The organism is Marivibrio halodurans, from assembly GCF_017963645.1.
Taxonomy (GTDB): domain Bacteria; phylum Pseudomonadota; class Alphaproteobacteria; order UBA8366; family Aestuariispiraceae; genus Marivibrio; species Marivibrio halodurans.
Genome location: NZ_JAGMWN010000004.1, coordinates 1 through 107676, shown reverse-complemented (window position 1 = coordinate 107676; position 107676 = coordinate 1). Strand labels below are relative to the sequence as shown.

121 protein-coding genes, 3 tRNA genes and 1 other RNA gene (1 of these 125 only partly in view) are annotated in these 107676 nt (G+C 66.3%); 40 read left to right on the top strand and 85 right to left on the bottom strand.

Annotation, left to right across the window (positions count from 1 at the left end; all coding sequences use genetic code 11):
• From KAJ83_RS09775 to KAJ83_RS09665, 24 genes are all read right to left on the bottom strand, one after another.
• A protein-coding gene (locus tag KAJ83_RS09775) for a tape measure protein (RefSeq protein ID WP_210681886.1) crosses the window boundary here: on the bottom strand, positions 1 to 1622 show its 5' portion. The gene continues 1213 nt to the left of window position 1, outside the view; only the first 1622 of its 2835 coding nucleotides appear in the window; its start codon is at positions 1620 to 1622; its stop codon lies off the left edge, out of view.
• A complete protein-coding gene (locus KAJ83_RS19295; RefSeq protein WP_343221989.1) occupies positions 1619 to 1879 on the bottom strand; it encodes a DUF1799 domain-containing protein in 261 nt (86 codons plus the stop codon). The genes KAJ83_RS09775 and KAJ83_RS19295 overlap by 4 nt, the downstream gene beginning before the upstream one ends.
• Before the next feature lie 119 nt (positions 1880 to 1998).
• Complete coding sequence (locus KAJ83_RS19290; RefSeq protein WP_246484462.1) at positions 1999 to 2361, bottom strand: phage tail assembly chaperone; 363 nt, start codon at positions 2359 to 2361, stop codon at positions 1999 to 2001.
• 11 nt (positions 2362 to 2372) lie between these two features.
• Positions 2373 to 3299: a phage tail tube protein gene (locus tag KAJ83_RS09765; protein ID WP_210681884.1), complete on the bottom strand. Its 927-nt coding sequence runs from the start codon at positions 3297 to 3299 to the stop codon at positions 2373 to 2375.
• 5 nt (positions 3300 to 3304) lie between these two features.
• A complete protein-coding gene (locus tag KAJ83_RS09760; RefSeq protein WP_210681883.1) occupies positions 3305 to 3511 on the bottom strand; it encodes a hypothetical protein in 207 nt (68 codons plus the stop codon).
• Between the two features lie 2 nt (positions 3512 to 3513).
• Entirely contained in the window at positions 3514 to 3951 is a 438-nt protein-coding gene (locus KAJ83_RS09755; RefSeq protein ID WP_210681882.1) for a phage tail terminator protein, read from the bottom strand.
• The gene (locus tag KAJ83_RS09750; protein WP_210681881.1) at positions 3951 to 4460 is read right to left on the bottom strand and encodes a phage virion morphogenesis protein; all 510 of its coding nucleotides are present in this window, start codon (positions 4458 to 4460) and stop codon (positions 3951 to 3953) included. Before KAJ83_RS09750 ends, KAJ83_RS09755 begins: the two co-directional genes overlap by 1 nt.
• A 2-nt stretch (positions 4461 to 4462) precedes the next feature.
• Positions 4463 to 4882, bottom strand: a complete 420-nt coding sequence (locus KAJ83_RS09745) for a gp436 family protein (protein WP_210681880.1) — start codon at positions 4880 to 4882, stop codon at positions 4463 to 4465.
• Positions 4879 to 5091 carry a hypothetical protein gene (locus tag KAJ83_RS09740; RefSeq protein WP_210681879.1) on the bottom strand — a complete coding sequence of 71 codons (213 nt, stop codon included), beginning with the start codon at positions 5089 to 5091 and terminating at the stop codon, positions 4879 to 4881. The genes KAJ83_RS09745 and KAJ83_RS09740 overlap by 4 nt, the downstream gene beginning before the upstream one ends.
• Positions 5092 to 5238: 147 nt before the next feature.
• The gene (locus KAJ83_RS09735; protein ID WP_210681878.1) at positions 5239 to 5535 is read right to left on the bottom strand and encodes a hypothetical protein; all 297 of its coding nucleotides are present in this window, start codon (positions 5533 to 5535) and stop codon (positions 5239 to 5241) included.
• A 70-nt stretch (positions 5536 to 5605) separates the two neighbouring features.
• Complete coding sequence (locus KAJ83_RS09730) at positions 5606 to 6499, bottom strand: Mu-like prophage major head subunit gpT family protein (RefSeq protein ID WP_210681877.1); 894 nt, start codon at positions 6497 to 6499, stop codon at positions 5606 to 5608.
• Between the two features lie 58 nt (positions 6500 to 6557).
• Entirely contained in the window at positions 6558 to 6980 is a 423-nt protein-coding gene (locus KAJ83_RS09725) for a hypothetical protein (protein WP_210681876.1), read from the bottom strand.
• A 72-nt stretch (positions 6981 to 7052) separates the two neighbouring features.
• The gene (locus tag KAJ83_RS09720; RefSeq protein WP_210681875.1) at positions 7053 to 8138 is read right to left on the bottom strand and encodes a phage protease; all 1086 of its coding nucleotides are present in this window, start codon (positions 8136 to 8138) and stop codon (positions 7053 to 7055) included.
• Positions 8139 to 8641: 503 nt separating this feature from the next.
• Positions 8642 to 9919: a PBECR2 nuclease fold domain-containing protein gene (locus KAJ83_RS09715; RefSeq protein ID WP_210681874.1), complete on the bottom strand. Its 1278-nt coding sequence runs from the start codon at positions 9917 to 9919 to the stop codon at positions 8642 to 8644.
• 7 nt (positions 9920 to 9926) lie between these two features.
• Positions 9927 to 11552 carry a DUF935 domain-containing protein gene (locus KAJ83_RS09710; RefSeq protein WP_210681873.1) on the bottom strand — a complete coding sequence of 542 codons (1626 nt, stop codon included), beginning with the start codon at positions 11550 to 11552 and terminating at the stop codon, positions 9927 to 9929.
• Positions 11552 to 13030, bottom strand: a complete 1479-nt coding sequence (locus tag KAJ83_RS09705) for a phage terminase large subunit family protein (protein WP_210681872.1) — start codon at positions 13028 to 13030, stop codon at positions 11552 to 11554. The genes KAJ83_RS09710 and KAJ83_RS09705 overlap by 1 nt, the downstream gene beginning before the upstream one ends.
• A gap of 14 nt (positions 13031 to 13044) precedes the next feature.
• Positions 13045 to 13605, bottom strand: coding sequence for a phage protein Gp27 family protein (locus KAJ83_RS09700; protein WP_210681871.1), 561 nt, complete (start codon positions 13603 to 13605; stop codon positions 13045 to 13047).
• A 2-nt stretch (positions 13606 to 13607) separates the two neighbouring features.
• Positions 13608 to 13913, bottom strand: a complete 306-nt coding sequence (locus tag KAJ83_RS09695; RefSeq protein WP_210681870.1) for a VpaChn25_0724 family phage protein — start codon at positions 13911 to 13913, stop codon at positions 13608 to 13610.
• The gene (locus KAJ83_RS09690) at positions 13910 to 14272 is read right to left on the bottom strand and encodes a hypothetical protein (RefSeq protein WP_210681869.1); all 363 of its coding nucleotides are present in this window, start codon (positions 14270 to 14272) and stop codon (positions 13910 to 13912) included. The genes KAJ83_RS09695 and KAJ83_RS09690 overlap by 4 nt, the downstream gene beginning before the upstream one ends.
• A gap of 52 nt (positions 14273 to 14324) precedes the next feature.
• A complete protein-coding gene (locus tag KAJ83_RS09685) occupies positions 14325 to 14513 on the bottom strand; it encodes a hypothetical protein (protein WP_210681868.1) in 189 nt (62 codons plus the stop codon).
• A complete protein-coding gene (locus tag KAJ83_RS09680; protein ID WP_210681867.1) occupies positions 14510 to 15166 on the bottom strand; it encodes a hypothetical protein in 657 nt (218 codons plus the stop codon). The genes KAJ83_RS09685 and KAJ83_RS09680 overlap by 4 nt, the downstream gene beginning before the upstream one ends.
• 1 nt (position 15167) lies before the next feature.
• Positions 15168 to 15599, bottom strand: coding sequence for a hypothetical protein (locus tag KAJ83_RS09675; protein ID WP_210681866.1), 432 nt, complete (start codon positions 15597 to 15599; stop codon positions 15168 to 15170).
• Positions 15600 to 15604: 5 nt separating this feature from the next.
• Complete coding sequence (locus KAJ83_RS09670) at positions 15605 to 16009, bottom strand: M15 family metallopeptidase domain-containing protein (RefSeq protein WP_210681865.1); 405 nt, start codon at positions 16007 to 16009, stop codon at positions 15605 to 15607.
• A gap of 120 nt (positions 16010 to 16129) precedes the next feature.
• Positions 16130 to 16495 carry a helix-turn-helix domain-containing protein gene (locus KAJ83_RS09665; RefSeq protein ID WP_210681864.1) on the bottom strand — a complete coding sequence of 122 codons (366 nt, stop codon included), beginning with the start codon at positions 16493 to 16495 and terminating at the stop codon, positions 16130 to 16132.
• A gap of 68 nt (positions 16496 to 16563) precedes the next feature.
• Here KAJ83_RS09665 and KAJ83_RS09660 point away from each other — a divergent pair, with 68 nt between their 5' ends.
• On the top strand, positions 16564 to 17223 hold the full coding sequence (locus KAJ83_RS09660) for a hypothetical protein (RefSeq protein WP_210681863.1): 660 nt from the start codon (positions 16564 to 16566) through the stop codon (positions 17221 to 17223).
• Positions 17224 to 17250: 27 nt separating this feature from the next.
• Here the strand turns inward: KAJ83_RS09660 and KAJ83_RS09655 are convergent, their stop codons facing one another.
• The 19 genes from KAJ83_RS09655 to KAJ83_RS09565 form a co-directional block, all read right to left on the bottom strand.
• Positions 17251 to 17691: an ASCH domain-containing protein gene (locus KAJ83_RS09655; protein ID WP_210681862.1), complete on the bottom strand. Its 441-nt coding sequence runs from the start codon at positions 17689 to 17691 to the stop codon at positions 17251 to 17253.
• Positions 17691 to 17969, bottom strand: a complete 279-nt coding sequence (locus tag KAJ83_RS09650) for a hypothetical protein (protein WP_210681861.1) — start codon at positions 17967 to 17969, stop codon at positions 17691 to 17693. The genes KAJ83_RS09655 and KAJ83_RS09650 overlap by 1 nt, the downstream gene beginning before the upstream one ends.
• Positions 17966 to 18718 (bottom strand): phage protein GemA/Gp16 family protein, encoded by a 753-nt coding sequence (locus tag KAJ83_RS09645; RefSeq protein ID WP_210681860.1) that lies wholly within the window; start codon positions 18716 to 18718, stop codon positions 17966 to 17968. The genes KAJ83_RS09650 and KAJ83_RS09645 overlap by 4 nt, the downstream gene beginning before the upstream one ends.
• Positions 18715 to 18900 carry a hypothetical protein gene (locus KAJ83_RS09640; protein ID WP_210681859.1) on the bottom strand — a complete coding sequence of 62 codons (186 nt, stop codon included), beginning with the start codon at positions 18898 to 18900 and terminating at the stop codon, positions 18715 to 18717. Before KAJ83_RS09640 ends, KAJ83_RS09645 begins: the two co-directional genes overlap by 4 nt.
• An 11-nt stretch (positions 18901 to 18911) precedes the next feature.
• Positions 18912 to 19199: a hypothetical protein gene (locus KAJ83_RS09635; protein ID WP_210681858.1), complete on the bottom strand. Its 288-nt coding sequence runs from the start codon at positions 19197 to 19199 to the stop codon at positions 18912 to 18914.
• Complete coding sequence (locus KAJ83_RS09630; protein ID WP_210681857.1) at positions 19189 to 19857, bottom strand: MT-A70 family methyltransferase; 669 nt, start codon at positions 19855 to 19857, stop codon at positions 19189 to 19191. Before KAJ83_RS09630 ends, KAJ83_RS09635 begins: the two co-directional genes overlap by 11 nt.
• Entirely contained in the window at positions 19854 to 20372 is a 519-nt protein-coding gene (locus KAJ83_RS09625; RefSeq protein WP_210681856.1) for a hypothetical protein, read from the bottom strand. The genes KAJ83_RS09630 and KAJ83_RS09625 overlap by 4 nt, the downstream gene beginning before the upstream one ends.
• A gap of 3 nt (positions 20373 to 20375) precedes the next feature.
• Complete coding sequence (locus tag KAJ83_RS09620; protein WP_210681855.1) at positions 20376 to 20624, bottom strand: hypothetical protein; 249 nt, start codon at positions 20622 to 20624, stop codon at positions 20376 to 20378.
• A 3-nt stretch (positions 20625 to 20627) separates the two neighbouring features.
• Entirely contained in the window at positions 20628 to 21056 is a 429-nt protein-coding gene (locus KAJ83_RS09615; RefSeq protein ID WP_210681854.1) for a hypothetical protein, read from the bottom strand.
• 3 nt (positions 21057 to 21059) lie between these two features.
• On the bottom strand, positions 21060 to 21650 hold the full coding sequence (locus KAJ83_RS09610) for a hypothetical protein (protein WP_210681853.1): 591 nt from the start codon (positions 21648 to 21650) through the stop codon (positions 21060 to 21062).
• Positions 21647 to 22216: a host-nuclease inhibitor Gam family protein gene (locus KAJ83_RS09605; protein WP_210681852.1), complete on the bottom strand. Its 570-nt coding sequence runs from the start codon at positions 22214 to 22216 to the stop codon at positions 21647 to 21649. The genes KAJ83_RS09610 and KAJ83_RS09605 overlap by 4 nt, the downstream gene beginning before the upstream one ends.
• Positions 22217 to 22315: 99 nt before the next feature.
• Positions 22316 to 22816 (bottom strand): helix-turn-helix domain-containing protein, encoded by a 501-nt coding sequence (locus KAJ83_RS09600; protein ID WP_210681851.1) that lies wholly within the window; start codon positions 22814 to 22816, stop codon positions 22316 to 22318.
• The gene (locus KAJ83_RS09595) at positions 22813 to 23190 is read right to left on the bottom strand and encodes a hypothetical protein (RefSeq protein ID WP_210681850.1); all 378 of its coding nucleotides are present in this window, start codon (positions 23188 to 23190) and stop codon (positions 22813 to 22815) included. Before KAJ83_RS09595 ends, KAJ83_RS09600 begins: the two co-directional genes overlap by 4 nt.
• 11 nt (positions 23191 to 23201) lie before the next feature.
• Positions 23202 to 24161, bottom strand: coding sequence for an AAA family ATPase (locus KAJ83_RS09590; protein WP_210681849.1), 960 nt, complete (start codon positions 24159 to 24161; stop codon positions 23202 to 23204).
• Positions 24162 to 24248: 87 nt separating this feature from the next.
• Complete coding sequence (locus KAJ83_RS09585) at positions 24249 to 26285, bottom strand: transposase domain-containing protein (protein ID WP_210681848.1); 2037 nt, start codon at positions 26283 to 26285, stop codon at positions 24249 to 24251.
• The gene (locus KAJ83_RS09580) at positions 26282 to 26764 is read right to left on the bottom strand and encodes a DNA transposition protein (protein ID WP_210681847.1); all 483 of its coding nucleotides are present in this window, start codon (positions 26762 to 26764) and stop codon (positions 26282 to 26284) included. The genes KAJ83_RS09585 and KAJ83_RS09580 overlap by 4 nt, the downstream gene beginning before the upstream one ends.
• Entirely contained in the window at positions 26764 to 27579 is an 816-nt protein-coding gene (locus KAJ83_RS09575) for a ParB N-terminal domain-containing protein (protein WP_210681846.1), read from the bottom strand. The genes KAJ83_RS09580 and KAJ83_RS09575 overlap by 1 nt, the downstream gene beginning before the upstream one ends.
• Positions 27576 to 27998: a hypothetical protein gene (locus KAJ83_RS09570; protein WP_210681845.1), complete on the bottom strand. Its 423-nt coding sequence runs from the start codon at positions 27996 to 27998 to the stop codon at positions 27576 to 27578. The genes KAJ83_RS09575 and KAJ83_RS09570 overlap by 4 nt, the downstream gene beginning before the upstream one ends.
• Positions 27995 to 28297: a helix-turn-helix domain-containing protein gene (locus tag KAJ83_RS09565; RefSeq protein WP_210681844.1), complete on the bottom strand. Its 303-nt coding sequence runs from the start codon at positions 28295 to 28297 to the stop codon at positions 27995 to 27997. Before KAJ83_RS09565 ends, KAJ83_RS09570 begins: the two co-directional genes overlap by 4 nt.
• 188 nt (positions 28298 to 28485) lie before the next feature.
• On the opposite strand from KAJ83_RS09565, the gene KAJ83_RS09560 reads away from it, so the two are divergent.
• Positions 28486 to 29172 (top strand): XRE family transcriptional regulator, encoded by a 687-nt coding sequence (locus KAJ83_RS09560; protein ID WP_210681843.1) that lies wholly within the window; start codon positions 28486 to 28488, stop codon positions 29170 to 29172.
• 270 nt (positions 29173 to 29442) lie between these two features.
• Here the strand turns inward: KAJ83_RS09560 and KAJ83_RS09555 are convergent, their stop codons facing one another.
• Positions 29443 to 30210, bottom strand: a complete 768-nt coding sequence (locus KAJ83_RS09555) for a FadR/GntR family transcriptional regulator (protein WP_210681842.1) — start codon at positions 30208 to 30210, stop codon at positions 29443 to 29445.
• A 92-nt stretch (positions 30211 to 30302) separates the two neighbouring features.
• Positions 30303 to 30830, bottom strand: coding sequence for a hypothetical protein (locus tag KAJ83_RS09550; protein ID WP_210681841.1), 528 nt, complete (start codon positions 30828 to 30830; stop codon positions 30303 to 30305).
• Positions 30831 to 30968: 138 nt separating this feature from the next.
• Between KAJ83_RS09550 and KAJ83_RS09545 the strand changes: the two genes are divergently transcribed.
• The 3 genes from KAJ83_RS09545 (at position 30969) to KAJ83_RS09535 (ending at position 33615) form a co-directional block, all read left to right on the top strand.
• Complete coding sequence (locus KAJ83_RS09545; RefSeq protein WP_210681840.1) at positions 30969 to 31805, top strand: N-formylglutamate amidohydrolase; 837 nt, start codon at positions 30969 to 30971, stop codon at positions 31803 to 31805.
• Between the two features lie 105 nt (positions 31806 to 31910).
• Positions 31911 to 33077: a carboxylate-amine ligase gene (locus tag KAJ83_RS09540; protein ID WP_210681839.1), complete on the top strand. Its 1167-nt coding sequence runs from the start codon at positions 31911 to 31913 to the stop codon at positions 33075 to 33077.
• A gap of 130 nt (positions 33078 to 33207) precedes the next feature.
• Positions 33208 to 33615: a hypothetical protein gene (locus KAJ83_RS09535; RefSeq protein WP_210681838.1), complete on the top strand. Its 408-nt coding sequence runs from the start codon at positions 33208 to 33210 to the stop codon at positions 33613 to 33615.
• 75 nt (positions 33616 to 33690) lie between these two features.
• Here KAJ83_RS09535 and KAJ83_RS09530 read toward each other — a convergent pair whose 3' ends face one another.
• On the bottom strand, positions 33691 to 34953 hold the full coding sequence (locus KAJ83_RS09530) for a hypothetical protein (protein WP_210681837.1): 1263 nt from the start codon (positions 34951 to 34953) through the stop codon (positions 33691 to 33693).
• Between the two features lie 182 nt (positions 34954 to 35135).
• Here KAJ83_RS09530 and KAJ83_RS09525 point away from each other — a divergent pair, with 182 nt between their 5' ends.
• On the top strand, positions 35136 to 35444 hold the full coding sequence (locus KAJ83_RS09525) for a DUF1244 domain-containing protein (RefSeq protein ID WP_210681836.1): 309 nt from the start codon (positions 35136 to 35138) through the stop codon (positions 35442 to 35444).
• Positions 35445 to 35492: 48 nt separating this feature from the next.
• Here the strand turns inward: KAJ83_RS09525 and hemN are convergent, their stop codons facing one another.
• The gene (hemN, locus tag KAJ83_RS09520) at positions 35493 to 36902 is read right to left on the bottom strand and encodes an oxygen-independent coproporphyrinogen III oxidase (protein WP_210681835.1); all 1410 of its coding nucleotides are present in this window, start codon (positions 36900 to 36902) and stop codon (positions 35493 to 35495) included.
• Between the two features lie 188 nt (positions 36903 to 37090).
• Between hemN and KAJ83_RS09515 the strand changes: the two genes are divergently transcribed.
• Complete coding sequence (locus tag KAJ83_RS09515) at positions 37091 to 37390, top strand: DUF2312 domain-containing protein (RefSeq protein ID WP_210681834.1); 300 nt, start codon at positions 37091 to 37093, stop codon at positions 37388 to 37390.
• Positions 37391 to 37457: 67 nt separating this feature from the next.
• Here the strand turns inward: KAJ83_RS09515 and KAJ83_RS09510 are convergent, their stop codons facing one another.
• The 4 genes from KAJ83_RS09510 to KAJ83_RS09495 all read right to left on the bottom strand — a co-directional run bounded on the left by KAJ83_RS09510 (position 37458) and on the right by KAJ83_RS09495 (position 41273).
• Positions 37458 to 38345, bottom strand: a complete 888-nt coding sequence (locus KAJ83_RS09510) for a L,D-transpeptidase family protein (RefSeq protein WP_210681833.1) — start codon at positions 38343 to 38345, stop codon at positions 37458 to 37460.
• A gap of 93 nt (positions 38346 to 38438) precedes the next feature.
• Positions 38439 to 39191 carry a glutathione S-transferase gene (locus tag KAJ83_RS09505; protein ID WP_210681832.1) on the bottom strand — a complete coding sequence of 251 codons (753 nt, stop codon included), beginning with the start codon at positions 39189 to 39191 and terminating at the stop codon, positions 38439 to 38441.
• 191 nt (positions 39192 to 39382) lie between these two features.
• Positions 39383 to 39553 (bottom strand): hypothetical protein, encoded by a 171-nt coding sequence (locus KAJ83_RS09500; RefSeq protein ID WP_210681831.1) that lies wholly within the window; start codon positions 39551 to 39553, stop codon positions 39383 to 39385.
• Between the two features lie 415 nt (positions 39554 to 39968).
• The gene (locus KAJ83_RS09495; protein WP_210681830.1) at positions 39969 to 41273 is read right to left on the bottom strand and encodes a hydroxyacid-oxoacid transhydrogenase; all 1305 of its coding nucleotides are present in this window, start codon (positions 41271 to 41273) and stop codon (positions 39969 to 39971) included.
• 183 nt (positions 41274 to 41456) lie between these two features.
• On the opposite strand from KAJ83_RS09495, the gene KAJ83_RS09490 reads away from it, so the two are divergent.
• The 8 genes from KAJ83_RS09490 to KAJ83_RS09455 all read left to right on the top strand — a co-directional run bounded on the left by KAJ83_RS09490 (position 41457) and on the right by KAJ83_RS09455 (position 49721).
• The gene (locus KAJ83_RS09490; protein WP_210681829.1) at positions 41457 to 43766 is read left to right on the top strand and encodes a bifunctional salicylyl-CoA 5-hydroxylase/oxidoreductase; all 2310 of its coding nucleotides are present in this window, start codon (positions 41457 to 41459) and stop codon (positions 43764 to 43766) included.
• A gap of 13 nt (positions 43767 to 43779) precedes the next feature.
• Positions 43780 to 44556, top strand: coding sequence for an SDR family NAD(P)-dependent oxidoreductase (locus tag KAJ83_RS09485; protein WP_210681828.1), 777 nt, complete (start codon positions 43780 to 43782; stop codon positions 44554 to 44556).
• Positions 44553 to 45131, top strand: a complete 579-nt coding sequence (locus KAJ83_RS09480; RefSeq protein WP_246484426.1) for a MarR family winged helix-turn-helix transcriptional regulator — start codon at positions 44553 to 44555, stop codon at positions 45129 to 45131. The genes KAJ83_RS09485 and KAJ83_RS09480 overlap by 4 nt, the downstream gene beginning before the upstream one ends.
• The gene (locus KAJ83_RS09475) at positions 45124 to 45948 is read left to right on the top strand and encodes an enoyl-CoA hydratase family protein (protein ID WP_210681827.1); all 825 of its coding nucleotides are present in this window, start codon (positions 45124 to 45126) and stop codon (positions 45946 to 45948) included. Before KAJ83_RS09480 ends, KAJ83_RS09475 begins: the two co-directional genes overlap by 8 nt.
• A gap of 97 nt (positions 45949 to 46045) precedes the next feature.
• Positions 46046 to 47236 (top strand): acyl-CoA dehydrogenase family protein, encoded by a 1191-nt coding sequence (locus KAJ83_RS09470; RefSeq protein ID WP_210681826.1) that lies wholly within the window; start codon positions 46046 to 46048, stop codon positions 47234 to 47236.
• Positions 47233 to 48879 carry a benzoate-CoA ligase family protein gene (locus KAJ83_RS09465; protein ID WP_210681825.1) on the top strand — a complete coding sequence of 549 codons (1647 nt, stop codon included), beginning with the start codon at positions 47233 to 47235 and terminating at the stop codon, positions 48877 to 48879. Before KAJ83_RS09470 ends, KAJ83_RS09465 begins: the two co-directional genes overlap by 4 nt.
• Entirely contained in the window at positions 48879 to 49319 is a 441-nt protein-coding gene (locus tag KAJ83_RS09460; RefSeq protein WP_210681824.1) for an acyl-CoA thioesterase, read from the top strand. Before KAJ83_RS09465 ends, KAJ83_RS09460 begins: the two co-directional genes overlap by 1 nt.
• Positions 49320 to 49325: 6 nt before the next feature.
• A complete protein-coding gene (locus tag KAJ83_RS09455; RefSeq protein ID WP_210681823.1) occupies positions 49326 to 49721 on the top strand; it encodes a RidA family protein in 396 nt (131 codons plus the stop codon).
• Positions 49722 to 50060: 339 nt separating this feature from the next.
• On the opposite strand, the gene bmt is transcribed toward KAJ83_RS09455, so the two are convergent.
• Positions 50061 to 51110 carry a betaine--homocysteine S-methyltransferase gene (bmt, locus tag KAJ83_RS09450; protein ID WP_210681822.1) on the bottom strand — a complete coding sequence of 350 codons (1050 nt, stop codon included), beginning with the start codon at positions 51108 to 51110 and terminating at the stop codon, positions 50061 to 50063.
• A gap of 70 nt (positions 51111 to 51180) precedes the next feature.
• Positions 51181 to 52473: an O-acetylhomoserine aminocarboxypropyltransferase/cysteine synthase family protein gene (locus tag KAJ83_RS09445; protein ID WP_210681821.1), complete on the bottom strand. Its 1293-nt coding sequence runs from the start codon at positions 52471 to 52473 to the stop codon at positions 51181 to 51183.
• A gap of 142 nt (positions 52474 to 52615) precedes the next feature.
• Here KAJ83_RS09445 and KAJ83_RS09440 point away from each other — a divergent pair, with 142 nt between their 5' ends.
• The gene (locus tag KAJ83_RS09440; RefSeq protein WP_210681820.1) at positions 52616 to 53497 is read left to right on the top strand and encodes an alpha/beta hydrolase; all 882 of its coding nucleotides are present in this window, start codon (positions 52616 to 52618) and stop codon (positions 53495 to 53497) included.
• A 22-nt stretch (positions 53498 to 53519) separates the two neighbouring features.
• Here KAJ83_RS09440 and KAJ83_RS09435 read toward each other — a convergent pair whose 3' ends face one another.
• From KAJ83_RS09435 to KAJ83_RS09420, 4 genes are all read right to left on the bottom strand, one after another.
• Entirely contained in the window at positions 53520 to 54005 is a 486-nt protein-coding gene (locus KAJ83_RS09435; RefSeq protein WP_210681819.1) for an acyl-CoA thioesterase, read from the bottom strand.
• Complete coding sequence (locus tag KAJ83_RS09430; protein ID WP_210681818.1) at positions 54002 to 54820, bottom strand: alpha/beta fold hydrolase; 819 nt, start codon at positions 54818 to 54820, stop codon at positions 54002 to 54004. The genes KAJ83_RS09435 and KAJ83_RS09430 overlap by 4 nt, the downstream gene beginning before the upstream one ends.
• A 4-nt stretch (positions 54821 to 54824) precedes the next feature.
• Complete coding sequence (locus KAJ83_RS09425) at positions 54825 to 56177, bottom strand: O-acetylhomoserine aminocarboxypropyltransferase (RefSeq protein ID WP_210681817.1); 1353 nt, start codon at positions 56175 to 56177, stop codon at positions 54825 to 54827.
• Between the two features lie 241 nt (positions 56178 to 56418).
• Entirely contained in the window at positions 56419 to 56967 is a 549-nt protein-coding gene (locus KAJ83_RS09420; RefSeq protein ID WP_210681816.1) for a CGNR zinc finger domain-containing protein, read from the bottom strand.
• 60 nt (positions 56968 to 57027) lie between these two features.
• Between KAJ83_RS09420 and KAJ83_RS09415 the strand changes: the two genes are divergently transcribed.
• Both KAJ83_RS09415 and KAJ83_RS09410 read left to right on the top strand, forming a co-directional pair.
• The gene (locus KAJ83_RS09415; protein WP_210681815.1) at positions 57028 to 57774 is read left to right on the top strand and encodes an AzlC family ABC transporter permease; all 747 of its coding nucleotides are present in this window, start codon (positions 57028 to 57030) and stop codon (positions 57772 to 57774) included.
• On the top strand, positions 57771 to 58079 hold the full coding sequence (locus tag KAJ83_RS09410; protein ID WP_210681814.1) for an AzlD domain-containing protein: 309 nt from the start codon (positions 57771 to 57773) through the stop codon (positions 58077 to 58079). The genes KAJ83_RS09415 and KAJ83_RS09410 overlap by 4 nt, the downstream gene beginning before the upstream one ends.
• Positions 58080 to 58467: 388 nt before the next feature.
• Here the strand turns inward: KAJ83_RS09410 and KAJ83_RS09405 are convergent, their stop codons facing one another.
• From KAJ83_RS09405 to KAJ83_RS09395, 3 genes are all read right to left on the bottom strand, one after another.
• Complete coding sequence (locus tag KAJ83_RS09405; protein ID WP_210681813.1) at positions 58468 to 59265, bottom strand: 3-hydroxybutyrate dehydrogenase; 798 nt, start codon at positions 59263 to 59265, stop codon at positions 58468 to 58470.
• A gap of 122 nt (positions 59266 to 59387) precedes the next feature.
• A complete protein-coding gene (locus KAJ83_RS09400) occupies positions 59388 to 60431 on the bottom strand; it encodes an NADP-dependent oxidoreductase (protein ID WP_210681812.1) in 1044 nt (347 codons plus the stop codon).
• Positions 60432 to 60476: 45 nt separating this feature from the next.
• On the bottom strand, positions 60477 to 60665 hold the full coding sequence (locus KAJ83_RS09395; protein WP_210681811.1) for a DUF1192 domain-containing protein: 189 nt from the start codon (positions 60663 to 60665) through the stop codon (positions 60477 to 60479).
• A 119-nt stretch (positions 60666 to 60784) separates the two neighbouring features.
• On the opposite strand from KAJ83_RS09395, the gene KAJ83_RS09390 reads away from it, so the two are divergent.
• Positions 60785 to 61774, top strand: coding sequence for an NAD(P)H-quinone oxidoreductase (locus tag KAJ83_RS09390; RefSeq protein WP_210681810.1), 990 nt, complete (start codon positions 60785 to 60787; stop codon positions 61772 to 61774).
• Positions 61775 to 61825: 51 nt separating this feature from the next.
• A complete protein-coding gene (locus KAJ83_RS09385) occupies positions 61826 to 63454 on the top strand; it encodes an acyl-CoA synthetase (protein WP_210681809.1) in 1629 nt (542 codons plus the stop codon).
• A 213-nt stretch (positions 63455 to 63667) separates the two neighbouring features.
• Here the strand turns inward: KAJ83_RS09385 and KAJ83_RS09380 are convergent, their stop codons facing one another.
• A complete protein-coding gene (locus tag KAJ83_RS09380; RefSeq protein ID WP_210681808.1) occupies positions 63668 to 64192 on the bottom strand; it encodes an SspB family protein in 525 nt (174 codons plus the stop codon).
• A gap of 287 nt (positions 64193 to 64479) precedes the next feature.
• Positions 64480 to 64857: a transfer-messenger RNA gene (gene ssrA, locus KAJ83_RS09375) on the bottom strand.
• 63 nt (positions 64858 to 64920) lie between these two features.
• Here ssrA and KAJ83_RS09370 point away from each other — a divergent pair.
• Positions 64921 to 66255: an MATE family efflux transporter gene (locus tag KAJ83_RS09370; RefSeq protein ID WP_210681807.1), complete on the top strand. Its 1335-nt coding sequence runs from the start codon at positions 64921 to 64923 to the stop codon at positions 66253 to 66255.
• 7 nt (positions 66256 to 66262) lie between these two features.
• Here the strand turns inward: KAJ83_RS09370 and KAJ83_RS09365 are convergent, their stop codons facing one another.
• Positions 66263 to 67627 carry a class I SAM-dependent RNA methyltransferase gene (locus tag KAJ83_RS09365; protein WP_210681806.1) on the bottom strand — a complete coding sequence of 455 codons (1365 nt, stop codon included), beginning with the start codon at positions 67625 to 67627 and terminating at the stop codon, positions 66263 to 66265.
• 276 nt (positions 67628 to 67903) lie between these two features.
• Here KAJ83_RS09365 and KAJ83_RS09360 point away from each other — a divergent pair, with 276 nt between their 5' ends.
• From KAJ83_RS09360 to KAJ83_RS09330, 7 genes are all read left to right on the top strand, one after another.
• Positions 67904 to 68698 (top strand): motility protein A, encoded by a 795-nt coding sequence (locus KAJ83_RS09360; protein ID WP_210681805.1) that lies wholly within the window; start codon positions 67904 to 67906, stop codon positions 68696 to 68698.
• A 26-nt stretch (positions 68699 to 68724) separates the two neighbouring features.
• Positions 68725 to 69393 (top strand): OmpA/MotB family protein, encoded by a 669-nt coding sequence (locus KAJ83_RS09355; protein ID WP_210681804.1) that lies wholly within the window; start codon positions 68725 to 68727, stop codon positions 69391 to 69393.
• A 263-nt stretch (positions 69394 to 69656) separates the two neighbouring features.
• Positions 69657 to 70481, top strand: coding sequence for an MBL fold metallo-hydrolase (locus tag KAJ83_RS09350; protein ID WP_210681803.1), 825 nt, complete (start codon positions 69657 to 69659; stop codon positions 70479 to 70481).
• 366 nt (positions 70482 to 70847) lie between these two features.
• Complete coding sequence (locus KAJ83_RS09345) at positions 70848 to 72359, top strand: tetratricopeptide repeat protein (RefSeq protein ID WP_210681802.1); 1512 nt, start codon at positions 70848 to 70850, stop codon at positions 72357 to 72359.
• Positions 72360 to 72406: 47 nt separating this feature from the next.
• Entirely contained in the window at positions 72407 to 73861 is a 1455-nt protein-coding gene (locus tag KAJ83_RS09340; RefSeq protein WP_210681801.1) for a FecR family protein, read from the top strand.
• Positions 73862 to 74098: 237 nt separating this feature from the next.
• Complete coding sequence (locus KAJ83_RS09335) at positions 74099 to 75829, top strand: HD domain-containing phosphohydrolase (RefSeq protein ID WP_343221977.1); 1731 nt, start codon at positions 74099 to 74101, stop codon at positions 75827 to 75829.
• Between the two features lie 288 nt (positions 75830 to 76117).
• Entirely contained in the window at positions 76118 to 77323 is a 1206-nt protein-coding gene (locus KAJ83_RS09330; RefSeq protein WP_210681799.1) for a glycine cleavage T C-terminal barrel domain-containing protein, read from the top strand.
• Between the two features lie 66 nt (positions 77324 to 77389).
• On the opposite strand, the gene KAJ83_RS09325 is transcribed toward KAJ83_RS09330, so the two are convergent.
• Positions 77390 to 79381, bottom strand: a complete 1992-nt coding sequence (locus tag KAJ83_RS09325; protein WP_246484425.1) for a PhoX family protein — start codon at positions 79379 to 79381, stop codon at positions 77390 to 77392.
• A 263-nt stretch (positions 79382 to 79644) separates the two neighbouring features.
• On the opposite strand from KAJ83_RS09325, the gene KAJ83_RS09320 reads away from it, so the two are divergent.
• From KAJ83_RS09320 to KAJ83_RS09305, 4 genes are read left to right on the top strand one after another with little or no spacing between them, the layout of a single operon-like run.
• On the top strand, positions 79645 to 80322 hold the full coding sequence (locus tag KAJ83_RS09320) for a DUF6134 family protein (RefSeq protein WP_210681798.1): 678 nt from the start codon (positions 79645 to 79647) through the stop codon (positions 80320 to 80322).
• Positions 80309 to 81901 (top strand): cryptochrome/photolyase family protein, encoded by a 1593-nt coding sequence (locus KAJ83_RS09315; RefSeq protein WP_210681797.1) that lies wholly within the window; start codon positions 80309 to 80311, stop codon positions 81899 to 81901. Before KAJ83_RS09320 ends, KAJ83_RS09315 begins: the two co-directional genes overlap by 14 nt.
• Positions 81902 to 81913: 12 nt before the next feature.
• Positions 81914 to 82681: an SDR family NAD(P)-dependent oxidoreductase gene (locus KAJ83_RS09310; RefSeq protein WP_210681796.1), complete on the top strand. Its 768-nt coding sequence runs from the start codon at positions 81914 to 81916 to the stop codon at positions 82679 to 82681.
• Complete coding sequence (locus tag KAJ83_RS09305) at positions 82678 to 83166, top strand: nuclear transport factor 2 family protein (RefSeq protein WP_210681795.1); 489 nt, start codon at positions 82678 to 82680, stop codon at positions 83164 to 83166. Before KAJ83_RS09310 ends, KAJ83_RS09305 begins: the two co-directional genes overlap by 4 nt.
• Before the next feature lie 9 nt (positions 83167 to 83175).
• Here the strand turns inward: KAJ83_RS09305 and KAJ83_RS09300 are convergent, their stop codons facing one another.
• The 9 genes from KAJ83_RS09300 to KAJ83_RS09260 all read right to left on the bottom strand — a co-directional run bounded on the left by KAJ83_RS09300 (position 83176) and on the right by KAJ83_RS09260 (position 94210).
• Complete coding sequence (locus tag KAJ83_RS09300; RefSeq protein WP_343221988.1) at positions 83176 to 83745, bottom strand: DUF3833 domain-containing protein; 570 nt, start codon at positions 83743 to 83745, stop codon at positions 83176 to 83178.
• A 57-nt stretch (positions 83746 to 83802) separates the two neighbouring features.
• Complete coding sequence (locus KAJ83_RS09295) at positions 83803 to 85191, bottom strand: MFS transporter (RefSeq protein WP_210681793.1); 1389 nt, start codon at positions 85189 to 85191, stop codon at positions 83803 to 83805.
• 6 nt (positions 85192 to 85197) lie between these two features.
• Positions 85198 to 86451, bottom strand: a complete 1254-nt coding sequence (locus tag KAJ83_RS09290) for an SAM-dependent methyltransferase (protein ID WP_210681792.1) — start codon at positions 86449 to 86451, stop codon at positions 85198 to 85200.
• A 43-nt stretch (positions 86452 to 86494) separates the two neighbouring features.
• Entirely contained in the window at positions 86495 to 87298 is an 804-nt protein-coding gene (locus tag KAJ83_RS09285; protein ID WP_343221987.1) for a DUF1365 domain-containing protein, read from the bottom strand.
• Between the two features lie 5 nt (positions 87299 to 87303).
• A complete protein-coding gene (locus KAJ83_RS09280) occupies positions 87304 to 88677 on the bottom strand; it encodes an NAD(P)/FAD-dependent oxidoreductase (RefSeq protein WP_246484422.1) in 1374 nt (457 codons plus the stop codon).
• Positions 88677 to 90149 carry a cryptochrome/photolyase family protein gene (locus KAJ83_RS09275; RefSeq protein ID WP_210681791.1) on the bottom strand — a complete coding sequence of 491 codons (1473 nt, stop codon included), beginning with the start codon at positions 90147 to 90149 and terminating at the stop codon, positions 88677 to 88679. Before KAJ83_RS09275 ends, KAJ83_RS09280 begins: the two co-directional genes overlap by 1 nt.
• A 282-nt stretch (positions 90150 to 90431) precedes the next feature.
• The gene (pdeM, locus tag KAJ83_RS09270) at positions 90432 to 91127 is read right to left on the bottom strand and encodes a ligase-associated DNA damage response endonuclease PdeM (RefSeq protein ID WP_343221976.1); all 696 of its coding nucleotides are present in this window, start codon (positions 91125 to 91127) and stop codon (positions 90432 to 90434) included.
• A complete protein-coding gene (locus KAJ83_RS09265; RefSeq protein ID WP_210681790.1) occupies positions 91124 to 93631 on the bottom strand; it encodes a ligase-associated DNA damage response DEXH box helicase in 2508 nt (835 codons plus the stop codon). The genes pdeM and KAJ83_RS09265 overlap by 4 nt, the downstream gene beginning before the upstream one ends.
• A gap of 72 nt (positions 93632 to 93703) precedes the next feature.
• The gene (locus KAJ83_RS09260; protein ID WP_210681789.1) at positions 93704 to 94210 is read right to left on the bottom strand and encodes a PAS domain-containing protein; all 507 of its coding nucleotides are present in this window, start codon (positions 94208 to 94210) and stop codon (positions 93704 to 93706) included.
• 281 nt (positions 94211 to 94491) lie between these two features.
• Between KAJ83_RS09260 and KAJ83_RS09255 the strand changes: the two genes are divergently transcribed.
• Entirely contained in the window at positions 94492 to 94770 is a 279-nt protein-coding gene (locus tag KAJ83_RS09255; RefSeq protein WP_210681788.1) for a hypothetical protein, read from the top strand.
• On the opposite strand, the gene KAJ83_RS09250 is transcribed toward KAJ83_RS09255, so the two are convergent.
• Positions 94745 to 95173: an HIT domain-containing protein gene (locus tag KAJ83_RS09250; protein WP_210681787.1), complete on the bottom strand. Its 429-nt coding sequence runs from the start codon at positions 95171 to 95173 to the stop codon at positions 94745 to 94747. The two genes, KAJ83_RS09255 and KAJ83_RS09250, sit on opposite strands and share 26 nt — an antisense overlap.
• 54 nt (positions 95174 to 95227) lie before the next feature.
• On the opposite strand from KAJ83_RS09250, the gene KAJ83_RS09245 reads away from it, so the two are divergent.
• Positions 95228 to 96496, top strand: a complete 1269-nt coding sequence (locus KAJ83_RS09245; protein ID WP_210681786.1) for a glycerate kinase type-2 family protein — start codon at positions 95228 to 95230, stop codon at positions 96494 to 96496.
• A gap of 7 nt (positions 96497 to 96503) precedes the next feature.
• Here KAJ83_RS09245 and KAJ83_RS09240 read toward each other — a convergent pair whose 3' ends face one another.
• The 5 genes from KAJ83_RS09240 to KAJ83_RS09220 all read right to left on the bottom strand — a co-directional run bounded on the left by KAJ83_RS09240 (position 96504) and on the right by KAJ83_RS09220 (position 101528).
• On the bottom strand, positions 96504 to 96824 hold the full coding sequence (locus KAJ83_RS09240; RefSeq protein ID WP_210681785.1) for a hypothetical protein: 321 nt from the start codon (positions 96822 to 96824) through the stop codon (positions 96504 to 96506).
• 116 nt (positions 96825 to 96940) lie between these two features.
• Complete coding sequence (locus KAJ83_RS09235) at positions 96941 to 98677, bottom strand: sensor histidine kinase (RefSeq protein WP_210681784.1); 1737 nt, start codon at positions 98675 to 98677, stop codon at positions 96941 to 96943.
• Positions 98678 to 98805: 128 nt separating this feature from the next.
• On the bottom strand, positions 98806 to 99771 hold the full coding sequence (locus KAJ83_RS09230; RefSeq protein WP_210681783.1) for a dimethyl sulfoxide reductase anchor subunit family protein: 966 nt from the start codon (positions 99769 to 99771) through the stop codon (positions 98806 to 98808).
• Positions 99772 to 99828: 57 nt separating this feature from the next.
• On the bottom strand, positions 99829 to 100602 hold the full coding sequence (locus KAJ83_RS09225) for a TIGR02186 family protein (protein WP_210681782.1): 774 nt from the start codon (positions 100600 to 100602) through the stop codon (positions 99829 to 99831).
• The gene (locus KAJ83_RS09220) at positions 100599 to 101528 is read right to left on the bottom strand and encodes a sulfite exporter TauE/SafE family protein (protein ID WP_210681781.1); all 930 of its coding nucleotides are present in this window, start codon (positions 101526 to 101528) and stop codon (positions 100599 to 100601) included. Before KAJ83_RS09220 ends, KAJ83_RS09225 begins: the two co-directional genes overlap by 4 nt.
• Positions 101529 to 101792: 264 nt before the next feature.
• On the opposite strand from KAJ83_RS09220, the gene KAJ83_RS09215 reads away from it, so the two are divergent.
• Entirely contained in the window at positions 101793 to 102020 is a 228-nt protein-coding gene (locus tag KAJ83_RS09215) for a sulfurtransferase TusA family protein (RefSeq protein WP_210681780.1), read from the top strand.
• Between the two features lie 30 nt (positions 102021 to 102050).
• On the opposite strand, the gene fliN is transcribed toward KAJ83_RS09215, so the two are convergent.
• A complete protein-coding gene (gene fliN, locus KAJ83_RS09210) occupies positions 102051 to 102365 on the bottom strand; it encodes a flagellar motor switch protein FliN (protein ID WP_210681779.1) in 315 nt (104 codons plus the stop codon).
• 163 nt (positions 102366 to 102528) lie between these two features.
• On the opposite strand from fliN, the gene KAJ83_RS09205 reads away from it, so the two are divergent.
• Both KAJ83_RS09205 and KAJ83_RS09200 read left to right on the top strand, forming a co-directional pair.
• A complete protein-coding gene (locus KAJ83_RS09205; protein ID WP_210681778.1) occupies positions 102529 to 103515 on the top strand; it encodes a tetratricopeptide repeat protein in 987 nt (328 codons plus the stop codon).
• Positions 103516 to 103533: 18 nt separating this feature from the next.
• Entirely contained in the window at positions 103534 to 104367 is an 834-nt protein-coding gene (locus KAJ83_RS09200) for a YdcF family protein (protein ID WP_210681777.1), read from the top strand.
• Positions 104368 to 104408: 41 nt separating this feature from the next.
• Here the strand turns inward: KAJ83_RS09200 and KAJ83_RS09195 are convergent, their stop codons facing one another.
• The 5 genes from KAJ83_RS09195 to rlmB all read right to left on the bottom strand — a co-directional run bounded on the left by KAJ83_RS09195 (position 104409) and on the right by rlmB (position 106271).
• Positions 104409 to 104582: a YqaE/Pmp3 family membrane protein gene (locus KAJ83_RS09195; protein WP_210681776.1), complete on the bottom strand. Its 174-nt coding sequence runs from the start codon at positions 104580 to 104582 to the stop codon at positions 104409 to 104411.
• A gap of 175 nt (positions 104583 to 104757) precedes the next feature.
• Entirely contained in the window at positions 104758 to 104892 is a 135-nt protein-coding gene (locus KAJ83_RS19525; RefSeq protein ID WP_281413120.1) for a hypothetical protein, read from the bottom strand.
• Between the two features lie 44 nt (positions 104893 to 104936).
• Positions 104937 to 105012 (bottom strand) — tRNA-Thr (locus KAJ83_RS09190).
• 91 nt (positions 105013 to 105103) lie between these two features.
• A complete protein-coding gene (locus KAJ83_RS09185; protein WP_210681775.1) occupies positions 105104 to 105394 on the bottom strand; it encodes a hypothetical protein in 291 nt (96 codons plus the stop codon).
• A 109-nt stretch (positions 105395 to 105503) separates the two neighbouring features.
• Positions 105504 to 106271, bottom strand: coding sequence for a 23S rRNA (guanosine(2251)-2'-O)-methyltransferase RlmB (gene rlmB, locus KAJ83_RS09180; protein WP_246484421.1), 768 nt, complete (start codon positions 106269 to 106271; stop codon positions 105504 to 105506).
• Positions 106272 to 106637: 366 nt separating this feature from the next.
• Between rlmB and KAJ83_RS09175 the strand changes: the two genes are divergently transcribed.
• The 3 genes from KAJ83_RS09175 to KAJ83_RS09165 form a co-directional block, all read left to right on the top strand.
• Positions 106638 to 106722: transfer RNA gene (locus tag KAJ83_RS09175), tRNA-Tyr, on the top strand.
• A gap of 178 nt (positions 106723 to 106900) precedes the next feature.
• A tRNA-Gly gene (locus KAJ83_RS09170) sits at positions 106901 to 106974 on the top strand.
• A gap of 160 nt (positions 106975 to 107134) precedes the next feature.
• Positions 107135 to 107676, top strand: a 542-nt coding sequence (locus tag KAJ83_RS09165) for a GTP-binding protein (protein ID WP_210681773.1), incomplete at its 3' end; no start/stop codon positions are given.

Here is a 107676-nt window from a genome sequence, read left to right as displayed (position 1 = left end):
GCGCGAAGCGCCGCCGTGTCGTCCTGAATGGCGTCGATCTCCTCGCGGACATCGTCACTGATCGCCGACCGGCCGGCACGCGCCGGCACGGTCGTCGTCGACGGCGGGCGGCGGGCGGCGCGATCATCCTCGAACGAGTAGTCCTGGCTCGGCAGCGTGCCACCCATATCCTTCAGGTCGCCGATCAGGCCGCGCACCTGCGCGCGCTTGTCGGCGATCTGCCGGTCCAGATCGTCGATGACCATCTGCTCGACGCCTTGCGCCGCCAGCATCTCCCGGCTCTCGACAAGCCCGGCCAAGATGTCCTTCTGCGCGCGGATCCGCTCGACCGCGCGAATGACGTCGCCCTCGGTCTCGCCGAAAACCATGCGGAAGAGATCAAGGCTGGACGAGGTCAGCGAAAGATCGCCGTCCGTCAGGTCGCTGATCTCCTTGTTGATCGCGCCCAGCCATGAGACCGCCGTCGCCCCGCCCTCGACGAGGGCGGTGATCAGACCGACCAGCTCTCCGATTCCCGCGCGGAATTCGGGCTGCGCGACCGTCTCGCGGATCTCGTCCAGCGCGTCGCCGAGGCTGGATGTCGCCCCCTCTGCATCGTCGATGATGCCGGCGGCGCGCAGGAACTCGTTGTTCAGCTGCGTCGCCGCCTGCTCGCTCGTGCGTTCGATGTTCTCGAACTCCTCGCGGAGTTTCGGCAGTTGGCCGAGCAAGGCCGGCAGCACCTTGTCCGTGGTGAGCTGCCCGGCCTCCGCCAGATCGCGCAGCCCGCCGACATCGTCCACGCCGTCGATCCCGTCGACCAGCGCCTCGGCGAGGCGGGGAAGCTGCTCCATCACGCTGCGCAGCTCCTCGCCGCGTAGCTCGCCCGACGCGAGCCCCTGGGCGAACTGGATCACACCGGCCTGCGCCTCCGTCGCGCTGGCGCCGGAGATCTGGATCGCCTTGTTCGTGGCCTCCGTGATCTCGAACAGTTCCCGCTGGCTGACGCCGAGGCGATCGCTCGAGCGCGCGACCCGCGCGTAGAGCTGCACGGTCGCCTCGTACTGGTTTCGTGTATCCTGCGCGAGGTCGAACAGCCGCGCCTCGGTCGCGGCCAGTTGATCCTCGCTTTCCGTCACGTTGCGCAACTGGCTCGCCGTGCGCGTCGCGGCGTCCGACAAACCGAAGAACTCGCCGGTCAACCGGCGCGCCTCGAGCGCGGCGAAGCCGAGGCCGACGCCGGCAATCGCACCGCGCAGACCGATCATTCCGCCGGCTGCGGCCCGCGCGCTCCGGTCCGCGCGCGCGCTCCGGTCGGCGAAGCGGTCGAGGCCTCGGGCCGCGCGCTCGGCGGCGGCATTGATCTCGTTGAGGCGTTGGTCGGTCGCGGCCAGCGAACTCGTCAAGGCGCGCGCGGCCGAGGAGGCACGACGGTTCTCGAACGCCATCAGGCGCTGCGATTTCGCCGCGCGTTTGGCGCGCGCGCCGTGCTCGCCCAGCGCGCGGCCGGACCGCTCGGCGCTGGCGCCGGCGGTATCGATCGCCTCGCGCAGATCGCGCGTGGCCTTTTCCGTCGCCCGGAACTCGCCGACCAGGCCGGAGCCATCGGCGCGCAGTGTGACGCCGAAGGTGATATCGCTCATCGGTTCGCGGCCTCCTCGATGCGACGTAGCAGCACGTCACGTGCCTCCGCTTCCATGACCCGGAGATCCTCGAACACCGCCGGCGTCACCTCGATACCGAGCAACCGGCCGGTCGTCTCGATCGACGCGTAGTCGATGCCGAGCGGCGCGCCCGCCATGCCGCCGACGCGCCATTGCGTCGAGAGCGCGAGGAACAGCCGCACCACCGCCTCGTGTTCCGGCCAGATCTCGACCGCGTCGTCGTCGACATCCTCGATCCGGCCGATCCGCTCGGCATCGACCGGATCCAGGCCGAACGCGATCAGATCCTCGACCGCCAGGTCCGGCCCGCCGCCACCGCCTTGGCGCGCGCCCGCCCAAGCGCCGGCGGCGGCCCTCAGTTTCCCCGCTTGGCCTTTTCGCCCCGAAAGACCGCCTCGCGATAGGCCGCGAAGATGTCGCGGAGCGCGTAGGGGATATTCAGAAGCTGATCGCGGGTGTCCGCGTTGAAGGGGACCGGCTGGCCATCCTCGTTGGACACGTCCCCCTCGTCCCAGCCGATCAAGGCGTCGCGCAGGAAATCCTTGTTGGTGTCGTCGACGCTGGCTTCCTGGTCGGCCTTCCGCTCGAAATGATCGAGCGGCAACACCTTGAAGCGGCAGGTGATGCGCAGGGTCTGGAAGGCGCCGTTGGTGCCCGGCACCCGAATGTCCACGGGCCATTTGAAGGTCGGCTCGTCGGCGAGGATGAATTTGGCCATGGATCGGCTCCTTACTTGACCGTGAGCGTGAAATCGTCGTCGCCGGCATCGGGCGTGAGCCAAATCGGCAGGCTCAAGGTGGCGACGCCCTGGGCCTCGCCGACGGTCGGCCGGCCGATCTGCACCTTCGCCGCGTCGATCTGCGCGATATTGCCGCCGGTCGTGCCATGCACCAGCTGCAGCGCGGCCAGCGCCTCGGACTTCGCGATGGCGAAGAAGTTCTTCGTGGCCAACGGCGGCATGTCGATGACGGCCGTGCCGGCGAAGCCGCGATCGGTGATGATCACCGACTCCTCGTTGACCAGGTCGCGATGGGCGATCTCGTTGTTCTGCGCGACCTCCAGGCTGTGCATCACGGCCGCGAAGCCGTGCAGCGCGAAGGTCGTGTTCGCCTTGCTGACCGGCAACGGCTTGACGAAGGCGGAGAAGTCGCCGGTCGGATAGGCGCCGGCCGACGGCTCGGACCAAAGGCCGGTCATGCGGACGCTGATCCTCGGCAGGCCGCGCGCGGAGACGCTGAAGCTGGTCGTGCCGCGTGCCCCCAGCATGACGAACCGCTGGCCGTCCAGGTTGAAGTAGATCGACGCCGCCTCCTCGTCGGCCGACACCGGCGCGTAGACGACCTCGACGCCGGCGTCGATCGTCTCCGAGAAGCCGCAGGCCCGGAGCAACGGGCCGTAGGCCGGCGCGTCGCCGGCGGTACCGGAGCCGGCCAGTTCGACGCTGGCCTCGAGCACCGTGTGCAGGCCCACCAGCAGCTTGCCTTGCTCGCCGATCGAGCGACCGACCAGGTTACGCTCGACCTCCTCGCCCTCCATCGGGTTGAGCGTCACGTCGGAGAGCTGGATCGCATTCGCCGCGCCGGTCGGCTCGGCATCGGTGCCGTAGGTGTCCTCGATCTTGGCGAGCACGGCCCGCCGGCGGAACTTGAGCGCCATGGCTGTCAGCCCTCCTTGTTGCTGTCGGCGTCACCGCCGCGTGGCATGCCGGCGGCATTGCCGCGCGGCTTGGTCGGGCGCGTCGGCGGTCCGAACGGATCTGCGGCCGGCGCGCCCGGCGCCCGCGTCCGCGCGACACGCACCCGCGCGCCGTCGCGGATCTCGTACCGGCCGCCGCGCCCGGCGGCCTTGTCGTCGGTCTTGCGCGCCATCGTCACTCGCCCTCCTGCACCGCCGTCTCGAATTCGAGGAGGTAATAGACGACGCCCCGCTGGAAGGCCGTCGCGCGCCCTTGCCGGAACTCGGTCTCCTCGTGATGCGCGGTCGCCTGCCAGCCTCGAAACCGGTCCTTGATCGCCGCCGTGAGATCGTCGAGCTCGGCCGACAGGCCGTCGCCGCGCGGGTTGTTCCGCCCGCCGAGCGCCAGCACCACGCCGAAGCGCGTCGCGACCCGCTGCCGGACGGCGCCGATCGCCCGCATCTCCTGGCCGCGCTCGCTCACCGGGATCACGAAAGCCGCCGGCAACTGGTGCCCCTGCGGCGGCTTGGCCGCCAGCGCCTGGAAACTCACCGCGCCGTCGACGCTCTTGAGCGCGCCGTTCCCGCTCGGCCCCAGGCCGGATTCGAGATGGGCTTCCGCGTCTGCCAACATCAGTGCATCCTCCCGCCGACGGCCGCGTCGCCGAAGTGATCGGCGAGGATATCGAGGATGTCCGCCTCGTCGCCGTCGTCGAGGCCGAGATAGGGGCGGGCCGGCATGGTGACCGACTGCACTGTCGCGAAGCCGCCGTCCGGCAGTTGAAAGCGCAGCGCGTCGGCACTCGATGCCGTGATCGTCCCACCTTCCTGATGGATGGCCGCGTAAATCAGATTGGACCCCCACTCGGTCGAGTCCGGACCGAACAGATGCGTGAGCGATCCGCGCAGGTGTCCATAGTGGGTCAGCGTCTTGCCGCCGTCGGCCTCGGCGCGCGCGGATTTTTGCCAAGGCGTGCCGTCCGGTCCGGCCTCCCGCTCGAAGCGGTCCAGCGTGCTGGCCACCATCTCGACGCCGATCGCGTCCATGGCAGGGGACAGATCCTCGCCGGCGGCGATCAGCCCGGCGAGCACGGGCCGGAGCTCGTCGGTCGTCACGTCGATGCGCGCGGATACGCCGGCCATCCCTAGTAGTCCTTCAAGGTCTGGGCGCAGAACACACGCGGCGCGGCCTGGTGGACCGGCGCGCCGGCGCTGTCGGCCGCCGGCTCGATACCGTCGGCGTCGAGATCCGCGCGGCCGGCCTGGATATCCTTAAGCCAGGCGACGGCAGCCTTGTAGGCGCTCTCGACCCGCTCATGCGGCGCGTCGGTATAGAGCCGCCACCGCGCGACGTCGCAGGCGGCCGAGGTGAGCTGCGAGGGCACGGCGACAAGCGGCAGCGCGTAGCGCGCGCCGATATAGCTGTCGATCAGACCGGCAGCGTCGGCGAGCGCGCGCTCGACCATGGCCGCGTCGATCGTGCCGTCGCCATCCCGGTCGGCCAGCGCCAGCAACTCACCCTCGCCGAAGCGGTCGATCATATCCTGCTGGGTCGCGTAGCTCATCCGACCAGTTCCTCGAGCGTGAGCGCGGCGCAGGCATCGGGCCGGTAGCCGAGGCGCGAGAGGATATCGAGCAGCAGCGTCTGCGCGACCGCGCGGTCGGACCCGGCCGGAAGCCGGTCGATCTCGCGCGCCAGCGCCACGGCCGCGCGCTGCAGATCACGCAGCGCCGGCGGCAGCGACAGACGGTCGATCGTCTCCTCGATACACATGACGTCTATCCGATCCTTGTCCTGATCCTGAACCACATGCCCACCGGGGGCTGCGCGGCGCGCCCCGGCGGGACTTCGGGTCGTGCGATGGCTCGGGTGTTCTCGCGGCTCCGCGCGGCCACGGCCCCTCCAGCGCCGGCTCTCGGGTTATTCCTTGGCGGGCGGCGCCTTGCCGCCGGGCTGCTTGCCGGCCGGGTTCTTGCCGCCCCCGCTCTGGGGCTCGCCGGTATTGTCGCCCTCGAGCTTTTCTTCCTTGGCGCTCTTGAGGGTCACCTCGCGGACGGCGAGGTTCGGGTCACCCTCGATCGCTTCGCGATCGGCCTCGGAAAGCTCGTCGAGAGGGATCGGATCGCTCCAATTGGCGGTGAAACGTCGACCGGCGCGGCGGCGACCGGCTTCGCCGAACGCGCGCACCTCGATCGCCGGGCGGGACTTCTGGCTCATGTCGGTTTCCTCGTTCTTCATCTAAAGGGGGCTTCAGCTAGCGGGCACTACCGGCTGATTAGGTGGCCGGTCAGGCCAGCCAGGGAACGACAACGACCTTGGCCGTGCCCTTCCAGACGTTGGTGGCGCCGCTGGTGTCACGCTCGGCGTTGAGGATCTCGTTCGCCTTGCCTTCCAGCGACGGCCCCACGACCAGCGCCTTCGGCATGATGCCGAGCGGGCGACCGTAATCGCCCTTCATGCCCAACAAGGCGGCACGACCGGTCGCGTAGGTCGATGCTGTCAGATCCTGCTTGGAGCCCCAGGCGAACTGCCAGAAGCCGAAGCCGACATTGTTGCGCCCGTCGACGCCGTAGCGGAATTCCTTCAGATCGAAGACGTTGTCATCGGTCGGACGGTCCTTGGCGACGAACTCGAAGGCTCGGCGGCTCTGAAAGATGATCGGCTTCAGCGAGCGGCTGTCGTCGATCAGGAACCAGGGCGAGCCGGATCCGCCGTCGGTATTGGCCACCGAAATCTCGTTGCCGTCGGCATCGAGAACCGGATGGTCCGTGTCGAAGTAGTTCTGTCCGTCATAGCACGGCGTCGTGAAGCCGGCTTTCAGAAGATCGAAGACGAGCGTCTCCTTGTGCGCCTGAGTGGAGCGACCCATTTCTTCGAACAGCGGCGGGTAGATGCCGAGGTTGTCGTCCTCGATGTCATCCTTGTCGACGCCGATCGTCAGTTCCCAGGGCTTGTTTTTGATCGCGTAGTCGTGCTCGGCGATGTTCTGAACGACGCGCGGGCCGATCCACTCCCGCACGCTCGGCACCTTGCCGAGCCAGCCGTAGACATTCTCGCTCGTGGTGGATGTCACGGTCGTGGCCACCATATCGGACTGCGGCGCCGCTTGGCCGAGGCCACGCTGGAAGGCCGCGTTAAACCCGCGTCGCAGGCTTTCGAGATTTTGGGCGGTGATCCGCATCGATCGATCTCCAGGTTAGAAGGGCGTCCACACCCTCGGGCGCCCTTGTCGGGGCGGTTTAGCTGATCGCGGTGAAGTCGGTTCGGACCCAGACGCCGTTCGCGTCGATATCCTCGATCCGGCCGGCGGCGGAACGGCTGCCGGTATCGTCGGTCTTGGCGACGGTCTGATCATCGACGATGTAGGCGAGCGCGCCGATATCGGCGGCCGTGATCTCGTCCCCACCCGCGCTGTTAGCCCAACGGAAGACGCCCTGGCGAACCTTCGCCTTGATATCGCCGGCGCTGCCGTTCGAATTGTCGTAACGCCCCTCGAACCGGCCGACCGCGACAAGGCCGGTGTCGGTGGTGGCGGGTTCGATGACGCCGGCGTTGAGGACGGCGAGACCGCCCGCGTAGCAGATCGTCGAGGCGGCGACCGGGTACTCCTTAATGCCGTCAGCGAGCATGGGCGTGTTGCGGTCGTTCGAAAGGGCGGTCATCTCTCAAGTCTCCTGATCATCGATCGCGCTGTCGGCTTGCCCACGGTGGCGTGGGCGCCCGGCGACGGAGTATTAGGCCTGCTTCTTGAACTCCTCCGGCGTGACCCCGAGGGCCGCGCAAACGGCCATTTCATCCTCGGTCAGGCCGCTCTCGCCCTTCGGCGGTTCGATCGTCTGGGTGGTCTTGCTGGCGTTGAGGATCGTCGGCTGCGCCTTCACGAATGCCGCGAAGCCGGCCGGATCCTGGGCTGCGTAGTTGAGCGCCCAATCGCGCGTGGCCGGCGTCAACTTCCCGGCCTTGATCGCATGGTCGACCGCACCCTCGGCCACGCCTCGGGCCTGCTGCGAGCGCAGGGCGTTCACCTCGCTCTGCAGCGCCATGACAGTCTTGTTGAGCGCCGTGACTGTGTCGCTTCCATCGCCACCATCCTTGCCGCGCGCCAGCTTCGCCTGCAGCGCGGTGACGACCGTGTCTGCGGCAGCGTCACGCTTGGCCTCGGACTCAGCCGCCATCAGCGCCTTGGTATCGACCGCAGCGCCGTTGAGCTTGGTCAGCACGGTGGCCAGCGCGGCCGCCTCCTCCGCCTTCGCGGCCAAACCCCTGACGTGCTGAAGTGCCTTGGCCTCGTCGGTATTCTCGTCGAGACCGAGGGCGGCGATCAGCTGAGCGAGGATATCCATCGTCTTGTTCCCCTTGTCGTCGCGCCGCGCATTGAGCGCTTTCATGTCCAAATTCGGATTGTTGGTGAGCGAGGCGCGCAGCACCTGGCTCACGCGGCCATCCTTCTCGCGGAAAAGGAAGGCGGGCGAGATGTATCGATATTCGCGAGACGCGATTGCCTGGCCGCCACGATCGGTCCAGTTGACACGTCCCCACAGTGCGCCGTCGCGGTTATGCAGCTCGGAGATCCAGCCCGCCGCCGGCGCGCGCCCGCCTACGCCTTCGACGGCCGCGAGGTCGATTTGATGGTCATAGTCGATCGGCAGATCGCGGCCGGCCTTCATGGATTGCGCGATGAGCGCGTCCATATCGTCGACCGTCCAACCGCGCCCATCCGCACCGACAATCCGGCCGGCCGGCAGCAGCTGTATCCACTCCGGCGCGGTGTTCGCGTCGGCGGGCAGTTGCAGGGAAAGAAGGGCGACTTCGGTGTCCACGGGTATCTGACCTCGACCGTTAGACGGACTGCCGCCTCCGGCTATGCCATCGGCGGCGATTGCAAGGTCAGACTATGGACAGCGGCTACTGTCTTTTAGGGGGAAACGATTCCGGGGGGCGAAGTGAGGGCGTTGGAATGCCCGAGCCTTGGAAGGCCAGACGCTATCCCGATGACGCGTTGGAGTCCATAAAGGAGGATTCCCATTTGGGATGAGCCCAACCAGTCAGGCGCGCTGGGGCGATCGATGTCCCGACGCCTGAGCGCCCGGTGAGAGCCGATAAGAGGCCGTGAGAGGCCTTGTCGGACCGTTTGTGGCCGGGTGGACGGGTTGTGGGATACCAGCGCAGGCTGACGGCGCTCTGAGAGGCCCCTCCGTCGCACGTTGCGATCCGGCAGAATCGAGCCTATATTACGAGTGGAAGTGCAGTTCGAGCTGGTGTCGGCATCGTAGGCGGCTTCCTGACGGCGGCGGGACACCCCGGCGCCGTTTTCTTTTGGGCGTCACTCTTCGCGTCGGTAAAGAAGCTGGCCCTGCCGCTGGCCCTCAATGTAGCTGGTCGTATCTGCGGCAAAGATCGTCCGCCCAGCCCAGCCTTGCGTGGTCCATTCAAACGCGGCGACCAGACCGGCCCGGCCCGGCAATTCAAGATGTCGGATATAGCGCCGTCGTAATGACGGCGCGCCGTTCACCTCGGCCCAATCAAGCCATATCTCGTCAGGAGCCTTGAGCGCATCGGCCAAGGCCAGAAGATAGCGCGCCCGGCCGAACTTGGTCGCCTTATAAACAGGCGCGCCCGGTAACGATTGTCGTCGATCGATGAAGAGATCGTCGCTGATCCCTATGAGATGCCCGCCGGCGTCGCGAAAGCCGACGGCGTGGTCGCGTGCGCCGCCGAACTCATTCAGGAAACGATCGACATACTCGGCCTCGTCTAAATCCGCCGGCAACATGCGGCTCTCCGGGAACGGTCGGGGGGCCGGCGGCGGCGGAGCATCGCCGACAATCGCTGGACCGAAGCGCGGTAGCGGCTCGTCCAACGGCATGGGCGTGCCACCGCGCAGCCAAGCATCGCCTGGATTGTAGCCGAAGCCGGTGTCGATGCCGGTCGGCGTCGGCCAGTTCTCCGTTCCGTAAGGTGTGTTGACCTGGCGCGGTTCGGGCGTCGTCGAGGGAATGTCCGCGTCGGCCGTCGGCACCAGTCCACGCCGGCGCAATCCACGTTCCGTCAAAATCTGAATCGTGCAACGGCAGTTCCAGCCATTGGGCGGCGTATGGCTTCGCCAGAACGGATGGTCTATCGGAAGTATGATGTCGTGCCAGGCCCGATGCTGCGGCCGGGTCCGGGAATCGAGCACTGCCGAGTATCGGATATAGACCGTACGACCGCGCGCGTTCTCGGCATCCGCCAGCCGCCGCGCCTGAGCCCAACGTCCGGCCGACTGCGCCATGCGCAAATTGGTGTTGTAAATGACCGCAGAGCGCCAACCACGACCGCCGTTGTAGCTCCAGCCATGCGCCGCGACGATCCGGTCGAAGTCCTTGCGGAACTCTTCCCGTGTGGTGCCATCCTCGATCGCGCGCGTCACGGCCGCGTGGAAGTCAGAGACCAGATCCATCGTCGTCGCGCCGGCGACGGTGAAGGCGCGCGCGTGGGCCTTCTCCTTCAGGTCCGTCCAGGCACGGCTGGGGACATCCACCTTGCCGCGCAGATAGTCGATCGCCTCGCTGAACGGGACGGCGCGCGGCAGGATGTCCAGGCTTATGCCGTCATCGGCCATGGAATTTTCACGCCTCCCCACCGGCGCCGGCCTCGCTCGGCACCTCGGCGGCACCGGCGAGATAGGCTGCTGTCAGCCCGCGTTCCAGTGCCGCCCCAACGCCAGACGGATCCATCTCCGGATAGAGAGCCAGCAGCGAGACGGCCAAGCTGTCCAGGCTGTCGGCCTCCTCGACCTCCCGGCGCAGTTGCTCGATCATCCGGTCCATGGGCTCGCCGGCCGCCTGATCGACCAGTCCTGTCAGGCGCTCTGCCAGGTCGGCGGCCGTCGCCTCGACCGCGTTGCGCGCGATGACATTGCGGGCGGGTCGACCGCGCGGTGGGGCAACCTCGTCATCCGGATCGTCGCCCGCGGTCGCCCCCGGATAGCCGGTCGCGGACGCCGGCGCAGTCAACAAATCATCGCCAGCCGTTGGCTCTTTAAATCCCATCATCCCCCGCACCTGGTTTTGACCGACCTTCAGCCCCATCGGCACCAAGCGCTGCAGCGCCTTGGACAGGACATCGACATCGACATCCTCGTCATTGCCGATCTTGATCGACGGATAGCGCTTCTGCGGTCCCCGGTTGAGATCGATCAACGGCCGGATGATTTGGCGACCGATCGTGGCCTCAAGCTCGTTGGCGTCGGCACGCTCGATATCACCGCGAACGTCATTGTGTTCCTTGCCGACCGCGTGCCCGCCGGCGATGGCATCCGTCGTCGCGGTCTGCCCCAGAACCGCCTTGGATACTTGCTGATCCAGGAAGGCGGCCAGACGCTCGTATACTTCCGCGCCCTTGGTTCCCCCCTTAGCCTCGATAAATTCCAGCAGCATGGAATCGGGAATGATCGCGGCGGCGTCGCGGCCGATGTTCGCCACCGCACGAAGCAGCGTGCGCTTATCCTCCTCCGAGGCATTCGACCCGAACTTGCCAACGCGCAGCGGCTGCCCATAGATTTCCGCGAACTCGACCCAGCCCTTCATGTCGAAGTTCTTGAACAGATAGGTCCAAGCCGCCGCCCGCGCGAGGCCGCCGCGTATCGGCAAGCCGGATTTGCACTTCGACATATGATAGACAAACTTGAAGGGCTGCAGATCCTCACCCTGGCCATGCTCCCCCAGCAGGCGCGGCGTCCGACGGTCGGGCGTGTCGAATACAATCCAGCGCGGATCGACCCACTCCATCGCGACCGGTCGCCAATCGCGCTCGGACATATCCCAGATCAGCTCGTTGACGGAGAAGCCCTTGCCAACAGCATCCAGGATGTCCTTGATTTCGCCCTGCAGCACGTCGCGACCGACGAACTCCTGCGCCATCTCGGCGTTGATCACGTCCTCCTTCTCGTCGCTCGCTGCCTCGATCCGGATGGGCAGCTGACTCACCTGGCGCTTGCGTGTGCCGAGGACGGAGAGATAGTGCAGATCCTTCTCCTCCATCTCCTCTGCAAGCGCCAGATAGCCGGAAGGATTATCCTCCTCCGCGTCGCGCAACAGCCTCGCTAGGCGGCCCGGCGTCAGACCGACGCTCGGATGCTCCGAGATCGTCTGCCGGACGCCGCCCACCGTCGCGGTGACGATTTGCTGGGTCAGGTCGGCGCGCCGGATCGGCCGCCCCCACTGATCGACCAAGCCGGTGTCACGATCCGCCATCAGTAGGCTCCTTTCCCGAAGTGTTCGATATCCTCGAACGCGTTGTCGGGCGTATCGGCCATGCGGCCGCCGCCTCCGGCCCAGTAGTCCACGCCCCTCCGCTCGCCCCATCGATCAGGCCGATCCGCCGCAGAAGCCGGATGATAGCCGTACTCCATCGCTTTTCCGCCAGCAGCGTGAATGGCAAGGCCAAGGCCCCAAAAATGGTCCGCATGACCATCCGGCGTGCGTTCGGCCGTGAAGCGGATGTTGCCGGCGGCCGTCACCTGCTTGGTAACCTGGCGCAGATCCGCCCGCACGACGGGGTCGTAGGGCATACGCAGGCGCCGATCCTCCATCGCGGATCGGATCGGATAGGCCAGCTGCTCCTTGACGGCGGGCGTGAAGGTGACCGCCTCGACCCGGTGCGCGCCGAACGCGTCCTGTGCGTCGTCCGACCACCCGATACCGAGCCCAGTGGAGTCGATGCACACTCGCTCGGCCTTCTTGAACCATGGCCAAAGAACGGCCTCCTGGTCCGACTTCCGCATATTCTGCATCCGCTCGATGTGGCGCGTATAGAGAACGTCGCCGAGCAGCTCGAGGACCCAGAGCACGGTCAGATCCTTCTTGCGGCCGATGTCGACGCCGCAGAAGAGGCGCCCGCCTTCGATCGTCTGCCAGTCGGCGGTCGCGGAATACTCGGCCGAGGCGATCAGGTCATACTCGAGGAAGGCCGTCTCGTCGTCGGCCGGCTTGCACATATATTCCTGTAGGAAGCTCTCCTCGTCGGCGCAACCGGCGCGGACGAATTCGAAGTATTCTGCTTCGTCCATGGCTTGGCGTTCGTCGTCCGCCGACAGCGATTGCTGGAGCTTGTATAGGAAGCCGTCGTCGAGCGCGTCCTCGAGCGTCACCGTGTGCAGGCTGATGCCCTTCGGATTGCCCTTCTCCTTTATTTCGCGCACCAACGTATTGAAGAAGTTCTGGCTACCGCGATGGGTCGAGATCAGCTCCATGTTGCCGCCCCAGGTGATGCCGGGATAGGCGATCGCCCAGAGCTTCCTGGGGTCCGGGTGAAGCGCGAACTCGTCCAGGATGCGGCCGCCGCGCTTGCCGGCCTGGGCGTCCGCGTTCGACGACATGCTGTGGATCCGCTTACCGTTGGCGAACTGCAGGGCGTAGGCGGTTGCCTTGCTGCCCTCGTCGATCGCGACCTCTCCCAGGTCCCGGGCGGCGCGATCCATGACGCCACCCCACATCTTGCAGTCCTCGACGAAAAGCCGCGCCTGCACGTCGTCGCGGCTGCTGACCCACTGATCGTGCCGTTGCCCCTGGGCGGCCGTGCGCTCGACGGCGGCATAGGCCGTCGACCAGGAGAGGCCGATCTGGCGGCCCTTTTCCATCAGCTTCAGACGGCTGTCGTCCTTGATCCACCGCCCCTGGTAGGGAAGGAAAATCCCGCCGGGATCGGCGGGGATTATCTTCGCATTGCCCATCGTCGCGAGCCCTCCTAGCCGACGCCGAGTTCTCGGCGGATCTTGTCGCGAGTTTCCGTGGTAACGCCCTTCGCATCGGCCAGCGCTTTATCGACGGTCTCTGCGGCTTCTGCGATAGCCTTCTCACGCTCCTCCTTGCGGATCTGCTCTCGCAGCTTCAGTTCGCGGTCCTGGTCGGCCTTCTGAGCGGATGCCAAATCCTTCAGTGCCCGGGCCAGGAACATGACCTCCTCACTGTCGAAGGAGATTTTCCCGCCTTCCTCCGTGCCTGCCATCATCAGCCGCATGATCGCGGCATGCAGGATCTCGATGTTCGCGCGGGCCACGCGATTGTCGGTGTTGTAGCCGAGGCGATCGACGAGCACGTTCGCGGCTTCACGGCTGTACTTGGTGAACTCGACCAACTGGTCGAGATCCTTGGTGTGCCGGCCGAGCGCGGTCCGCGAGACATCGACTTCAAGTTCTTGGAGCTTGGCCAGGATCTCGTCGATCGTACGGCCATCCTTGACCCGAAGCTTCTTTATCAGGTCGCGAACCTGGGGCTCGAGCTTGTCGATCGACGACTTGCGCGCCATGCTCAGCCCTCCGGGCCGGGCCGCTTCACGCCGGGCGTCGTCGCCAAGCCCTTCGCCACATCGACGCCACGGGCGGTGATCTTGGCGACGTGGACGGTGTCCGACAGACGCTCGACCGTTAGCAGATCCTGCTCGGCGAGCCAGGCGTAGTCCGTGCGCACCTGGTCGCGGCTAACCCCATGGCCGAACTGCTGCAGGACCATCTGCATGACCGAACAGTTTAGGCTGTAGCTCTCCTGATCCTTCAGCACTCGCAGGATCACCAGGCGTCGGTCCTCGGTCGCGAAGTCCTTGAAGTTTTTCGTCATCGGCCCTGTCCGTAGTCTCGCAGCCATTGCTGCATCAGGTCGGTCTGATTCCGTGCCACGCGGATCAACTCCTTCACGCCAGAAAACTCGCCCTTCATCTCGGCGAGCTGATTGGAGAAGGCATGGATCTCGGCCTGGAGCTTCGCTATTTCACGGCGCGACGGGCCATTCTCGACATCGCGCTCCAGCCTCGCGATCCGATCTCCGTGTTGCTGGAGGGCAATGGCGCTCTGCTGGTCACCATCGGCGATCATCGCCTTGATTTCGTCGAGGTCGTTCGTCAGGTCGCGTTGGCGGGCGTAACGGACCGCCCGGCGGCTATCCACGAACGCCCATACGGCGATGCAGATCGCCGCCATCTCCAGGACGATCTTCGCCCAAACGAAAAACTCAGCCCCCATCCTCTTGCTCCTACCTGCTCCAGCTATGCTCGCCGCACGCGATGATGTCGGGATCGCGCTCAAGCTGATCGGCCGGCAGCGGCTCGCCGCAGATCGTGCACAGCCGTGTTCGCGCGCGCTGCTGGCGCCGGCGCAGCGCGCGGGCGAGATCCTGGTCGGCGAGGCGGCGGGCGTCGTCCGCGAAATCGGCCATCGTCACTTGCCCTTGATCGCCCGGACGATCCCACCGATCGCGCCGCCGGCGGCCTCGATGGTCGCCTGGGTGGACTTGAGCGGCCGGCCCGCGCGAATCTCAGCCTCCATCGCCTTGTCGCGCTCGCGGCAGCCCATGTATTTCTTGATCACCTCCAGGCAGGCATAGAGCGCGGCCAGCGTCGGCGCCCAGATCATCTCGGCAACCGGCGCCATCTTCGCGATCTCGTCCCAGATCGAGGCCGGCGCCCGGAAGTCGTTGGAGACAAGCGGCCCGAGCCAGCCGACGGCCCATTGCAGGACGGTAAGCGCGCCGAGCCAAACCAGGATCCGCGAGAATCGCTCGATCACGCCCATGGCGCGCCGCGCGATCTCCGGCCGGGCGGTGGCGCGGATCTTCTCGGCGGTGCCGTCGGTCATCGCCACGAAACGCTCGGTGTCGGCGCGCTGGATCGCGACCTTGGCGGCGATCGTCTGCTCGACGATCCGGTCGCGCTGCTCGGGCGGCAGACCTTCGACGTGCCGGGCGAAGGCCTCCTCGCTCTCGACCGCCTCCGGCGGCGGGTCCTCGCCGGTTACCGCGTTGTAGATCGACTGCCCGGCCGCGAAGACGGAGGGCGCGAATTTAAGGGCGGCGAGCAGGCCGGTGATCAACGCCATCTCAGCCGCCCCACCCGACCAACGCGCCGGCCAACCAGACCAGCAAGGCCGAGACGACGCCCACGGCGATGTAGACGCATCCCGTCCAAAAGGCCGCGTCCTCGTCGTAGGGTCCGTCATGGAGCGCCCAATTTGCCCAGGCGGCGATGCCGAATCCCGCCGCGATGACTGCGCCGGAGATCGCGTAGCCCCACCATTCCGCCGCCGTCGTGAGGATCGGGAGCAAGGCGGGCGCGATCGCGATGACCGCGAAGGCCGGTAGGATCAACCAGCCGGCGGCGGCCTGGAGCCAGCCCCCCGTCCAATAATCGACCCACCGCCGCAGCCGGCACAGCCGGCACAGCACCGCCGTAACGCCGAACGGCAGCAGAATCAGGACCGCCGCCGCGTAGGCGAGCGCGCCGGCGAAGGCCCAATGAATCGCGATTTCCATGGTGATCAACCCTCCTCGTCCTCGACGAGCTCGAAGTGCCAGAGATCGTCGAAATTGTTGTCCTTGACCTGCCAGTCGCGATCCCAATCGCCGCCCCAACGCAGCGTGATGCCGCGCGCACGAGCCAGGCCGAGAATGAACCCCGCGAACAGCGTCGCGCGCTCGCGGTCTTGCCAGTCGATCGGATAGGGCGCCGCGTCGACCGCGCGGCTGGGGCTGGTGTTGTGCTTGCTATCGGGCCAGCGCAACTGGCTCTTGCCGGTGCGGTGCAGCTCGTCCTGCTCGGCCCGGCCGCGATGGCCGCAGATGATGGTGATATCGCAGGACTCGATCGCCTCGCGGAAGATCGCCTGCAGCCGCTCGTCGCAACTGGCCAGGCGCGCCTCGGACGTGGGCGAGTATCGATACATGACGGGCGGCCTCCGACGCATTGCGCGGAGCCGACGGCTCCGCGATATCCGAGGCCAAGTGTGCCGGTCGCGCAGGCTGATCTTTAGGGGGAATCGCTTCCGCCGGATACGGCGGGCGGATCAATCGAAAAGGCTGGGCTGGAGCTTGTCGGCGAGCCGCGCGGTATCGCCGTGATCCCAGTTACGGGCCGTGCGCGCGGTCACGCCAGCCGTGCGCGCGGCGGCCGCCTGGGATAGCCCGAGGCGGTCCCGAAGATATCCGTAGACACCACGACGCCACAAGGGAATCTCGATATCCTCGCCACCGCGCGCGCGGCACAGCCGCTCGGCCGCCGCCGCGCCGATCAGATCGACGAGCTTGGGGCGGGGTGATGCCGGGACGTATAGCCGACCGCCGCCATGCGCGCGCACCAGCGCGATCGCGGCATCATCGCCAACGATCTCGATCAGCTGGTTGACGCCGTGGGGCGGGCGGAGAGCGGTCACCTGTTGGTCCCTCCGCCAAGGCACATGATAGTCTTTCCCAGCGAGCACACGAAAATGAGGAGGGTGATTTGCGCGATAGCTGGGCCTTGTTCGGTGGCGGCGTACTGTTCGGAGCGGTGGCCATTGGACTGATCACGTCCATCGATTCCCACATCTTCGATGGGGAGAGTAGCGCCGTGATTACCGGGGTTTTCACTATGCTTGGCGCTGTCGTCGCCGGTGGCGGCGCCTATATCGCTGCCTCTCGACAGATCGTGGCGGATCAAAACCTCCGACACGGTGAGTACCATCGCACAATCGTCGATGAGGCTAACTATCTGCGAATCCGCCTGGAGGCACTCGATCCTAAAGCCCACGAAATTCGTAAAATCTACAATACGCGTGGGCCGTCCCCTAGCGACGAAGATATTGATGAGTTTTTGCAGGAATCGGCGCGTTACGCGGAACACCTTGAAGCTATCGAGAAATCCCTGCTCACGTCTCCCCCAACCTATACGGAAATCGCCGAAAAGCTCGATGAGCTCAGGTTTACGATCGAGGGTGTCAAAAACCTCGCGGCATCCGACTATGCGACACGCGTTCAGCGTGGAGATATCGAAACCCGGTATGCCGCTGCATTCGGGATCGTCAATGGACTGTGCTGTCAACATCGGACTCTCATCAGCCATCTTCAAAAGATGGCCGTCCATCACCGCGAGGTAGCCTCGAGCTATGGCTTGATTTTCTAGAATTGCGGATGTCATCGGAGATCCCGCTTACGATATGCCAAATTGCCGAAGCGCTTCGCTCGGATCCCAGTGAATGACCACGCCTTCGAAGGGTTGGCGGCCATAGGTCATCGCCCAGAAACGCACCATGCATTCGGTTGCGCTAACATCGAGGCGCCGCGCCACGCTGAATCCGTCCGCCGCAGCGAATGCCTCGATCGCCTCATCGTCCAGAGGGATGCCGTTGATCTCGAAGAGCGCGAAGCGGCCGGCCATCGGACCGACCTCCAGCGCGACCTCATCGAGCCGTGTGCAGGGTGGATCGGGATCGAGGATCTTCGTGCACTGCTTAGTGCGCATGCCGGTATATAGCTGCACCAACTCGCCAGGACGCGCGTGACGCCGCGCACGATTGCCCCGCACCGTGTGATCCTTGATGCCGGCGCGGATATCGCGCACGAAACCACTCTTGAAGTTATATGCGACCATCACACGCTCCTCTGTTCCGGCGGCCGCAGCCAGGCCGTCAGCAGACAGCGATACTCGATGTCGTAGACGACGCGGATGCGGCGGCTTCGGCCATATTTGAGGCGGAGGCGGTAGCGCGTGGCGCCGGGCCGCTCGAAGCTCGCGCGCATGCGCTCGATGCGCTGCTCGAGCGCGACGATATCCGCGTAGTCGAGCGGCACGCCGCGCTCCACGAGACGGCGCATCAGATGGAGGTGCATCAGGTTGCGCGCACGGCGGCGGCCGTCGTCGGCGATCATGACGCGCCCTCCGCCTTGGCCTTGCGGATAACGCGGCCGAGCGCCTCGATCAGCTTGTCGAGGTCTGCATCCTCGTAGAACTGGAAGGCGCTCTTGCCCGTGACGCTCCGGCCGAAGCCCTCGAGCGTGACATGCGGATGGTCCTGCACCGCGCCAAGGCTCTTGGCGATCCGCCATTGGGCATGCAGGACGCTGAGCCTTGCGTGCGGCCCGCGCGCGCGGAAGACGACGCCCGTCTCCGGATCGCGCACATAATAGTGCAGCGGCTCCCACGAGACGCCGGCATCGCGCTCCGCCATCTTTTTCAGCGCTTCTATGATGAGGTGCCAATCCTGCTTGATCCACTGCAGGGCATCCGTGCCCGTCTGCCGCTTGCCGAAGGCGGCCAGCGCATCCTCCGCCGGGTTGCGCACGACGCCGAGATGGTAGAGCGAGATCCACAGCGCGCGCGCCTTGCGCGCCTCCGGCGCGTCCGCCAGCGCGCGGGCTCCTGCGCGGGCCGGGCCACGGCTGCGGGCGCCGGCCTTACGTTTCGGCTCGAATCCCTGGGCGATCAGGTGGTCGCGCAGATCCTCCAACTGCACGATGGACAGCTCGCTCATCGAGCGCCGGCCACCATACCGCGCGGCGATCATGTCGCGCCGCGCGTCGTCGTCGATCGAGAGATCCTTGCAGCCGATCGAGATCGTCGCGTATAGGCCACGACGCTGGGCGTCGGCCTTCGTTTCCTTCGTCGCAGCGGCGGTCACTGGAACGCCACCCCGTCGAAATGACGCGCGGCGCGAACGCTCTCGTCATCCGACTTGCACCGGCGGCAGATCCGCTCGCCCGACCAGCTCGACAGGAACTCCTCGCGGCAATCGAGGCAGCGGCGGAACGCCGGCTTATCGGCGCGATCGCTCTTGGGCTTGCTGATGTTGTAGGTCGGCATTCCTGTCCTCCTCAGTGCCGCGTGGTCGTGTCTTGATCGGTTCGCCACGGCCTATCGCTGGCGTGCGTCGCGACATGCGACCGGAAGCATGCGTCGGCGCGTTGTGCCCACATCTCGCGCGCGGCCGGATCCGGTATCCGCGCGACAATTCGAGCAAGCCCGGAGAGCGTCAGGTCGAAGAAGCGCTCGAAGCTCGCGGTAACGTGGGCCGGATCGCCCTTCTCGAGATCGTTCCTCGAAACCAACCGCCCCCAAGCGCGCAGCACCGCGCATTCCGGACAATTTGGGTCATGCGCCATATCCACTCTCCTCGATGGTGAACTTATCGACCTCGTTGCCCCACGCGTCCCAGCCGGGCCGGCGCTCACGTGCAAATAGCTCGGCGCGCGGGCCAGGCGTCAGGCGCTCCAACCGGCGATAGGCTTCGTCGGGCTTGCGTGAATGTTCACGTAGCGGCGCGAAGAGGGGCTGTCGGACGTTCTTTTCCTCCCGACGCGGTGCGCCGATTGATGCCAGCAAACACATCTCCGGGTTAGCGCGTGTCCAGTACCCAAGGCCCATGGGGGCCAGCGCCTCGCCGATCTGGTTCCAGTCACGATCCTCGATCGCACGGTGGAGCAACGCTATGCGTGCGGACTGCCGGCCGAACAGGTCGAAGGTCTTCACCCAGGTGAAGCAAACCGTGACGAAACGGAAACCCCACGCGTCGAGCAGCGCCAGTCCTTCAGGCAACATCGAGTCGATCACCCACAGGGCGACCAGCGCGTCCGGGCGGGCTAAATCCATTACCGGCATCTGCGCCAACTGAGGCAGCGTCATCGTGTCGTAGGAGGCCGAACGATTGCGCCCCTGCTCCGACCAGGTCTCGAAAGCCCAAGGCGGGTCTATCGACAAAAGCCGGTAGTGCAGCGGCTTGAGGCCGCCCCAGGGCCAGTTCTTGGGGGTGGCGATGCTCATGATCGCGCACCCGTCCGGCCCTTGCGCGGCGCCTGATCGCCACGGCGATCGGCCTCCTTGCGCGCGCGCTCCCAGAGCGCCGCCGTGCTGGCGACGATGCCGTTGACCATCCAGCGGCCGCGTTGCCGCAGGGCCGGCGGCGCGCCGTAGACCTCGATGCCGCAGGCGCGCAAATACTCGACGGCCGGCGCGTCGGCGCCGAAATTCACGGATCGGCTCGCGCCTTTATCGCGGATATGCCGCTCGATCGCCTCGACCTCGGCCGTGCGCTCGGCTGCGGGGGTTGGCCCAGCGTCGGCGGGCGCGCGATGCTTGATCTCCGGCTGCGGCGGCGTGGGAGGCGACAGCGCTTCCTGGCCAACGGGATCGGGATCCGGAGATGCGACGCTGTTTGTTTCGAGCGATACAAACAGCGCGCGCTCGACCGTTTGCCACTCACAGATCAGCAGGCAGCAGATCTCGGCCGGGTCGAATCCGCCGTCATGCAATGTCCTGATCGCGTGCGCCTCATCCATCGATCAGCCCTCCAGATCCGCGCGATAGCCGTGTGCCTCGCGCGCGGCCGCCTCGGCGGCGTCGATCGCGGCGATCAGGCGCTCGCGCCCGCGTTTGTCTTTCAGGATTCCCCGCGCCTCCTCGCACAACGCGCGCACACGCCGCCGCGCCGCCCGATTCATCGGGTGCGCGGCCAACGTGGCGCTCCAAAAGAGCAACTCGTCGAGTAGCTCTTCGGAGGTATCCGGCGTATGGGCGAGGGCGGCGGGCATCGCTCAGGCCTTCCGCGCCTGGAACTCAACGCGACGACGAGACGCCTGAACCAGGGCCGGCCAACGGCTCTCAATCTCGGCTAGGACCGCCTCGGCCGCCAGAGCGCGACCTTCCATGCAGTCCAACTCGAACGCCACGTTGTGCGCGCGCTTCAATCCGACGATGCGCGTCCAGTTGTCCGCGTCGACCGCCGCCTGATACTCAAGCTGTTCGATCCTCTCCTCTTGCCACCGGACCTCTCTCTGGGCCTTGCGCAATTCCATGATGAGACCGCGCTCGCGACCGAGCTCGACCATCATGACGCAGGCTGGCTGATAGTCCTGCGTCTCGCCGAAATGATCGGCCGCCGCACCCGGCGACATGAACCGTTCACCACAGTGAAAGCACACCCAACCACCATCTGGCGCCTTGTATGTTTCCTGATGGGGCATGGCTCAGTCCTTCGCCGCCTCGGCTTGGCCGGCCGGTGTCGCGTTGTCGTTGTCATCGACGAGATCAAGGCGTTTAAGCGAGGCGAGAGTGGCAACCGCCCCGCCCCATTCGGACTGAGTCGCCAAGCCCCAATGAGAGCCACGACCAGCCGCAATGTTCTTCAGCATCCTCTTCTGAGGATCGCTGAGCCGGACGGAGGCTCGCTCATCTCCCGGCAGCGCGGCGTTGTCCAAGTGCACGTCACTCCGCCGGTGGATTTCCTCGATAGCCCAGAAGGCCCTAGCCGCAACGCGTTCGAGGACTTCGGCAAGGTCAAAGTCCGTGCGGACGGCGCCGACGTCGGGGCCGTCGTGGAAAGGCTGGATCACGTAGTCCGGGATGAGATGCCAATCGTCCGGCGGCATTGGGTCGCTATCCGCGACCATCGCGGCCCATCTCTCGACGGACAGACCAACGGCGGCGCCATCGTAAAAACGCGCCATGCAGCCGCTGCAAAGATCCTCGTCGGCCCAACAGCAGGGGGATCCATCCGGCTCGATGCAGGCGGTGATGTCCGTGCAGCCGCACATGCGGCACTCGCGGTCGATTTTCATCGCCCACCTCCCGCCGCGCTGTCGAGGATCGCCTGGGCCATCTTCTCCGCGTCGGATTCCTCGATCGCCACGAAGGGTTCGTCTGCGCCCTGGACGTACTTGACGCCGAGCCGCTGCAGGACCGCTTTCTCCAGCTTCTTGACCGCGCTCCTGACGATCGTGCGCTTGGTATCGACGAGCTGATCGACGCGATCCGGGAGCTGATTGTCGATGCGCGCGACGAGCGCGCTCTCGTCGCCGAGCTCCAGCGTGTCCTGCCCCTTCCGCAGGCCGAGCTTCACGCCGTAGATCGTGCGGCTTTTCGGCCGCGCGAAGAGCGACCGATTGCGGTCGATCTCGTCGGTAAGGGCCTTCTTGGCCGCCGCCTCCTGCTCGGCCGCCTCGCGGATGACGGCCGCGTGGCGCGCGTGGATCTCGCGGACCTCGGCCTCGACCTGGATCACGCATGCCTCCAGGACGTCGTGCGCGGACGCGAACGCTTGCGCGCGCGTCTCGATCTCCTCCAGCGCGGCGCTCTTCGCCGCGCCGCCGTCTTTTGCCGGGGTCTTCGCTTTCGCCTTAGCCATGGCGATGCCCTCCTTTCACGGTTGAACGGTTGGGAAAGAACAGCGTGCGCAGCCAGCGCAGCTGCTGGCGGATCGCGCGGAGGGCGGGATTGCGGCGGCTCATCGGCCGATCTCCCGTTCAAGCCGCCGCGCCATGTGGTCGAGCTCCTGGACGACGCGGCCCGGGTCGATGGCCGCGACGGCGGCCAACCGTTCGAAGATCGCTTGGTTGCCCCCCTCGACAGCCACAGAGGCGGCGGCGACGAGGTTCCGGGCGGCAACCTCGTTTGATATCCGATCGACCGGCATGCGCTCGCTAAGCTCGGCGCGCAGCGCGGTGACCGTCATCGCGAGGTCGCGATCGCCTCGACACTTGGCCGCCACGGAATCGCGCGCGAAACGCACCGTCGTGCGATCACGCCGAAACGCATTGCCGATCCGCGCCTCGCTATAGCCGGTAAGCTCCGCCGCGAGGTACATCGCGACCTGACGCGGCAGCACATAGACCGGCGAGCGGCTATCGATGAGGAGCTTGTCGACCGTCACCCCGAAACGCTTAGCGACGAGGCTCTGGATCTCATGGATCGGCAGCGTCGGGGCTTGTGTGTCGGCCGTGCTCATGCCGCACCGCCCGACCCGTCGGGGTCGTGATAGCCCGGCGGCCGGGTCAGCGTGCGCGGATCGCGCGGCGCGCGCAGGCCGCTGAAGTGCAGGCCGGCCGGGTCGCGACCCGGCACCGCCGTCTCCAACGCCCGCCGCTCCGCGAGATCGACGACATTGCCGGGGTTGTCGGCAGGTTCGTCCGTGCCGGCCGGCGGGCTCGCCTCGCCGTGGCGCGCGCGCAGATCGAGCGTATCCGCGACACCGACGACCGAGCGCAGCGCGTAGGCCAGACGGTCCTCGGTAAGCTCGCCCGCGCGCACCTGCTCGCCGACCGACCGGCAGACCGCGCGCAGCCGCTTGGCGAGACGACGATCATCTTCGGGATTCGTCATGATCGCCTCCCTCACGATGTCTCGTCGAGGCCGGCCAGCTGGCGCCAGGCTTGCTGTATGTGACCGATAGCCCGGGGCTCTTCCGCGCCCTGCGCCAGCAAGCCGGCGAGACGCATCGTCTTGGTAATGTTCCGCAGAGCGCCCGGCCGGCCGCCGATACGGTGCAGGAAACCGCGCTCCTGGGGATCGGTCACATTCCACGCGTCCGCGATTGCCTCGATGTCGGCCTTACGCAGCTTGTTGATGACAACACGCCCGCCGATTCGACTGACCAGCTGGGCGTACCGCCCACGGCCCGAGCTGCCCGAGAGCTTCCTGAGGATTTCGTGATTGCCGCTGAGCACGAGCCCAACACCGGCGGAATCGCTAAAGGATCGCAGTTCTTCCAGGATCTCCATCGTCGCGTGCTGCGCCTCATCGACGACCAGGAGACCTTCCTTGTCCTGCAGGTAGGATTCCAAACGCTGGCTCAGCAGGGCCGCGTTCTTCTCGCTGACACGCATCACCTCGCACATCTTGACCAGCAAGCCGTAAACCGACTTCACGCTGGGCGAGACCGTCAGCTTCCAGACGTTCGGCGTCGTCGCGACATACTGGTCGATGGCGCTTGTTTTGCCGACGCCCGGAACGCCGACCGCAATGCAGAGGTCCTGCGCAACATGCGCGTAGCGCAAAAGGGCCAGGACTTCGTTGGCGCTCGGCGTCGGGCGGAAGGACGGCACGTCCGGCAGCGTCGCCGTCACCGTGGCCGACGCCCTGCGCGAGTTGATCCAGCGACCGACCTCGCGAGCCACCCGCTCGTTGTCACCGGCGTACTTGTCGGTCGCGAAGGTCGAGAGCGTGCCGCGCTTGACGCCGCTCGTGCGCTCGATGTCGGGCCAGGACAGCCCCTCGGCCGCCTTGATCTCGTTCAGCTGCCGGCGGATCGAACCAACATCGACCTCGCCGGTTTCCTTAACCTGCTCGTTCATGTATCCCTACCTCCGTTGAGAGGGCCTTCGGCCCGGTTAAAGAGGGCGCGCGCGATGCCGGTCGCCGCGCCCTCGATCCTTGGCGGGCTAGTCGCCCACCGCGATCTTCGCGACGCCCTTCACGAAATTGAGCACCCGCGCATCGTCGTCCTCGTCGTCACGGGACCCGGCGTCGCTCGCCGGATCCGGCACGTGCTGAAAATGTCCGGCGACGACGACCGGACGGGTCTGCCGCTTTTTCTTGGGGGCTTCGGCGATCGGTTGGTTCGTGGCGTCCGCGTAAATCGATGCCCGCACCAAGGCGTCCATGCGCTGCTCGGCGTCGGCCTTGGCCTTCTCGGCCTTCATCATGCGGCTCTTGAATTTGCGCCACTCGCGACCGGACTTCGTGTCGTTGAAGCCGGCGGTGGGAAGCGACTCCGCCGCGAAGAGATAGCGGCCATCCAGCGAGTAGATATGGACGTCCGAGCGCAAATCCTCGGGGTCGTAATGGACCGCGACCTTGCGACCCGCCCATTGCGTCAGATGCTCGCACCAATATCGATTGCGGCCATGAGGACCCTGGCCCGCCTCGAGGGTGATCGCCCCGTCTCGGCCGTCGGCGCGCGCGACCTCGCGCGACAGCAGCAGCAGGCGACGCTGGCGATCGGACAGGACGCGGACGGGCTCATCCCCGATCGCGGCTTCCCATGCTTGGTCGAAGCTAAGAACACCGCCGCACGCTTGCGTCCGCCGCCCCGTCTTCGCGTTATGCCGCTCGACCTCATGGGCGATCACCGCGCGCAGCTCGTCTGACGAGATCGCGGTTGCCTTGCTATACCCCCGGTCCGTCAGTGCCGGGTTTGTCGCGACCATCTCGTGCAGACCGCCAATGCCGAACGCACGCTCGATCGGCTTGGCGCCGGGGTTGCCGGTCTCCTCGTCCGGATTGGTGAAGTGCGGGTCCATGCCGAGCATCAACAGCAGGCCGAGCCCATCCTCCGGGCCGTCCTTGAACCGTTTCCGGCCCTTCGCCCCGGCGGTCATCAGCTTGTTGGCGGCGACGGTCGTGTTGTCGATATAGACATGGGCCGGCGCGCAAACGCCGGTCAGGTCGTATGTGGCCAGCCGAAAGAGATCCGTGTTCTCGGTCTTATCCAGCCGCCACGCCAGGATGCGGCGGGTACGGACGTCCTGATAGAACCAAGCGGTCGCCGTATTGATGATCTCGCCGTCGGTGAAGCGCACCCATAGCCGGTCGAATTTGAGGCCGTCGCCATTGACCGCCTCGCCCGCGCCGAACACCGTGGCGTCGCGCCGCTGTGTCGGCATCCGCCTGGCCGCTGCCTCGGCACCCTTGCGGCAATAGATCTGAGTGATCTCCTCGACCTCGGAATCCATCCGCCGGACCAATGTTCGCGCGGTCGGGATCGTCCACCCTTTCGCGTCCGCGATCTTCTTCAGCCGATTGTATGTGTCCGCGTGGGTCGGTTTCTTGCGCGTCAGGTAGTGTCCTTTATACCAATCCCAGGCCTCCTGAGAGCATTGCGCGGTCTTCGTTCGACCGACATGACGAGGCGCCAGCGCCGGCAACCAATCGGAGCGTTCGAGCCCCGCGACCAGATCGAACCAGTTCCAAAGGGTTCGGGCGCTGATCCTCTTGCCTTGCTGCTTCCAATGGCGGGAGACCATATGGACCGCGCCGTTCTTGTTCATACCGCCACGCGTGAGGTCCTCGACCTCGTTCAGGACGGCGAGCCGCCATTTGGCGGTGTCTTGGGCGTTGCCACCCAACCGCTCGAAAATCTCCCACAAGGGATTCCGGCGCGGCGTATCGGCCGGCGCGGGCCGGAGTCGTGCCTCGGCCGCCAGTCGTTCATGGGAGTAGCGGTGGAGCAGGTCCTGCTGCGCTTCCAACGGGAGTAGGCTGTAGTGGTACTCCCAGCCGCCGCCTCGGCCGGCGCGCCTGCGCGCGAGCGAGTTGCCCGAGTGGGTACGGCGTCCCTGCCAGCAGTGCTTCTTGGCAAGAGCCAGGACGCCGCGCTGAGATTGTGGTAATCCCTCAAGCGACAAGCTCGCGAGGTCGGCGGTCGTCCACCACTCGATCAGTTCATACGCCCCGTTCACCTCGCGCCCGACAGTCATTGGCGCGCCCCCTTCCGAATGGTTCGGATGGCCACGTCGATCTCGCGGTCCTCTTCCTGCGCGATCGCGACCGCGCGATTGCGGCGGTCGAAGCGCATGCCGATTTCAATGAACGGCTTCAGCCGGTTCTCGATCACCGTCGTATCGAATAGCTCGGCACCGAGTTGCAGCAGTCTCGTGTCGCCGGTCACCTGCACCAGAGCCAGCAGGCGCAGGTAGGGAATCGTGTGCTCCTCGCGGCCTTGGCTCGCATAGGCGTTCAGCATGTTCTCGCTGACGTCCTCACCCAGCCACTCGCCCATCGCCCTGGCGACATCTGCGCGTGTTTGCTCGCAGTCCTTCAATGTCTCGGAGACGGCGCGCGAAATCCGGTCGCGGAGCGTGGCGGTGCGAACGCGCTCCTCCGCGTAGCGCTGCGGCTCCGGCGGTTGCCACGCCAAAAGGTCGAGCGTCCTGTCATCGCCGCCGCGCCGCGCCATCACTCATCGACCTCCCGGCGCGCCCCGATATTGTTCAGGAAGCGGTCCTGGTCGCGCTTGCCCAGACGCATGAATCCATCCACCAACCGCGCGACGGGATCACGCTCTTCGCCTTCGCCGGTCGCGGGGGCGCCGCTGAGCGCGCGGTGCGCCGCAGTGACGCTTCGCGCGCCACCCGACGCGATCACGCCGGCCAGCTGCCGCTGTATCTCAGGGCTGAAGCGCGCGAGGGATTCCAGTTCCTTCTGATTGTCGGCGATCGGCGATGCGCGAAGCGTGTCCGCAACATCGCGGTCGAGCCGCTCACCGATCGCGGCCTCGCGCTGGATCGTGCGGGCGGCGCGCTGCGACCGCTCGGCGATCACGTCGTACCAGGGCTTCAAGTCGCCATCGTTGGCATCTTGAAAATCGTCGCTGCGACGGTCCCCGCCGTGAGCCGCTTCCGGGTGCAATTCGAGATATACCCGCTTCAAGTCGGCAACGAACTGCGCGCGCTCCAGCTTCGACAGTTCGTTGCGCGTCAGGTTCTCCAGCAACTCGTCGCGGCGCAGCTCGAGCAGGTTCCCGCTGACGATAAACGCCGGGATATCTTCGCGGCCGAGCGACTGGAACGCGGTTATCCGGTGCAGGCCGGAGACGAGCCGGTACTTCTTGTCTCCGCGTAACTGACCGGCGACCTCGATCGGCACGCGCAGGCCGCGCCGGTCGATGTCCCGGGCAAGCGCCTCGACCGACGCCTGGTCGGCGGGCCGCAGGCGGTCGCGCACATCGATGTCGGCGAGCGCGATCATATGGACGACGGGCTTCGTGTTCATGCCGCGCCGCCGATTTCAACGGCACAGGGAGTTAGGGATTCGGCCATATCTTCACCGTGGCAGCCGCATTGTGGGCAGGCCCATCCATCAATCAGCTCGTGGCGAGCACCGAGCCAACCGCAATCGCACCGTAAGGCACTAACGGGTGAGGTCGGCTCGTCGGGATCGAAGGCCTTGGCATCGTCGGTGTCGTCGCCCGCTATCTCAGACGCGGGGCGTCCCGTGATGGCGTAGATCTTCTGCAATTCCGAGAGCGCGCCCTGGGTATGCTTGATCGCCTTGACCACTTCGTCGCCGATGTTTCCGGTGGTGTGGTCTCGACCGCGAATCCAGACATCCGCCAACTCGCGCTGCGCATCCTGAAGTTGGGCGAGGGCGCGATACGCCCAGTTCGCCGCGTATTCATCGTCGTTGTTCATGCCGCCCTCCGCTTTTGACAGTGACGCAGGCGGGGACGGTCCTTATAGTTTTCCGAGGGTTGAGGCTTCAGGCGCTCGCCCGTACGCGCATCGTAACGGCTGGGCCATAGCTGCTGTGGCGTCAGGCCAACGGCTTCGGCGAGCGCCTGCTCGCCGTGGACATGGGGATGCCGCGCCGTCTGGCGCGCGATCCCAGACTTAAGGCCGTGCAGCCTGTCCACGTCGGCGAAGGTCAGGCCCTTGCGATTCAGCAAGTACCGGACCTCTTCCGGGCTCTTGTCCGCGCGGACGCGCGCCATCCGTCTCTCCCTCGATCGTTCCGGCCCCGCCAGGCCGGATTTGTTTGGGGTGTCGTGTCTACGAACGGAGAAAGGGTAATCCATTTTTCTGGATCAAAACAATAGCAAAAACTGATCTATGTTCGATTTTATAGATCATTAATCACAGAAAATGGATTATATCGCCATATCAAATGGTTAGAGATAACTTGGAATCTGGATCAAAAGATGGAAAGGACGTTCCAGGTTTTCGTGAGGATCTTGGAAAGCGGATCCGGCTCGTAGAGCAGAAGTTCAAAAATAGAGAAGAGGCCGCTCGTGTGGCAGGCGTTGCGAAATCTACGCTCGCCAATTGGATTGCCGGCCTAGCCGATCCGTCTTTTGCCTCACTCGCTCGTTTAGCGAAGGCTACGGATACAAGCCTCGATTGGCTCGCTAGCGGGATATCGCAGACGCCATTAGTCTCTGCGCACGACGTGGAATCCGTTATCCTGCCACGCGTCGCAACCGAGCTCTCTGGCGGCCCAGGGTCGTTCCTCGACGGAAGCAATATCGTTGATCAGATTGGCTTCTCGAAGAAATGGTTGGCGGAGAGGCTGGGGTCCGTCGACGTCAGAAATCTTTGCATAGTCGGTGTCGTGGGCGATTCCATGGAACCAACGATCCACCAAGGCGACGATTTAATGATCGACATTTCCGTCACGTCTTTGCTGGACAATGCCATATATGCGATGCGCTGGGATGATGCGCTCGTGGTGAAGCGGCTTCAAAGACTAATGGACGGGCTGGTGATTATATCGGACAACTCGGCCTACAGTGACCAAACCATCGACCAAAAGCAGATGGACAGGCTTCATATTGTAGGTCGCGTCCGGTGGATCGGAAAGGTGATCTGAGAGGTGTCTCAGAGACCGCTCGGCGCCGGACGGTCACTGCAAATCCTACTGTCCGATCGAGGCAATGTCGCCGTGACTGCAAAACCAACGCCCGACCGCGCCGATCGCCCGGAACCCCAGCCATCCCGGTATTTCCCGCCCGATCCCGCCATATCCCGCCTCACTGCAAGATCATGTGTCCCCTAACAGTTCTTGGGGTCGTTCTTGCGGGGGCCGCCTTCCGGTCACGGGCCGATGTCCGCGATTCCGAAAAGGCGATTTCGGGGGAGGCTATTTCGGGGAGGGAGCGTCGGTCTGTTGGCGTTTCTTGTCGTAGTGATCGCGCGTCCAATTCATGTGGGCCCGCATGGCGGCTTTCGCGCGCTCCGAATCACCGCTGGAGATGGCATCGACGATCACCCCGTGCTGATGCATGATCATGCGATCGTCGGCCGGCGTGCCGAAGAGTTCGGTGCGATGATAGTGCAGCATTTCGCTCAAGGTCTCCCGCACGACCGAGAGCACATGGCGATAGACGATGCTGTGACTTGCCCGCGCCACCGCCATATGGAAGGCCACGTCGGCGCGGGCCTTGTCTTGCGGGCGTGGCGCGTTGTCGGTGCGCATCTCGGCGAGCGCGCGGTTGAGCAGCGCGAGGTCGCTCTTGGTCGCGGCGGCTGCGGCCTTGCCTGCGGCCCAAACCTCCATTTCCGCGCGCAAATCCATGAGGTCGAGCAGGTTCGTCCTGTCGATCCGCACCAGTTCCGCAAGCGCCGGGTCGGCGTCCCCGGCGGTCTTGACGACCCGTGTTCCGCCCCCTTGAACGGCGATCAGGAAGCCTTGCGCCTTCAACCGCTGCAGGGCCGCGCGCACGGAAACCCGACTGACGCTCAACTCCTCGGCCAAGCGGCGTTCCGAGGGAAGGCGGTCACCAGCGCTGATATCGCCGGATGCCATCATCTCCAGAATGTCGGCGGCCACCCGGTCGGCGACGCTTTCCCGGCCGGCCGCCACACATAGCTCGCCCGTGGCCGCGCTTTTCAGAGTTGCATCCTCCATACCGACTCCCGCCTATTTTTCGGGCAGGATACGCCCGTGCCGTCGCCAAGCCAAGCGCACCCGTAAATCGTCCTTGACAGGGAACGAAACCTTTAGCGGATCAGGAGCCAGATGCGCGCGACCTCGTTCGTGCTCGCATCGGCCAGGTCGGCGATACGCCGGAAACTGACCCCATCGCGCAGCAGGCCGGCGATCAAGCGGAAGCGATCTTCCGACGAGGGGCGATAATTGCTGGGCCGGTAGCGGGGCGTCATGTTGTACCGGCCAGGGCGGGCGCCCCCCTCCGGTTCAGGCTTATAACCGCGTCGCCTTGCATCGCGCTTGGCCTGTTCGAAGCGTTCCTTCTCCGCACGCTCATAGGCCGCGTTCATTCGGGTCTGGCGGGCGGCCCAGGCCTCGAAATCGCGTTGCCGGGCGGCGCGCTCCTCGGCATCGATGCGGCCGTCGTCCCGTTCCGGATGGGTTTCCAGGATCGCTTCGTCGAGCGACATGCCGTGCAGGGCGGCCATGCGTTCCGCCGCCTCGCGGGCGGCCGCGCGCTCGCCCTCGATCGTCGCGCGTTCCATCACACCGACGATCTTGCGGAATCGCTCGCTTTCCCTGGGCTCGAAGCGTTGCATCGACGGACCGTTCACTCTCCTGAAAGGGATGCGCCTAAGGTAGCGTCCGATTCGACGCTTCGCCAGGGACATGGGATGCATGAATCGGTTGGAGAAGGGCTTTCATGGGGCGGCGCGTCCGCTATGATCGCCCGCGCCATGAGCCATTCAGCCCACGACAGCACGTCCCCCGGCGGTGCCGGTCAACATCCGCCTCTGCTTCTGGGGCCGGACGACCCACCGCCTTTCGAGACGGTGAATCGGGAGGGCGGCGCGCCCGCCGTGATATGTTGCGACCATGCGTCGAACCGGGTGCCGGCATCCTTGGGCGATCTGGGGGCGGTCGCGGCCGCGATGAGCCGTCATATCGCCTATGATATAGGCGCGGCCGGGGTGGCTCGACGGCTGGCGGCGTTGCTGGATACGCCGGCGGTGCTTTCCGGGTATTCGCGGCTGGTCATCGATTGCAATCGCGATCCGGAGGATTTCACCGCGATCCGGGAAATCTATGACGGCACGGTCATCGCCGGGAACCGGCGTCTGAGCGAGGCCGAGCGGCAACAGCGCGCCGATCTGCTGTTCCACCCCTATCACGATGCACTGTCCGAATGCATGGCGCGGAAGGCGGCGGCACATGGGCATCCAGCCCTGATTTCCGTTCATAGCTGCACGGACATCTTCCAGGGGGAGGCCCGCCCCTGGCATATCGGGGTCCTGTCGAACCGTGACCGGCGCATGGCCGATCCGGTGATCGAAGCACTCGCCACGGCGAACCCCGATCTTACCATCGGCGATAACAAGCCCTATTCCGGGCTGCTGGCCTTCGGCTATACGGTTGAGACCCACGCCCTGCCTCAGGGGCGGCCGAATATTCTGTTCGAGATTCGCCAGGACCGGATTCGCACGGAAGAAGGGCAGGCACGCTACGCCGGTATCCTGGCGGATGCGTTGCGTCCACTTCTGGCGCGGCGCGATCTTCTCACCCCCTTCGCGTAAGGTGTGAACGGCCGGGGCTGACGCACCGGCGCGAGTCGCCTTAGAGTGAGCCATCGGCGGCGGCTGCATCCGATTTCGGATGGGCCCTATTCGGTGAGGGCGGATATGGCGGCGAGTAGGACCTCGGGCGACGGCGAGGACTTCACCATCGGCATCGAGGAGGAATATCTCCTCGTAGATCCGGCGACGGGCGACCTCGCCGGCCGGGCGGAAGTGCAGGAAGCGGTGATCGAGGAAGTCGGCCGCGAGATCGATGAGAGCATCGGCGCCGTCACGCCGGAATTCCTGAAGGCGCAGGTCGAGGTCGGCACCGCCGTCTGCCGGTCGATCGGGGAGGTGCGGGAGAAGCTCGCCCGGCTGCGCGGCGCGGTCGCCACGGCGGCGCGCAATCAGGGGTTGGCGGCGGTCGCGGCCTCGACCCACCCGACGGCGCAATGGGCCTCCGTCCAGCATACCGACAAGGAACGCTACAACATGCTGGCGAACGACCTGCAGGGGGTTGCCCGGCGGCTCGTCATCTCCGGCATGCATGTCCATGTCGGCTTCGACGATGACGAGCATCGAATGGATCTGCTGGGCCAGATCGCCTATTTCCTGCCACACCTGCTGGCGCTCTCCACCTCCAGCCCGTTCTGGCAGGGCTCCGACACCGGGCTCAAATGCTATCGCCTGGCGGTCTTCGACGAACTGCCCCGCACCGGTCTGCCGGAACGTTTCGAGAGTTGGAGCGAATATGCCCGCCACGTCCAGATTCTGGTCGATGCCGGCTTGATGGAGGATGCTTCGAAGATCTGGTGGGATGTCCGCGCCCATTGGCGCTTCCCGACGATCGAGATGCGGATTCCCGACATCTGCACGCGAATGGAGGACGGCATCGCCATCGCCGCCCTCTATGCCTGTCTGCTGTCGATGTTGCAGCGCCTCAGGCGCTCCAACCAGCGCTGGCGCATCTATTCGAACATGTTGATCCAGGAGAACCGCTGGCGCGCGCAGCGTTATGGCTTCGACGAGGGGTTGGTCGATTTCGGCGTGGGGCGCATCGGCGCCTTCGACGGATTGATCGAGGAGATCCTGGAACTGACCCGGCCGGATCAGGAACGGCTCGGCTGCGTGCGGGAGTGCGAGCATGCGCGCACCATCCTGGCGCGCGGCACCTCGGCCCATAACCAGTTGCGCGTCTTCAATGAAGCGCTCGCCGCCGGCGCGGACAAGCAGGCGGCCCTCAAGGCGGTCGTCGATTGGTTGATCTTGGAGACGGTGGCGGATTTGTGAGGGGGGCGACCTGTGGGCGCCTTCCGCCGCGCCCCGGTGGTCTCTTGGTTACTTTTTGTTAACCATTGACGCCCATCTTGCCTTACGAGGGAAATTTCCTTGGATTGGGGGCTTTGGATCGGAGGCTGCGGTGACGCGGGCATCCACTCAGATAATCGGCCTGTCCGTGGATAAGCTGATTGATCGACCGCATTTCGAGACCGTGCGCGAGCGCATGGGGCGGGGTGTGTTCGCCCCCGCCCTGCGCGAGGTCGTTCGCCAGCTCTGGAAGCTCGCGCGGGGAATGGACGAGGCGGAGGAACTCGGTGCCGCGCGGCGCCGGGTGAAGCAGATTCTCGTGATCTCGGATCGGTTCGGTCTGATGGCCGTCAATCGTCGGGCACAAGCTATCATGCGCGCGACCGCCAACTTCCCGCGAGAGGGGGCGTCCCCGCCGGAATCGGAACCGCTTTGGGAGAAGCTGCGGGAGGCGCTGTGGGACAGCCAGGCGCTGATCGAATCCGGGCGGTTGGACCAGGAAGAACTGGTTCCCGGTTAAGGAAAACCTCCGCGTCGCCGTCGGCTCTGTCGGCTTGGCCGACCCGCGAACGATCGATCCTCCATCGGTGCGCCGTCAACTGGTCGGGGGATGGTGCAGGCTCACCACGAAATCGTAGAAAGGGTCCAGCCGGTCATAAGCGATGCGCATGCGCCGGCCGCCATTAGTGAGCGCGCCCCACGCATTGCCGGCGTGGCCGAAGCGGCCGATATTGGTTCCCAGCCCTTCGAACAGCATCGGCGCGGCCACCAGGAAGCGTTGAAAAGGGGTCGGATCGTTCCGGCTGGTCAGCGCCTCATAGGCATCCTCGTAACGCTTCAATAGAGTGGCGCACCGCAGATAGCTCCGTCGGATCAGCTTTATCGACTGCTCCCGCCGCTGCTTCATGCCGGCCAGGGTTTCCGGATCGATCTGGTGGGCGTCCCGGGGCAGGGAATCGATGCTGCCCAGCCACCGGAAGAAGTCATGATGTTCCTTCAGCAGGCCATTGAATAGGAACTCATAGTAGCTGATCCCCTTCCAGGCGAACAGCACACGCTCCATCTCCACTTCGTCGATCTTGAAACTCTCCAGCAGTGACCGCGACTGCTTGTCGAGCCTGGTGGTCCAGATGGCTTCCGTCATCGAGGCGGTGATGGAGCGTTGACGCGATTGAAATGTTTCATCGCGTCGCGGATGCCGGCCCTTGTTAGCCTCTCGGGTATCGACCGGCTCCTCCATCCGCAGGGCCAGGGTGACGAGACGGCTCGCGCGTCGCTCGATCACCTTCCGCACGCCGAGGGAGGTGAGTTCGTCCACCTCGAAATAGGCCGTGTGGATCTTGCGGTACCGTTCCAGCTCTGGCCGGAAGGCGAGCAGGATGAAGGGATCGAATGTAGGAACGCGGCAGAGCACGTCGAGCACGGCGCGGTCGTGATCCGTAAGGTCGATCCGGCCGATGCCGCCATACCATTTGGCCAGCGCGGCCAGCAGCTTGTCGGGCTGGGCCGTGCTGGATACGCCGCCCTGGAGCGGGTCGCGCGCGTCGAAGGCGAGCATGACGCGGGTTTGCGTCTCGAACTCTCCGTCGCCGCCGTCATCGGTGGATTCCTTAAAGAAGATCGAATTCTGCAGCAACGCGATGTCGAACAGCGCGGGCCCCGGTTCGCTCTCTCCCTCGTCCTCCGCTTCGTCATGGCGGGCGGGCTTCCTTCTGCGCGCCGCTGCCGGAAGCGCCACGATCTCCGGCGGGGGCGGCGCCAGAATCGCCGGCTTGAAGCACAGGAACTTGCCGGAGGAAAGCAGGGTTTCCAGATCGTCCTTGTCCATGATGCCCGCCGTCGTGATACCAAGGGTCATGCATGTCGAATGACCTCGCATGACGCCGCGCAGAGTACCCGAATCGGGGCTCGGTGCCAGTCCATGCGTCACCCACCCGCCTATCGTCGGCAAGGGCGGGCGGGCTTGGCGATGTGGCGGGTGGCGCCTATGTCTAGGGAATGAGGACGGATAAAGCACGTGATCAAGGGAGTGACGGCGCGATGAGCGAGATCGACGATCGGACCCGTGTGGAACTGGAGGCCGCCGCCTTCCGCCGCTTGCGCGACCATTTGCGGGAGCGCACGGATGTTCAGAATATCGACCTGATGAATCTCTCGGGCTTCTGCCGCAATTGCCTGAGCCGCTGGTACGGCGAGGCGGCGGCTGAGCGCGGCCTGGAACTCTCGAAGGACGAGGCGCGCGAGATCGTCTACGGCATGCCCTACGAGGAATGGAAGGTGAAACACCAGCTTCAGGCGACGCCGGATCAGGAAGCGCAGTTCGCGGCGTCGTTCAAGGATAATCCCTAAGCGGGAACAAGCCTATCCCGCTTCAATTCGGGCAATGGGGCGTCGGCATCACACCGCGACCGAATGGCGGGGCGCCCGGTCGGTCGCGGCCGCCGCCGGGGCAGGGGTGCCCAGATAGGCGTCGAAGCATGCCGCGATGCGCCGGACGAACGGGCGGCCGCTGTCGCTGACGATCAGGCGGCCGGCTTGAACCAGGACGAGACCGTCCATGATCATGGGGGCAAGGCGCGCGCATGCGTCCGTGAAGGCGTCCGCGGGCTTGCCGTGCGCGTGGGCGAGGGCCGGAAGGTCCACCTCGAAATCGCAAAGCAGCCGTTCGATCGCCGCGCCCATCAGACGGTCGTCCCCGGATAGGGCGTGACCGCGCGCGGTCGCGAAGGCGCCGTCGTCGATCGCGGCGAGATAGCGTCCGGTCGCCGCGTCGTTCTGGACGTAACCTTGCGGCAAGCGCCCGATGGCCGAGGCGCCGATGCCGATCAAGGTTTCGGCCCCGTCCGTGGTGTATCCCTGAAAGTTGCGCCGTAATGCCCCCCGCGCCAGCGCGCGGGCCATCGGGTCATCGGGACGCGCGAAATGGTCGAACCCGATCGGCACGAAGCCCGCATCCATGAGCGCCGCGGCCGCCGCCTGGGCTTGCGCCAAGCGTTCGCTCGGACCGGGAAGGGCGGCTTCGGGGATCATGCGCTGATGGGGGCGCATCCACGGAACATGGGCATAGCCGAAAAGAGCGATCCGATCCGGCTCCATACGCAGGGCCTGGTCGATCGTCGCCAGGACGTGCGCGGTTGTTTGATGCGGCAGCCCGTACATCAGGTCGAGATTGAGCGAACGGACCCCCGCGATCCGCAGTTCCTCGACGAGGGCGGCGGTCTCCGCCAGCGGTTGGACGCGGTTGATGGCGTGCTGAATCGCCGGGTCGGCGTCCTGCAGGCCGAGGCTGGCCCGTGTCACGCCGGCGTCTGCCAGGGCGTCGACGGTGGCCGGCCCGATGTCCCGGGGGTCGATCTCGACCGCGAACTCGCAGTCCTCCGTCCGGGCGAAGTCGCGGTCGATCATCCGTGCCAGACGCCCGATGTCGTCGGGAACCAGCAGTGTCGGGGAGCCGCCGCCCCAATGGATATGCGCGACCGGCAGGCGCGCGCCGCCCGCGGCCTCGCGCACCATCGCGATTTCCCGGTCGAGCCGGTCCAGATAGGCGGCGACCGGCTCGTACCGCTTGGTGATCTTGGTCTGACACCCGCAGAACCAGCACAGGGTGTCGCAGAACGGGATGTGGAAATAGAGCGAGACCGTCCGGTCCGCCGGCAATTGCCCGAGCCATTCGCGATAGAGCGCCGCATCGACCGCCCCGTCGAAATGCGGCGCGGTGGGGTAGCTCGTATAGCGTGGCACCGGCCCGCCATATTTGGAGAGCAGCAGGTCGGGCGATTTCGGGGGCAGGCATGTTGCTATGGTCATGACGCGCATAATGCCGTCACGGCGGCCCGCCGCCTTGATCGAGATCAAGCACGCCGGTGGAAGCGAGGGCGCGTCGGCCGCTTGATGCCGGGGATGCGGATCGATAGTCTTCGGCTTCGCGCGCGAACACCCTTCCACGGTCGTCGCGCCACATTTTCATCCGCCCCAGGAAAGAGGCCCGAGAAGCGATGTCCGAGACCGCCGGATTGCCCAATGCCGACCCCAAGGAACAGGACGGCGATACGCCCGTCTCCGAGACCCCGACCGGCCAGCGCCTGCGCAGCTTCATCGAGCGCGTGGAACGGCTGGAGGAGGATAAGAAGGCGATCGCGGAGGATATCAAGGAAGTTTATGCCGAGGCCAAGTCGCAGGGCTTCGACGTGAAGACCATGCGCAAGATCGTCAGCCTTCGCAAAAAGGATCCGGACGACCGGGCGGAAGAGGACGCGCTTCTCGACACCTATATGTCGGCCCTGGGCATGCAATAGGGGCAGGGGCGCTCGGGGAAGAGAGGGCCGGGGAAGAGACGGCGCGCGGCGCGGTTGTCCCGGCCGGTCAATCGACCGCGAGAACCGCGCGGAAATTCTCCGCGAAGGCACGGGTACCTGATGCCCCCATGCTCTCCGCCCCCGGCAGGGCCGAAAGCGATCGGTCGATATCGCGATGCAGGCGGGCGGTCCAGACGGGCGCGCCCGCTTCCTCGTTCCGGGCGAGTTGATCGAGCGATCCGTCCCCGGCGGCCTCCAGGCTCGCATGGTCGAGCGGGTTCATGCGAAAATCACGCGGTGCGATCAGGATGTCGGCTTGCATCTCGCCGCCTCGGCGTTGCGCGGCCGCGCGGCCGTCGGCGACGAGGGTGAAAAGTTCCTCGATGTCGACATTCTCCACCCCGATACAGCCCTCCGTGCCCGCCGGGCCGCCGCCGTGGATCATGATCGCGCCGCCGAGATCGTCGGTGCCGCGCCCCATGACGGTGGCGCGCTCGCGATCGAAACGATTGGGGTAGGCGATCCGGATCGAGAGATATTCGATCGAGTTGGGGTTGAGATAGTCGAGGGCATAGAGCCCTTCGGGAACCCGCCGATCGCCCGCGGCGCGCTTCGGCCCCTCATAGGCGGCGCGCATCGGACGGGGCCCGGCGACCATGTCGTAGCTCTTGATGAAGCGCAGATCCTCGCCGTCCGGGTTGTTCGAAGCGAAGAGGTCGAGCCGACCCTCCTCCTTGAAGGCCGCGAGGCGGATGCGTGCCGGCGGATAGGCGATGTCGGCCCGGGCGAAGCCCTCCGCCAGGCGGGCGCGCGCGCCGGCGCCGACATCGGCCAGCCGGCTGGTGACGGTTTCCAACTCGCGCGGTTCGATCGGCGTGCGCATCGCGTCGACGAGCATCACGGGCCCGGCGACGGCGAGCGCGAGAAGCGAGGCGATGGCGGTTCCACGAAGCATTGTCATGGGCGCCATGCTGCCCGCGAAGCATGGCATGATGCGGGATGATATTCGGGCTTTTTCGGGGCGGCGCGCTTTACACCGCGTCCCCGATCAAGTCGTCCTCAGGGCCGGGTGGGTGAGTATCGGGAAATCGCCGGGCGTGTGGTCATTACGGGCGAAGTCGCCGACAACCTCGGGATCGCGCGGCGGCTCGGCGCGCGCATCCTCCAACCACCGCCGCACCAGCGGGGCCGCGATCAGGGCGTCGACATAGGCCGAGACGTCGAGCGATACCGGGATTCGGTAGGTATAGAAGCGCATCGCGATCGGCGCGAAGAAGGCATCGACGATACCGAACCGGCCGAACAGGAAGGGACCGTCCCGCGCATCGCGGGGAACCATGAAGCGCGGTCGCCAGAGGGCCTCCAACTGCGCCACGTCCTCCAACACGGCGCCGGGGGTTTTCCGTGTCTCGAATCGTTGACTGACATTCATTGGGCAGGCATCGCGCAGGGCCTTGAACCCGACCGCCATGCGCACCGCCATCATGCGGGCGAGCGCGCGGTCCTGCCGGTCCTCCGGCCAGAGACCGGCGTCCGGCGCGCATTCAGCCACATATTCGGCGATCGCCAAGGTTTCCGACAAAACAAGACGGCCGTCATGCAGGGCCGGGACGGTGGCCCCGGGCGAAGCGTTCGCGAGTTTCTCGCGGAAGCCCGGTTCGCGCAGGCGAATCATCTCCTCCCGGAAGTCGAGGCCGGACGCGGCGAGGACAAGCCAAGCCCGCATCGACCAGGAGGAATAGGTGCGATTGCCGATATGGAGCGTCAGGGCGTGGTCGGTCTTGGAGGCGGGGTCAGGCATGCGGCGGACCGATGGGTTCTTGACGATTTTCCGACACTAGGCGCGGTGTTCGGCGTTGTCGAGGGGCGCCCTCCACGCACACGAAAAACCCGGGACGGGTTCCTGTCGCTCTCGCGGGAAACCGAGCCCGGGTTTCGTGATCTCATGATCGGTGCCGTCTTGTTCTCCCGACGGCGGGGATCGGTCAGCCGTCAGGCCGCCAACGAGGAATCGTTCCAGGCGCTGGTCTGCTTACAATTCGAGCAAACCCGCTCACCCGGCCAAGCGCTCTTGAATTCGCTCTGGCACATAAGGCATTTGCGCGTCTTCGCCTCGTACTGGCGGTCCGACTCGGGCTTCTTGTTTTTGCTTGAATCGCTCATCTTCGGATCCGTCTCCATTGCTTTTGGTGCGATCGAGAAAGCCTGCACCGTGGGCAACTCTCCACGATCGAAACTGCTAGGACACTTATCTGAAACAGATTTGCCTCACCACTTCGCTTTCCGCACATCGACCTTGCAGAAAACGCATGGCAAACGCTCCAAACCCCGCGTCGTTTGCATATCTGTTCTGCCGACCCAGCGCCCGTCCAGAGCCTCGTTATGCTCATTGAAATGGCGGCCGGAGGCTGGGAGGCGGAATATAGGGCTTTGTCCGGCCCTTGACTAGGGGTTAGGGGCAGGAATCATTCCGTCTGTTATCCTAACGTTCGGAGGCGGGGTCTCTCGAACGAAACCGGACAATTTGGTAATCGGGCGGGCGGGAGCTTTCATATGGCCCGACGGCAGGTTCCGGTTTTCACCAATAGCGCAGCGCGCCCGTGAAGAGGTCGGTCAACTCGGCTTCGTGCACCGGCCGGGGTGCGTTGTCGAGCAGCCGGCGTTGCGGCGCCGCCTTGGAGACGAGGCGCGGCACGTCCGCTTCGCCATAGCCGACGCCGGACAGGCCGTTCGGCATGCCGGTGGCCTTCATCATCTCGATGATGCGGTCGGCCAGCGCGTCGCCCGCCTTGCGGGGGTCGAGGCCCTTGACATCGGCGCCCATCGCCTTGGCGCCCATCAGGTGGCGCTCCGGGCAGGCCTTGCCGGTATAGCGGAAGACCGCCGGGGAATTGACGATGACGGAGATGCCGTGGGGCACCATCGGCTCGTTGGTGGCCCAGCCTTCCGGCACGTAATCCTCCACCAGCCCGGCGACGGCATAGCTCATCGCGTGCGGTACATGACAGCCGGCATTGCCGAATCCGATGCCCGCCAGCATGCCGGCGAACATCAGGGCCTCGTAATCCTCCTTGCGCGGGTCGTTGACCGCGCGCACGAGATGGTCGCCGACGAGACGGATCGCCTCCTGGCAGGCCAGGTCGGAATAGGGGTTGGCCCCTTGGCTCAAGGGGCGTTTCTGCGGATCGTCGGCTTTCGGGCGTTGGGTATAGGGGCGGGCCGTCAGGCTTTCGAAGGCGTGGCTGAAGACGTCGAAACCGTTGGCCGCGATCACCGGCGGCGGCAGGCTTTCCAGCACCGACGGGTCGAGCACGCCGAGCGCCGGACGCAGCCGTGCATTGGCGATGCCGGTCTTCGCCTCCATCTCCAGCAGGTCGAAGATCGCGATGCCGGTGCATTCGCTGGCGGTGCCGAAGGTGGTGGGGCAGGCGATATGCGGTGCCAAGGGCCCCGGCACCGGCTTGGCCGCCCCGATCGGCGCGTTCACATAGGCCAGAAAGTCATCCGGATAGCTGGCATAGAGATTGGCCGCCTTGGCGGTATCCATGGTGGACCCGCCGCCAAAGGAGACATAGCCGTCGAAGTTCCCCGCCGCCGCGAAATCGGCGGCCGCCTTGAAGGAGCGGTCGGTCGGCTCGACCTCCAGATCCTGATAGACGGTGACGTGCATGCCGGCGGCTTCCAGCGACGCCGTCAGCGTCTCCATCCCCGGCAGGTCGGCCGTCTTCGGGTCGGCGAACAGCGCGACCCGCGTCATGCCCAGTGCCTTGGCGTCGCCGCCGACCTCCTCCAGCGCGCCATAGCCGAACTTGATCTTCGGCGCCTCGACGGTGAAGGCCGTGTCGCCGCCGTCGGTCGGCATGAAATAGGGGTTCAGGGCCATGGCGTTTTCGCTCCCGTGATCATCGCGCGGTCCGTTTGTCGGACCGTCATCGTCCACCAACAGGATTCCATGCGCCGCGCGCCGGGGCAATGCGGGTTTGAGCACTCCGCCGCGGCTTGACGCCGAAAATATTTTAAGCTTAAAATATTTTCATCGATCGCGTTACGTGAAGGGAAGCCTCCCATGAAGATCACCTGCATCGGCGGCGGGCCCGCGGGCCTCTACTTCGCGATCCTGATGAAGCTCCAGGACGATGCCCACGACATCACGGTGGTGGAGCGTAACCGGCCCTACGACACCTTCGGCTGGGGCGTCGTGCTGTCGGACGAGACGATGGACAATTTGCGCGACAACGACCCGGTCAGCGCGGAGACCATCCTGTCCGAATTCGCGCATTGGGACGATATCGACGTGCATTACAAGGGAGCCTGCGTCACCTCCGGCGGGCATGGCTTCTCCGGCATCGGGCGCAAGCGGCTGCTGAATATCCTGCAGGCCCGGGCGGAAGATCTGGGCATCGCCCTACAGTTCGAGACGGAGGTCGAGGATATCGAGGCCTATGCCGATTCCGATCTGATCATCGCCGCCGACGGTATCAACTCCAAGGTGCGCAACCGGTTCGCGGATGTGTTCGAGCCCGATATCGACGTGCGGCGGAACAAGTTCGTCTGGCTCGGCACGCATAAGGTTTTCGATGCCTTCACCTTCATCTTCGAGGAGACGGAGGCCGGCTGGATCTGGGCGCACGCCTATAAGTTCGATGGCGAGACCTCGACCTTCATCGTCGAATGCGCGCCTGAGACATGGGCGCGGCTCGGCCTCGACACGGCGGTTCAGGAAGAGACGATCCGCCGGTGCGAGGAGATTTTCCGCCCCTATCTCGACGGCCACGGTTTGATGAGCAATGCGCGTCATCTGCGCGGCTCCGCCTGGCTGAATTTCCAGCGGGTCTCCTGTAAGCGCTGGCGCCACGGCAACATCGTGCTGATGGGCGATGCGGCGCATACGGCGCATTTCTCCATCGGGTCGGGCACCAAGCTCGCGATGGAGGATGCGATCGACCTCGCCGCCATGCTGAAGGCGGGGGTGATCGAGGGGCGCCGCCCCCTGGACGATGTGCTGAAGGAATATCAGGAGGCGCGTCGGCTGGAGGTGCTGCGTATCCAGTCCGCCGCGCGCAATTCCACCGAATGGTTCGAGGACATCGAACGCTATTTCGGCCAGGACCCGATCCAGTTCGCCTATTCGCTACTGACCCGCTCGCAACGGGTCAGCCACGAGAATCTGCGCCTGCGCGACCGTGCCTGGCTGGAGGGGGCGGAGCGCTGGTTCGTCGGCAAGGCCACGGGCCGCGAGACGCAGCGCCGCGTCCCGCCGATGTTCGCGCCCTTCCGTTTGCGGGATATGGAATTGGTCAATCGCGTCGCGGTCTCGCCGATGTCGATGTATTCGGCGACGGACGGGCTGATCGACGATTTCCATCTGATCCACTATGGCGCCCGGGCCCAGGGCGGGGCGGGCCTGATCTTCACCGAAATGACCGACGTCAGCGCCGAGGGGCGGATCACCCCCGGCTGCGCCGGCCTCTATACCGACGCGCACGAGGCCGCCTGGACGCGTGTCGTCGATGCCGTCCACCGCCAGGGCGAGGCCAGGATATGCCTGCAGCTCGGCCATGCCGGGCCCAAGGGCTCGACCCAGCGCGGTTGGGAGCGGATGGACGCCCCCCTGCCGGAGGGGAATTGGGAGATCATCGCGCCCTCCGCCGTTCCCTGGTCGCCGGAAAATCAGGTGCCGCGGGCCATGACGCGCGCCGACATGGACCGGGTGACGGCCGATTTCGTCGCGGCGACGGAACGCGCGGCGCGCGCTGGCTTCGACATGCTGGAACTGCACTACGCCCACGGCTATCTGATGAGCGCCTTCATCACCCCGCTGATGAACAAGCGCACGGACGATTATGGCGGATGTCTCGAAAACCGCCTGCGCTATCCGCTGGAGGTCTTCCGGGCCGTCCGGGCCGTCTGGCCGGCGGAGAAGCCGATTTCGGTGCGTATCTCCTCCAATGATTGGGTCGGCGATTTCGGCATCACGCCGGCGGAATCGGTCGCGATCGCGCGGCATCTCAAGGCGGCGGGCGTGGATATCGTCGATGTCTCCGCCGGCCAGACATCGCCGGACGCGAAGCCGGTCTATGGTCGCATGTTCCAGACGCCGTTCTCCGACCGCATCCGCAACGAGGTCGGGATTCCCACCATGGCCGTCGGCAATATTCACGCAATCGACCATGTGAATTCCATCCTGATGGCGGGTCGCGCGGATGTCTGCTGTCTCGCGCGGCCGCATCTGTGGGACCCGTACTGGACGCTGAAGGCGGCCGCCGCCCAGGGGTACGAGGATATCGCATGGCCCAGGCCCTATCTGCCGGGCAAGGCGCAGATCGAACGCCTGATGGAAAAGCAGCAGCAGGCCGATGGCGGCTTCCGGGTCTAGGGGAGGGGTGTCGATGACGGAGGCGGAGGACCTGACCGGGCGTCACGCGCTGGTCACCGGCGGATATAAGGGGATCGGCGCGGCCATTTCCCGCCGCCTGGCGGCGCGCGGCGCGAAGGTCACGATCCTGGCGCGCGACGGGGCGGCGGCCGCCACCTTCGCCGAGGGATTGCCGCATGCCCGGGCGGCCGCCTGCGATATCACGGATGCCGCGCGGGTCGCGGAGGCTTTCGCGGACGCGGCGGCGGCGTTCGGGCCGGTGGATATCCTGGTGGCCAATGCCGGGGGCACGACGGCCCGGCCCCTGGCGGAGGAGAGCGTCGAGGGCTTCCGCGAGGGCTTGGAGGTCAATCTGGTCGGCGTCTTCACCTGCATGAAGGCGGCCCTGCCCGCGATGACCGATGCCGGTTGGGGCCGCATCGTGGTGGTGGCGAGCACGGCGGGCCTCAAGGCCTATCCGGGTGTCGCGGCCTATGTCGCGGCGAAGCACGGGGCGGTCGGCCTCGTCCGCGCGGCGGCGTTGGAGACCGCCCGGCGCGGGGTCACCGTCAACGCCGTCTGTCCCGGCTATACCGAAACCGATTTGGCCGCCCAGGCGGTGGCGGCGATCGCCGCGCGCGGCAACAGGACCGAGGCGGAGGCGCGCGCCGTCCTGGCCCGTACCAACCCGATGGGCCGCCTGATCGACCCGGCGGAGGTGGCGAATACCGTCGAATGGCTGGTCATGCCCGGCAGCGAGTCGATCACCGGCCAGGCGATCGCCGTCGCCGGTGGGGAGGTGATGGGATGAGCGCGCGCGCATCTTCCCCCCCCGGAAACGACAGCGCCGACTATCCGCCCGCGAGCGCGGCCGCCGCCATGGCCGGGCGCGATGTGGAACGGCTGCGGATGTGGCTGCGCATCCTCGATATCTCCAATCTGGTCCAGCGGGATATCCGCGCGCATCTGCGCGCGGGCTTCAATGTCACCCTGCCGCGTTTCGACCTGATGGCGGCCCTCGACCGCGCGGGGCCGGAGGGGATGACGATGGGGCAGCTTTCCCGGCGGCTCCGCGTCTCCGGTGGCAATGTCACGGCCGTGGTCGACCGGCTGGAGCGGGAGGGCGCGGTCACCCGCCGTTCCCCGCCGGAGGATCGGCGTACCCATTTCATCGCGCTGACGGAGGAGGGACGCCGGCAGTTCCTCGCCATGGCGGAGGCGCATCTGGGCTGGATCGACGGGTTGTTCGCGGGCTTGAGCCCGTCGGAGGTCGGGACGTTGACCGGCCTGCTCGATAAGGCGCGCCGATCGGCCGCGGAGCGCGCGGCGGAGGAGGCCCCGAAGGACGGGGCGAAGGACGGAAGGAAGGGAGGCCGCGATGGCTGAGACTGCGGACGGCATGGCCGGATACGAGGCGCGGCATTTCGCGTTGGAGATGCGCGGGAGCATCGCGCTCGTCACGCTCAACCGGCCGGAGAAGAAGAACCCCCTGACCTTCGAGAGCTATGCCGAACTGCGCGATTATTTCCGCGCGCTGCGCGACGCGGAGGATGTCGAGGGCGTGGTGATCCAGGGCGCGGGTGGCAATTTCTGCTCCGGCGGCGATGTGTTCGAGATCATCGAGCCGCTGACCAAGCGCGATATGAAGGGACTGCTGACCTTCACCCGCATGACAGGCGATCTGGTGCTGGCGATCCGCAATTGCCGCCAACCGGTGATCGCCGCCGTCGACGGCATTTGCGCCGGCGCGGGCGCGATGATCGCGCTGGCCAGCGACATGCGCCTCGGCACGCCGGACGCGCGCACGGCCTTTCTGTTCACGCGGGTCGGGCTCGCCGGGTGCGACATGGGGGCGTGCGCGCTGCTGCCGCGCGTCATCGGCCAGGGCCGGGCGAGCGAGTTGCTTTTCTCCGGCCGCGCCATGACGGCGGAGGAGGGGGAGCGCTGGGGCTTCTTCAACCGCCTGACGGAGAAGGACGCGGTGGCGGAGGAGGCGCTGGCGCTCGCCACGCGTCTCGCCGAGGGGCCGAACTTCGCGCATATGATGACCAAGACCATGCTGAACCGCGAATGGGACATGAGCCTCGAAGGCGCCATCGAGGCGGAAGCCCAGGCCCAGGCGATCTGCATGCAGACAGCCGATTTCACGCGCGCTTTCGAAGCCTTCGCCGCGAAGCGCAAGCCCGTCTTCGAGGGGGATTGAGGGATGCGTCCTTCGCCTCCCCCATCTCATTCTATCCCCGTGAAGGGGGCGTCCGGTGCGTATGCGCCGACATGGCCCGGGGCGGAGGAGCCCGCCCATGGCTGACCGCACCTTCCTCGACTGGCCGTTCTTCGAGCCCCGGCATCGTGATTTCGCGGACGGGATCGCCGCCTTCGCCGACGATCTGGGCGATTTGGCGCCGGGACATGCGGACGTGGACGCGTCCTGCCGGGAAATCGCGCGGCGCCTCGGCGCGGGCGGATGGACGGCGAACGCGGTGGGTGACGCGCTCGACGTGCGCACGCTCTGCCTCGCGCGGGAAATCCTGGCCTATCGCGGGGGACTGGCCGATTTCGCCTTCGCCATGCAGGGGTTGGGCTCGGGCCCGATCACCCTTTTTGGAACGAACGATCAAAAACGCGACTGGCTGCCCCGCGTGGCGCGCGGGGAGGCGATCGCTGCCTTCGCCCTGAGCGAGCCGGAGGCGGGCTCCGACGTCGCCGCGCTCAAGACCACGGCGACGCCGGACGGCGGGGATTTCGTGATCGCGGGCGAGAAGACCTGGATCTCGAACGGCGGCATCGCGGATTTCTACTGCACCTTCGCGCGCACGGGCGAGGCGCCGGGCGCGAAGGGATTGAGTTGCTTTCTGATCCCCGCCGAGACACCCGGCCTGACGGTGGCGGAGCGGATCGAGACCTCGGCCCCCCATCCGCTCGCGCGGCTTCGCTTCGAGGATGCGCGGGTGCCCGCCTCGGCACGGATCGGCGGTGCGGGGGAGGGCTTCAAGGTGGCGATGAGCGTCCTCGACATCTTCCGGTCCACCGTGGGGGCGGCGGCGCTCGGCTTCGCGCGCCGGGCGTTGGACGAGGCCAGCGGCCGTGCCGCCACCCGGCGGCTGTTCGGTGGGACGCTCGGCGATTTGCAGATGGTGCAGGCGATGCTGGCCGACATGGCGACGGCGGTCGATGCGGCGGCGCTGATGGTCTATCGTGCCGCTTGGACCAAGGATGCGGGCGCGCCGCGCGTGACCCGGGAATCCGCGATGGCGAAGCTGCACGCGACCGAGACGGCGCAACGCGTCGTCGATCAGGCGGTCCAGATCATGGGCGGGCATGGCGTGGTTCTGGGCAATCCGGTGGAACGGCTTTATCGCGACGTCCGGGCGCTGCGCATCTACGAAGGGGCGAGCGAGGTGCAGAAGGTCGTGATCGCCCGCCAGCATCTGGCGGCCTATGCCGAGCGCGCCAACGCCAAGGGCGTGGACGGGAAGGGAGAACGCGGATGAATGCCGGGACCGCGCATATCGACAGCTTCGCGCGCGACAACCTGCCGCCGGAGAGCGAATGGCCGACCTTCCTGCTCGACAGGCCGGAGTTCCGCTATCCCGCGCGCCTGAACTGCGCCGCTGAATTGCTCGACGCGCGCGTCGCGGCAGGGGAGGGGGACCGCCTCTGCTTCATCGGCCCGAACGGCCAGCGCTGGAGCTATGCCGATTTGCAGGACAAGGCGAACCGGATCGCCGCCGTGCTGACGGAGGATCTGGGGCTCGTCCCCGGCAATCGCGTGATGATCCGGGGCGCCAACAATCCGATGTTCATGGCCTGCTGGTTCGGCATCGCGAAGGCGGGCGGTATCGTGGTGGCGACCATGCCCTTGCTGCGCGGGCAGGAACTGGCCGTGATCGCGGAGAAGGCGGAAATCGCGCTGGCGCTCTGCGACGAACGCCTGAAGGAGGAGATGGACGCTGCCCAGGCCCAGGCGCCCTGCCTGAAGCGAACCGTCTGCTACAACGGTTCCGGCGAGAAGGGCGCGCATGCGGAGCTTGAGGATCGCATGGCCTCCAAGTCCGGTGCCTTCGAGACGTGCGACACGGCCGCGGACGATTGCGTGCTGATCGCCTTCACCAGCGGCACGACGGGCAAGCCCAAGGGCACGATGCATTTCCATCGCGATGTGATGGCGATCTGCGACGCCTTTCCCCGCTCGGTGCTGAAGGCGCGGCCGGACGATATCTTCATCGGCAGCCCGCCGCTGGCCTTCACCTTCGGGCTGGGGGGACTCGCCACCTTCCCGATGCGGGTGGGGGCGGCCTCCATCCTGTTGGAGCGGTTGCCGCCGGAGGAGCTGGCCCGCGCGATCGAGCGTCATCGGGCCACCGTCTGCTTCACCGCGCCGACGGCCTATCGCGCCATGCTGAACGCGATCGAGCGCTATCCGCTGAAGAGCCTGCGCAAATGCGTCTCCGCCGGGGAAACCCTGCCGAAACCGACCTTCGTCGCCTGGCGGGAGGCGACCGGGATCAGGATTATCGACGGCATCGGCGCGACGGAGATGCTGCATATCTTCATCTCCGCCGTGGAGGAGGAGATCAAGCCCGGCGCCACCGGCAAGCCGATTCCCGGCTATGAGGCCCGGATCGTCGACGACGAGATGAACGAGATGCCGGTGGGGGAGGTCGGGCGCCTTGCCGTGCGCGGGCCGACGGGGTGCCGCTATCTCGCCGACCCGCGCCAGCGGGACTATGTGCGCGATGGCTGGAACCTGACCGGCGACGCCTATCTGATGGACGCGGAGGGCTATTTCCATTTCCAGGCGCGGGCGGACGACATGATCGTCTCCGCCGGCTACAACATCTCCGGCCCGGAGGTCGAGGCCGCGTTGATGAGCCATCCGGCGGTCGCCGAATGCGCCGTCGTCGGCGCGCCGGATGCCGATCGCGGCACCATCGTGAAGGCCTTCGTCATGCTGGCGGCGGATCATCCCGGCGACGCGGCGATGGCGAAGACCTTGCAGGATCACGTGAAGAAGGTGATCGCCCCCTATAAATACCCCCGCGCGGTCGAATTCGTGACCGCGTTACCGAAGACGGAAACGGGCAAGGTGCAGCGCTTCCGGTTGCGCCGGATGGAAGAGGAGCGGAAAGGCTGATGGCCGACTTCGAAACCCGGATCACGGTGCGCTTCCAGCATTGCGATCCGGCCGGGATCGTCTTTTTCCCCCGTTGGTACGAAATGCTGAACGAGGTGGTCGAACGTTGGTTCGACGAGGGGCTCGGCTGCGATTTCCGGGAACTGCATGGGCCGATGCACAGCGGCATTCCCGCGCTCTCCACCAAGGCGGAGTATCGCAGCCCCGGCCTGCTGGGCGAGAGCGTGCTTTGGCGCCTGCGGATCGTGAAGCTCGGCGGCAGCTCGATCGCCTTGCGCGTGGAGGGCGAGGGAGAGGACGGGCGCCTGCGTGTCGGCTTCGATCATGTGATCGTCTTCGCCGATCTGGGGCCCCCGCCGAAGGCGAAGCGCGTGCCGGACGATCTGCGCCGGCGGATGGAAGCGTTCCTGGCAAGCGATATAGCGGACGTCGAGGAGTAGAAGATCATGACCGTCACCCCCCTCAATCCCGCCGGTTGGCCGCGTCCCAGCGGCTATTCCAACGGCACCGCGGCGACCGGCCGGATGATCTTCGTCGCGGGGCAGGTCGGCTGGCACCCGGTCAATGGCTGGGAGAGCGACGATTTCGTCCATCAGGTCCGCCAATGCCTGGAGAACACCGTCGCCATCCTTGCCGAGGGCGGGGCGGAGCCCCGGCACATCGCCCGCATGACCTGGTACGTCACCGACAAGCAGGAATATCTCGCCAATCTGAAGGGGGTCGGGCAGGCCTATCGCGATATCCTGGGCAAGGTCTTCCCGGCGATGGCGCTAGTGCAGGTGGCGGGGCTGGTCGAGGATCGCGCCAAGGTGGAGATCGAGACGACGGCGGTCGTGGACTGAGGCGGCGAAGCATCTCGATCGGGGCGCGCCGGCTCGGGCTTCATCTCGGCCGCGATCCAAGTGCCGGGGCGTTCCGGAATGTCCCGCGACCTCTCTCGCTCTCGGCCGCGCACGTACCGTCAAATCATCCGGCTGATCATCCCGATGCCCATTTTCGACCGGGTATAGGCATCAGCCAATATATGCCAACTGACGTTTACGTAAACGTCAATTCTGTCCTCCCTACAGGCGAGACAGCAAATTCACCTTGTCATGCATGAGGCGGGTTGGCCCGATGGGGATATGAGCGGGTGGCGGGGCCTGTCCGTTGGACGGGGCAGGAAGTGCCAACTTCGCGCCTTACCCCCGGCGACGGCGGCGACGGCCGGTGCCCTCGCCCTCCGCCGCGCCGTGGGCGTGGCCGTGCGCGGGGCGGTCGGTGACGCCGGCGAGCGGGCCGAGCTTTTCCACGATCTGCTCCATGGTCGGGATCGCGCCCTTGGGCTCGTACCCGTCGAGGGCGTCGCGGATCGCCTTCAGCACCGTGCCGTCCGTGCCGCAGCACCCGCCGATGATGCGCGCGCCGGCGTCGCGGGCGAGGCGGGCATAATCCGCCATAAGCTCCGGCGTGCCGGTATAGCGGAATTCGCCGTTCTTGAATTCCGGCACGCCGCAATTCGCCTTGGCGACGATGACGGCATCCGGCGACACGACACCGGCCATCTGGGTGATGGAGAGCACGTTCTCCGTGGCGCCCAGGCCGCAATTGGCGCCGATGGCGGCCGGGCGGACAGGCAGGGTGGAAAGCTGCTGGTAGGCGTCTTCCGGCGATAGGCCCATCATCGTCTTGCCCGCCGTGTCGAAGGTCATGGTGCTGACCACCGGCTTGCCGGTGGAGGCCGCGCCCTCGACCGCGGCGGCGGCTTCCTCGCGGCTCGACATGGTCTCGATCCAAAGGATGTCGGCGCCGCCGGCGACGAGGCCGCGCGCCTGCTCGGCGAAGGCGGCGACGCCGTCCTCGTGGCTGAGCGGGCCGACCGGCTGGAACAATTCCCCCGTCGGGCCCATGGAGCCGGCGACGATCACCGGGCGGTCCGTGGCGTCCGCCACCTCCCGCGCGCGCTCGGCCGCGGCCTTGGAGAGTTCGAACGCCCGGTCCTGGGAATCATGCAGCTTCAAGCGATAGGCATTGCCGCCGAAACTGTTGGTCAGGATGATATCCGCGCCGGCATCGACGAATTCCTGGTGCACGCTGCGCACCCGGTCGGGATGGTCGATGTTCCAGAGTTCGGGCGCGTCGCCGCTTTGCAGGCCGCGCGCGAAAAGGTTGGTGCCCATGGCGCCGTCCGCGATCAGATGCGTGCGCTCGGCCAGCAGTCGAAGGAAGGGGTTCTCGGTGGTCTCGGCCATGGCGCGCGGCTCTTTCTGGCTAGGGGTCGCGGATAGATGAACGTGGAAACGACGAACGACGGGAAATTTGTCAGATGCGCGCCGCCCGGTCGAGCGCGCGATCGAGGTCTTCCAACAAATCTTCTTCCGTCTCAAGCCCAATCGACAGGCGGACGAGTTCCGGTCCCGCGCCGGCGGTGCGTTGCTGTTCCGGCGTCAATTGGTTGTGGGTGGTGGAGGCGGGATGCAGCACCAGCGATTTCGCGTCCCCGATATTGGCGAGATGGCTGAACAGTTCGACCGTCTCCACCAGGGTCTTCGCGGCCTCGAACCCACCGGCGAGTTCGATCGTGAAGACGGACCCGGCGCCCTTCGGCAGGTATTTTCGCGCCAGCCCGTGATAGGGGGAGCTTTCCAGGTCCGCGTAATTCACCCGCTTCACCGCCTTGTGCCCCTCCAGGTGCCGGGCGACGGCGAGCGCGTTCCGGCAGTGCCGGTCCATGCGCAGCGGCAGCGTCTCGATCCCGAGCAGCGTCAGGAACGCGTTCATCGGCTGTTGCGTCGGGCCCAGGTCGCGCAGTCCCACGGCCTGACCGTACATCGTGTATGCGAGGTCGCCGAAGGTCTCGCAGAAGATCAGATCGTGATATTCCGGCGCCGGCTTGGCCAGGGCGGGGAATTTCTCCGGCTTGGCGAAGTCGTAACGCCCGCTGTCGACCACCGCCCCGCCGAGCGCCACGCCCTGGCCCTGGAGGAACTTGGTGGTGGAATAGGTCGCGAGGCTGGCCCCCCAATCGAACGGCCGGCAGAGATAGGGGGTCGCCATCGTGTTGTCGACGATCAGCGGCAGGTCGTGGGCCTTCGCGACATCGGCGATCGCCTCCAGGTCGACCACCACGCCGCCCGGATTGGCGAGGCATTCGACGAACAACGCCTTGGTGCGCGGCGTGATGGCCTGCGCGAAGGCGTTCGGGTCGGTCGCGTCGGCGAAGCTGACGTGCCAATCCCATTTCTTGAAGGTATGGCCCATCTGGTTGATCGAGCCGCCATAGAGCTTGTCGGCCGCGACGATATGGTCGCCCGGCATCATCAAGGGCAGCAGCGCCAGGATCTGCGCCGAATGGCCGGAGGCCGTGACCACCGCGCCGACGCCGTCGTCGAGCGCGGCCAAGCGTTCCGCCAGCGCGGAAACGGTCGGGTTGGTCAGGCGGGAATAGATGAACCCCGGCTCCTGCAGATTGAAGAGAGAGGCCGCATGCTCCGCCGAATCGAAGACATAGGAGGTATTCTGATAGATCGGCGTCGCCCGCGCGCCGGTGGTGGCGTCCGGCGCCGCGCCGGCATGCAGCGCCAGCGTCTCGAACCCGTATCGCTTCTCCGCCATGATGGCGATCCTCCCGGCTGTGCGTCCCGCACCCTGCTTTAGCGGAGTGCGCGGCACGGGTCGAGCGTATCGGGCGGGGTGCGCGCCGCCCGTCTCCGTCTTGATCCGCACGGGCGGTTCGGGCGTATGGCATTAGGTGAAGATGCTTAGTCCCCGCCCCCGCCTCCGCCGTATCCTTTCAACCCCGCTGGCGCTGTTTGGTGCCACGCTGGCGCTGGCCGCGTGCTCGCCGCTGGGCGCGCTCGACACGTTGGTGCCGAAGACGGGCTACCGGCTGCTCGCGGATGTCGTCTATGGCGACGACCCGGCGATGCGGTTCGACCTGTATCTTCCGCAGGGGCGGGAAGCGGGCGCCGTGCCAACCCTGGTCTTCTTCCATGGCGGGTCGTGGCGCAGCGGCACGAAGGAAGGCTATCGCTTCATCGGTCAGGCTTTCGCCAGCCGGGGGCTAGCCGTCGCCGTCGTCGGCTATCGCAAGTTTCCGGCGGTGCGGTTTCCGACCTTCGCGGCTGACGGCGCGCGGGCGGTGGCGCGCCTCATGGAGATCGCGCCGGATCATGGTCTGAGCGAGCGGGTCGTCCTGATGGGACACAGTTCCGGCGCGCATACGGCCGCCGCCATCGCCCTCGACCCGACATTCCTTGAGGCGGCCGGTGTGCCGCCGACGGCGCGGGCGGGTCTGATCGCGCTGTCCGGGCCGGTTTCCATCGATCCGATGGATTATGACAAGACACGCCCGGTCTTCGCGCCCGTCGCCGATACGGAAACCCGTGGCCGACCCCTTCTGCACGCCAGCGCGGATGATCCGCCGACCGTCCTGATTCACGGCGTGGCGGATGATACCGTCTATCCGATCAACAGCGAAAAGCTGGCCGAGGCGCTGGACGCACGCGGCGTGCCGGTCACGCTATCCCTGCGCGAGGGGGAGGGGCATATCGGCCCGCTCCTCGCGCTCAGCCATCCGTTCGAGGCAGGGGAAGACCCGCTCGCCACCCGGTTGGCGGATTGGGTGCGCGGGCTTTAAGGGGGGCATCGGCCGCCCTTGATTACCCCGCGACCACCAGGGGGGCGACCGCCGCGCGGACGCGTTCGGGGATGGGGACGCTCTTGCGCGTCTCCCGGTCGACATAGACGTGGACGAAATGGCCGAAGGCGGCGGCCTCCGTCTCCTCGTCCCGGAACAAGCCGATTTCATAGGTGATCGACCGGGTGCCGAGTTTCGCGACCCGGATACCGGCATGGATCGTCTGGGGGAAATTGATTTCCTTCAGGAACCGGCACTTGGTTTCCACCACCAGCCCGATTTCGCGCGTGGCCTGAACGTCCAGCCCAGCCTCCCGGATCAGATGCTCGTTCACGACCGTGTCGAAGAAGGAATAATACTGCACATTGTTCACGTGCCCGTACGGGTCCTGATCCATCCAGCGGGTCGGGATCGACAGGAAATGCGGGAAGTCGCCGCGCGCGGGCAGGGTGGGCTCGGGCAGGGTGGGCGCGGTGTGGGTGGGCGCGGGTTGGGGGCCGTCGCTCATGCCGCGCGCGTCCCGGCGCCGATACGTGTCAGAAGATCCACCAGCGCCGCGCGCACGCCGTTCGGGTCCTCGACCATCATCATATGGCCGCTGGCGGGCAGGATCACCGTCTGCGCCCCCGCGATCGCCTGGGCGAGGGGGCGGGCGGCCTTGGCCGGGGTCATCCGATCCTGCTTCCCCAGGATCAAGGCGGTGGGGCAGGCGACCTTCGCCGCCGCCGCCAGCGCCCCGGCATAATCGGCGCAGGCCTTCAGGTCGGCATGCAGAACCTCGCCCGGCGTCCGCTCGATTAACCGGATTCCGGTCATCAGGGCGGAAATCCCATGCGCCGGATTGCCGCCGATATGGGCCGGGCCGCCATGGCCCCAACTGGCGATCATGCGCGCGGCCGCCGGCGTGTCCTCGGCCGCGGCCTTGAGCAGGGCGGGATGCACCGGCATTTCCGCCGCGACGCCGCACAATGCCAGTCCCTTCAACCGATCGCCGAGCCGTCCCGCCGCCTCCAGACAGGAAAGCGCGCCCATCGAATGGCCGACCAGGACCGGTTGCACCAGCCCGGCCCTGTCGATCGCGGCCTCCAGGAATTCGGCAAGCGCGGGGATGTTCGTCAAGGCGGGCCCCGGCGTCCGACCGTGGCCGGGCAGGTCCAGGGCCAGTACGCCCGCCCCGTGATGGGCGATATAGCGGGTCTGCAGTCCCCAGACCGAATGATCGCCGCCGGCCCCGTGAACGAACAGCGCGACGGGTGCCGACGGGTCGATATCGCGCCCACCGGTGTTGGCGAAGACGGGGCGGCCGTCGATGTCGATGATCATGCGCCTATTCCTTTCCGCCGCCGTTCTTCCCGCCGCCGCTCTTTCCGTCACGGGCGCCGGTCGCCTTCAAGGCGCGTTTCAGCGCTTGATCGAGATCGGCCAGCAGATCCTCGATATCCTCCAGCCCGACGGAGACGCGAATCAGGTCGTCGCCGATTCCGGCGGCCTTCAATTCCTGCTTCGTCATCTGTTGATGCGTGGTGGAGGCGGGATGCAGGACCAGCGATTTCGCGTCGCCGACATTGGCGAGGTGGCTGAATATCTCGACCGACTGAATGAAGGCGGCGCCCGCCTCGCGCCCGCCCTTGACCCCGAAGGCCAGCATCGAGCCCGCGCCCTTCGGCAGGTACTTCCGTGCCAGCGCGTAGTCCGGATGGCTTTCCAGGCCGGGATAGTTGACCCATTCCACCGCCTCGTGCGCGGCGAGGAAGGTTGCCACCTTCTCGGCGTTCGCGACATGGCGGTCCATGCGCAGCGGCAGCGTCTCCAACCCCTGGAGCAGGTAGAAGGCGCTCTGCGCCGGCAGAACGGCGCCGAAATCGCGCATTCCCTCCGCCCGCGCGCGCATGATGAAACCGGCGGGGCCGTATTCCTCCGCGAAGACGATGCCGTGATAGGCGGCGTAGGGTTCCGTCAGGGTCGGCCATTTCTCCGCCTGCCCCCACCAGTCGAAGGTGCCGCCGTCGATCAGCGCGCCGCCCATGACGATGCCGTGTCCACCGCACCATTTGGTCAGCGAATGCATCATCAGGTCGGCGCCATGCTCGAACGGCCGGCAGAGATAGGGCGTGTTGAAGGTGCCGTCGATCATCAGCGGCAAGCCGTTGCGATGCGCGACCTCGGCGACCGCCTCGATATCCAGGATGTCCAGATTGGGGTTGCCGATCAGCTCCGAGAAGACGAGCCGGGTTTCCGGCCGGATCGCGGCTTCGAATTCCTCCGGCTTGCGCGGGTCCACCAGCGTCGCCGTGATGCCGAAGCGCGGCAGTGTGTGCAGGAACAGGTTGATCGACCCGCCATAGAGCGCGCGGCTCGCCACGATATGCCCGCCCTGGCCCATCAGCGTGGCGATGGCCAGGAAGACTGCGGCATGGCCGCTCGCCGTCGCGATGGCGCCGACGCCGCCCTCGAGGCTCGCCAGCCGCTCCTCCAGCACCGCGACGGTGGGGTTGGAGATGCGGGAATAGATGTGCCCCGGTCGCTCCAGATTGAACAGCGCCGCCGCGTGATCGACATCGTCGAACATGTAGCTGGTGGTCTGATAGATCGGCACGGCGCGCGCGCCCGTGGTCGGGTCCGGCTGCTGGCCGGCATGTAGCGTGCGGGTATCGAACTTAAGGAAGGGCGGCTTTGCCATGGCGTGGGGCGCCTTCTCGAATTACGGCCGAAACATGGGGGCCAAACGAACAGGGCCGCCGAAGCGCTCTCTCGCGCTCACCGGCGACCCTGTCGGAATTCGAGACCGAGTTCGCCCCGGTTCCCTGTTCCCCCTGTCCAACTTGCGTTGACAGCGGGAACGATAGCGAGCGGTCGGGGAGGCGTCAACTCGCTTCGCTTGCGTGGGCCGGCGCTTACCCCCCGTACTCCTTCAGGGCTGATCAGGCAGGCGCTGATCGGGTCTTGCGGTGCTGATCGTAATGGCGCGTCGCCTTCGCTCGGTTCCCGCAGGTTTCCATGGCGCACCATTTGCGCCGGGCATTGCGGGTTTCATCGATGAAAAGCCAGCCGCAATCCCGTCCGGGGCAAATCTTGAGACGTGCCGTTTCCCGCGCGTCGGCGCCGATGGACAGGAAGGAAGCGGCGAACAGATCGAGCAACGGGCGCCGCGACGCCTGCCGATGCAGGTCGCCGCCCGAAACGGCGCAGGGCGCGCGGCTTCGCGTCAGCAGATCGCCGAGATCGCCGGAAATCCGGCCCGTCGTCAGGGCTTGGCGAAACAGAAAGCGGGCGCGAATCAATTCGGGGAGGGAGGTGGATGGGCGCGCCTCGCCAAGCCCCAGGGCGCGCAACCAGACGGCAAGGTCGTCCGTGCTCTCGATCTTCTCATGCGCGATCGTGCCCGACGCGGTCCAATCGGCCGTGTTGACGAAGTCCAGAATGAGGCGCCCGCCCACGGCGCGCACCGGATGTCCGGTCGCATAGGTCATTCCTCAACCTAACCGTTATAGTGGTTGACAGGCAAGGGGGCGCACGGTCTAACCCCTTCCATGAAGGACTTCCAGACAGAGGCGGGGGCGACGTTCGCCAATGGCGTGACATTGACCGGCGGCGGCGTGTTGCGGGGCGCGCGCGGGCTTCTGCCCGTGGCGCTTTTCGTCGTGCCTTTCGGTGTATCCTTCGGTGTGACGGCGGCGGAGCATGGCATGACGCCCGAACAGGCGATCTGGATGAGCTTGCTGGCCTTCTCCGGGGTCGCTCAGTTCGCCAGCCTGGATTTTCTCTCCCCGTCGGTTCCATTCCTGTCCCTGGCGCTCGTCGCGCTCGCGGTCAATGCGCGACATGTCGTGATGGGGGCGGTCCTCTCCCCTTGGATCAACGCGCTGCCGCCGGGGCGCCGGATGCTGACCCTGCTCTTCATGACCGATCCGAATTTCGCCGACAGTTATGCGGCCTTCCTGAACGGAAAGCGCGATATGGGGCGGCTGTTGGGGGGTGGCCTCGCTTTGTGGGCGATGTGGACATTGGGAACCGCGATCGGTGTGTTGGGCGGCAAGGCGCTGGGGTCCCTCGACGCCTATGGTGTCGATGTCGTGATGTTGTGTTTCTTCACGGCCCTGGTCGCGGGGCAGGCGAAGGCCAGCCGCTATTGGGCCCCGGTCGCGCTTTCCTGTGCCGCCGCGGTCTTGCTGCAGGGACATCTGCCGCAGGGCTGGGATATCCTGGTCGCGGCCCTGGTCGGTGGCGTCGTGATGGCGGTGTCCGGTGGGCGCGATATCGCAGGACGTACCCGATGAGCGGTGGAGAGTTCCAGGTCTGGGGTATTATTCTGCTCATCGCGGGCGTGACGCTGGCGAGCCGCCTCTGCGGTCCCTTCATCATGCGCGCGGTGCCCATCACCGGTTGGGTCGAGCGGTTCCTGGACGGCGTGGCGGTGTCCGTTATCGCCGCCCTGGTCGCCGCCGGGCTGGCCCAGCGCGGCCCGCGCGAGGTCGCGGCGGTCGCGGTTTCCGCGGTCGTCATGTTGGTGACCCGAAGCCCTGTCGCGGCGATGGTCGCCGGACTCGCGGTGGCGGCGGGCTGGACCGGGATGCTCGGATAATACCAAATCTTGTTGATCACGACCCATGGGGCCGCCCTTCGGGTCGCGTTCGGCTTCCCTCGGAGGGCGTCAGCGCGGCTTGACGATGCCCCGCATCGCCCGCATCGCCCGCGCCGGCCTTCCTACCCGACCAAAGCCGAACGCGATCCCCATGGGGCATGATCAACAAGATTTGGTATAAGGGCGATACGTCCTTTTGTCGGCCCTTCAAAAAAAACGAGCCGCGCGAGGCGGCTCGAAGTTGAACAGGGGGTCAGAGTGCCATCCGCGGGAGGGGTATCCGCGGTAACCCGCCTGGGGGGCGGGGTCACTTGACACTGTCAAACTAGTACGAAAGTCGTAAAGGAAGCGTTAATGGCGAAAAATTCTCGCCACGCGCTTTTTCATGCTATTGCGCCGTCCATCCGCCATCGGCGGTGATCGGCACGCCGGTTATTTGCTCCGCCGCGTCCGAGCAAAGGAAGACGAGCACGCCGCCCAACTGCTCCGGCGTCGTGAATTTCTTGGATGGCTGCTTTTCGGAGAGAAGCTTTAGCGCTTCTTCCTCCACCGAGGTGCCATTCTCCTTCGCGCGGGCCTCGATCTGCGCCTCGACCAGCGGCGTGCGCACCCAGCCCGGATTGATCGTGTTGCAGGTAATCGGCTCCTCCGCCGTTTCCAGGGCGGTGACCTTGGTCAGCCCCATGATGCCGTGCTTGGCGGCGACATAGGCGGCTTTGTTGACGCTGGCGACCAAGCCGTGGGCGGAGGCGGTGTTGACGATCCGGCCCCAACCGGCCTCGCGCATGTGGGGAAGGGCGGCCTTCGTGCTGTGGAAGGCGGCGGATAGGTTGATCGCGATGATCGCGTCCCACTTGCCTTCCGGGAAATCGTCGATCGGCGCGGTATGCTGGATGCCCGCGTTATTGACCAGGATATGCAAGCCGCCGAAGGCCTTGGCCGTTTCCGCCACCGCGTCGCGAATTTCCTCCGGCTTGGTCATGTCGGCGCCGTGGAATTTTACGGCACTGCCGCTCTCGCGCTCCAACGCGGCCCGGGTCTTCTCGATCTCGGCCGCGTCGCCGAGGCCGTTCAACATGACCGAACAGCCCTCCATCGCCAGCGCACGCGCCATGGCGAGGCCGATACCGCTGGTCGATCCGGTGACGAGCGCCGCCTTGCCGTCGAGCGTCTTGCCTGTCGGCATGTCGTCCTTCTCCTCCGTGGTTCGCGGAAACCCGCGCGTCATGCCTTCATGCCGCGCCGCAACATACCCCCTTTAGGTCGGTGCCGCGCCGCGGACCGTCAAGACCCGCGGCGCGGCATCGTTCATGCCGTCGGATCGTCGGAGACGCGTACGACCTGCTTGCCGAAGTTCTGGCTGGTCAGCAGGTTGATGAAGGCCTGGGGCATTTGTTCGATACCGTCCAACGTGTCGGTACGGAACTTGAGGCGCCCGTCGGCCGCCATGGTCGCCAGGGCCCGGCGCGCCTCGTCCCAGAGGTCCATGTGATCGAAGATGAGGAAGCCTTCCATCCGCGCGCGGGCGACGAGAAGACGGCGCATGGGCCGCTCGCCGATGTCCGGTTCGTCGAAGGCATCGGCCTTCGAGACCATGCCGCAGATGATGATCCGCGCATTGAGCGCCAGATTCTTCATCGCTGCGTCATGGATGGGCCCTCCGGTATTGTCGAAATAGATATCCACGCCGTCCGGGCAGGCTTCCTTGACCGCGTCGGGCAGGTCGCCGGCCCGCTCGCGGTAATTGATGCCGGCGTCGAAGCCGATATCCCGGCACCAGTCCAGCTTCTCCTTGGTGCTGGCGATCGCGACGGCGCGCGCGCCCTTGTCCTTGGCGATCTGACCGACGACCTGGCCGACCGCCCCGGAAGCGGCGGAAACCAGCACCGTCTGGCCTTCCGCCAGCTTGCCGATTTGCTCCATAGAGATCCAGGCGGTCACGCCCGGCATGCCGAGGTAGCTGAGATAGGCGTGGATCGGTCCCAGCGATGGGGCGACCCGGCGCAGCCCGTTCGCGCCTTGCGTCGCGGGGTCGAGCACGGCCCATTGCTGCCAACCGAATCCCATGGTCTCGACGATATCCCCGGCCTTCCAGTCGGGATGGTTGCTCTCCACGATTTCCGCGACGGCGCCGCCCTGCATGACATCACCGATGCCGACGCCGGCGGCATAGTTGGCGGCCTTGGATATCCGCCCGCGCATATAGGGATCGACCGACAGATAGATCGCGCGCGCCAGGACCTGACCATCGCCGGCTGTGGGGCGCGGTGTTTCCTCCATCCGCCAGTCGCTCTTGGCCGGCATCCCGTCCGGATGGCTGGCCAGAACCCAGGCATGGTTCGTATCGCTCATACTTCTCTCCCTCGTTTCCCAGTAATCCGCATTCCGGTGCGGCGTTCAGCCCTTGAAGAATCCTTCGGCCGCGCCGCGCGCATCCCGCTTGGCGGCGATCTTGGTCTTCACCCGTTCGATCTCCGCCTGTAATTCGGCGATATATTCGTCCAGCGCCTCGATCGACATCGCGTCGAGATCCTTCGGCACGAGGCCCTTGGGCTTCGGAGGCTCGTCGTCATCGAAGATCGCCATCGGTCTGCTCCCGCTTACCGCGTGTCGCATTCGGTTCGATTGTCGGACCGCTTGTCTCGACGCCCCGCAGATTCTTATATGCAGGCCGAACAGCCAACCAAAAACTCAACGAGGACGCCATGCCCCTGCCCGAGAAGATGAACGCCGTCGAGATTTCCGCGCCGGGCGGCCCGGAGGTTCTGAAGCCGATCGAGACGGCACTGCCCACCCTCAAGCCGGGCGAGGTGTTGATCCGGGTCGAGGCGGCGGGCGTCAATCGGCCGGACTGCATGCAGCGTGCCGGTGCCTATCCGCCTCCTCCGGACGCCAGCCCGTTGCCCGGGCTGGAGGTCGCGGGCGAGGTCGTGGCGCTGGGCGAGGGCGCGAGCGGCCTGCAAGTGGGCGCGCGCGTTTGCGCCCTGACGCCGGGCGGCGGCTATGCCGAATATTGCACGGCCCCGGCCGGGCATTGCCTGCCGATCCCCAAGGGCTACGACCTGGTCCAGGCGGCCGCCCTGCCGGAGAATTTCTATACCGTCTGGTACAATGTCTTCATGCGCGGCCGGCTGAAGGCCGGGGAGAATTTCCTGGTCCATGGTGGCTCCAGCGGCATCGGATTGACCGCGATCCAACTCGCCAAGAGCTTCGGGGCCACGGTATTCACCACCGCCGGGTCCGCCGATAAGCTCGCCGTCTGCACGGAGATGGGCGCGGATCGCGGCATCGACTACAAGCAGGAGGATTGGGCCGCCGTCATCAAGGGGGAGACGGAGGGCCTGGACGTCATCCTCGACATGGTCGGCGACGGCTATATCCAGAAGGGCCTCGACCTGCTGCGGCGCGACGGTCGATATTGCTTCATCGCCTTCCTGGGTGGGTCGACGGCGGAAGTCAATTTCGTGCCGGTCCTCGCCAAGCGGCTGTCCGTCATGGGATCGACCTTGCGGCCGCAGACGATCCGGGAGAAGGAGTCGATCGCGGGTGAGCTCAAGGCGCATGTCTGGCCGCTTCTCGACTCGGGTAAGGTGAAGCCCTTGATTCACGAGACCTTCCCGCTCGCGAAGGCGGCGGAGGCGCACGCGCTGATGGAAAGTTCCGCCCATATCGGCAAGATCATGCTGACCGTCTAGGGTGCGGGCTCCGCCGGTCGGCGGTCACCAAGGATAGAGGAGGATGCGCCGATGTCCACGGATGGGATCTATGAGGTCGGGCTCGACCGGAACGCCGCCAACTACACACCGCTGAGCCCGCTCAGCTTCATCCGGCGAACCGCGCAGGTGCATCCCGACCGCGAGTCGGTGGTCCATGGGCATCGGCGGTTCACCTGGGCGGAGACCCATGCGCGTTGCCGGCGCCTCGCCTCCGCTCTGGCGGCGCGGGGCGTCGGGCGCGGCGACACGGTCGCGGTCATGGCACCGAATATCCCGGCGCTCTACGAGGCGCATTTCGGCGTCTTGATGACCGGCGGGGTGCTGAACGCGATCAACACCCGCCTCGACGCGGCGACGGTGGCCTTCATCCTGGAACATGGGGAGGCCGACGTTCTCCTGACCGACACGGAATACGCGCCGGTAATGCGCGCGGCCCTGGCGAAGGCCGACCGCGATATCCTGGTGGTCGATATCGACGATCCGGAAGGCCCGGGGGGTGAGCGCCTGGGCGCCGTCGAATACGAGGATTTCATCGCCGGGGGCGACCCGGCGTATGCGTACGATTTGCCGGCCGACGAATGGCAGGCGGTGACTCTCAGCTATACGTCCGGCACGACGGGCGATCCGAAGGGCGTCGTTTATCACAGCCGGGGCGCCTATCTGCTGGCGGTCGGCAATGTCATGACATGGAGCCTGCCGCCGGGCGCGCGGTATCTCTGGACCCTGCCGATGTTCCATTGCAACGGCTGGTGCTTCCCCTGGACATTGGCGGCGATGGGGGGAACCAGTATCTGCCTCCGACAGGTCAGCGCCGCCAATATCTTCGCCGCGATCGAGGACGAAAAGGTGACGCATTTCTGCGGCGCGCCGATCGTCCTCAATATGGTGATCAATGCGAAACCGGGCGAACGCCGCGCGCTGCCCCATAGGGTGGAGGTGATGACCGCAGCGGCCCCGCCGCCCGCCAGCGTTCTGCAACGGATGGAGGAGGAGGGCTTCCATATCACCCATGTCTATGGCCTGACGGAGGTCTATGGACCGGCGGTGGTCTGCGACTGGCATGAGGAGTGGGACGCGCTGGCGCCGGCCGAGCGCGCGGCGATGAAGGCGCGCCAGGGCGTCGCCTATCCGGTGCTGGAGGATTTGATCGTCGCGGATGGCGAGACCTGCACGCCCGTGCCCAAGGACGGGACGACCATGGGCGAGGTGTTGTTTCGCGGCAATGTCGTGATGCGCGGCTATCTGAAGAACAAGCCCACGACGGATAAGGCCTTCGCCGGCGGCTGGTACCATTCCGGCGATCTCGGCGTGTGGCACGAGGACGGCTATATCGAGCTCAAGGACCGGGCGAAGGACATCATCATCTCCGGCGGCGAGAACATCTCCACCATCGAGGTCGAGAGTGTGTTGTACCGCCATCCCAAGGTGCTGGAAGCCGCCGTCGTCGCCAAGCCGGACGAGAAATGGGGCGAGACGCCCTGCGCCTTCGTCACCCTCAAGGACGGTGAAGAGGCGACGGAGGCCGAGATCGTCTCTTTCTGCCGGGACAATCTAGCCCACTTCAAATGTCCGCGAACGGTCGTCTTCGGGGCCTTGCCGAAGACCTCGACCGGCAAGGTGCAGAAGTTCGTCCTGCGCGAACAGGCGCGCGACGGCTGATGCCTGGTACCAAGTCTCGGTGATCGGAACACGACCGGAGGGGCGGCGTTCCCGCGCCCTCGGATCGTGTCGCATATGTCGGGGCGGTATCCCGCATCGCCCGCGCCACCCTTCCTACCCGCCTCCGTCCGTTCAGGGGAAAGCCGAACGCGATCCGCATGGGGCGTGATCAACAGGATTTGGTATTACACGGGGTACATGGGGCGTCGGCGGTTATTTTTTCCGGAATGCATCCAGCGTGACGACATTGTCGCCCTCGCCTTCCTGTTCCGTCTCCGCTCCCGCGTCGTCGCCGTCCACACCGGTGGCGGGGTCCATGTCGGCGCCGGGGCCCTTCTCGTCGGAGGCGGCGGGCGGTGATGCGCGACTCGGCGCCTCTTCCATTTCGACATGGAACTGCAGGCCGAAATTCACCGACGGGTCGGCGAAGGTAATCAGGCTGTCATAGGGGATGCGCAGATGCTCGTGCCGCTTGTTGAAGCTGAGCTCGACATCGAACCCTTCGTCATCGGCGACGAGGCCCCAGAATTGATGCTGGAGGACGATCGTCATCTCTTCCGGGTACTGCTGATTCAGCCGGTCCGGGATCATGACGTCGGGATGGTCGGTGCGGAAGGTGATGTAGAAATGATGATTGCCGGGCAGGCCGCCCTTTGCCGCGCGCTCCAACGCCTGACGGACGACCGAACGCATCGCGGTCTCCACCATTTCGTTGTAGCCGAGGAGATCCTCGCTCATTTCTTCATCCATTCGGTCCGTTTCGCCCGGCTGAGCCGAGCGACCTTTCCCGTCTCCGTGATACGCGATCCCGATCGGCCCCCGACCGGCCAATTGTGCGGCCGCCAAGGGGCTGCCGTCCGGTCCGGCGCGGGAGGATCGAGCCTACCGCCAAATTCTCCCGCGCTCCAGCGCCAATCGGTATGCCCAATCGGTACGCCGAGGAAGCGAAGCCAAGCAAATCGCGGGGGGCTTAGCAACAGTCCGTTTCGCGGGGGGCGAGCCGTGGAGTGAAATCGGGGGAGGAATATGGGCGCCTTCTGTTGCTAGGCGGCGCCCGAGCCCCACCTAACCGGCGATGAACCGGCTAGGAATTGCGATAGAACGTCGCTTTGACCGCATTACGCGGCGACGGCGACCATCTCATCGTTGTCGTTCGCATCTAAGCGAATGGCCCGATAACGGTGGTACCATGCCGAACGCCGACCCCGTCTTTACCACGCGCGTCGATCCTGGTTCGCCCCCATGGCGCGCCGCGCGGAAGGTGTCCCTTCCGGCGGCGGTAATGGTGGAGGCGCCGGGTACTGCCCCCGGGTCCGCTGCGCTTATTCCACGACATCGTATAGCGTCATAGTCGGTTGCCCGACGCGCTAGATATAAGCCCTTCCACCCGGAATTTGAAGAGCGAAGAGACGACGTATCGAAACCGCTTGCACCGCCAGGGGCGAGGGTGAACTGTCCGCCGCGTCATGCCGAACGGATTCCTTACCCTCACCGGCCCCTGGGACCGCCGCGTCTGGCGGTTGGCCGGGCCGATCATCCTGTCGAATTTGACCGTGCCGCTTCTCGGGGCGGTGGATACGGCCGTCGTGGGTCATCTGCCGGACCCGGCCTATCTCGGCGCGGTGGCGCTGGGGGCGACGATCTTCTCCTTCGTCTATTGGGGGTTCGGGTTCCTCAGGATGAGCACGACGGGCCTCACCGCGCAGGCCTGGGGCGCGGGCGACGGGGCGGAGGTGACGGCGAGCCTTTTCCGCGCGGGCGCCATCGCGCTCGCCATCGCCGGCGCGTTGATCCTGCTTCAGATGCCGATCGGCTGGTTTGCCTTCCGGATCGTGGAGTCCAGCCCGCAGGTGGAGGCGCTGGGGCGTAGCTATTTCGATATCCGCATCTGGGGCGCGCCGGCCAATCTGATCAACTATGTCCTGGTCGGGTGGTTCCTTGGCCGGCAGGATGCGCGCACGCCCTTGATCCTGATGACGGTGACGAACGCGATCAATGTCGCGTTCGATTTCCTGTTCGTCGTCGGTTTCGGCTGGGCGGTCGCCGGGGTGGCCGGCGCCACCGTCATCGCGGAGTGGAGCGGCGCGCTTCTCGGCTTATTCCTAGTTTGGAGGCGGCTCGACCCCGGTGCCTTCACCGCCGCGCGATCCCGCATCGTGGACAGGCTCGCGGCGCGGCGGCTCTTCGCGGTCAATCGGGATATCTTCATCCGCACGCTCTGCCTCGTCTCGGCCATGGCCTATTTCACCATGCGCGGCGCCGGCATGGGGGAGTTGACGCTGGCGGCGAATGCGGTGCTGCTCAATTTCCTGACCATTACCTCCTTCGGGCTCGACGGGTTCGCGCATGCGGCGGAGGCGCTGATCGGCGATGCCCTCGGCCGGCGTGATCGCGGTGTCTTCGATGCCGCCGCGCGGGCCGCCTTCAAATGGGCGGCGATCATCGCGGTGGGCGCCGCGCTTGTCTTCATATTGGGCGGAGAGGCGATCGTCGCGCTGTTGACCGATCTGCCGGAGGTGCGGGCGGCGGCCGCGGAATACTTGCCGTGGCCCGCCTTGCTGCCGCTCGTCTCCGTCTGGTGCTTCACCTATGACGGTATATTCCTCGGCGCGACCCGCGCGGGCGATTTGCGCAACGGGATGCTGGTCTCGCTCGCCGGATATCTGGCGGCCGTGCATCTGGCCCAGCCCGCCTTCGGCAATCACGGGCTGTGGTTCGCGATGATTGTCTTCATGGGGTTGCGTGGGGTGACGCTCGCCTGTCTCTATCCGCGTCTGCGCCGTAGCGTCGCCGCCGGATGACGGGGCGCTATTCGCGGGCCAGGACCGCCACCGCTTCCAGATGACCGGACCAGGGGAACTGGTCGATCGGCGTCGCGGCCAGTACGCGGTAGCCTCCCTCCACCAGGATCGAGAGATCGCGGGCGAGTGTCGCCGGGTTGCAACTGACCGCCGCGATGCGGGGCACCGCGCTCGCCGCCAGCGCCGCCGCTTGATCGGCCGCCCCGGCGCGCGGCGGATCGAAAACCACCGCGTCGAAGCGCGCCAATTCCGCCGCCGATAGGGGCTCGGCCGCCAAGTCGCGAACCTCCGCCGAGACACGCAGGCCCGCCGCGCCCCCCGCCTTCCGGAAGGCATCGACATGGTCCGCCAGCCCTTCGGCCGCGTGCACCGCCTTGCCCATCACGGCGAGCGACAGGCCGATCGACCCGCATCCGGCATAGAGGTCGGCGACCCGCTCGGCCGGGCCGACCGCGGCGGCGACGGCGGCGGTGATCGCGCGCTCTCCGGCCAGGCTCGGTTGCAGGAAGGCGCCGGGCGGCGGATGGATCGCGATGCCGGCGAAGCTGACGCGTGGCGCCGCGCGGGCGGCGACCGGCTCGGGCGGGGCGCCGGGGGCGGGGGTCCAGGAAATGCGCGCGATGCCCCTCGCTTCCGCGAAGGCGGCGATCGCTTCCCGTTCGGCCAGTCCGGGATCGCCGGGCTTGTCGGGCAGGAAGAGGAGATCGGCGCCGGTCTCGCTTCCCTGTATATGCAGGTCGCCGCCGGTACCGAGACTCGGCAACCGCGTCGCCAGATGGCGAATATCCGGCAACATGGCGGCGAGCGCCGGCTCCAACAGCGGACATTCGTCCAGATCGACGATCCGCGCGCCCTGGCGTTCATTGAAGCCCAGGATCGTGCGACCCTTTACCCGGCGCATCGCGAAGCGGGCGCGGCGGCGGCCGCCGGGGGCGATGGCGACCGTCTCGCTGACGGGCACGTCCTCCAGCCCCTTCCTGGCCAGCGCATCGGCGAGCAGGGCGCGCTTTTCCCGCGCGATCGCGGCGGCGGAGAGGTGCTGCAACGCGCAGCCCCCGCAGGTGCCGAAATGCCGGCACGGCGGCGTCACGCGGTCCGGGCCCGGTGTGTCGATGGTCTCGATCGCCGCGACACGTCCGTCGCCGCGCCGTGCGCCCGGGCGCACGGTCAGCCGGTCTCCCGGCGCGGCGAGGGGGATATAGAGGCGGCCAAGCGTTTCATCCTCCGCGATTCCGTCACCCTGGGCGCCGACCCGCTCGACCGCGACGGCCGTCGGCGGGCCGGCGACCGGGCGCGGGCTGGCCTCGGCACGGCGCGTGCCGGGGGGACGTGTGTTGGAACGGCGCGTGGACTTGCGCGGGCGGCGGGCCATGGGGCGCGATCCTCGTCGATCATTGGGACGTCCCCTTCTTGGCCGATCTTGCTCCGTTAAACCAGCCTTTGCAGCGGGCGAATCAGGCAATAGTGTGTGCCGGTGGGGTGTCTTGGGGGCATCGGTCTTATCTCTCGGCTGCCCGTTGGCATTGTGGGCGAAGACGAATGTCCGGCGAACCCGATCCGGCGTGGAAGTCCGGCCAGGGGGGCGGAAACGGGGATAGGGGCAGGCTCGCCGCCGGCCGAAGCATGACGGGATTGGGGCCCGCGCGCCATGTCGATGAATTCCCTGCTGGGCTTCCTGATAGCCATCGCGCTGTTCATCGGCGCCATTGTCTTCAGCACCGACAATTATCTTATCTTCCTGAGCTTCGAGAGCTTGCTCATCGTCGTCGGGGGGACGCTGGCCGCGACCTTCCTGGGCCAGGAGGCGCGTTATGTCCTGTTGGCGCTGCGCGGCGCGCTCAGCATCTTCAAGCCCTATCGGATGGGGCGGAACATCCTCAACCAAGAGGTCGGCCGGATCATCAAATGGGGCTATCTCGCCCAGCAGAAAGGGGTGGTGGCGCTCGACCAGGAAGCCAAGAAGGTGGAGGGGGACGAGTTCCTCGCCTTCGCGGTCGAACAATTATTGAGCGGCTATAGCGGCGATGAAATTCGCGAAAATCTGTCGCTCGTCGCCGAGACGACGTTCGAGCGCAACATGGTGCCGGCCGGCATCCTGCGTAACATGGGGGGGACGGCGCCGGCCTTCGGCATGATCGGCACGCTGGTCGGGCTGATCATCATGCTGGACGACATGGGGTCCGATCCGACGCAACTCGGCAAGGGGTTGGCGGTCGCGCTCAACACCACCCTCTATGGCGTGATAATCGCGCGGATGATGTTCATTCCGGCCGCCAATAAGCTGACCCAGCGTAACCAGATCCTGCGTTTCCGTCACGAGTTGATCACCGAGGGTATCGCGATGCTGGCCGATCGCAAGAACCCGCGCTACATCCAGGATCGCATGAACAGTTTCCTCGATCCGGCGATCCGCTTCGATATCGACCGCCAGATCAAGAAGTAAACGACAGGGGAGGCGGAAGCCCCGACATGCCCAGACGCCGCAAGCCGCCCGAGGCGGAAGAGGACAGCGAGGACTGGCTCGCCACCTATGCCGACGCGATCACCCTGTTGATGGCGTTCTTCGTGATGCTCGTATCCTTCTCGCGGGTCGAACTGCCTCTGTTCGAGAAGGTACAGGCCGGCATCAAGGAGGAACTCGGCGGACAGGTCGATAGCGAGAAGCCGATTTTCCAGCTTCACTCGAAGGTTCAACGGATCATTCAGGATACGGACGACGTGCCCCCGGAGGCGGTCGATGTCGGCTTCGACGACGAGGGCGTGGTGATCGACTTCGCCAGCGGATCCTTCTTCGAGCCCGGCTCCGCCCGCTTGACCGAACCCGCGAAGCTCGTGCTCGGCAAGGTGAAGCGGGAATTGGAGGTGCCGCCCTATGATCTCTTCTTCATCGATGTCGAAGGGCATACGGACGACGTGCCGATATCGACCGACCGGTTCCCGTCCAACTGGGAACTTTCGGCTTCGCGCGCCGCGGCCGTCGTACGCCATTTCATCGAACGCGGCATGGAGGCGAACCGCCTGAAGGCGGCCGGCTACGCGGATACCAAGCCGAAGGTCCCTAACAAGGATATCATGGAGGAACCGATCCCCGAGAACAGGGCCGTCAACCGGCGCGTTTCCGTGCGTCTCCATCCCTGATCATGGGGCCGGTCATCAAACGGTACGCGGCGCCGGGTCACGGGTGCGTGATTGGACGCCCGCGTACGGTCAAGCCTAGCGTTCCATCTGGCATGGAAAATTGTCGAGTATTTTAATAATATTTCTGGAGATTTGTGGATGATGACCTATAACCGAAAGAATACCGGCAAGGGGAACCCTGACCAAGGGGCGGCCGGTTCTAGGGGGGAACCGGTGCGAATGCTTCGGGTGGGGAACGACGCCGGGAAGACCGAGAGGCGCTGATGGCCTTCAAAGTGAAGTTCTGGGGGGTCCGCGGCTCGATTGCCTGCCCGTCGCCCCGGCATATCGGGTTCGGGGGCAACACTTCCTGCGTCGAGGTGTCCGCGGGAGGGGAGCGAATTATCTTCGATGCCGGGACCGGCATTCGGAATCTGGGGCATTGGATGCTGAAGAAGGGCGCGACGCGCGCCACGCTGATGCTGTCCCATACCCATTGGGATCACATCAACGGCTTTCCCTTCTTCACGCCGGCCTTCATGCCGGACAATCATTTCACCATCATGGCCGGCCATGTCCAGGAAGAGGGCGGCGTGCGCAAGGTCCTCTCCGGCCAGATGGCGCAGCCCTTCTTTCCGGTGCCGTTGGAAGCGATGCGCGGTACGCTGGCCTTCGAGGATTTCGAGGCGGGAGAGAGTTTCGATCTGGGCAATGGCGTGCATGTTCGGACCGCGCCGCTCAACCATCCGAACGGTGCGACCGGCTATCGTATCGAATATCGCGGCAAGGCGATGTGCTATGTCACCGATACCGAGCATGTGCCGGGGCAACCGGACCAGAACATCCTGAGGCTGATCGAGGGCGCGGATCTCGTGATCTATGATTCCACCTATACCGAGGAGGAATTTCCCTCGAAGGTCGGCTGGGGTCATTCGACCTGGGAGGAAGGGGTGCGCCTGTGCCGGGCCGCCAATGTCCGCATGTTGGCGATCTTCCACCACGATCCGACGCACGAGGACGCCTTCATGGAGGAGTTGGAGTTGACCGCGCGCAGGGCCTGGGCCGGCGCGATCGTGGCGCGAGAGAATATGCGGATCAATCTGCTCTGACCGTCGAGCCGACCGATTTAGAGTCTGATGATATCATACGGAACTACCCGAGATCGTTTTCCGGGTTGCCGGCCTCGACGCGGTTCGGGGGGGCGGAGAAACGACCGCAAACGGTGTCTCGAACCCTAGAGGCAAGGGCCCGGCACAGGAAATTTTCCGGTAGAGGTTGCGCGCGAAAGCTGAATTGTTCAATATTTGGTAAGTGAAATAGGGGTGCCAACTGGATATGGCACGTCTTCGGACCGTGGTCTGGAGGCGATGCCTTCGGGCATCGGTGTCATTATTCCGGGAAGCTGGCGATTACTGGGGGCATGCCGGCTTGGGGGACCAGCCTTGATCGTTCGATGTGATGGTTTGTCGGGGCGCATGATGGCGCGCGCAGGGGTGCGTGGAATCATCCTGTGCGTCGCGCGCTCCAGTCTTCTTCTCGGTGCCGTATTGTGCGTGGGCGCGCCGGCGGCCGCGCAATCCCAAACGCAAACGCAAGACCCCGCCGCCGAGGCACGGGAGGAAGTGGAGACGCTCGGTTCCGGCCAGCGCCGGCTCGGCGGCCCGGGTGGCGCGCTGCTCAATCGCGACTGTCCGCCGGTCGTCTATGCGGACATCCTGGCCGCCCCGGACGACCCCGGCCTGAATGCATGCTATGCGGTGCAGCAGATCGGCGATGGCGACCTGACGGGGGCGGCCGCCACGTTGGAGCGGGTGTTGCTTCTGCGTCCCCGGCAGGCCGATATCCGCCTGCTTTATGCGATCGTGCTTTATCGGCTGGATACGCTCGAGGAGGCGCAGGCCGAGTTCCGCGCGGTCCAGCAACTTGATCTGCCGCCGGAGGACGAGGCCCGTATCGCCCGCTATCTGGAGCGTATCGAGAAGCAGTTGCAGCGGACCGTGCAGACCCTCACCGTTTCGATCGGCGGGCATTACGACACCAACCGCAACGCCGCCCCCGGAGGCGAGGAAGTGGATGTCCTGGGTACGACCCTGCCGCTCGCCTCCGACTCGCGCGCGGAGGACGATACGGCCGTTATCGCCAGCGCGCGTTATGATGTGCGCCACGATCTGGGCCTACAGCGAGAGCATTACGCGGTCGGCTCCGTCACCTATTATCAGGACGAGCAGACGGAGCGGGACGAACTCGACCTTCAGGCGGTGTTCCTCGATGGCGGGTTCGCGTTCGACCTGCCGGGCTCGGTCACGGTGACGCCCAAGGCCGAATACGCGACGATGCGCCTCTCGCGCGAGAAATTCTATTCGAGTTACGGCGGCAGCGTGCGCGTGCAGAAGAGTATCCGGCGGGCGGCACGGAAGGCACCGATCGACCTTTGGCTGGAGGTTGGCCGCACGCGCGAGCGTTTCCACAATATCAGCGAGAACCGCTCCCTGACCGGACGCGACGGGTTGCGCACGGACGGCGAGGTCGGCCTCGGCCTCTGGCTGACGCCGCGCCACCGGCTGACTGTCACGGGGGGGCAGAGCTACAAGGATGCGCGCCGCGGCTATCAGAGCTATCGTTTCTGGCGTGGGCGTCTGCGCCATACTTGGTACATGACCGACGGTGCCTTCCTGGATTCGACGGCCAGCTATGGCGTGCGCCTTTATCATGCGGCGGATCCGTTGATCACGCCGGGAAACACGTCGAAACGACGGCGAGAGCATCCGCTGCGACTTCGGATGACCTATGGCCTGCCGGCGACGGTTCTGCTGGAGAAGCTCGGCTATTCCGTGCGGGACGAGACCACGGGCGCGGTCGATGACATTCTCGACGATCTGACCGCCAGCGCTTCGGCGGAGTATCTCTCTCAACAATCCAATATCCGGAATTACGACTACGACAATCTGCGCGGTCAGGTTCTGTTGACCAAGCGCTTCGAATTCTGAGACGGCAGCGGAGGCGAGGCATGGGCATTCGACGGAGCACGCGGCGCATGGGCCGTCCGGCCGCCCTGGCGGTTTGTGCGGGCGTCCTCGCCTTGTCGGGGGGCATATCGGGCGCCGCATCGGACGTGGCCGCGCAGGAGGCCGAGCAGGCCGGTGTCTCCGCCGCCGTGCGCGGCGAGGTACTGCTGGCCCGGACCAGCGCGGTGGGCCGGCAGGTCGAGAGCGGCGATCCCATCTTCCTCGGCGACAGCATCGAGGCGGGGCCGAACGGTAATCTCCAGGTTCTGTTGATGGATGAGAGCGTCCTCACGCTCGGCCCCGGCAGCCGGATCGAAATCGACCGCTTCATCTACAATCCCGCCAGCGACGAGGGCAACATGGCGCTGACATTGGCGCAGGGAACGATGCGCTTCGTTGCGGGCAAGGTCGCTTCCGGCGATCCGCAGGATATGCGGATCAACACGCCGGTCGGCCATATCGGTATCCGTGGTACGATCGGGCTGATCCAGGTCCTGGATAGCGAACAGGCCGGTGAGCAATTCCCGGATCAGATGCCGCGGCAGGGCGGTGGCGGCCCGAACCAGCCTGTCGTCTTCGCGGCGCTGGCGGGGCCGGGCATGCAATCGACGGGTGTTCCCACCGGCTCCTTCACCTTCAGCTCGCCGAACGGGTCGGTCGATCTGAACCGGCCGGGCGGCTCCGTGCTGGCCACGCCGGGTCAGCCCCCGGTTTTCTTCATCGCCCCGCCGGGCGCGATCAACACCCTGAGCCAGCAGGTGACCGGCGGTTCGACCGGTAACCAAGCGGGGCCGTCGGAAGGCGGTCCCCAGGCCGACAACGAATCCGCGCCCACGGGCGACGGGGTGACGACGGGGGCGGTCCAGAATACCGGCGGATCGCCCCAACCGGTTCCGACATTCGTCACCGTTTCGGAGGTGGAGCAAACCGCGACGCGCGGCGACCAGGGTGACTCCACGGCCGATGCCAGCGATATCGCATCGTCCAACGCGACCAGTTCCGCATCGTCCTCGGACGAGGACGGTGACTCGGACGATGAGACCACGGAGGATATGCCGAGCGATCCGCTGCCCGACACCGACGATCCGGCGGAGACCGTCGCGACCTTGCAGGAGGTCATCGCGGCGAACACCGGGTCCGTCGGCGATACCGGGGTTTCGATTACCGGCGCGATTACCGGGTCGCTCGCCTACTATATCGATTTCGGCCAGCGGACCTTCGACTTCCAGGCGAGCGACCTGAACGGGTCCGGTTTGTCGGGAGCGTCGATCGGGGTCGACGGTTTCAGCGCCGCCCTGCCGAACGATACGCGCACGAGCCTTACCATCGGCAATAACGGGGAGGATTTCGCGGCACGTGTTACATCCTGCGATAATTGTTCCCTGAGCGTCGAATTTCCGACGACATCGAGCTTCGATGCGACCGTCACCCACGACGGTGGGTCCGGCACCACGGGACAAACGACCTTTCTGGAGTCCGAATAGCCGAGAGGCCCCCGAAGGACAGGATGTCCACTGGAACGTGTATCCGCGAGAATGCCGGATAGACAAGTTGGGCATTTTCGGTGGATTATGATATTTGATCTCAATCAGGGCCGAGCGCCTGATAACTATTCGTCGTGACCGGGGCAGGCCGGGCGCGACATGGGCCGACGCCATATCGGAGCCGGAATGGCCGTAGACCGTCGCTATACAGAGCGGGAGTCCCCCTCGGATCGTCGCGTGAGCACCGTCGGGAGACGGCATGGCGAGCATATGTTCCATCGGCTCGTCGATCTCGGTATCGCCCTGTCGGCGGAGCGTGACCACGAGAAGCTGATGGAGATGATCCTCCTTGAGGCCAAGGAGATTTACCGGGCCGATGGTGGGACGCTCTATCTGGTGACGGACGACGAGCAGGGCCTGTCCTTCCAGATCATGCGGAACGACAGCCTCGATATCGCCATGGGCGGCACGACCGGTAAGTCGATCCCGTTCCCGCCGGTCCCTCTCTATCGCGACGGCGCGGCGAATATGAACAACGTCGCCTCGGCCGTTTATCACAACCGCGCCCCCAGCAATATCGAGGATGCGTACGAGGAGAAATCCTACGATTTCTCCGGCACGAAGAAATTCGACGAAACCACCGGCTATCGCTCGAAATCCTTCCTGACCGTGCCGATGATCAATACCGAGGGCGAGGTTACGGGCGTCCTGCAGTTGATCAACGCGCGCGACGATGGTGATGGGACCGTGCCGTTCCAGCCCGCCCTGCAGCCGATGATCGAGGCGCTGACCAGTCAGGCGGCCGTCGCGCTCGAGAATCAGTTGCTGATCCAGCAGCAGCGTAAGCTGTGGGATTCGCTGATCGAGATGATCGCGGCCTCGATCGACGACAAGTCACCCTATACCGGCGGTCATTGCCAGCGCGTGCCGGTGATCACCAAGCTTCTGACCCAGGCGGCCTGCGACAGCACGGACGGCATGTTCGCCGAATTCACCCTGAATTCGGACGAGTGGTACGAGTTGCACGTTGCCGCGTGGCTGCATGATTGCGGCAAGGTGACGACGCCGGAATATGTCGTCGACAAGGCGAGCAAGCTGGAGACGATCTATAACCGCATCCATGAGATTCGCACCCGGTTCGAGGTGTTGCGCCGCGACGCGGAAATAGAGTGCCTGAAGGCGAAGCTGGACGGGTCCGATCCGGCGGAGGCCGATCGTGTCTTCGCCCGCAAGGTCGCGGAGCTGGAGGAGGAATACGCCTTCGTCGCCGACGCCAATGTCGGGGGCGAGTTCATGAACGACGCCGATGTCGACCGGTTGAAGGCGATCGGGGGCCGTACCTGGACGCGCCATTTCGACAAGGCGCGCGGCTTGAGCCCGGTGGAGGCCATGCGCGCCAAGGCGAACCCGCCGGCCAAGCCGCCGGTGGAGGAACCGCTGTTGGGCGACCTGCCGGAACATATCGTCGGCAAGTACAATCAGGGTGAACTCTATAATCTCGGCATCCGGCGGGGGACGCTCACGGCGGAGGAGCGGGAGACCATCAACGACCATATCGTGGTCACGCTCAAGATGCTGGAGTCGCTTCCCTTCCCGAAGAAGATGCGGCGGGTGCCCGAATATGCCGGTGGCCATCACGAGAAGATGGACGGGACCGGCTATCCGCGCGGTCTGGTCAAGGAGGACATGTCGATCCCCGCGCGGATCATGGCGATCGCCGATATCTTCGAGGCGCTTACGGCCGCCGACCGCCCCTATAAGAAGGCGAAGACGGTGAGCGAGTCGCTCAAGATCATGTCCTTCATGGTGAAGGACCGGCATATCGACCCGGACCTGTTCGCGCTCTTCCTGCGATCCAACGTCTGGAAGGATTATGCCGACCAGTATCTGGAGCCCTTCCAGATCGATCCGGTCGATATCCACGATTATCTGCCGGCCGCCGAATTGCTGACCGAGAAGGCCGGCTGACTCGTGCGCCGGAAATAATAAGGCGGTTCGAAGGCCGGTCTGGACGCCGGGGCCGCCTCTCCCCATCTGAATAAAGTATTGATGAAGAAGCCGCCCGGCCCGCCGGCGGCGGCGCGTTTTTACCCCCGGCGACCGGCGGGCATGCGGCCGATACTCTGAAGGAGGACGGCCATGACCGATGCGGATGCGCCCACTACCCGAGCAGACGCTCGAATCTCCCCCCAAATCCCTCCACGGCACGAAAGCGACGCCGCCCACACGGAACCCGTCCAGACGGCGGATCGCGCCGTGCCGGTCAACCTTCGGCAAAGCGGGCAGAACGATGTCTCCATGCTGGTCGGGACCCGCGTGCGCAAATCGCCCTTCTGGCATAAGTCGGTGGAGCATGGCGTGCGCGCGGTCACCGTCTACAACAAGATGTATCACCCGCGCCTCTATTTCAGCGAGGAGCAGGGGGGCTTACTCGGCGAATACGATTATCTGACCCGCTTCGTCACGCTGTGGAACGTCGCGGTGGAGCGTCAGATCCGCGTGAAGGGGCCGGATGCGCTCGCCTTCGTCGATCAAGTCGTCACCCGCGCGATGACCGGCGAGAAGGAGTTGGTCCCGGGTAAGGCGCGCTATGTCGTGCTCTGCGATCCGGCCGGGGGCATCGTCAACGATCCGGTCCTGTTGCGTGTCGCGGAGGACGAGTTCTGGTTCTCCATCTCCGATTCAGACGTGCTGTTGTGGTTGCGGGGGCTCAATTACGGCCTCGGCTTCGATGTGACGGTGGATGAGATCGATGTCTCCCCGGTGCAGGTCCAAGGGCCGCTCTCCCGTGAGTTGATGCACGATCTGGTCGGCGCCGCGATCGACGATCTGAAGTTCTACAACCTGATGGAGGCGGAGATCGCCGGCTGCTCCGTCGTGATCTCCCGCACCGGATTCTCGGCCGAAATCGGCTATGAAATCTATCTGCGCGAGGCCAGCTACCATGCCGATGCCTTGTGGGATGCGATCGTGGCGGCGGGGCTGCCGTATCATCTGAAGGTCGTCGCGCCCGGCCATATCCGACGGATCGAGGCCGGTATCCTTTCCTATGGGCAGGACATGGATCTGGAGACGAATCCCTATGAGGTCGGGCTCGGCTGGCAGGTCGATCTCGATAAGCCGAGTTTCATCGGCAGGGACGCGCTGAGCCGGATCGAGGCCGAGGGTGTCACGCGACGGCTCGCGGGGCTCACCTTCGGCGGCCGGCCGATCACTTGGTACAATGCCGATTTCTGGATCGTGCGCGATGCCGAGGCCCGCCGGCCGGTCGGCTACGTCACCAGTGCCTTCTGGTCGCCCAAGCTCTCCTGCAACATCGCGCTGGCCATGCTGCCGGTCGAGCAGGCGGAGGAGGGCCGGGCGCTCACCATCGACCGCCCGGGAGAGCCGGAGCCGGTCGTGGCGCAGGTGGCGCCCGTCCCCTTCTTCGATCCGGAGCGCACGCTCTCCAAGGCGGCATGAGGCGGCGCGCCACGAGGCGGCATCCCGAAGCATGCCGCCTCGTAGGAGCGGTTCGCTTGGGGGCACTCAGCCGATTCGCCCGCCGCCCCGCTTGGTCACCATGACGACCGACGGGCGCGGCGGCATGCCGTCCTGGAAATCGGGCCAGCGGGTCGCGGGGTCGTCGAAGCTCGAAGGGCGGTCGAATTCCGCCCATTTCGAGACCCCGGCGTCGGCCGGGTGCTGCACCGCGAGGAACAGCGTCTCGCCGTCCGCGGTGAAGACAGGTCCACACATTTCCGCCCCGACGGGACAGCGGAAGAAGTGCCGGCCACTGCCGCGCGCGGGGCCTTCCGTATCCATCGCCCACAGCCCGTCGCAGCGGTTCGAATGGCTGCCCGGCCGGTTGCCGTCCGTCGAGACCCAGAGGCGTCCGCCGGGATCGACGGCGGCATTGTCGGGGGCCGTGAACCACCCGTTCGCGGTCGTCCCGGGTCCCCATTGCGCGCCGACATCGCCCTTCGGATCGCCGCAGAGCACGAGCATGTCCCATGTCATCTCGCGCGCGGCATGATCGCCATGGGGCGCGGCGATCTCCACGATATGGCCATAGCCGTTCTCGGCACGCGGATTGGCGGCGTTGCGTTGGTCGGCCGCGCGCTTGGTGTTGTTGGTCAGCATGACATAGACCCGGCCGGTCACGGGGTTAGGCTGAACATCCTCCGGCCGGTCCATCGGCGTGGCGCCGAGCGCGTCGGCGGCGAGCCGCGTGTCGATCATCACATCCGCCTGGCTGGCGAAACCGTTCTCCACCGTTAGTGGTCCCGTGCCGTGGACCAGCGGCATCCAGACGATCGTGCCGTCCGCCTCGAACCGCGCGACGCTGAGTTCGCCCGAATCCAGGATATCCCGGTTCGCGGCCGGGTTATCGGGGTCGACCACCTTATCAGACACGAAGCGGTAGACATAGTCGAAGCGCTGATCGTCGCCCATATAGACGACGACGCGCCCGTCGCCGTTGAGGATTGTCTCCGCGCCCTCATGCTTGAAACGGCCGAGCGCGGTGCGCTTCACCGGCGTGGAGGTCGGGTCCTTCGGATCGACCTCCACGATCCAGCCGAAGCGATGCGGCTCGTTCGGCTCCCGAGCGATATCGAAGCGCGTATCGAAGCGCCCCCAGGCATACCACCCGCCCGGCACGCCGTAACGCTTGAGCGAGGCGGCGTGCGGATGGGCCGCCAGCGCGGCGTCGTCGCCCTGGAAATAGCCGTGGAAGTTCTCTTCCGCCATCAGATAGGTGCCCCAGGGGGTGATGCCGCCGGCGCAGTTGTTGAAGGTGCCCAGCACCAAGGTTCCGGTCGGGTCGGCGGCGGTCCTGAGCCGCGCGTGCCCGGCGGCCGGGCCGCCGACGCGCATCGGTGTGTCGGCGGTAATGCGGCGGTTATAGGCGCCGCCGGGCACCACGACCAATTTGCCGGTGGCGCCCCGGCGGATTTCCACCACGCTTGCCCCGTGCGCGGCCTTCTCGATGGCGACGAGGTCGGCCGTCATGTCCTTGAAATCGACCGCCTCCTGATCGCCGAGGCCGGGGAACATCAATTCCTCGTTGGTGTATTCGTGGTTGACGCAGAGCAACGCCCGATCATCCGACAACGGCACGATTCCGACGAAGTCGTTATTATAGCCGAACTGCCGCGACTGGGCCTCGGCGTTCTGGTTCATCGGGTCGAAGGCGGGCGCGTCCGAGGTCACGGGGTCGCCCCAGCGGATCAGGATATCGGCGTCATAGCCGGGGGCGACATGATGGGTCGCGTCGATGCCGGCCTCGATCTCCTCGAAGGTGAAGCCGCTGGCGGAGGAATCGGCCTTGGCGGCGGGCCCCGTGAAGGGCACCAGGCCCGTCGCGCCGAGCGCCGCCGCTGCGGCGAGGCCGCCCTTCATCACCGCCCGGCGGTTCAGCACCGCCGCGAAGCGCGGTGCGTCGGAGGGGTTGCTGGGCAGGTCGTCGGCGGCCTCCATCCTGCGGTCGCGGGAAAGATGGCGAAGGGCATGTCGATACCGCGCTTGCATGTCGGTCATGGCGTGTTGGGGCTCCGTTCATTCGTCGGATGGGGCGGCCCGTGACGCCGGATGCTGTCGTCCGGTTCCTTCGCATGGGGCGCGCATGCCGCCAGGTTACGCGTGGGCGTTGACACGGCCTTGACCGATGCATGACGGGGCGATGACCGCTGATGCCGGCCGCCGATGCCGCCGCCATGCGGGTTTGATCCGACGGGGCGTGGCACACGTATCCTTCAATGACGATCCGACATTCTCGATGGCTGTCACGGAAGGCGGATGACATGACCTTGCTCTCCCGACGGAAGGCTTGCGGTTTCCTGGGCGGTGGCATGCTGGCCGTCGGTGTCCTCGCGCGCGGTGGAACGGCCGCCGCTTCCGGTGGGGCGACCGGCGACCGGGTTCTCGATTTCAAGGTATTGCGCGACGGCGACGAGATCGGACGCCACCGCCTGGAAATCCGGCATGAGGGCGCGCGCACGCTGGTCGATATCGACATCGATCTGGAGGTCGGGATCGGCCCGCTCGTCCTCTACCGCTATGTGCATCGCAACCGCGAGATTTGGGAGGACGGCCGCTTCCTGCGTTTCGAGAGTCGGACGGACGATGACGGCGACAGCTATCGAGTCACGGCGGAACGCACGGGCGACGATATCCTGGTCGACCGCAAGCCCGCCGGGGATTATCGCATCGACCGGACGGACATCCTGCCGACGACCTATTGGAACGAGGCGACGGTCCGTCAGCATGTCCTGCTCGACACCCAGAAGGGACGCCGCATGGATGTGTCGGTCGAGGATCTGGGGTGGGATCGCGTCGAAGCCGGGGGCGAGAGCCTGCGCGCCCGGAAATATGCCCTGACGGGCGATCTGCGCCTCACCCTCTGGTATGACGAGACCGGCCGGTGGGTGAAGCTCGTCTTTCCCTTCAAGGGCTCGACCTTCGAATATGTCATGCGCTGAGCCTGGCGGCGGGGTCGGCGACGGCCCCACGCTGCGCCTTGTCCTTGGCGATCAGGCGAGCCGCTCGCTCTCCGCCCTGTCCGATATCGATCAGGCGCGTGACACGGTCCTGATGGCCGAGGTCGCGGCGGAGGCGACCTATGTCCCGCACCATCCGAAGAAGATCGCCTTCCTCTTCGCCGTGATGCGCCACTTCGCGGCGGAGTTGGAGGCGGAAGGGATCGCGGTGCGCTATATCCGCCTCGATGATCCCGACAATAGCGGGACCATCGGCGGCGAGGTCGCCCGCGCGCTCGCGGCGACGGGCGCCCGCCGGGTCGTCTGCACGCAGTGCGGGGAATATCGTCTGGATCGCGCGATGCGCGGCTGGGCGGCGGAAATCGGCGTGCCCGTGGATATCCGGGAGGATGACCGGTTCCTGTGCGCCCGCGCATGGTTCCGCGATTGGGCGGCGGGGCGCAAGCAGGTCCGGATGGAGCATTTCTATCGCGAGATGCGGCGCGCCACCGGCCTATTGATGGATGCATCCGGCAAGCCCGAAGGCGGGCAATGGAATTTCGACAAGGATAACCGCAAGCCGCCCGACGATCGGCTGGGCGGTGGTGGAGCGGGCGGCGGGCTGTTCGGTCCGCCGGCCGTGCCGTCATTCGCGCCGGATGCGACGACGCGCGCGGTGTTGGATTTGGTGGAGGCGCGTTTCGCCCATCATTTCGGCGATCTGCATCCCTTCGATTACGCGGTGACGCGCGCGGATGCGGAAACCGCCCTCGACCGCTTCATCGCGGAGCGACTGCCGCTCTTCGGCGATTATCAGGACGCGATGACGGCCGGGTCGGATCACCTCTATCATTCGGTGATCGCGCTCTATCTGAATGCCGGGCTGCTCGACCCCTTGGGGGTATGCCGCGCGGCGGAGCGCGCCTATCGCGAGGGCGCGGCCCCCCTCAACGCGGTGGAGGGCTTCATCCGCCAGATCATCGGGTGGCGCGAATATGTGCGCGGTATCTATTGGCTGCGCATGCCCGACTATGCCGAGACCAATCATTTCGGGGCGGTGCGCGATCTGCCGGATTTCTATTGGACGGCGGAGACCGACATGGCCTGCATCGCCCATGTGGTGGACGAGACCCGGCGCCTCGCCTACGCCCATCATATCCAACGGCTGATGGTGACGGGGACCTTCGCGCTGCTGGCCGGGATCGATCCGAAGCAGGTTTGCGCCTGGTATCTGGCCGTCTATGCCGATGCCTATGAATGGGTGGAATTGCCGAACACGCACGGCATGGCGCTGCATGCGGATGGCGGCTTGATGGCCTCCAAGCCCTATGCCGCCAGCGGCAAGTATATCGACCGGATGTCCACCTATTGCCGCGATTGCCGCTATGACGTGAAGCGGCGCGACGGGCCCGATGCCTGCCCCTTCAACTATCTCTATTGGGATTTCCTGATGCGGCACGCGGACCGGTTGGGGGACAATCCCCGCATGGCCATGCCGCTCAAGACGCTGGCCCGCATGGGCGACGATACGAAGCGCGCGATCCGGGAGGATGCGCGCCGGTTCCTCGAAACGCTGAATTGAAAGGCGCGGAGCATGGCGCAAGACAAGCCCGAAAGCCCCCTGTGGATCCTGGGCGCGAGCCAGGGGATCGGCGAGGCGCTCGCCCTCCATGTCGCGCGCGCGGGCGCCACCGTCGCGATTTCCGCGCGCTCGGCCGAAAAATTGGACGCGGTCGCCGCCAAGGCACCGGCGGGGCGCATCCACCCCTTCCCCTGCGACGCGACCGATATCGACTCGCTGCGCCATGCGGTAACGGATATCGAGGCGAAGCTGGGCGGGATCGCGACGGCGGTCCTCAATGCCGGGACGCATAAGGAAACGCCGGTCGACGACTTCCAGAGCGCCGATGTCGAACGCATCTTCGACCTCAACGTCATGGGCACGGTCAAGGCGCTGGAGGTGCTGATGCCCCGGATGGTGGCGCGCGGCTCCGGCCGTCTGGCGCTGGTGGCGTCGGTGGCGGGCTATCGCGGCCTACCACGGGCGGCGGCCTATTGCGGCAGCAAGGCGGCCGTCATCGCCATGGCGGAATCGCTGAAGGCGGAACTCGACGGCCGGGGCGTCACGGTCCAGGTCGTCTGTCCGGGCTTCGTGCGCACGCCGCTCACCGACCGGAACGACTTCAAGATGCCCTATCTGATGGAGCCGGAGGACGCGGCCCGCGCGATCTGGGACGGGTTGCGCGCCGACCGGTTCGAGATCGCCTTCCCCCGGCCCTTCGTCCTGCAGTTGAAGGCGTTGCGGGCCCTGCCGCCGCGTGCCTATTTTCCCCTGATACGCAAGGCGACGGGAATCGAATGACCGAAACGGACGGTGGAGACGGGCGGGCCGCGACTCCCGTCGATACCCTGGCGGTGACGCGCCGATGGGCGGCGGCCTTCGCGGCCGTGACGCCAGGGAGTTATGACGGCCTACTGGCCCTCGCCGCGCCCGATATCCGGTTCCGCGATCCCTTCAACGACGTGACGGGGCAAGCGGCGCTCGCGGCGATCCTGACCGAGATGTTCGAGAGCTGCATCGATCCGCGCTTCGAAATCCTGGATGTCGCGGCGGGGGCGCGCGCGGGCTATGTCCGCTGGGTCTTCCGCTTCCGGCCGAAGACGCTCGGCCAGGGGCCGGAATGGCGGATAGAGGGTATGTCGGAAATCCATGTCGGGTCGGATGGGTCGGTCGTGGCCCATATCGACCATTGGGATTCGGCAAGCGGTCTGCTGGCGCGGCTTCCCGTCGTGGGGGCGGGGGTGCGGTGGCTCCTCGCCCGCTTCCGGGTGAAGGCGGCGCGATAGGGAGCCGCGTTATTCCGCCGCCACGCGGGCTCCCGCCCCGATGGGCGGGGAGGCGCCCAGGGTGCCGACACGCGCCTCGTCCAATTTCTGGAACATGATCATGGCACGGCCGATCTGGATGCCCCATTTGCTGACGGCGGCGCGGTTCACGATCACGCCGCCGGGTTGCAGGAACATCCAATCGTCGAAATCGACGCGCCAAGTGGAATCGCCCACGGCCATGTCGAATGTATAGGTCCAATTGAAGGCGTTGCCGGCGATCTTCCCGCGCGCCGTGCCGACGACCCCGTCGGCGGTTCCTTCATAGCTATCGGAGCCGGTTTTCGTGAGGGTCCACACGCGCCGTTCCGTCTCGCCGTCGCGATAGTCGAAATCCTCGACCAGCGTCAGGGTGCGCGTTTCGGGGTCCCAGTCGCCCTCGATATCGACGGTGAATTGCCGGCGCAGATTGCCGAAGCGATCCTCGAACACGCCCCAGGCCCTGGCCCGGCCGTCGAAATATTCTTCGAGCGTCAGGGTCGGTCCACCGTTGCTGAAATCCTCGATCTTCATGCCTCCGCATCCCGTAAGAAGGGCCATCGCGGCCAAAAGCGCGGCCAGTTTTCCCATCATCGTTCCTAACGCGGGTCCCGCGACCTAATGGGCGCCACCCGTCTCCCGTTCCACGACATTCCCCGCGATTCGACGGCGCAGATCGGATTGCCGCGCCGCGTCGAGCGGATGTCTCCAAACCAGGGCGATCGCGCCCAGCTTGAAGACGATCGGCGCGAAGCCGTACATCCAGGCGAGCGCCATCGTCCCGTCGGTCCGGGCGACGTTCCCCGTGCCACCTCGCGCGGCCATGGCGTCGAAGCCCAGCATCTCCAGCCCCGGAAAGGCGAGGCCCACCGCCAAGGCCAGCGACAATTTCGTCGCCATGCCCCATAGGGCGAAATAAAGCCCGGTCCGCGCGGTCCCCCCGGTCTCGACGGTATCGACATCGACCGCGTCCGCCTGCATCGACGGCGGCAGGGCCAGATCGGCCCCCAACGCCACGCCCGTCGCCACGCAGACCACCGCGAAGAGCCAGACATCCCCAGGCCCCAGGAACGGCGCTGCGGAGAACCAGAGGCAGGTCCAGATCATCGCCCCGCACCACACGCGGTGCTTCCCGAAGCGCCGCGATAGCCCGAGCCACAAGGGCAGACCGGCGATCGCTACCCCGAAATACGTAAGCAGCAGCCATCCGGATTTGTCCGGCGCGGCCAGATGATGATCGACATAAAGCAGGAACAGCGTCGCCGGCAGGCCGTTCGCCACCCCGTTCAACAGCCATGCCGCGATCAGCCGCCGGAAGGGCCGGTTGCGGCCCATCACCTTCAACCCGTCGCGCCAGGGAATGCGGGTTGGCCGCGCGGGCGGCGGGTCCGGCACCCGGGCGAGAAGCAGGGCCGCCGTCACCGGCAACAGAACAACGACGAGAAGGCCGACGGCCATCAACCCGTCCGCCCTTCGATCCGCCCCCGCCCAGCCGGCGGCGGCGGCCGCGACCAGCGTGCCGGCGACGACGAAGCCTTCCCGCGCCGCGGCGATCCGGCTGCGCTCGTCATAATCGCCGCTGAGTTCCGCCCCCCAGGCGCCATAGGGCAACATGACCATGGTCCAGCCGAGATAGAGCAGGAAGGCCGCGCCCGCGAGATGGCCGAGACCCGCCCCATCGCCCGGGGCGAACAGCATCCACGCGCCCAGCGCGGTCACCGGCGCGCCGGCCGCGATCCAGGGGCGGCGGCGGCCGAAGCGCCCGCGCGTGCGGTCGGAAAGCGCGCCGATCAGCGGATCGCTGACCACGTCCCACAGCCGCATGGCGAAGAGAACCGCCCCGACGGCCGACAACCCCAGGCCCAGTTCCACCGCATAGTAGCCCGGCACCAGCACATAGACCGGCAGCGTCGCCGCCGCGAGCGGCAACCCGATCAGCCCATAGGCGAGAAGCCCGAAGGGCGAGAGCCGGGTGGACGCTGAGGAAGCGCGCGTTGACTCGCTCATCCGGGGTTAGCGCTTGGCCAGTTGGATGCGCTGCACGTCGATCGTTCCGGCCCGGAACCCGGCCTCGCAATAGGCGAGGTAATATTCCCACATCCGCTTGAACCGCGCGTCATAGCCGAGTGGCTCCAACCGGTGCCACGCTCCCTGGAAGCGTCGGTTCCATTCGGCCAGCGTGCGTGCATAGCAGGGGCCGAAACCCTCCATCCGCTCCACCGTCAGGCCGGCGCGCTCACTCTCCCGCGTGAAGGCGCGCGGGCTCGGCAACATGCCGCCGGGGAAGATATAGCGTTGGATGAAATCAGGCCGGCCTCGATAATAGTCGAAGTGCCGGTCGGCGATGGTGATCACCTGCATCGCGGCGCGCCCACCCTCGACCAGCCGGTCGCGCAGGGTCTCGAAGAAGACCGGCCAATAGGTCTCCCCCACCGCCTCGAACATCTCGATGGAGGCGATGCGGTCGAAGCGTTCGCGCGTGTCGCGATAATCCTGCAGGCGAATCTCGACCTGCTCGTTCAGGCCCTGGCGCTGGATACGTGCGCGGGCGAAATCGTGCTGGGCGCGGCTGATCGTGATCCCGGTCACCTTGCAGCCGCGCGTGCGCGCCGCATGTTCCGCGAAACCGCCCCAGCCGCAGCCGATCTCCAGCACCTTATCACCGGGGCGGGCATCCAGCCGGTCGAGCAGCAGGTCGTATTTCCGGGCCTGCGCCGTCTCCAGTGTCTCGGTTTCGTGCCCGAAGGCGGCCGAGGAATAGGTCATCGTGGGGTCGAGCCATTCGCGATAGAAGGCGTTGCCCAGATCGTAATGGCGGGCGATGTTCCGGCGGCTTCCCGTCTTGCTGTTCCGGTTGCGGCCGTGCAGCAACTTGTGCAGTCCCCGATAAAGGGCCGAACCGCGCAGCACTTCGTCCAGCGCATCGCTGTTGAGCGCGCCGACGGTCAGGAAGCTCGCCAAATCGTCGCTGTCGTAATCCCCGTCCATATAGCTCTCGCCGAGCCCGACATTGCCGCCCAGGATCATCCGTCGCGCCATGCGGGGATCGTGGATGTGGATGGTGCCGACCGGGCCGCCGCGCGGGCCGGTATAGCGCCGCCGCGCGCCCTCGGGCACGCGAACGTCGAAGCTGCCGATCCGGATGCGCCGGGCCAGCGCGAAGGCCATTCGGCTGCCGAGCGACAGGCGCTTGGCGGTGCCTTCCTCGATCGTCGGTTCTGCCCGGGGGCTGGGGGCATAGGTCGTTGCGTGGGTGTCGATGCTCATGCCTGACTTTTCCATTGCAGCGATTGAAACGGGGTGGGTTCGGTCATCCGGTGATCTCCCGCTCCGGCGGCGCGGGCTTGGGCACGTAGCGCGCGCCCTTGAGCCAGAGCTTCAGCGCCTCCCAATGGATCGCGGCGGTGACCTTCAGCGTCATCAATGGGTGGCGCAGGATCGCGGCCGCGAGCGCCCTGTCGTCGAGCGGCCGCCGCGCCCCGACATGGGAGGCGACGAGCAGCGGGCGCCCCTCCGGGTCGCTCTGCCGGATCAGCAGGTTGAGTCGCGTGCCCGGCGGCTTCAGCCGGAAGCGGTAATGCCCGCCCATTCGGTTGAAGGGGGAGACGTGGAAGACCTTCTCCGTCGTCTGCGATATCTCCGCCGCCCCCGCCGGGACCTCCAGCAGATAGCCGTGCCATTCCCCGAAGGTATTCGCGACCTCATAGAGGATCGCGCGCAGGCCGCCGGTCGGACGGTAACAGAAATAGATGCTGAGCGGGTTGAAGACATAGCCCCACAGCCGGGGGAAGCAGAGCAGGCGGATCGGCCCGCCCGCGATGTCGATGCCGCGTTCGGCCAGTTTGGCCTCGACCCAGGGGCGCAAGGGACCGCCGTCGCGCGGCCCGTGATCGCGATCCATGAAGGAGACAGGGCGCAGGCGGTTGTAGCCGAAGAGGCGCGAGCGCGCGTCGAGCGCCGCCAAATCGTCGATATCGAGGAAGAGGGAGAATACCCGATAATCCAACCGGTGCGTCATCGGGCGCAGGCGTTTATGCACCACGCGTCCGAAATAGAGCGCGCTGCCGCCCACGGGTTCCGTCGCCCCTTGCGTGGTTCCGCTATGTACCGCCACGTCCGTCAAGCCGCCGCCTCCAGTCGATCCGGGTTCGGCGGTGTCGGGGTGGAAGAGGGCGGCTCGCCCAGCACCGCGCGCATGGCGTGAACCGCGCCCGGCGGCCAGGGCGTATCGACGCCGAGGCGCCGCGCCACCGCGACGGCGGAGCCGATCCCGTCCTCATGGAAGCCATAGCCGCAATGCGCCCCGCAGAACCAGAGGCGGTCGGTCCCCTGAATTTCCGGCAGCGCCCGTTGCGCCGCGATCGCGTCCCCGTCGAAAACCGGATGGTCGTAGGACAGATCGGCGACTACCCGGGCCGGATCGATCGCCTCGAACGGGTTGAGGGTGACGAACAGATCCCGCGCGTCGAGGGATTGAAGCTGGTTCATCCAATAGGTCACGGCGACCTGGCGTGTGGCGTGGCTGTCCCGTCCGGCCAGATAGTTCCAACTCGACCACACCGCGCGGCGGCGCGGCATCTGCCCGGGATCGTCATGCAGGACCGCGCGGTTCCGTTGATAGCGGAAGCCGCCCAGGATCGACCGTTCCCGCGCGCTCGCATCGCCGAGGAGGGCGCGCGCCTCGTCCCCGTGACAGGCCAGGACCGCCTCGTCGAAACGCTCATGCCGGCCGTCGGCGAAATGAAGCACGACCCCGTCCGTGTCGCGGGTGACGGCGGCGATCGCCGCGTTCGCCTCCACGCGCGGCAGATCGGCGGTCATCCGTTTCACATATTCCCGGCTGCCGCCCTTCACCGTCCACCATCGCGGCCGGTCCTTGACCTGAAGCAGGCCGTGATTGTCGAAGAAACGCACGAAGCTTTCCGCCGGGAAGGCTTTCATCGTTTCAACCGGGCAGGACCATATGGCCGCCGCCATGGGCAGCAGATGGTCGTCGATGAAGGCGCGGCCATAGCCGGCGCGCTCCAGGAATTCCCCCAGGCTCAGGGCCGCGCAGGCGCCGCCCGCCAGCGCGCTCGGCGCCTCGCGATAGAAGCGCAGGATGTCGCGCACCATGCGATGGAAGCTCGGGCGGAACAGATTGCGCTTCTGCGCGAACAGGCTCGCCAGCGTACCGCCGCCATATTCCAGCCGCCCGCCGTCCAAGGTGACGGCGAAGGACATGTCGGTCTCGATGCGCGCCACCCCCAGATGATCGAACAGGCCGATCAGATTTGGATAGGTGCGCTCGTTATAGACGATGAAGCCCGTATCGACCGGAATAGTCCCGCCGCGCCCGTCCGGCGCGTCGAGGGTATTGGAATGCCCGCCGATATAGCCGTTACGCTCGAACAGGGCGACGTCGTGGCGCCGGTTCAGCAACCATGCGGCGGAAAGCCCCGCTATGCCACCGCCGACGACCGCGATCCGTTTCATCCGTTGGCGATCCGACATCAGGCGGCTCCCTTCACATCCTCATAGGCGTCGAGCGCCTGTTGCCGGGCGGTTTTGTGATCGACGATCGGCCGCGGATAGGTCCGGCCGAGGGTCACGCCCGCGGCCGCCAGGGTCTTCGCGTCCGCCGTCCAGGGGGCGTGGATCGACTTCGCCGGCAGTTTCGCCAGTTCCGGGATCCAGCGCCGGACATAGTCGCCATCGGGATCGAACTTCTCGCCCTGCGTCACGGGGTTGAAGATGCGGAAATAGGGGGCGGCATCCGCCCCGCAGCCCGCCGTCCATTGCCAGTTGGCCACATTGTTGGCGAGGTCGGCATCGACCAGCGTATCGCGGAACCAGGCTTCGCCCCGTTGCCAGGGGATAAGCAAATCCTTCACCAGGAAGGAGGCGACCAGCATCCGCACGCGGTTATGCATATAGCCGGTCTCCCAAAGTTCCCGCATGCCGGCATCGACCAGCGGATAGCCCGTTCGGCCGCGCTGCCATGCCCGCAGGCCCGCATCGTCGTCGCGCCAGGGAAAGGCGTCGAACTTCGTCTGGTAGTTCCGGTGCGGCATGCCGGGATTGTGGTACAGCAGATTGTGATTGAAATCGCGCCAGCCGACCTCCCGCAGGAAGGCCCAGACACCGCGCTCCATTGCCGGACCGTCTTCCGCGCGCAGCCGGTCCAGCGACCAATGCCAGATCTGGCGTGGCGATATCTCTCCGAAATGAAGATGCGGGGACAGGCGGGATGTTCCCTCCCGGTCCGGGCGGTCGCGGGTGTCGGGATAGGCCGCGACGCCGTCCGACAGGAAGCGGTCCAACCGGTCGCGCGCCCCGGCCTCGCCGGGTGTCCAGGCATTGCGCAGACCACCGGCCCAGTCGGGCCCGGTCGGCGATAACCCCCAATCCGCGAGGTCGTCACCGGCGGGCAGGGCGTCCGTCGCCGCGCCCGCGATCCGTCGCGGCGTGGGCAGGGGCGGTGCCGGATCGCCCAGGGCGCATTCCGCCTTCCAGAAGGGGGTGAAGACGCCGTACCAGCCGCCCTGCTTCGTCTTGACCTCCCAGGGTTCGTACAGCAGCGCGCCGTTGAAGCTCTCGGCCGCGATGTCGTCCTGCTTCAAGGCGGCCTTGATCCGCGCGTCGGTGTCGATGGCCCAGGGCTCGTACCGGCGGTTCCAGGTGACCCGTGCGGCCCCGGCACGCTGGGCCAGATCGGGTAGGATATCCTCCGCCCGTCCGCGTCTCAGGTGAAGGGGGGCGCCCGCCGCCTCCAAATCCTTCGCCAGCGCGACCAAGCTGTGATGCAGCCACCAGCGGCTGGCCCCGCCGAGCGCCATGTCCCCCGGCGCTTCCTCCTCCAGGATGAAGACGGGCAGGACCGCGTGCCCGCCCTTCAGGGCCGCGTCGAGGGCGGGGTTGTCGCTGAGCCTGAGGTCATTTCGGAACCAGACGATGGTCGTCGGGGCGTCCGCGTTTTGCGTCATGTGCTTTCCGGGCTTGAGGGTCGGGGTCTCGATTGTCTCACGCCCGCATGTTCGGACGTATCGGCGTTCTGCCCACTCTTTACGCGCGGAAGGGGAACGTTGGATTACTCGGGCGTATCACCTGGATCGCTGTTCGGCGTGATCCGAAATATCGGTGGTCCCGTACCAAGGATAGATCGGGAGCGCCCCGATCAGCCAATGGTAGATCCTTCCCCCCACCTCTACCAACGGCGTGTCCGGGCCGGGACCTTCGGGTTCCGGCCCGGTTTCATGCCGGCGGTGTCATGCCCGCAGCAACCGGGCGCGCGGGAAGCCGTGCACCTTGCGCGGCCCCAGCAGGTGAACCCGGAAGCCGTTCGGATAGAGAGCCGCGATCGCGGGGTCGAGGACATTGAGCCCGCCCGTATAGGCGCCGAAGGCCGGCAGGATCAGCCGCCGGCCGTCTTCCACGAAGCACCGGGCGGAAAGCCGCCGCCCGCGCTGGGTGATCGCGGCCTTGGGGTGGTAATGACCGGAAACCTCCCCCGGCGCGGCACGGGCCAGCGCCTCGTGCCGGAAGATCAGCGCGCCGTCGACCAGGGCGTCGGTTACTACCCGCCCGCCCAGGGTTTCCGGCGGGACGGGGTCGTGATTGCCCGCGATCCATATCCAATCACTGCTTCCGGTCAGTCGTCGGATCGCGTCCGCGTCGTCCGGGGCGAGGCGGGCGGCCGCCTCCCCGTCATGGAAACTGTCGCCGAGGCAGATGACGCGCGCCGGGCGGCGCCGTCGGATCGCGTCGGCGATCAGGGAAAGCGTCGTGCGGCTGTCATAGGGGGGCAGCAACTGGCCGCGCCGGGCGAAGCTCGACCCCTTCTCCAGATGAAGGTCGGCGACGACCAGCGTCTCCCGCGCGGGCCAGTACAGCGCGCCGGAGGGTTCCGCGATCAGCGCGGTACCGTTCAGATGCAGCGTCGGGGCCAGGGATATGGTGCTCACAACGGTAATTCCCCATGCAGGATACCGCCGCCGTCGGGGCCGCCCATCGCCTCGCGCACCAGATCCCCCTCCAGATCGGCGGCGGCCTCGTCCAGCAGATCCTCGATCGCGGCATCGCTCGCCACCTGTTCCTTGCCCACCTCCAGCAGGATCGGCACGGCCAGCGGCGATACCCGGTCGAGGCGTCGATGGATGATTCCCCCGGTCGCGGCGCGTTTCAGGAAATCCGCCAGCCGGCCGACATCGATCATCCCGCCGGCCGCGTCCGCGCGCGTCGCCCGCAAGAGGATATGGTCCGGCTCGTGCCGGCGCAGCACGTCATAGATCAGATCGGCGGAGAAGGTGACTTGCCGGCCGGTCTTTTCCGTCCCCGGCATCTTGCGCTCGATCAGCCCGGCGACGATCGCGACATTGCGGAAGGTTCGGCGCATGAGGGAGCTTTCCTCCATCCAGGCTTCCAGATCGTCGCCCAGCATGTCCTCGTCGAACAGCCCGGTGACATCCTCCACCGGGTGCAGCGACCAGACCGCGATCACGTAATCGCTGGCGACGAAGCCGAGTGGCCCCACCCCCATGCGTTCCATCCGCTTGGTCAGCAGCATGCCGAGTGTCTGGTGCGCGTTGCGTCCGGCGAAGCTGTAGGCGACGAGATATTCCTTGTCGCCGCGCGGGAAGCATTCCACCAGAAGCCCGTCGCGCGGCGGCAGGACGGAGCGCCATTGCTGCAGACGCAGCCATTCCGCCACCTGCTCCGGCAGGTCGCGCCAACTGGCCGGGTCCTCCAGCGCGGCGCGCACGCGGTCCGACAGATGCGTCGTGAAGGGCATGCGCCCGCCGAGATAGGAGGGCACCTTCGGCTCCTTGCCGGGCGCGCGGCTCACCTCCACCCAGGTTTCGCGCATGCCCTCGAACCGCAGCATCTCGCCGCCGAAGACGAAGCTGTCTCCGGGCTCCAGAAGGGTCGCGAAATATTCCTCGATCTCGCCCAGCACGGGACCCTTTCGCAGGCGGACCTTGAGGGTCGGACTCTCCACGATGGTGCCGATATTCATCCGGTGGCGGCGCGCGACCTGGGGGGAGGCGACCTCGTAGGTGCCGTCGGCCTTGTGGAACAACCGCCGCCAGCGCTCATAGGTTCTGAGCGCGTATCCGCCGTCCTCGACATAGCGCAGCACGTCGTCGAATGTCGCGCGGTCCAGGTTTGCATAGGGGGCGGAGGCACGAATCTCGGCGAACAGCGCGTCCGCCGTGAAGGGCGCGGCGCAGGCCAGCCCCATGATATGCTGCGCCAACACGTCGAGGCCGCCCGGCCCCGGCGCCTCGCCGTCGAGCGTGCGGGCCATCAGCCCCTCTATCGCGCAGCGGCATTCCAGCACCTCGAACCGGTTGCAGGGGACGAGGAGGGCGCGGCTCGGCGCGTCGAGACGGTGACCCGCGCGCCCGATGCGTTGGGTCAGGCGGCTGACGCCCTTGGGCGGGCCGACCTGGATCACCAGATCGACCGCCGCCCAATCGATTCCGAGGTCGAGCGAGGAGGTCGCGACCACCGCGCGAAGCGCGCCGCGCGCCATCGCTTCCTCCACCTTGCGGCGCTGCTCGCGGGCGAGGCTGCCGTGATGGAGCGCGATCGCCAGATTGTCCTCGTTCCCACGCCACAGTTCCTGGAACAGCAGTTCCGCCTGCGCGCGCGTATTGACGAAGACGAGGGTCGTCCCGGCCTTCCTGATTTCGCGATAGATTTCCGGCGCGGCGTGCAGGCCGTAATGGCCGGACCAGGGAAGACGCTCCTCGGTGTCGAGGATGGCGATTTGGGGTTCCACCGCGCCGCCTCCCTCGATCCGGCGGACATCGCCGGGCCCGGCCGTGGGGGAGACCCAGGCGGCGAGCGCGTCCGGTTGGGCCACCGTGGCGGAAAGACCGACCCGGCGCGCGTCGGGCGCTAGAATCGACAGCCGCGCCAGGCAGAGCGCCAGTTGGTCGCCCCGCTTGGTGCCGGCGAGGGCGTGGGCCTCGTCGATCACGATCGTGCGAAGGGTCGCGAAGAAATCGACCGCCTCCGGATAGCTGATCAGCAGGGCGAGGCTCTCCGGCGTTGTCAGCAGGATATGTGGCGGGTTCTCGCGTTGGCGTTGGCGGCGGTTCTGGGGGGTGTCGCCGGTGCGCGTCTCCACCCGGATGGGCAGGTCCATCTCCGCGATCGGGGTCGTCAGGTTGCGCGCGATATCGACGGCCAACGCCTTCAGGGGGGAGACATAGAGGGTATGCAGACCGGCCGCATCGGGGTCGGGCAGGCCTGCCAGATCGATAAGACTCGGCAGGAACCCGGCCAACGTCTTGCCGCCGCCCGTCGGCGCGATCAGCAAGGCGTGCTCTCCCGCGTTCGCCGCCGCGCGCATGGCTTGCTGGTGCGGATGCGGCACCCAGCCCCGCGCGGCGAACCAGCCGGCGAAAGGCTCCGGCAGGTCGTTCGGGGGTATGGGGCGGGGGAGGTGGGACTCATCCATGGTGGCTACAGACTATAGCCGTCGACCCGACCAAGGCCATGGGTGAAGGGGATCGGGACGGATCGCCGCGCTTTATCGGTTCGGTGCCATCCACATCGGGTGATCCCGAGGCAGATCGCGTTGATAGCTATAAACCAGGATGAAGGTCGGGGAGCCGTCCTCGCCGATCAGTGGCAGCAGAAGCGAGATATCCTGGATCGGCAGGCCCCGTGGGTCGCGAAACGCATCCTCGACGGCCATGGGGCGCGCCTCGGCGATCACGCGGTCGTAATTTTCCATCACGATATCCAGGGATGAGGCGAAATAGCCCTCCGACACGGGCTTTCCGGTCGGATCGAGGCCGCGCGCCTGGACCTCGCCGGTGCCGACGAGGCGATATCGATAACGCGCCGGCCCCTCCTCGCGCTCCACGATCTGGATTCCGGACAAGGCCCGGGGGTGGGCTGTCGGGTCGAAGTCGGTGCGCTTCGGAGGTCTTCCGGGCGTGCCGTGCGCATGCCAGAAGGCGAGTAGCCTGGCTCCCGGCGCATCCAGGACGGGTTCCATCTCGGTACCGAACCGCCGTCGGGTTTGCGTCATCTTCCTGGAAACTCCGATTCTTCATCCGTGCGCCGTCGTCGGGAGCGCATTGATTTCCCATTGTCTTAAGCGCTTGATCCGGGAAGGTGTTATCCGAAGAGTCCGACAATTCACGTCCCGTCCTTGGGAATCCGTCTGTTTCCAATTGGTTGGATGATTGTGGACAGTTTCCCCGAATCGGTTGAGAGTTCGCTTCGTAGTTATGGGAATCTGCCTGACTCCGGCGCGATTCGCGTGCCGATACCCTGGCGGGCGGCGGATTCCGGGCGAGGGAGGTCCCGATGGCGGACAGACCGATGCAAGAGCTCGCCGGCCCCGCGCTGGAGAGCGAGGACTTCGTGGCCGAGCATAAGCGCAAGGCCATGGGGCTCTTTCTCGATGCGTGGGACGAGGGCTGCGCGCAGGGCATACCGAGCGATCTGCTCTCCGAGGTCTGTCTTTATCTGGCGCTCACCGACCTGATCGAGGATCGGGGGGAGGAAGATGTCGCGGCCATCATCGAGTCCTTGCCGGAACGTGTGCGCGCCGGTGAGTTCACGCTTTATGAAGAGCGGCATTGAGGCGCGTGAGCGTCTCGGTCAACCGCGCCTCCTCATAGGGCGTGGCGGTGCCCGCGCCCCAGACCGGCCCCGGCCAGGCTGCGTCACCGTCGAATCGGGCGATCACATGGATATGGAGTTGCGGCACCATGTTGCCGAGCGCGGCGACATTCATCTTATCCGCGTGCCATTCCCGTTCCATCGCCTTGGACAGGGTCGTGACCTCGGCAAGGAGCTGGCGCTGGTCAGCTTGCGTCAGATCGTGGATTTCTCTGATATCCGCGCGTCGGGGAACCAGGATCATCCAGGGAAAGCGCGCGTCCCGCATAAGCAGCAGACGGCACAGTGTCAGGTCCTTCACCATGGCCGTATCCTCGGCGAGCCTTGGGTGAAGCATGAAGTCGTCGGACGTCGGACCGGTCATGTTTTTTGTTTCCCGAGCTTGCGGTTCCCCATCGCATCACGCTAATTGCTTCCCATGACTTCGCAAGCCGATCCCGACACGCTTCTTCTCGATCTTTTCGACGCGGCCTTGAAGGCGGCGGACCCGCTCGCCTGCGTGCCGCCGTGCCTGCCGGAAAAGCCGGCGGGGCGCACCGTCCTGGTCGGCGCCGGAAAAGCATCGGCCTTGATGGCGCAAGCGATCGAACGCGCTTGGGACGGGCCGTTGGATGGGCTGGTGGTTACCCGCTACGGCCATGCGGTTCCGTGCGAGCGGGTGGAGATCGTCGAGGCCTCCCACCCCGTGCCCGATGCGGTGGGCGAGGCGGCGGCGCGGCGGATTCTGGCGTTGGCGGAGGAGTTGGGGCCGGACGACCTGCTGCTCTGCGCCATTTCCGGCGGGGGATCGGCGCTGCTCTCTCTGCCCGCGCCGGGGCTCACGCTCGACGACAAGCAGGCGGTCAATCGCGCGCTCCTGCGCTGCGGCGCGCGGATCGGGGAGATGAATTGCGTGCGCAAGCATCTCTCGGCGATCAAGGGCGGGCGGCTCGCCGCGGCGGCGGCCCCCGCGGCCGTGCATTCGATCCTGATCTCCGACGTGCCGGGCGACGATCCCTCCATCATCGCATCCGGCCCCACCGTGCCGGACGCGACCAGTTTCGCCGATGCGCTGAAGATCGTGCGGGGATATGGCATCGACCTGCCCAAGGCCGTGCGCGACCATCTGGAGGCGGGGGCGGAAGAGACGCCGAAACCCGACGATCCATTGTTCGAGAAGGTGGAAACCGTGCTGGCCGCGGCGCCACTTCTTTCGCTCCGGGCCGCGGGCGAGGTGGCGCGCGCGGCCGGTGTTACGCCCATTATCCTTGGCGACGCCCTGGAGGGGGAAAGCCGCGAGGTCGCGCGTGTCATGGCGGGTATCGCGCAATCGGTAAAGCGCCACGGCCTGCCCGCCGCGCCGCCGGCGGTACTTCTCTCGGGCGGGGAGACGACGGTCACGATCCGGGGCGAGGGACGCGGTGGCCCGAATGCCGAATTCGCGCTGGCGCTGGCGGTCGCGCTCGACGGCGCCGCGGACATCCATGCGATCGCCTGCGACACGGATGGGGTCGACGGGGCGGAGGAGGTGGCCGGCGCGCTTGTCGGCCCCGATACGCTGGCCCGCGCGAAGGATGCCGGCATCGATGCGGAAGCCGCTCTCGCGTCGAACGATGCCCACGGTTTCTTCGAGGCGTTGGATCGTCAGATCAAGCCGGGTCCGACATTGACGAACGTCAATGACTTTCGGGCCATTCTGATCCGGTGAGACGGGGTTAAAGCCCCGATTGCAGCTTTTGCGCCGAGATGATGGCGCAGACCGCGACCGCGCCCAGCATCGCGATGGCGAACAGACCGGCGAAGACCGACCCCGACTGCACCGTGTCGAGCACGACGTCGTAGGTCAGCCCCGCGCTGATCACGAGCCCGCCGATATAAGTGACCCAATCGCGCTTCATGCCGAGGCCGGCGGCGATGATCGCGGCCGCGATCAGCAGCACGGCCAGCGGACCGAACAGCATGTCGAGAACGAAGGCGATGACGAGGGTGCCGACGAAAAGGATGGCGCCGAGCACCGTATCGGACATGGACTGCATGAATTGAAGGCCTCCCGTTCCCTCATAGCGCGGTCCCGGCCGAGTCCGGGGTCGCCACGCGCGTTGGAATTATCCCCGGGGCGTGGTCCGGGCGCAAGAGGGGGCTTCGGCCGGGATTATCCGCCGGCTTCCGCCGGGGGCGCGGTGCCGGGGTCGAGAACCCGCGACGCGGGAAGGACCATGCTCACCTCCGTACCGATCTCGCCCGGCGGCCGGATTTGCAGCATGCCGCCATGGGCCTCCACGAGCCGCTGCGCGATGGGCAGACCGAGACCGGCGCCCTCGCCCGCCACGGCCTGCGATTCCTTAAGTTGAACGAAGGGTTCCATGACCTGGGCGCGCTTGCTTTCCGGAATCCCCGGCCCGTTATCCGCGATCGTGAAGGTGAAGGAACCGTCGGATTGCAAGGCGGCTGAAAGGGCGATCCGACCCCCCTCCGGCGTGTAGCGGATGGCGTTGCCCAACAGATTGACCAGGACCTGGCGGATCAGCCTGGGGTCGACCCGCAGCCGGGGCAATGCATCCGGCACGTCGGTCGTCAGCCGATGGTTACGTTCGCGCGCCCGTCCCCGGACCAGCCGCAGCGTGGAACCGACGATCTCGCGCGGCTCGACATCGGATTCGTCGAGATTCACGTCTCCGACCTCTATTCGCGCGACATCCAGGATATCGTCGAGCAACGCCAGCAGATGTTGCGAGGAATGCAGGATATCGCCGAGATAACCGCGATATTTCTGATTCTCCAAGGGACCGAAGATGCCGTTGGACATCACCTCGGTGAAGCCGATGATCGCGTTCAGCGGCGTCCGGAGTTCATGGCTCATATTGGCGAGGAACATGGTCTTCGCGCGGTTTGCCTCCTCCGCCTGGCGCCGGGCGCGGACCGCTTCGGCGCGGAGCCGTTCCAGGCTCTCCGCATTCGCCAGAAGCTTGCTCTCGAACCTGACATTGATCGTGATCATGACGAGGCCGATCAGGAAGAGGACGACCGCGCCGGCGACGATCAGGCCCAGATAGCGGGAGGTGGTCGGCCATCCCTTCAAGGGCGCCACTTCGATCGCCCAACGGCCGTCGGGCAGGACCACCTCGCCGTGCACCGGGTCTTCTAGGGGGCCTCCCGTTTCATAAAAGACCTCGCCCGAGGCACCGGCACCGTTCCGCCCGGTGAGCCGGATCGCGTACTGCGTGGATAGGGTGTCGATATTGCTGGCGACAAGGAACCGTTCGAAATCGATTACCAACGACCCGATCCCCCAGAGGTCCTGCGGATGCGGCGTGGTATCGAGAAAGATCGGGAAGCGCGCGATGAGGGCCGTCCCCCCTTGAAGCAAGGTAAGGGGGCCGGCGATGCTGATCACGTTCTCCTCGATCGTCCGCGCCACCGCCGGCCATTGCGCGGCGAGGTCGCGATAACGGGCGCCCAATGTGGAACGGTTCTCCTCCAGCGGATAGGTGTGCGAGATGACGAGCGACCGGGCCAAGGCGATATTCCGGAAGGTTCCCGATCCGTCGGCCATGATATATTCGGCGATTTGGCTGAAGGTTTGTTGATCGATGTCGGGGTTCGCGCGGACGAAGGCGATCAGGCCGCGCACCCGTTGAACATCGCCGTTAACCACCCGCTCCATCCTGGAACGAACCTTGTCCATCGCATTTTGCGCTTCGCTACGCGTCTCCGTCAGGGTGCCCTGATAGGCGAAGCGATCGCCCAGAAGGACGAAGCTGACGCAGAGCAGCCCGAGGAAGACGAGTCGCAGCAGGGACTCGCGTCGGACGGAGCGTCGGCCCTCGTCGGATGCGAAGACGAAACGCGCCGTAGAGCCGGCGGGGCGGGGGCGGCGGAACGGTCTCATCACTCGTTTCAGGTGGCGGATGTTCAGTGAGAACACGGGCGGGGGCCGCGCCTCGACCTGCAGTGGCGCGGTTCCCTATCGTAAGTGGTCCTGTCTGAAACTTAGAGCGATGCGGAGAAAGGTTCAATCTACGCTGAGTTCTGGCCGTAGTATAGGCTTTGGAGATGCCGGGCTTCGGCGAAGAAAAGATAGCGTTCCGCCGTCAGGCCGACCGCCGCCGTGACGATCGAAACCGCGAGCAAGGCACTCAGCGGGAAGCCCGTGGCATAGGCGCCGAGCCAGATCGCCAGCATCGGAAAGATGAAGGACCAGACGATGGCGATCCGCCGCAGCCGTCCGGCATGCTTGCGCGCGATCTGGAAGCCCATCTCGCGCATCAGATAGTTCGGCTCGCTGTGCGGCGACTCCAGAAGGCTCACCCGCGCCGGCTCGCCCGTGGGCGTGTGGGTAAGGCCCGTGGCGCTTTCCGTTGTCGCGGCGGGTTTCATCCGCTCCGCCCGCCGCCAGTAGCCAAGTTTCACCGCCAACGCCAGGAGCAACGCGATGGACGCGATGGAGCCGATAAGTTCCGCATGGAAACCGAACGCGTGCGCGATCGCGTTGAAGAGCACGGCGCCCGCCGCCGGACCCAGCAGAAGATAGGCCGCGGGCGTCCAGCGCGTCGCCCACATCGGAACGGCGTCGAGCGAGGCGTAGATCATGCCCGTGCAATAAAGCGTCACCAGCGCGCTCGCCGCCGCGAGAGTGGCGAGCGCATGCTCCAAACCAGGAGGCGCCTCCGGCACCAGGATGCGGACCGCGCCCCAGGCGAGGATGGGCAGGAAGCTCCATAGCGCCGCCACGCCTTCCCGGCTGAGCCAGGAACTGCGCCATTGGGTGAGGGCGCGCCATGCACGCTCCGGATGGCCGAGATGGAAAGTCGAGGAGGCAAGCCCCAGCCCGATCAACGCGAGCGCGAGGCCAAGCGTGACGGCGGTAACCACGGGCCTGTCGGCCATCAGGCCCAGCCAATCGGCTAGGGCCGCGACGATCACGAGGCCGTAGCCGGCGCCGGAACTCAGGGTGAAGAGAATGACGGACTTGGCGGGATGCATCGACTTTCGCTTTCGTTATCGCTTCGACTGTCTCGTTCGCGCGATCGCGCGCGGTCCTTAGTATTTCCGGAAGGCCCAACTCGCGGCCAGGCCGGCCAGACCGGCGATCAGGATGGCCCCGATCCCATAGAGCATCGAGTAATTGTGCGCCGTGCGGAAGACCTGGGCGCCGAAGCCTTCCTTGTTGACGAAGAGGGGGGTCGTCTGCGCGCTCACCACCTCGCCGTCGGCGACCAGCAGGGTCTCGATCGTATAGGTCCCGACCGGCACGTTGGCCGGAATCAGGACCGTCGTCCGGAACAGCCGTCCGCCGCGCCATTGGACGCGGCCGGTGCCGGCGCCGTAGTGGCCGACACGAATCTTGTTGCGCACGATCGCCTCGGCGAAGGCGTCGCGATCCTCGGCCGGTTCGCCGGGCTGGAGGCGCAGGTTCAGGTGGTCGACGCCGATCCGGTGGCGGTCGAGCGCCGTGCGCGGCAGGTCCAACGTCCCCGGATCGGCCGATGTCGCGACGTGGTAGAAGGCCGGCACGCCGCGGAACGCCCGTTCCTCCCGATTGACCCATATGCCGGCCACCCGGTCCTTGCGCCGGACGACCAATTCCTCCTTCGGTCCATGGACGACGACGACGACCTCGCCCTCGCCCTGGATCGAGCCGAACAACAGCAACTCCGTGCCGGTGAAACCGGTGGTGATCGCCACCAGATGATCGTCCAGATCGGCGACCAGCCGTTCCGCCGCGACGGCCGCGCGCGATCCCGCCGTCAGCAGAATCGCCAGCAACACCGCGACGACGGGCAGGGCCCGGCCTATGCGGGGGGTGCCGGTCATTGGCCGTTCCCCAAAGTGAGGCCGAGACTGTAGACATCGTCCGGCGTCAGCACGAGGTCGAACAGCAGCTTGCCGCAGACCGCCAGCACCATGGCGGCCAGCAGGCCGCGCAGTTGCTCGCCCCGCAGCTTGGCGCCGAGCTTGGTGCCGACCTGCGCGCCGATGACGCCGCCGACCAGCAGCAGCATGGCCAGCACGACGTCGACCGTCTGGTTCAGCGTCGCCTGCAGGAAAGTCGCGTTCGCGGTCACGAACAGAATCTGAAACAGCGACGTGCCGATCACGACATTGGTCGGCATGCCCAGCAGATAGATCATGGCCGGGACCATGACGAAGCCGCCACCCACGCCCATGATCGCGGAGAGCACGCCCACGAAGGCGCCGACGCCGATGGGCAGCAGCGCGCTGATATAGAGCTTCGAACGCCGGAACCGCATCTTGAAGGGCAGGCCGTGCAGCCAGTTATGCTCGTGCAGCTTGCCGCGCCCTCCGGCTCCCGGGCGACGCGCGCGCAGCAGGGCGCGCAGGCTTTCCACCATCATCAGGGCGCCGATGATGCCGAGGAAGATGACGTAGGAGAGCCGGATGACGAGATCGATCTGTCCCAGCGTCTGCAGCCACTTGAAGACGAAGACACCGCCGGTGGAGCCGAAGAAGCCCCCGACCAGCAGCATCAGCCCCATCTTCACATCGACATTGCCGCGCCGCCAATGCGCCATGACGCCGGAGACCGATGAAGCCACGATCTGATTGGCCCCGGTCGCGACCGCGACGGGCGAGGGAATGCCGACGAAGATCAGAACCGGCGTCATCAGGAAGCCGCCGCCGACGCCGAATATTCCCGACAACACCCCGATGCCCGCGCCGATCCCCAGGATGGCGAAGATGTTCACCGACATCTCGGCGATCGGCAGATAGATATGCATCGGCGCGGCCGCCCCCGAGACTCGTCATCCGTGGCAGCCGGCCGGGCGCGAAACCCGGCCGGTTGGGCCCCTCCCCGCGGTCGCGCCGCCGGCCCGCGCTGACCGGTGCCGTGACCACCCCTTGAGGATTGCAAGGAAGCCCCTTTTTGCGCCATACGTCAATGCGACCCGGTGTCCTGGACCGGCAGATCGCGCGCAATTGGCGCGCCGCGATCGGGACAGGGGCGGCGCAGATGGACAAGGCGAGGGAGAAGGAGGGACGCGATGGCGCGCGATCATCGGCTCGACGCGACCGGCCTGAAATGCCCTCTGCCCGTACTCAAGGCGCGCAAGCTTTTGAAGGACTTGGCCCCGGGCGACACGCTCGACGTGACGGCGACCGATCCCGGCGCGCCGAAGGATTTCGAGGCTTTTTGCGAATCGCAAGGCTGCGACCTGCTCGAGAGCGCGGAGGAGGGCGGGGTCTATCGCATCAGGCTGCGCAAGCTGTGAGTGCCGCGCATGGACGACGGCGCGGGCCGTTCAGTCCGCCTGATTCGAACTCTTGTACATCTCCGTGATCGAAACGGCGAGGTGGTCCTCGACCACCACGACCTCGCCGCGGCCGACGGGCAGGCCATTGCAGCGAACCTCGACCGTGTCGCCGACCCGCCGGTCTAGTTCGATGACCGCGCCGCGCCCGATCTTCAGCAGGTTCGAGACCTTCATATCGGCGGTCCCCAGAACCGCCGTCAGATCCACCTTGATGTTCTGGACCGCGCTGTTCCGTCCATTGCGCTTGACCGCCGCGGCGGCGGCTTGTTCGACGGGGCTTTGGCTCTCGCTGTCGTCGCTCATCGCTCGTGCTTCTTCCGACTGGTTGCGGCGCCCGGAATCCCTATTACCTTTAAGCTTCCATAATAGGCCGAGATTCGCGGTTACGTCGATGCAAGACTGGTGGATGCAAGGCTGGGGCATGGTGGACCGGTGCCGACCGCGGGCGCCGGCGCGTGGCGCGCCCATGCCGCGCGCCGGCATTCGGCGGCTCGTGCCCGTGCTCTATCTCCTTCTGGCGGCGATGCCCGCCGGGGCCTTGGCGGCGCCGCCCGATGATCTCGTCGCCGCGGCGCGGGCGGGAGACGCGGCGGCGCAATATGACCTCGGCCGTCTTTACGAGCGTGGCGAGGGCGTCGAACGGGACGATTTCACCGCCGTTGAATGGTTCGCGAAGGCGGCCCGGAACGGGCATGGCCGGGCGGCGCTGGATTACGGTTGGATGCTTGGCAACGGTTATGGCGTCGCGAAGGACGAGGCGGCCGCCTATTTCTGGTTCGCGCGCGCGGCGGCTATGGGCGTTCACGGCGCGGCGGAGCAGCGGGATTTCCTCGCCGAACGGATCGACCCGGCCGCGCGGCGGGAGGCGGATGCGCGGCTGGCTGATCTGTCGCCGGCGCCGATGGACCGCGATGGCGACGACAGCGCGGACGGCTCCCTGCCGGTCGCGGATCTGCGCGACGTGCTGGATCTGCGCCGTGCCTATAACAGCCCCGATCGTGGGGACGACACGGCGCTGCGTCCGGCGCTCCGCCGGGAGGCGGAGCTCGGCGACCCGATGGCGCAGAACCTGCTGGCCGTGATCCTGATGCGCTCGACCGCGCGGGCGGACAAGCTGGAGGCCATGGAATGGCTGCGCTCCGCCGCCTGGGCGGGACTTCCGGCGGCGCAGTATAATCTGGCCGACGCGCTCACCGTCGGCGTCGGTGGAGAGCTTGATCTGCGCGCTGCCGCGGGCTTGTTGGACGAGGCCTTGGGGGGGCTCCCCTCCGGCATGCCGCGCGATTACGACAGCGCCAGCCGCCAGTTCCGGGAGCGCGCGGAATATACCGATCCCTATATCGCCGCGGTTCAGGGCTATGCCAGTGCCGCCACGGAATTGCGGCAGCTGATCCGCATGCGCGAGGCGGAGGTGGCTGCGCAACTCGAACTCGCCCGCCGGCTGGGGCAATGACGGATCGGGGCCGGCATCTTGGACGGTACGACCTATGACCTTTTCCGGCGCATCCTGCTCACCGCGACGCATTCGGTGCCGCTCTGGATCGTTCTCGGCGCGGCGTTATTGCTTTGGTGGCGTGCCCGGCGGAGGCGCGGCATGAGCCTCGTCGCCGTCCTCGGCCTGGGCGCGGCGGCCCTGACACTGGGCGCGATGCCGGCGGGGCCGAAACTGGCGGAACGGGTTCTGGCACCTTCCGACCTTCCGGTTCTGGGCGAGAGCGGCGCCATTCCGGCCGGGATAGGGCAGGGCGTATCGGACGGCCCCTTCATCGCGATCTTCTCCGGCGGGATCGTCCGTTATGGCGCCGACGAAACCGTCGGAACGGGAGAGGCGGCGGGCTGGTTTCCGAAGCCCGTCACGCTGCGCCGCGTCGGGCGGGCGATGGCCGTGGCGCGCGCGCGCAGCCTTCCCGTCATGCTCAGCGGTGGGCGTGTTCCGGCGGAGGCGCCACCGGAATCGGAGGTGATCGCCCGGGCCATGCGGTTGGAGGACACGGTTCTGCTGGAGCGCCGTTCGCGCAATACGTACGAGAATGCCCGGGAGCTCGCCGCGCTGGCCGCGCGGCGGGGGTGGCGCCGGGTGATCGTGGCGACCGACCGCGTCCATCTGCGCCGGGCCGCCGCCTGCCTGCGCGCGGCCGGGCTGGTGCCCGTCGCCGTCATCCCGGCGGAGGCCCCCGTCGATCTTGGGCCGGGCGATCTGATCCCCAGCGTCGAGGGGCTCGCCGATTGGCGGCCGGTCCTGCGTGAAATACTGGGGCTTGTCTATTATCTCGCGCGCGGCCGGATCGCCCCCCGCGACCTATGAGGGCCAGGCACGATCCGTTAGAGGAGGGGCTTCCCCCCTTCTCACGGCGCCGTCTTGGCGTTTTGCACGACGAGCCACAGGGCGTGGATCATCCCCGGCACGAAGAAGAAGATCGTCAGCAGCAGGTTGAGCCAGAACTGCAAGCCCAGGCCGACGGTCAGGAAGGCCGCCACCGGCGGCAGAAAGATCGCGAGAATGATCCGGATGAGATTCATGATATGATAGCTCCCCTCGGGCCGTCCCGGCCTTTCGGCGCGGCGCCCTATCCCACCGAACGGGCGCCGTGCGTGACCGTTCATTCGGCGCAGCATAGCCGCCGCCTCGCCGGTGGGCCAGCGCGATCGACGGCTGTTACGATCGAAGATCGGTCGATATCGGCTTCAGCCGTGGCTATCCGACAGCGATGCCGACGATCACGAGACCCGCGATAACGAGCGCGAGGGAAATCGCCAGCATCCACCGCAGATGCCCCCGCCCACGCGGCTCGCCCTGGCGGGCATTCTCGGCATTCTTTTCGATGATCATCGTTCGGGCTCCCTCTTCTTGGGGCGAAAGGGGCCACGGGATGATGGTGCCGGATGCAGGGATCGAACCCGCGACCTTCGGTTTACAAAACCGCTGCTCTACCAGCTGAGCTAATCCGGCCCGGACGACGTCCGTCGGCGGGGTTCTAGCATCGCCTCCGCCCGTTCGCCAGTCCCCCGCGCACCGCTCGGCGCTGGGGCCGGAGTATCGCTCAATGCGTGCTTTCCAGCACGGCGGGCGCGCCGTCCGGGTCGTTCGCCGGGGACTCCATCGCTGAAATCGGCACGACGCGGTATAGCTTCTCGTCGCGCAGCCTCGCGGCGTCCGCCGGCGTCTCGTTCCCGACCGCCGTCCTGGTTTCGGGAAGTTCCTCGCGCGCGGCGGCGACCTCTCGGGCCTCGGCCGGACTGTCGGCGCGCACGACGAGGCGCTTGAATGGGGTGTGGTCGAGCCAGCGGGTGTCGTCGCCATGCGCGACAGGCTCAATGCTCCAGAGCGCCATTAGTCCCTCCTCTCGTTTCTTCGAGGACCGGTTGCGGCGTTCTGGAGGGGAGGTGGGGTCCATGCCCCGGAATTCAATCCGCTTGCGTCTACTTGCGTCTAAGGGCGGTTCAATCGAGGGGCGATCCCGCCGGCAGGGCGGCATAGAGGGCGATGGCGGCGGCGTTGGAGACGTTGAGCGAATCGATCGCCGCCTTCGCCGCGTCGGGTGCCATTGGAATGCGCACCAGCATGTCGCACCGCTCTCGCGTCAGCCGGCGCAACCCCTCTCCCTCGGCGCCGAGGATGAGCGCGAGGCGCCCCTCGCCGGGCAGGTCGCGCACCGTGTCGCGGGCCGTGCCGTCGAGACCGACGACCCAGAAACCGGCCTCCTGCAGAGTTCCGATCGCCTGGGAAAGATTGCCGATCCGCACGAGGGGAACCCGCTCCAGCGCGCCGGAGGCGGTCTTGGCCAGCGATGCGGTCTCCGGCGGGGCGTTGCGGGCCTGAAGACAGACAGCTTCCGCGCCGAACACGGCCGCGGTACGCAGGATCGCTCCGACATTGTGCGGGTCCGTGATCTGGTCGAGCAGAACCAGCCGTGCGACCGGACCGCAGGCGGCGATGATCCGCTCCAGGCTCGGCTCGTCGAGCGGCCAGACTTCCAGGATCACGCCTTGATGCACCGTCCCCTCGCCGAGAAGCTGGTCCAGGGTCGCCCGATCCGCCGCGCGTGGTGATATATCGCGCGCCGCCAGCAGGTCGGCCAGCCGGTCCGTCGCCTGACGCGTCGCCCAGAACCGGCCGATCCGGCGCGTGTCGTTGCGCAGCGCCGCCTGAACGGCATGGAAGCCGTAAAGGAAATAGGCGCCGCGTTCCGGCCGGATCGGGGCGCCCATGGCATCCCGCGCCGCCGCGGACGAGGCCGAAGGCGACGGGCCGGCTCCGGTCGGCGCATGGCGGTCCCCGGCGCCAGCCGGCGCGTTGCGGGTCTTGGGGCGGCGATGCTTGGGCTGTTTGCTCATGATCCGGGGTCAATAGACCTTGCGGGACGCCGACGCAATTGCCGCAGTCCATCAGGCGGTGTCGAGATGAGCGCCAGGGACGGGCGAACGGGGCCAAGGCGATGGATTCATGCGGATTTCCGTACAAGGTTCAAGGAAACACGCGGCATGCTCTTGCCGCCCGGATTCATCGTTGACAAGGATGGAGTGGCCGCCTAAACCCCATCCCGCCGTGGCGAACGGTGCCGGGTGCGGCTCCATGGAGGGGTGCCCGAGTGGTTAAAGGGGGCGGACTGTAAATCCGTTGGCTTAGCCTACGTTGGTTCGAATCCAACCCCCTCCACCATGCCGGCCCCATCGCGCGCCGGGGCGATTTACGGGTCGAGACCCGCGCGAGCCCCTTCGTCGATACCGGGATATCCGGTCGGCGGGGGTGGACGCGGGGCGACCCGTATCCACATAAGACCTTATCCGCGCGGATTGCCGGCGGGGCGGTCGATGTGGGTGACGGCGAAGGATTACATGCGGGTGTAGCTTAATGGTAAAGCCCCAGCCTTCCAAGCTGGTTACGTGGGTTCGATTCCCATCACCCGCTCCAGACACCCACGCGATCGGTCGGGTCGTTGCCGGGGCCGCCGCATTCCGTCCGGGGATGGTGGCGCCGGGTTGAGAGGGCAGGCAGTGCCTGCGATCGGCTTGGAAGAACGCGCGCTCCGGCTCGGTGCCGGTCGCTCAGCAGCAAGGGAACGGCTAGGAAGATGGCGAAGGCAAAGTTCGAGCGGACGAAGCCGCACTGCAACATCGGTACGATTGGTCACGTTGACCACGGCAAGACGACGCTGACGGCGGCGATCACGAAGGTTTTGGCGGAGACTGGCGGCGCGACGTTCCTTGACTACGCGGCGATCGACAAGGCGCCGGAGGAGAAGGCGCGGGGGATCACGATCAACACGGCGCATGTTGAGTACGAGACGGAGAACCGTCACTACGCGCACGTGGATTGCCCTGGTCACGCGGACTATGTGAAGAACATGATCACGGGCGCGGCGCAGATGGACGGGGCGATCCTGGTTGTCTCCGCGGCCGACGGTCCGATGCCGCAGACGCGGGAGCACATTCTTCTGGCGCGCCAGGTTGGGGTTCCGGCGATCTGCGTTTTTCTGAACAAGTGCGACATGGTCGACGACGAGGAGCTTCTTGAGCTGGTGGAGCTCGAGGTTCGTGAGCTTCTGTCGTCCTATGATTTCCCGGGCGACGACATTCCGATCGTGAAGGGCTCGGCGCTGAAGGCGCTGGAGGG

What these genes read in the sequence shown, in the direction of transcription:
- KAJ83_RS09695 (WP_210681870.1), bottom strand. Translation starts at nt 13,913, where the DNA reads ATGACGAAAAACTTCAAGGACTTCGCGACCGAGGACCGACGCCTGGTG.
- KAJ83_RS09620 (WP_210681855.1), bottom strand. Translation starts at nt 20,624, where the DNA reads ATGCCCGCCGCCCTCGCCCATACGCCGGATACCTCCGAAGAGCTACTC.
- KAJ83_RS09490 (WP_210681829.1), top strand. Translation starts at nt 41,457, where the DNA reads ATGAAGATCACCTGCATCGGCGGCGGGCCCGCGGGCCTCTACTTCGCG.
- KAJ83_RS09670 (WP_210681865.1), bottom strand. Translation starts at nt 16,009, where the DNA reads ATGTATCGATACTCGCCCACGTCCGAGGCGCGCCTGGCCAGTTGCGAC.
- KAJ83_RS09495 (WP_210681830.1), bottom strand. Translation starts at nt 41,273, where the DNA reads ATGGCCCTGAACCCCTATTTCATGCCGACCGACGGCGGCGACACGGCC.
- KAJ83_RS09390 (WP_210681810.1), top strand. Translation starts at nt 60,785, where the DNA reads ATGCCCCTGCCCGAGAAGATGAACGCCGTCGAGATTTCCGCGCCGGGC.
- KAJ83_RS09395 (WP_210681811.1), bottom strand. Translation starts at nt 60,665, where the DNA reads ATGGCGATCTTCGATGACGACGAGCCTCCGAAGCCCAAGGGCCTCGTG.
- KAJ83_RS09355 (WP_210681804.1), top strand. Translation starts at nt 68,725, where the DNA reads ATGCCCAGACGCCGCAAGCCGCCCGAGGCGGAAGAGGACAGCGAGGAC.
- KAJ83_RS09555 (WP_210681842.1), bottom strand. Translation starts at nt 30,210, where the DNA reads ATGGAGGATGCAACTCTGAAAAGCGCGGCCACGGGCGAGCTATGTGTG.
- KAJ83_RS09400 (WP_210681812.1), bottom strand. Translation starts at nt 60,431, where the DNA reads ATGAGCGATACGAACCATGCCTGGGTTCTGGCCAGCCATCCGGACGGG.
- KAJ83_RS09575 (WP_210681846.1), bottom strand. Translation starts at nt 27,579, where the DNA reads ATGAACACGAAGCCCGTCGTCCATATGATCGCGCTCGCCGACATCGAT.
- KAJ83_RS09485 (WP_210681828.1), top strand. Translation starts at nt 43,780, where the DNA reads ATGACGGAGGCGGAGGACCTGACCGGGCGTCACGCGCTGGTCACCGGC.
- KAJ83_RS09370 (WP_210681807.1), top strand. Translation starts at nt 64,921, where the DNA reads ATGCCGAACGGATTCCTTACCCTCACCGGCCCCTGGGACCGCCGCGTC.
- KAJ83_RS09515 (WP_210681834.1), top strand. Translation starts at nt 37,091, where the DNA reads ATGTCCGAGACCGCCGGATTGCCCAATGCCGACCCCAAGGAACAGGAC.
- KAJ83_RS09425 (WP_210681817.1), bottom strand. Translation starts at nt 56,177, where the DNA reads ATGGCAAAGCCGCCCTTCCTTAAGTTCGATACCCGCACGCTACATGCC.
- KAJ83_RS09595 (WP_210681850.1), bottom strand. Translation starts at nt 23,190, where the DNA reads ATGACGAATCCCGAAGATGATCGTCGTCTCGCCAAGCGGCTGCGCGCG.
- KAJ83_RS09690 (WP_210681869.1), bottom strand. Translation starts at nt 14,272, where the DNA reads ATGGCGGCGATCTGCATCGCCGTATGGGCGTTCGTGGATAGCCGCCGG.
- KAJ83_RS09415 (WP_210681815.1), top strand. Translation starts at nt 57,028, where the DNA reads ATGAAGGACTTCCAGACAGAGGCGGGGGCGACGTTCGCCAATGGCGTG.
- KAJ83_RS09225 (WP_210681782.1), bottom strand. Translation starts at nt 100,602, where the DNA reads ATGACCGGCACCCCCCGCATAGGCCGGGCCCTGCCCGTCGTCGCGGTG.
- KAJ83_RS09680 (WP_210681867.1), bottom strand. Translation starts at nt 15,166, where the DNA reads ATGGCGTTGATCACCGGCCTGCTCGCCGCCCTTAAATTCGCGCCCTCC.
- KAJ83_RS09360 (WP_210681805.1), top strand. Translation starts at nt 67,904, where the DNA reads ATGTCGATGAATTCCCTGCTGGGCTTCCTGATAGCCATCGCGCTGTTC.
- KAJ83_RS09570 (WP_210681845.1), bottom strand. Translation starts at nt 27,998, where the DNA reads ATGAACAACGACGATGAATACGCGGCGAACTGGGCGTATCGCGCCCTC.
- KAJ83_RS09250 (WP_210681787.1), bottom strand. Translation starts at nt 95,173, where the DNA reads ATGACCGGTCCGACGTCCGACGACTTCATGCTTCACCCAAGGCTCGCC.
- KAJ83_RS19290 (WP_246484462.1), bottom strand. Translation starts at nt 2,361, where the DNA reads ATGGCCAAATTCATCCTCGCCGACGAGCCGACCTTCAAATGGCCCGTG.
- KAJ83_RS09385 (WP_210681809.1), top strand. Translation starts at nt 61,826, where the DNA reads ATGTCCACGGATGGGATCTATGAGGTCGGGCTCGACCGGAACGCCGCC.
- KAJ83_RS09540 (WP_210681839.1), top strand. Translation starts at nt 31,911, where the DNA reads ATGGCGGCGAGTAGGACCTCGGGCGACGGCGAGGACTTCACCATCGGC.
- KAJ83_RS09655 (WP_210681862.1), bottom strand. Translation starts at nt 17,691, where the DNA reads ATGGTCGCATATAACTTCAAGAGTGGTTTCGTGCGCGATATCCGCGCC.
- KAJ83_RS09345 (WP_210681802.1), top strand. Translation starts at nt 70,848, where the DNA reads ATGATGGCGCGCGCAGGGGTGCGTGGAATCATCCTGTGCGTCGCGCGC.
- KAJ83_RS09600 (WP_210681851.1), bottom strand. Translation starts at nt 22,816, where the DNA reads ATGAGCACGGCCGACACACAAGCCCCGACGCTGCCGATCCATGAGATC.
- KAJ83_RS09405 (WP_210681813.1), bottom strand. Translation starts at nt 59,265, where the DNA reads ATGCCGACAGGCAAGACGCTCGACGGCAAGGCGGCGCTCGTCACCGGA.
- KAJ83_RS09300 (WP_343221988.1), bottom strand. Translation starts at nt 83,745, where the DNA reads ATGGCCCTTCTTACGGGATGCGGAGGCATGAAGATCGAGGATTTCAGC.
- KAJ83_RS09480 (WP_246484426.1), top strand. Translation starts at nt 44,553, where the DNA reads ATGAGCGCGCGCGCATCTTCCCCCCCCGGAAACGACAGCGCCGACTAT.
- KAJ83_RS09510 (WP_210681833.1), bottom strand. Translation starts at nt 38,345, where the DNA reads ATGCTTCGTGGAACCGCCATCGCCTCGCTTCTCGCGCTCGCCGTCGCC.
- KAJ83_RS09325 (WP_246484425.1), bottom strand. Translation starts at nt 79,381, where the DNA reads ATGACCGACATGCAAGCGCGGTATCGACATGCCCTTCGCCATCTTTCC.
- KAJ83_RS09755 (WP_210681882.1), bottom strand. Translation starts at nt 3,951, where the DNA reads ATGTTGGCAGACGCGGAAGCCCATCTCGAATCCGGCCTGGGGCCGAGC.
- KAJ83_RS09715 (WP_210681874.1), bottom strand. Translation starts at nt 9,919, where the DNA reads ATGGCCGATGACGGCATAAGCCTGGACATCCTGCCGCGCGCCGTCCCG.
- KAJ83_RS09615 (WP_210681854.1), bottom strand. Translation starts at nt 21,056, where the DNA reads ATGCCCCATCAGGAAACATACAAGGCGCCAGATGGTGGTTGGGTGTGC.
- KAJ83_RS09760 (WP_210681883.1), bottom strand. Translation starts at nt 3,511, where the DNA reads ATGGCGCGCAAGACCGACGACAAGGCCGCCGGGCGCGGCGGCCGGTAC.
- KAJ83_RS09255 (WP_210681788.1), top strand. Translation starts at nt 94,492, where the DNA reads ATGGCGGACAGACCGATGCAAGAGCTCGCCGGCCCCGCGCTGGAGAGC.
- KAJ83_RS09410 (WP_210681814.1), top strand. Translation starts at nt 57,771, where the DNA reads ATGAGCGGTGGAGAGTTCCAGGTCTGGGGTATTATTCTGCTCATCGCG.
- KAJ83_RS09640 (WP_210681859.1), bottom strand. Translation starts at nt 18,900, where the DNA reads ATGCCGACCTACAACATCAGCAAGCCCAAGAGCGATCGCGCCGATAAG.
- KAJ83_RS09605 (WP_210681852.1), bottom strand. Translation starts at nt 22,216, where the DNA reads ATGGCTAAGGCGAAAGCGAAGACCCCGGCAAAAGACGGCGGCGCGGCG.
- KAJ83_RS09380 (WP_210681808.1), bottom strand. Translation starts at nt 64,192, where the DNA reads ATGAGCGAGGATCTCCTCGGCTACAACGAAATGGTGGAGACCGCGATG.
- KAJ83_RS09290 (WP_210681792.1), bottom strand. Translation starts at nt 86,451, where the DNA reads ATGAGCATCGACACCCACGCAACGACCTATGCCCCCAGCCCCCGGGCA.
- KAJ83_RS09430 (WP_210681818.1), bottom strand. Translation starts at nt 54,820, where the DNA reads ATGATCATCGACATCGACGGCCGCCCCGTCTTCGCCAACACCGGTGGG.
- KAJ83_RS19525 (WP_281413120.1), bottom strand. Translation starts at nt 104,892, where the DNA reads ATGATCATCGAAAAGAATGCCGAGAATGCCCGCCAGGGCGAGCCGCGT.
- KAJ83_RS09750 (WP_210681881.1), bottom strand. Translation starts at nt 4,460, where the DNA reads ATGGCCGGCGTATCCGCGCGCATCGACGTGACGACCGACGAGCTCCGG.
- KAJ83_RS09725 (WP_210681876.1), bottom strand. Translation starts at nt 6,980, where the DNA reads ATGACCGCCCTTTCGAACGACCGCAACACGCCCATGCTCGCTGACGGC.
- KAJ83_RS09500 (WP_210681831.1), bottom strand. Translation starts at nt 39,553, where the DNA reads ATGAGCGATTCAAGCAAAAACAAGAAGCCCGAGTCGGACCGCCAGTAC.
- KAJ83_RS09440 (WP_210681820.1), top strand. Translation starts at nt 52,616, where the DNA reads ATGCTTAGTCCCCGCCCCCGCCTCCGCCGTATCCTTTCAACCCCGCTG.
- KAJ83_RS09435 (WP_210681819.1), bottom strand. Translation starts at nt 54,005, where the DNA reads ATGAGCGACGGCCCCCAACCCGCGCCCACCCACACCGCGCCCACCCTG.
- KAJ83_RS09590 (WP_210681849.1), bottom strand. Translation starts at nt 24,161, where the DNA reads ATGAACGAGCAGGTTAAGGAAACCGGCGAGGTCGATGTTGGTTCGATC.
- KAJ83_RS09565 (WP_210681844.1), bottom strand. Translation starts at nt 28,297, where the DNA reads ATGGCGCGCGTCCGCGCGGACAAGAGCCCGGAAGAGGTCCGGTACTTG.
- KAJ83_RS09580 (WP_210681847.1), bottom strand. Translation starts at nt 26,764, where the DNA reads ATGGCGCGGCGCGGCGGCGATGACAGGACGCTCGACCTTTTGGCGTGG.
- KAJ83_RS09310 (WP_210681796.1), top strand. Translation starts at nt 81,914, where the DNA reads ATGGCGCAAGACAAGCCCGAAAGCCCCCTGTGGATCCTGGGCGCGAGC.
- KAJ83_RS09350 (WP_210681803.1), top strand. Translation starts at nt 69,657, where the DNA reads ATGGCCTTCAAAGTGAAGTTCTGGGGGGTCCGCGGCTCGATTGCCTGC.
- KAJ83_RS09220 (WP_210681781.1), bottom strand. Translation starts at nt 101,528, where the DNA reads ATGCATATCTATCTGCCGATCGCCGAGATGTCGGTGAACATCTTCGCC.
- fliN (WP_210681779.1), bottom strand. Translation starts at nt 102,365, where the DNA reads ATGAGCGACGACAGCGAGAGCCAAAGCCCCGTCGAACAAGCCGCCGCC.
- KAJ83_RS09525 (WP_210681836.1), top strand. Translation starts at nt 35,136, where the DNA reads ATGAGCGAGATCGACGATCGGACCCGTGTGGAACTGGAGGCCGCCGCC.
- rlmB (WP_246484421.1), bottom strand. Translation starts at nt 106,271, where the DNA reads ATGGGCGCCCCGATCCGGCCGGAACGCGGCGCCTATTTCCTTTACGGC.
- KAJ83_RS09710 (WP_210681873.1), bottom strand. Translation starts at nt 11,552, where the DNA reads ATGGCGGATCGTGACACCGGCTTGGTCGATCAGTGGGGGCGGCCGATC.
- KAJ83_RS09470 (WP_210681826.1), top strand. Translation starts at nt 46,046, where the DNA reads ATGGCTGACCGCACCTTCCTCGACTGGCCGTTCTTCGAGCCCCGGCAT.
- hemN (WP_210681835.1), bottom strand. Translation starts at nt 36,902, where the DNA reads ATGACCATAGCAACATGCCTGCCCCCGAAATCGCCCGACCTGCTGCTC.
- KAJ83_RS09630 (WP_210681857.1), bottom strand. Translation starts at nt 19,857, where the DNA reads ATGAGCATCGCCACCCCCAAGAACTGGCCCTGGGGCGGCCTCAAGCCG.
- KAJ83_RS09475 (WP_210681827.1), top strand. Translation starts at nt 45,124, where the DNA reads ATGGCTGAGACTGCGGACGGCATGGCCGGATACGAGGCGCGGCATTTC.
- KAJ83_RS09235 (WP_210681784.1), bottom strand. Translation starts at nt 98,677, where the DNA reads ATGAGACCGTTCCGCCGCCCCCGCCCCGCCGGCTCTACGGCGCGTTTC.
- KAJ83_RS09705 (WP_210681872.1), bottom strand. Translation starts at nt 13,030, where the DNA reads ATGGGCAATGCGAAGATAATCCCCGCCGATCCCGGCGGGATTTTCCTT.
- KAJ83_RS09205 (WP_210681778.1), top strand. Translation starts at nt 102,529, where the DNA reads ATGCCGCGCGCCGGCATTCGGCGGCTCGTGCCCGTGCTCTATCTCCTT.
- KAJ83_RS09610 (WP_210681853.1), bottom strand. Translation starts at nt 21,650, where the DNA reads ATGAAAATCGACCGCGAGTGCCGCATGTGCGGCTGCACGGACATCACC.
- KAJ83_RS09650 (WP_210681861.1), bottom strand. Translation starts at nt 17,969, where the DNA reads ATGATCGCCGACGACGGCCGCCGCCGTGCGCGCAACCTGATGCACCTC.
- KAJ83_RS09265 (WP_210681790.1), bottom strand. Translation starts at nt 93,631, where the DNA reads ATGGATGAGTCCCACCTCCCCCGCCCCATACCCCCGAACGACCTGCCG.
- KAJ83_RS09320 (WP_210681798.1), top strand. Translation starts at nt 79,645, where the DNA reads ATGACCTTGCTCTCCCGACGGAAGGCTTGCGGTTTCCTGGGCGGTGGC.
- KAJ83_RS09240 (WP_210681785.1), bottom strand. Translation starts at nt 96,824, where the DNA reads ATGCAGTCCATGTCCGATACGGTGCTCGGCGCCATCCTTTTCGTCGGC.
- KAJ83_RS09765 (WP_210681884.1), bottom strand. Translation starts at nt 3,299, where the DNA reads ATGGCGCTCAAGTTCCGCCGGCGGGCCGTGCTCGCCAAGATCGAGGAC.
- KAJ83_RS09260 (WP_210681789.1), bottom strand. Translation starts at nt 94,210, where the DNA reads ATGACGCAAACCCGACGGCGGTTCGGTACCGAGATGGAACCCGTCCTG.
- KAJ83_RS09585 (WP_210681848.1), bottom strand. Translation starts at nt 26,285, where the DNA reads ATGACTGTCGGGCGCGAGGTGAACGGGGCGTATGAACTGATCGAGTGG.
- KAJ83_RS09730 (WP_210681877.1), bottom strand. Translation starts at nt 6,499, where the DNA reads ATGCGGATCACCGCCCAAAATCTCGAAAGCCTGCGACGCGGGTTTAAC.
- KAJ83_RS09455 (WP_210681823.1), top strand. Translation starts at nt 49,326, where the DNA reads ATGACCGTCACCCCCCTCAATCCCGCCGGTTGGCCGCGTCCCAGCGGC.
- KAJ83_RS09465 (WP_210681825.1), top strand. Translation starts at nt 47,233, where the DNA reads ATGAATGCCGGGACCGCGCATATCGACAGCTTCGCGCGCGACAACCTG.
- bmt (WP_210681822.1), bottom strand. Translation starts at nt 51,110, where the DNA reads ATGGCCGAGACCACCGAGAACCCCTTCCTTCGACTGCTGGCCGAGCGC.
- KAJ83_RS09295 (WP_210681793.1), bottom strand. Translation starts at nt 85,191, where the DNA reads ATGAGCGAGTCAACGCGCGCTTCCTCAGCGTCCACCCGGCTCTCGCCC.
- KAJ83_RS09280 (WP_246484422.1), bottom strand. Translation starts at nt 88,677, where the DNA reads ATGTCGGATCGCCAACGGATGAAACGGATCGCGGTCGTCGGCGGTGGC.
- KAJ83_RS09625 (WP_210681856.1), bottom strand. Translation starts at nt 20,372, where the DNA reads ATGGATGAGGCGCACGCGATCAGGACATTGCATGACGGCGGATTCGAC.
- KAJ83_RS09420 (WP_210681816.1), bottom strand. Translation starts at nt 56,967, where the DNA reads ATGACCTATGCGACCGGACATCCGGTGCGCGCCGTGGGCGGGCGCCTC.
- KAJ83_RS09365 (WP_210681806.1), bottom strand. Translation starts at nt 67,627, where the DNA reads ATGGCCCGCCGCCCGCGCAAGTCCACGCGCCGTTCCAACACACGTCCC.
- KAJ83_RS09195 (WP_210681776.1), bottom strand. Translation starts at nt 104,582, where the DNA reads ATGAATCTCATCCGGATCATTCTCGCGATCTTTCTGCCGCCGGTGGCG.
- KAJ83_RS09305 (WP_210681795.1), top strand. Translation starts at nt 82,678, where the DNA reads ATGACCGAAACGGACGGTGGAGACGGGCGGGCCGCGACTCCCGTCGAT.
- KAJ83_RS09675 (WP_210681866.1), bottom strand. Translation starts at nt 15,599, where the DNA reads ATGGAAATCGCGATTCATTGGGCCTTCGCCGGCGCGCTCGCCTACGCG.
- KAJ83_RS09635 (WP_210681858.1), bottom strand. Translation starts at nt 19,199, where the DNA reads ATGGCGCATGACCCAAATTGTCCGGAATGCGCGGTGCTGCGCGCTTGG.
- KAJ83_RS09545 (WP_210681840.1), top strand. Translation starts at nt 30,969, where the DNA reads ATGAGCCATTCAGCCCACGACAGCACGTCCCCCGGCGGTGCCGGTCAA.
- KAJ83_RS09700 (WP_210681871.1), bottom strand. Translation starts at nt 13,605, where the DNA reads ATGGCGCGCAAGTCGTCGATCGACAAGCTCGAGCCCCAGGTTCGCGAC.
- KAJ83_RS09530 (WP_210681837.1), bottom strand. Translation starts at nt 34,953, where the DNA reads ATGACCCTTGGTATCACGACGGCGGGCATCATGGACAAGGACGATCTG.
- KAJ83_RS09245 (WP_210681786.1), top strand. Translation starts at nt 95,228, where the DNA reads ATGACTTCGCAAGCCGATCCCGACACGCTTCTTCTCGATCTTTTCGAC.
- KAJ83_RS09505 (WP_210681832.1), bottom strand. Translation starts at nt 39,191, where the DNA reads ATGCCTGACCCCGCCTCCAAGACCGACCACGCCCTGACGCTCCATATC.
- KAJ83_RS09740 (WP_210681879.1), bottom strand. Translation starts at nt 5,091, where the DNA reads ATGTGTATCGAGGAGACGATCGACCGTCTGTCGCTGCCGCCGGCGCTG.
- KAJ83_RS09745 (WP_210681880.1), bottom strand. Translation starts at nt 4,882, where the DNA reads ATGAGCTACGCGACCCAGCAGGATATGATCGACCGCTTCGGCGAGGGT.
- KAJ83_RS09275 (WP_210681791.1), bottom strand. Translation starts at nt 90,149, where the DNA reads ATGACGCAAAACGCGGACGCCCCGACGACCATCGTCTGGTTCCGAAAT.
- KAJ83_RS09230 (WP_210681783.1), bottom strand. Translation starts at nt 99,771, where the DNA reads ATGCATCCCGCCAAGTCCGTCATTCTCTTCACCCTGAGTTCCGGCGCC.
- KAJ83_RS09315 (WP_210681797.1), top strand. Translation starts at nt 80,309, where the DNA reads ATGTCATGCGCTGAGCCTGGCGGCGGGGTCGGCGACGGCCCCACGCTG.
- KAJ83_RS09445 (WP_210681821.1), bottom strand. Translation starts at nt 52,473, where the DNA reads ATGGCGGAGAAGCGATACGGGTTCGAGACGCTGGCGCTGCATGCCGGC.
- KAJ83_RS09185 (WP_210681775.1), bottom strand. Translation starts at nt 105,394, where the DNA reads ATGGCGCTCTGGAGCATTGAGCCTGTCGCGCATGGCGACGACACCCGC.
- KAJ83_RS09340 (WP_210681801.1), top strand. Translation starts at nt 72,407, where the DNA reads ATGGGCCGTCCGGCCGCCCTGGCGGTTTGTGCGGGCGTCCTCGCCTTG.
- KAJ83_RS09215 (WP_210681780.1), top strand. Translation starts at nt 101,793, where the DNA reads ATGGCGCGCGATCATCGGCTCGACGCGACCGGCCTGAAATGCCCTCTG.
- KAJ83_RS09550 (WP_210681841.1), bottom strand. Translation starts at nt 30,830, where the DNA reads ATGCAACGCTTCGAGCCCAGGGAAAGCGAGCGATTCCGCAAGATCGTC.
- KAJ83_RS09460 (WP_210681824.1), top strand. Translation starts at nt 48,879, where the DNA reads ATGGCCGACTTCGAAACCCGGATCACGGTGCGCTTCCAGCATTGCGAT.
- KAJ83_RS09735 (WP_210681878.1), bottom strand. Translation starts at nt 5,535, where the DNA reads ATGAGCCAGAAGTCCCGCCCGGCGATCGAGGTGCGCGCGTTCGGCGAA.